108 protein-coding genes and 5 pseudogenes (1 of these 113 cut by a window edge) are annotated in these 112,045 nt (G+C 65.7%); 48 read left to right on the top strand and 65 right to left on the bottom strand.

Annotated features, from left to right (window positions below; all coding sequences use genetic code 11):
• From ACX80M_RS00565 to ACX80M_RS00555, 3 genes are all read left to right on the top strand, one after another.
• On the top strand, positions 1-975 hold the 3' portion of the coding sequence (locus ACX80M_RS00565; protein WP_252598518.1) for an MFS transporter. It extends 246 nt beyond the left edge of the window; the window shows 975 of its 1,221 coding nt (coding positions 247-1,221); its start codon lies off the left edge, out of view; it ends in the stop codon at positions 973-975.
• A gap of 9 nt (positions 976-984) precedes the next feature.
• Positions 985-1,665, top strand: coding sequence for a FadR/GntR family transcriptional regulator (locus ACX80M_RS00560; RefSeq protein ID WP_252598519.1), 681 nt, complete (start codon positions 985-987; stop codon positions 1,663-1,665).
• Between the two features lie 210 nt (positions 1,666-1,875).
• On the top strand, positions 1,876-3,045 hold the full coding sequence (locus ACX80M_RS00555; protein WP_459308280.1) for an AI-2E family transporter: 1,170 nt from the start codon (positions 1,876-1,878) through the stop codon (positions 3,043-3,045).
• Between the two features lie 179 nt (positions 3,046-3,224).
• Here ACX80M_RS00555 and ACX80M_RS00550 read toward each other — a convergent pair whose 3' ends face one another.
• Positions 3,225-3,761, bottom strand: a complete 537-nt coding sequence (locus ACX80M_RS00550; RefSeq protein WP_459308278.1) for a hypothetical protein — start codon at positions 3,759-3,761, stop codon at positions 3,225-3,227.
• Positions 3,762-3,984: 223 nt separating this feature from the next.
• Between ACX80M_RS00550 and ACX80M_RS00545 the strand changes: the two genes are divergently transcribed.
• The gene (locus ACX80M_RS00545) at positions 3,985-4,812 is read left to right on the top strand and encodes a DUF1206 domain-containing protein (protein WP_252608406.1); all 828 of its coding nucleotides are present in this window, start codon (positions 3,985-3,987) and stop codon (positions 4,810-4,812) included.
• Between the two features lie 102 nt (positions 4,813-4,914).
• Here the strand turns inward: ACX80M_RS00545 and ACX80M_RS00540 are convergent, their stop codons facing one another.
• The 14 genes from ACX80M_RS00540 to ACX80M_RS00475 form a co-directional block, all read right to left on the bottom strand.
• Positions 4,915-6,381 (bottom strand): FAD-dependent oxidoreductase, encoded by a 1,467-nt coding sequence (locus ACX80M_RS00540; RefSeq protein ID WP_252598523.1) that lies wholly within the window; start codon positions 6,379-6,381, stop codon positions 4,915-4,917.
• Between the two features lie 99 nt (positions 6,382-6,480).
• Positions 6,481-7,749 (bottom strand): uroporphyrinogen-III C-methyltransferase, encoded by a 1,269-nt coding sequence (gene cobA / locus ACX80M_RS00535; protein ID WP_252613839.1) that lies wholly within the window; start codon positions 7,747-7,749, stop codon positions 6,481-6,483.
• A gap of 101 nt (positions 7,750-7,850) precedes the next feature.
• On the bottom strand, positions 7,851-8,147 hold the full coding sequence (locus ACX80M_RS00530; RefSeq protein ID WP_252569815.1) for a putative quinol monooxygenase: 297 nt from the start codon (positions 8,145-8,147) through the stop codon (positions 7,851-7,853).
• A gap of 134 nt (positions 8,148-8,281) precedes the next feature.
• Positions 8,282-9,226: a PLP-dependent cysteine synthase family protein gene (locus ACX80M_RS00525; RefSeq protein ID WP_252569818.1), complete on the bottom strand. Its 945-nt coding sequence runs from the start codon at positions 9,224-9,226 to the stop codon at positions 8,282-8,284.
• Between the two features lie 8 nt (positions 9,227-9,234).
• Positions 9,235-9,474 carry a hypothetical protein gene (locus tag ACX80M_RS00520; RefSeq protein WP_252573537.1) on the bottom strand — a complete coding sequence of 80 codons (240 nt, stop codon included), beginning with the start codon at positions 9,472-9,474 and terminating at the stop codon, positions 9,235-9,237.
• Positions 9,475-9,619: 145 nt separating this feature from the next.
• A complete protein-coding gene (locus tag ACX80M_RS00515) occupies positions 9,620-10,072 on the bottom strand; it encodes an SRPBCC family protein (RefSeq protein WP_252608400.1) in 453 nt (150 codons plus the stop codon).
• 126 nt (positions 10,073-10,198) lie between these two features.
• A complete protein-coding gene (locus tag ACX80M_RS00510; protein WP_252608398.1) occupies positions 10,199-11,155 on the bottom strand; it encodes an ABC transporter permease in 957 nt (318 codons plus the stop codon).
• Entirely contained in the window at positions 11,145-11,870 is a 726-nt protein-coding gene (locus ACX80M_RS00505; protein ID WP_141141322.1) for an ABC transporter ATP-binding protein, read from the bottom strand. The genes ACX80M_RS00510 and ACX80M_RS00505 overlap by 11 nt, the downstream gene beginning before the upstream one ends.
• Before the next feature lie 37 nt (positions 11,871-11,907).
• A complete protein-coding gene (locus tag ACX80M_RS00500) occupies positions 11,908-13,044 on the bottom strand; it encodes an ABC transporter substrate-binding protein (protein WP_252608644.1) in 1,137 nt (378 codons plus the stop codon).
• Between the two features lie 112 nt (positions 13,045-13,156).
• Complete coding sequence (locus ACX80M_RS00495; RefSeq protein WP_252608396.1) at positions 13,157-14,323, bottom strand: RtcB family protein; 1,167 nt, start codon at positions 14,321-14,323, stop codon at positions 13,157-13,159.
• A gap of 110 nt (positions 14,324-14,433) precedes the next feature.
• A complete protein-coding gene (locus ACX80M_RS00490) occupies positions 14,434-15,861 on the bottom strand; it encodes a sulfate adenylyltransferase subunit 1 (RefSeq protein WP_459308273.1) in 1,428 nt (475 codons plus the stop codon).
• Positions 15,862-16,809 (bottom strand): sulfate adenylyltransferase subunit CysD, encoded by a 948-nt coding sequence (gene cysD, locus ACX80M_RS00485; protein ID WP_058931586.1) that lies wholly within the window; start codon positions 16,807-16,809, stop codon positions 15,862-15,864.
• On the bottom strand, positions 16,806-17,564 hold the full coding sequence (locus ACX80M_RS00480) for a phosphoadenylyl-sulfate reductase (protein WP_374209903.1): 759 nt from the start codon (positions 17,562-17,564) through the stop codon (positions 16,806-16,808). The genes cysD and ACX80M_RS00480 overlap by 4 nt, the downstream gene beginning before the upstream one ends.
• Positions 17,528-19,273, bottom strand: coding sequence for a nitrite/sulfite reductase (locus tag ACX80M_RS00475; protein WP_252598531.1), 1,746 nt, complete (start codon positions 19,271-19,273; stop codon positions 17,528-17,530). The genes ACX80M_RS00480 and ACX80M_RS00475 overlap by 37 nt, the downstream gene beginning before the upstream one ends.
• Positions 19,274-19,677: 404 nt before the next feature.
• On the opposite strand from ACX80M_RS00475, the gene ACX80M_RS00470 reads away from it, so the two are divergent.
• Complete coding sequence (locus ACX80M_RS00470) at positions 19,678-20,241, top strand: hypothetical protein (protein ID WP_459308270.1); 564 nt, start codon at positions 19,678-19,680, stop codon at positions 20,239-20,241.
• Between the two features lie 112 nt (positions 20,242-20,353).
• On the opposite strand, the gene ACX80M_RS00465 is transcribed toward ACX80M_RS00470, so the two are convergent.
• Positions 20,354-21,085, bottom strand: a complete 732-nt coding sequence (locus ACX80M_RS00465) for a sirohydrochlorin chelatase (protein ID WP_252598532.1) — start codon at positions 21,083-21,085, stop codon at positions 20,354-20,356.
• Between the two features lie 61 nt (positions 21,086-21,146).
• Between ACX80M_RS00465 and ACX80M_RS00460 the strand changes: the two genes are divergently transcribed.
• Positions 21,147-21,920 (top strand): trimeric intracellular cation channel family protein, encoded by a 774-nt coding sequence (locus tag ACX80M_RS00460; protein ID WP_252608388.1) that lies wholly within the window; start codon positions 21,147-21,149, stop codon positions 21,918-21,920.
• A 13-nt stretch (positions 21,921-21,933) separates the two neighbouring features.
• On the top strand, positions 21,934-22,362 hold the full coding sequence (locus ACX80M_RS00455; RefSeq protein WP_252598534.1) for a hypothetical protein: 429 nt from the start codon (positions 21,934-21,936) through the stop codon (positions 22,360-22,362).
• A 114-nt stretch (positions 22,363-22,476) separates the two neighbouring features.
• Here the strand turns inward: ACX80M_RS00455 and ACX80M_RS00450 are convergent, their stop codons facing one another.
• From ACX80M_RS00450 to ACX80M_RS00430, 5 genes are all read right to left on the bottom strand, one after another.
• Positions 22,477-23,316 (bottom strand): type IV toxin-antitoxin system AbiEi family antitoxin domain-containing protein, encoded by an 840-nt coding sequence (locus ACX80M_RS00450; RefSeq protein WP_374210078.1) that lies wholly within the window; start codon positions 23,314-23,316, stop codon positions 22,477-22,479.
• A gap of 384 nt (positions 23,317-23,700) precedes the next feature.
• A complete protein-coding gene (locus tag ACX80M_RS00445; protein ID WP_252613836.1) occupies positions 23,701-24,801 on the bottom strand; it encodes a polyprenyl synthetase family protein in 1,101 nt (366 codons plus the stop codon).
• The gene (locus ACX80M_RS00440) at positions 24,798-26,126 is read right to left on the bottom strand and encodes a geranylgeranyl reductase family protein (protein ID WP_459308266.1); all 1,329 of its coding nucleotides are present in this window, start codon (positions 26,124-26,126) and stop codon (positions 24,798-24,800) included. The genes ACX80M_RS00445 and ACX80M_RS00440 overlap by 4 nt, the downstream gene beginning before the upstream one ends.
• 3 nt (positions 26,127-26,129) lie before the next feature.
• A complete protein-coding gene (locus ACX80M_RS00435; RefSeq protein WP_246848588.1) occupies positions 26,130-26,906 on the bottom strand; it encodes a demethylmenaquinone methyltransferase in 777 nt (258 codons plus the stop codon).
• Between the two features lie 12 nt (positions 26,907-26,918).
• Positions 26,919-27,314, bottom strand: coding sequence for a hypothetical protein (locus ACX80M_RS00430; protein ID WP_459308264.1), 396 nt, complete (start codon positions 27,312-27,314; stop codon positions 26,919-26,921).
• Positions 27,315-27,338: 24 nt separating this feature from the next.
• Here ACX80M_RS00430 and ACX80M_RS00425 point away from each other — a divergent pair, with 24 nt between their 5' ends.
• From ACX80M_RS00425 to ACX80M_RS00410, 4 genes are all read left to right on the top strand, one after another.
• The gene (locus ACX80M_RS00425) at positions 27,339-28,682 is read left to right on the top strand and encodes an isochorismate synthase (RefSeq protein WP_252598538.1); all 1,344 of its coding nucleotides are present in this window, start codon (positions 27,339-27,341) and stop codon (positions 28,680-28,682) included.
• 224 nt (positions 28,683-28,906) lie between these two features.
• The gene (locus tag ACX80M_RS00420) at positions 28,907-29,707 is read left to right on the top strand and encodes an ABC transporter substrate-binding protein (RefSeq protein WP_252608377.1); all 801 of its coding nucleotides are present in this window, start codon (positions 28,907-28,909) and stop codon (positions 29,705-29,707) included.
• A 113-nt stretch (positions 29,708-29,820) separates the two neighbouring features.
• Positions 29,821-30,612, top strand: a complete 792-nt coding sequence (locus ACX80M_RS00415; protein ID WP_252598540.1) for an amino acid ABC transporter permease — start codon at positions 29,821-29,823, stop codon at positions 30,610-30,612.
• Between the two features lie 11 nt (positions 30,613-30,623).
• On the top strand, positions 30,624-31,427 hold the full coding sequence (locus tag ACX80M_RS00410) for an amino acid ABC transporter ATP-binding protein (RefSeq protein WP_252608374.1): 804 nt from the start codon (positions 30,624-30,626) through the stop codon (positions 31,425-31,427).
• Positions 31,428-31,551: 124 nt separating this feature from the next.
• On the opposite strand, the gene menD is transcribed toward ACX80M_RS00410, so the two are convergent.
• Positions 31,552-33,246, bottom strand: a complete 1,695-nt coding sequence (gene menD / locus ACX80M_RS00405) for a 2-succinyl-5-enolpyruvyl-6-hydroxy-3-cyclohexene-1-carboxylic-acid synthase (RefSeq protein WP_459308261.1) — start codon at positions 33,244-33,246, stop codon at positions 31,552-31,554.
• A 93-nt stretch (positions 33,247-33,339) separates the two neighbouring features.
• On the opposite strand from menD, the gene ACX80M_RS00400 reads away from it, so the two are divergent.
• The 5 genes from ACX80M_RS00400 (at position 33,340) to ACX80M_RS00380 (ending at position 40,067) form a co-directional block, all read left to right on the top strand.
• Positions 33,340-34,533 carry a LacI family DNA-binding transcriptional regulator gene (locus ACX80M_RS00400; RefSeq protein ID WP_252613832.1) on the top strand — a complete coding sequence of 398 codons (1,194 nt, stop codon included), beginning with the start codon at positions 33,340-33,342 and terminating at the stop codon, positions 34,531-34,533.
• 235 nt (positions 34,534-34,768) lie between these two features.
• On the top strand, positions 34,769-36,043 hold the full coding sequence (locus ACX80M_RS00395) for a sugar ABC transporter substrate-binding protein (protein ID WP_252598544.1): 1,275 nt from the start codon (positions 34,769-34,771) through the stop codon (positions 36,041-36,043).
• Positions 36,044-36,066: 23 nt separating this feature from the next.
• Complete coding sequence (locus ACX80M_RS00390; protein WP_256470811.1) at positions 36,067-37,008, top strand: carbohydrate ABC transporter permease; 942 nt, start codon at positions 36,067-36,069, stop codon at positions 37,006-37,008.
• Positions 37,009-37,012: 4 nt separating this feature from the next.
• Positions 37,013-37,951 (top strand): carbohydrate ABC transporter permease, encoded by a 939-nt coding sequence (locus ACX80M_RS00385; RefSeq protein ID WP_252613830.1) that lies wholly within the window; start codon positions 37,013-37,015, stop codon positions 37,949-37,951.
• Between the two features lie 34 nt (positions 37,952-37,985).
• A complete protein-coding gene (locus ACX80M_RS00380; protein ID WP_459308258.1) occupies positions 37,986-40,067 on the top strand; it encodes a glycoside hydrolase family 3 protein in 2,082 nt (693 codons plus the stop codon).
• Here ACX80M_RS00380 and ACX80M_RS00375 read toward each other — a convergent pair.
• The gene (locus ACX80M_RS00375; RefSeq protein ID WP_252598548.1) at positions 40,064-42,139 is read right to left on the bottom strand and encodes a PhoX family protein; all 2,076 of its coding nucleotides are present in this window, start codon (positions 42,137-42,139) and stop codon (positions 40,064-40,066) included. The two genes, ACX80M_RS00380 and ACX80M_RS00375, sit on opposite strands and share 4 nt — an antisense overlap.
• Before the next feature lie 169 nt (positions 42,140-42,308).
• Complete coding sequence (locus tag ACX80M_RS00370) at positions 42,309-43,349, bottom strand: o-succinylbenzoate synthase (protein ID WP_459308255.1); 1,041 nt, start codon at positions 43,347-43,349, stop codon at positions 42,309-42,311.
• A gap of 149 nt (positions 43,350-43,498) precedes the next feature.
• Between ACX80M_RS00370 and ACX80M_RS00365 the strand changes: the two genes are divergently transcribed.
• Positions 43,499-45,208, top strand: coding sequence for a multicopper oxidase family protein (locus ACX80M_RS00365; protein ID WP_252613828.1), 1,710 nt, complete (start codon positions 43,499-43,501; stop codon positions 45,206-45,208).
• Position 45,209: 1 nt separating this feature from the next.
• Positions 45,210-45,983: a hypothetical protein gene (locus ACX80M_RS00360; protein ID WP_459308253.1), complete on the top strand. Its 774-nt coding sequence runs from the start codon at positions 45,210-45,212 to the stop codon at positions 45,981-45,983.
• A gap of 291 nt (positions 45,984-46,274) precedes the next feature.
• Here the strand turns inward: ACX80M_RS00360 and ACX80M_RS00355 are convergent, their stop codons facing one another.
• Positions 46,275-51,449, bottom strand: coding sequence for a peroxidase family protein (locus tag ACX80M_RS00355; protein ID WP_459308251.1), 5,175 nt, complete (start codon positions 51,447-51,449; stop codon positions 46,275-46,277).
• Between the two features lie 359 nt (positions 51,450-51,808).
• Here ACX80M_RS00355 and ACX80M_RS00350 point away from each other — a divergent pair, with 359 nt between their 5' ends.
• Positions 51,809-53,035 (top strand): BTAD domain-containing putative transcriptional regulator, encoded by a 1,227-nt coding sequence (locus ACX80M_RS00350; RefSeq protein WP_459308249.1) that lies wholly within the window; start codon positions 51,809-51,811, stop codon positions 53,033-53,035.
• Positions 53,036-53,156: 121 nt separating this feature from the next.
• On the opposite strand, the gene ACX80M_RS00345 is transcribed toward ACX80M_RS00350, so the two are convergent.
• A complete protein-coding gene (locus ACX80M_RS00345) occupies positions 53,157-53,570 on the bottom strand; it encodes an Hpt domain-containing protein (protein WP_252613824.1) in 414 nt (137 codons plus the stop codon).
• A 189-nt stretch (positions 53,571-53,759) separates the two neighbouring features.
• Between ACX80M_RS00345 and ACX80M_RS00340 the strand changes: the two genes are divergently transcribed.
• From ACX80M_RS00340 to ACX80M_RS00325, 4 genes are all read left to right on the top strand, one after another.
• Positions 53,760-54,092, top strand: a complete 333-nt coding sequence (locus tag ACX80M_RS00340; protein WP_252598552.1) for an ArsR/SmtB family transcription factor — start codon at positions 53,760-53,762, stop codon at positions 54,090-54,092.
• A 13-nt stretch (positions 54,093-54,105) separates the two neighbouring features.
• Positions 54,106-54,612 (top strand): SRPBCC family protein, encoded by a 507-nt coding sequence (locus ACX80M_RS00335; RefSeq protein WP_459308246.1) that lies wholly within the window; start codon positions 54,106-54,108, stop codon positions 54,610-54,612.
• A 138-nt stretch (positions 54,613-54,750) separates the two neighbouring features.
• A complete protein-coding gene (locus tag ACX80M_RS00330) occupies positions 54,751-55,941 on the top strand; it encodes an MFS transporter (RefSeq protein ID WP_459308244.1) in 1,191 nt (396 codons plus the stop codon).
• A gap of 139 nt (positions 55,942-56,080) precedes the next feature.
• Entirely contained in the window at positions 56,081-57,166 is a 1,086-nt protein-coding gene (locus tag ACX80M_RS00325) for a LacI family DNA-binding transcriptional regulator (RefSeq protein WP_252608358.1), read from the top strand.
• Between the two features lie 66 nt (positions 57,167-57,232).
• On the opposite strand, the gene ACX80M_RS00320 is transcribed toward ACX80M_RS00325, so the two are convergent.
• The 4 genes and pseudogenes from ACX80M_RS00320 to ACX80M_RS00305 all read right to left on the bottom strand — a co-directional run bounded on the left by ACX80M_RS00320 (position 57,233) and on the right by ACX80M_RS00305 (position 62,050).
• Positions 57,233-58,747, bottom strand: coding sequence for a glycoside hydrolase family 32 protein (locus ACX80M_RS00320; protein WP_459308241.1), 1,515 nt, complete (start codon positions 58,745-58,747; stop codon positions 57,233-57,235).
• Between the two features lie 26 nt (positions 58,748-58,773).
• Entirely contained in the window at positions 58,774-59,655 is an 882-nt protein-coding gene (locus ACX80M_RS00315; protein ID WP_252608355.1) for a carbohydrate ABC transporter permease, read from the bottom strand.
• 8 nt (positions 59,656-59,663) lie between these two features.
• Entirely contained in the window at positions 59,664-60,632 is a 969-nt protein-coding gene (locus ACX80M_RS00310; protein ID WP_459308239.1) for a carbohydrate ABC transporter permease, read from the bottom strand.
• Positions 60,629-62,050 (bottom strand): annotated as a pseudogene (locus ACX80M_RS00305) (extracellular solute-binding protein). The gene ACX80M_RS00310 and the pseudogene ACX80M_RS00305 overlap by 4 nt, the downstream one beginning before the upstream one ends.
• A gap of 210 nt (positions 62,051-62,260) precedes the next feature.
• Between ACX80M_RS00305 and ACX80M_RS00300 the strand changes: the two are divergent.
• Complete coding sequence (locus ACX80M_RS00300) at positions 62,261-63,169, top strand: phosphatase PAP2 family protein (RefSeq protein WP_459308237.1); 909 nt, start codon at positions 62,261-62,263, stop codon at positions 63,167-63,169.
• Positions 63,170-63,210: 41 nt separating this feature from the next.
• Here the strand turns inward: ACX80M_RS00300 and ACX80M_RS00295 are convergent, their stop codons facing one another.
• From ACX80M_RS00295 to ACX80M_RS00280, 4 genes and pseudogenes are all read right to left on the bottom strand, one after another.
• Positions 63,211-63,972, bottom strand: coding sequence for an ABC transporter permease (locus ACX80M_RS00295; RefSeq protein WP_459308235.1), 762 nt, complete (start codon positions 63,970-63,972; stop codon positions 63,211-63,213).
• Positions 63,969-64,530, bottom strand: a pseudogene (locus tag ACX80M_RS00290) (ATP-binding cassette domain-containing protein). The gene ACX80M_RS00295 and the pseudogene ACX80M_RS00290 overlap by 4 nt, the downstream one beginning before the upstream one ends.
• A 27-nt stretch (positions 64,531-64,557) precedes the next feature.
• Positions 64,558-64,923 carry a DUF1048 domain-containing protein gene (locus ACX80M_RS00285; RefSeq protein ID WP_252613813.1) on the bottom strand — a complete coding sequence of 122 codons (366 nt, stop codon included), beginning with the start codon at positions 64,921-64,923 and terminating at the stop codon, positions 64,558-64,560.
• 1 nt (position 64,924) lies between these two features.
• On the bottom strand, positions 64,925-65,254 hold the full coding sequence (locus tag ACX80M_RS00280; protein WP_058931552.1) for a PadR family transcriptional regulator: 330 nt from the start codon (positions 65,252-65,254) through the stop codon (positions 64,925-64,927).
• Positions 65,255-65,464: 210 nt separating this feature from the next.
• Here ACX80M_RS00280 and ACX80M_RS00275 point away from each other — a divergent pair, with 210 nt between their 5' ends.
• Both ACX80M_RS00275 and ACX80M_RS00270 read left to right on the top strand, forming a co-directional pair.
• Positions 65,465-67,447 carry an APC family permease gene (locus ACX80M_RS00275; protein ID WP_459308232.1) on the top strand — a complete coding sequence of 661 codons (1,983 nt, stop codon included), beginning with the start codon at positions 65,465-65,467 and terminating at the stop codon, positions 67,445-67,447.
• 11 nt (positions 67,448-67,458) lie between these two features.
• Positions 67,459-68,904, top strand: a complete 1,446-nt coding sequence (locus tag ACX80M_RS00270) for a TrkH family potassium uptake protein (RefSeq protein ID WP_459308230.1) — start codon at positions 67,459-67,461, stop codon at positions 68,902-68,904.
• A gap of 93 nt (positions 68,905-68,997) precedes the next feature.
• Here ACX80M_RS00270 and ACX80M_RS00265 read toward each other — a convergent pair whose 3' ends face one another.
• On the bottom strand, positions 68,998-70,470 hold the full coding sequence (locus tag ACX80M_RS00265; RefSeq protein WP_459308228.1) for an APC family permease: 1,473 nt from the start codon (positions 70,468-70,470) through the stop codon (positions 68,998-69,000).
• A 163-nt stretch (positions 70,471-70,633) separates the two neighbouring features.
• Here ACX80M_RS00265 and ACX80M_RS00260 point away from each other — a divergent pair, with 163 nt between their 5' ends.
• The 4 genes from ACX80M_RS00260 (at position 70,634) to ACX80M_RS00245 (ending at position 72,935) form a co-directional block, all read left to right on the top strand.
• Positions 70,634-70,951: a carboxymuconolactone decarboxylase family protein gene (locus ACX80M_RS00260; protein ID WP_252598566.1), complete on the top strand. Its 318-nt coding sequence runs from the start codon at positions 70,634-70,636 to the stop codon at positions 70,949-70,951.
• Positions 70,952-71,171: 220 nt separating this feature from the next.
• Positions 71,172-71,762, top strand: a complete 591-nt coding sequence (locus ACX80M_RS00255) for a TasA family protein (RefSeq protein WP_252598567.1) — start codon at positions 71,172-71,174, stop codon at positions 71,760-71,762.
• 86 nt (positions 71,763-71,848) lie between these two features.
• The gene (locus tag ACX80M_RS00250) at positions 71,849-72,481 is read left to right on the top strand and encodes a signal peptidase I (protein ID WP_459308225.1); all 633 of its coding nucleotides are present in this window, start codon (positions 71,849-71,851) and stop codon (positions 72,479-72,481) included.
• Positions 72,474-72,935: a hypothetical protein gene (locus ACX80M_RS00245; RefSeq protein ID WP_252598569.1), complete on the top strand. Its 462-nt coding sequence runs from the start codon at positions 72,474-72,476 to the stop codon at positions 72,933-72,935. Before ACX80M_RS00250 ends, ACX80M_RS00245 begins: the two co-directional genes overlap by 8 nt.
• An 88-nt stretch (positions 72,936-73,023) precedes the next feature.
• Here the strand turns inward: ACX80M_RS00245 and ACX80M_RS00240 are convergent, their stop codons facing one another.
• Positions 73,024-74,241 carry an MFS transporter gene (locus ACX80M_RS00240; protein WP_459308223.1) on the bottom strand — a complete coding sequence of 406 codons (1,218 nt, stop codon included), beginning with the start codon at positions 74,239-74,241 and terminating at the stop codon, positions 73,024-73,026.
• Positions 74,242-74,361: 120 nt separating this feature from the next.
• On the opposite strand from ACX80M_RS00240, the gene ACX80M_RS00235 reads away from it, so the two are divergent.
• The gene (locus ACX80M_RS00235) at positions 74,362-74,703 is read left to right on the top strand and encodes a hypothetical protein (RefSeq protein WP_252573588.1); all 342 of its coding nucleotides are present in this window, start codon (positions 74,362-74,364) and stop codon (positions 74,701-74,703) included.
• Positions 74,704-74,794: 91 nt separating this feature from the next.
• Here ACX80M_RS00235 and ACX80M_RS00230 read toward each other — a convergent pair whose 3' ends face one another.
• The 4 genes from ACX80M_RS00230 to ACX80M_RS00215 all read right to left on the bottom strand — a co-directional run bounded on the left by ACX80M_RS00230 (position 74,795) and on the right by ACX80M_RS00215 (position 78,348).
• Positions 74,795-75,133, bottom strand: coding sequence for a hypothetical protein (locus ACX80M_RS00230; protein WP_308216150.1), 339 nt, complete (start codon positions 75,131-75,133; stop codon positions 74,795-74,797).
• Between the two features lie 169 nt (positions 75,134-75,302).
• Positions 75,303-75,557, bottom strand: a complete 255-nt coding sequence (locus tag ACX80M_RS00225) for a type II toxin-antitoxin system RelE family toxin (protein ID WP_459308220.1) — start codon at positions 75,555-75,557, stop codon at positions 75,303-75,305.
• 143 nt (positions 75,558-75,700) lie between these two features.
• The gene (locus tag ACX80M_RS00220) at positions 75,701-77,131 is read right to left on the bottom strand and encodes a MinD/ParA family ATP-binding protein (RefSeq protein ID WP_459308218.1); all 1,431 of its coding nucleotides are present in this window, start codon (positions 77,129-77,131) and stop codon (positions 75,701-75,703) included.
• Positions 77,132-77,835: 704 nt separating this feature from the next.
• On the bottom strand, positions 77,836-78,348 hold the full coding sequence (locus ACX80M_RS00215; RefSeq protein WP_459308216.1) for a MepB family protein: 513 nt from the start codon (positions 78,346-78,348) through the stop codon (positions 77,836-77,838).
• 241 nt (positions 78,349-78,589) lie between these two features.
• Here ACX80M_RS00215 and ACX80M_RS00210 point away from each other — a divergent pair, with 241 nt between their 5' ends.
• The gene (locus ACX80M_RS00210) at positions 78,590-78,766 is read left to right on the top strand and encodes a CsbD family protein (protein ID WP_104061730.1); all 177 of its coding nucleotides are present in this window, start codon (positions 78,590-78,592) and stop codon (positions 78,764-78,766) included.
• An 85-nt stretch (positions 78,767-78,851) separates the two neighbouring features.
• Positions 78,852-79,187: a LapA family protein gene (locus ACX80M_RS00205; RefSeq protein WP_252608325.1), complete on the top strand. Its 336-nt coding sequence runs from the start codon at positions 78,852-78,854 to the stop codon at positions 79,185-79,187.
• Between the two features lie 165 nt (positions 79,188-79,352).
• On the opposite strand, the gene ACX80M_RS00200 is transcribed toward ACX80M_RS00205, so the two are convergent.
• The gene (locus ACX80M_RS00200; RefSeq protein WP_252613795.1) at positions 79,353-79,496 is read right to left on the bottom strand and encodes a hypothetical protein; all 144 of its coding nucleotides are present in this window, start codon (positions 79,494-79,496) and stop codon (positions 79,353-79,355) included.
• Here ACX80M_RS00200 and ACX80M_RS00195 point away from each other — a divergent pair.
• Complete coding sequence (locus ACX80M_RS00195; protein WP_252598576.1) at positions 79,495-80,130, top strand: GNAT family N-acetyltransferase; 636 nt, start codon at positions 79,495-79,497, stop codon at positions 80,128-80,130. The two genes, ACX80M_RS00200 and ACX80M_RS00195, sit on opposite strands and share 2 nt — an antisense overlap.
• Entirely contained in the window at positions 80,031-80,366 is a 336-nt protein-coding gene (locus ACX80M_RS00190) for a DUF805 domain-containing protein (protein WP_252598577.1), read from the top strand. The genes ACX80M_RS00195 and ACX80M_RS00190 overlap by 100 nt, the downstream gene beginning before the upstream one ends.
• Positions 80,367-80,386: 20 nt before the next feature.
• Here ACX80M_RS00190 and ACX80M_RS00185 read toward each other — a convergent pair whose 3' ends face one another.
• Both ACX80M_RS00185 and ACX80M_RS00180 read right to left on the bottom strand, forming a co-directional pair.
• Positions 80,387-80,683, bottom strand: a complete 297-nt coding sequence (locus ACX80M_RS00185) for an antibiotic biosynthesis monooxygenase family protein (RefSeq protein ID WP_252598578.1) — start codon at positions 80,681-80,683, stop codon at positions 80,387-80,389.
• Entirely contained in the window at positions 80,680-80,877 is a 198-nt protein-coding gene (locus tag ACX80M_RS00180; RefSeq protein WP_252598579.1) for a hypothetical protein, read from the bottom strand. The genes ACX80M_RS00185 and ACX80M_RS00180 overlap by 4 nt, the downstream gene beginning before the upstream one ends.
• Positions 80,878-80,909: 32 nt before the next feature.
• Between ACX80M_RS00180 and ACX80M_RS00175 the strand changes: the two genes are divergently transcribed.
• Entirely contained in the window at positions 80,910-81,347 is a 438-nt protein-coding gene (locus ACX80M_RS00175; RefSeq protein ID WP_252598580.1) for a hypothetical protein, read from the top strand.
• A gap of 274 nt (positions 81,348-81,621) precedes the next feature.
• Here the strand turns inward: ACX80M_RS00175 and ACX80M_RS00170 are convergent, their stop codons facing one another.
• Both ACX80M_RS00170 and ACX80M_RS00165 read right to left on the bottom strand, forming a co-directional pair.
• The gene (locus ACX80M_RS00170; protein ID WP_252598581.1) at positions 81,622-82,086 is read right to left on the bottom strand and encodes a type II toxin-antitoxin system Phd/YefM family antitoxin; all 465 of its coding nucleotides are present in this window, start codon (positions 82,084-82,086) and stop codon (positions 81,622-81,624) included.
• Positions 82,087-82,132: 46 nt separating this feature from the next.
• Complete coding sequence (locus ACX80M_RS00165) at positions 82,133-82,948, bottom strand: MBL fold metallo-hydrolase (protein ID WP_058931525.1); 816 nt, start codon at positions 82,946-82,948, stop codon at positions 82,133-82,135.
• 166 nt (positions 82,949-83,114) lie between these two features.
• On the opposite strand from ACX80M_RS00165, the gene ACX80M_RS00160 reads away from it, so the two are divergent.
• The 3 genes from ACX80M_RS00160 (at position 83,115) to ACX80M_RS00150 (ending at position 83,842) form a co-directional block, all read left to right on the top strand.
• On the top strand, positions 83,115-83,255 hold the full coding sequence (locus ACX80M_RS00160; protein ID WP_459308210.1) for a hypothetical protein: 141 nt from the start codon (positions 83,115-83,117) through the stop codon (positions 83,253-83,255).
• Between the two features lie 114 nt (positions 83,256-83,369).
• The gene (locus ACX80M_RS00155) at positions 83,370-83,474 is read left to right on the top strand and encodes a type II toxin-antitoxin system HicA family toxin (RefSeq protein WP_459308208.1); all 105 of its coding nucleotides are present in this window, start codon (positions 83,370-83,372) and stop codon (positions 83,472-83,474) included.
• The gene (locus tag ACX80M_RS00150; protein ID WP_459308206.1) at positions 83,471-83,842 is read left to right on the top strand and encodes a hypothetical protein; all 372 of its coding nucleotides are present in this window, start codon (positions 83,471-83,473) and stop codon (positions 83,840-83,842) included. The genes ACX80M_RS00155 and ACX80M_RS00150 overlap by 4 nt, the downstream gene beginning before the upstream one ends.
• A gap of 421 nt (positions 83,843-84,263) precedes the next feature.
• Here the strand turns inward: ACX80M_RS00150 and ACX80M_RS00145 are convergent, their stop codons facing one another.
• The 9 genes from ACX80M_RS00145 to ACX80M_RS00105 all read right to left on the bottom strand — a co-directional run bounded on the left by ACX80M_RS00145 (position 84,264) and on the right by ACX80M_RS00105 (position 91,572).
• Positions 84,264-85,550 carry an MFS transporter gene (locus ACX80M_RS00145; RefSeq protein WP_459308204.1) on the bottom strand — a complete coding sequence of 429 codons (1,287 nt, stop codon included), beginning with the start codon at positions 85,548-85,550 and terminating at the stop codon, positions 84,264-84,266.
• Positions 85,551-85,581: 31 nt separating this feature from the next.
• Positions 85,582-87,066: a multicopper oxidase family protein gene (locus tag ACX80M_RS00140; protein ID WP_459308202.1), complete on the bottom strand. Its 1,485-nt coding sequence runs from the start codon at positions 87,064-87,066 to the stop codon at positions 85,582-85,584.
• A complete protein-coding gene (locus ACX80M_RS00135) occupies positions 87,063-87,335 on the bottom strand; it encodes an SHOCT domain-containing protein (RefSeq protein ID WP_104063814.1) in 273 nt (90 codons plus the stop codon). Before ACX80M_RS00135 ends, ACX80M_RS00140 begins: the two co-directional genes overlap by 4 nt.
• A gap of 80 nt (positions 87,336-87,415) precedes the next feature.
• Positions 87,416-88,822 (bottom strand): MBL fold metallo-hydrolase, encoded by a 1,407-nt coding sequence (locus tag ACX80M_RS00130; RefSeq protein ID WP_459308200.1) that lies wholly within the window; start codon positions 88,820-88,822, stop codon positions 87,416-87,418.
• Positions 88,823-88,931: 109 nt separating this feature from the next.
• The gene (gene trxA / locus ACX80M_RS00125; protein ID WP_459308198.1) at positions 88,932-89,294 is read right to left on the bottom strand and encodes a thioredoxin; all 363 of its coding nucleotides are present in this window, start codon (positions 89,292-89,294) and stop codon (positions 88,932-88,934) included.
• Between the two features lie 64 nt (positions 89,295-89,358).
• Positions 89,359-89,655 (bottom strand): rhodanese-like domain-containing protein, encoded by a 297-nt coding sequence (locus ACX80M_RS00120; protein WP_459308196.1) that lies wholly within the window; start codon positions 89,653-89,655, stop codon positions 89,359-89,361.
• A gap of 26 nt (positions 89,656-89,681) precedes the next feature.
• On the bottom strand, positions 89,682-90,023 hold the full coding sequence (locus ACX80M_RS00115; RefSeq protein ID WP_459308194.1) for a rhodanese-like domain-containing protein: 342 nt from the start codon (positions 90,021-90,023) through the stop codon (positions 89,682-89,684).
• Positions 90,024-90,055: 32 nt separating this feature from the next.
• The gene (locus tag ACX80M_RS00110) at positions 90,056-90,955 is read right to left on the bottom strand and encodes a sulfite exporter TauE/SafE family protein (RefSeq protein WP_459308193.1); all 900 of its coding nucleotides are present in this window, start codon (positions 90,953-90,955) and stop codon (positions 90,056-90,058) included.
• Positions 90,952-91,572 carry a rhodanese-like domain-containing protein gene (locus ACX80M_RS00105; protein WP_459308191.1) on the bottom strand — a complete coding sequence of 207 codons (621 nt, stop codon included), beginning with the start codon at positions 91,570-91,572 and terminating at the stop codon, positions 90,952-90,954. Before ACX80M_RS00105 ends, ACX80M_RS00110 begins: the two co-directional genes overlap by 4 nt.
• A 121-nt stretch (positions 91,573-91,693) precedes the next feature.
• Between ACX80M_RS00105 and ACX80M_RS00100 the strand changes: the two genes are divergently transcribed.
• The 3 genes and pseudogenes from ACX80M_RS00100 to ACX80M_RS00090 all read left to right on the top strand — a co-directional run.
• A complete protein-coding gene (locus ACX80M_RS00100; protein ID WP_252569989.1) occupies positions 91,694-91,951 on the top strand; it encodes a metal-sensitive transcriptional regulator in 258 nt (85 codons plus the stop codon).
• Positions 91,952-92,060: 109 nt separating this feature from the next.
• Entirely contained in the window at positions 92,061-92,486 is a 426-nt protein-coding gene (locus tag ACX80M_RS00095; protein ID WP_252569992.1) for a DUF302 domain-containing protein, read from the top strand.
• 76 nt (positions 92,487-92,562) lie between these two features.
• Positions 92,563-93,114, top strand: a pseudogene (locus tag ACX80M_RS00090) (DUF7793 family protein); the annotation flags it as partial.
• Here ACX80M_RS00090 and ACX80M_RS00085 read toward each other — a convergent pair.
• From ACX80M_RS00085 to ACX80M_RS00070, 4 genes are read right to left on the bottom strand one after another with little or no spacing between them, the layout of a single operon-like run.
• Entirely contained in the window at positions 93,013-93,375 is a 363-nt protein-coding gene (locus tag ACX80M_RS00085) for a helix-turn-helix domain-containing protein (protein WP_459308188.1), read from the bottom strand. The pseudogene ACX80M_RS00090 and the gene ACX80M_RS00085 overlap by 102 nt on opposite strands.
• A gap of 9 nt (positions 93,376-93,384) precedes the next feature.
• Positions 93,385-94,836 (bottom strand): dihydrolipoamide acetyltransferase family protein, encoded by a 1,452-nt coding sequence (locus ACX80M_RS00080; protein WP_459308186.1) that lies wholly within the window; start codon positions 94,834-94,836, stop codon positions 93,385-93,387.
• Positions 94,837-94,839: 3 nt separating this feature from the next.
• Positions 94,840-95,952 carry an alpha-ketoacid dehydrogenase subunit beta gene (locus tag ACX80M_RS00075; protein ID WP_459308184.1) on the bottom strand — a complete coding sequence of 371 codons (1,113 nt, stop codon included), beginning with the start codon at positions 95,950-95,952 and terminating at the stop codon, positions 94,840-94,842.
• Positions 95,949-97,166, bottom strand: coding sequence for a thiamine pyrophosphate-dependent enzyme (locus ACX80M_RS00070; protein ID WP_459308182.1), 1,218 nt, complete (start codon positions 97,164-97,166; stop codon positions 95,949-95,951). Before ACX80M_RS00070 ends, ACX80M_RS00075 begins: the two co-directional genes overlap by 4 nt.
• Before the next feature lie 306 nt (positions 97,167-97,472).
• On the opposite strand from ACX80M_RS00070, the gene ACX80M_RS00065 reads away from it, so the two are divergent.
• The 3 genes from ACX80M_RS00065 to ACX80M_RS00055 all read left to right on the top strand — a co-directional run bounded on the left by ACX80M_RS00065 (position 97,473) and on the right by ACX80M_RS00055 (position 99,294).
• Positions 97,473-98,057 (top strand): helix-turn-helix domain-containing protein, encoded by a 585-nt coding sequence (locus ACX80M_RS00065; RefSeq protein WP_459308180.1) that lies wholly within the window; start codon positions 97,473-97,475, stop codon positions 98,055-98,057.
• Entirely contained in the window at positions 98,057-98,686 is a 630-nt protein-coding gene (locus ACX80M_RS00060; RefSeq protein ID WP_459308178.1) for an RES family NAD+ phosphorylase, read from the top strand. The genes ACX80M_RS00065 and ACX80M_RS00060 overlap by 1 nt, the downstream gene beginning before the upstream one ends.
• A 143-nt stretch (positions 98,687-98,829) precedes the next feature.
• Entirely contained in the window at positions 98,830-99,294 is a 465-nt protein-coding gene (locus ACX80M_RS00055; protein ID WP_056345240.1) for an Lrp/AsnC family transcriptional regulator, read from the top strand.
• A 490-nt stretch (positions 99,295-99,784) separates the two neighbouring features.
• Here ACX80M_RS00055 and ACX80M_RS00050 read toward each other — a convergent pair whose 3' ends face one another.
• The 3 genes from ACX80M_RS00050 to ACX80M_RS00040 all read right to left on the bottom strand — a co-directional run bounded on the left by ACX80M_RS00050 (position 99,785) and on the right by ACX80M_RS00040 (position 103,159).
• Entirely contained in the window at positions 99,785-100,450 is a 666-nt protein-coding gene (locus tag ACX80M_RS00050; RefSeq protein ID WP_459308175.1) for a hypothetical protein, read from the bottom strand.
• Positions 100,451-101,040: 590 nt separating this feature from the next.
• The gene (locus ACX80M_RS00045; protein ID WP_459308173.1) at positions 101,041-102,210 is read right to left on the bottom strand and encodes an acyltransferase family protein; all 1,170 of its coding nucleotides are present in this window, start codon (positions 102,208-102,210) and stop codon (positions 101,041-101,043) included.
• A 151-nt stretch (positions 102,211-102,361) separates the two neighbouring features.
• A complete protein-coding gene (locus tag ACX80M_RS00040) occupies positions 102,362-103,159 on the bottom strand; it encodes an SGNH/GDSL hydrolase family protein (protein ID WP_459308171.1) in 798 nt (265 codons plus the stop codon).
• Between the two features lie 580 nt (positions 103,160-103,739).
• On the opposite strand from ACX80M_RS00040, the gene ACX80M_RS00035 reads away from it, so the two are divergent.
• Positions 103,740-105,110, top strand: a complete 1,371-nt coding sequence (locus ACX80M_RS00035; protein ID WP_459308529.1) for an IS1182 family transposase — start codon at positions 103,740-103,742, stop codon at positions 105,108-105,110.
• A 38-nt stretch (positions 105,111-105,148) separates the two neighbouring features.
• Here ACX80M_RS00035 and ACX80M_RS00030 read toward each other — a convergent pair whose 3' ends face one another.
• Positions 105,149-106,378: an IS110 family RNA-guided transposase gene (locus ACX80M_RS00030; protein WP_252599038.1), complete on the bottom strand. Its 1,230-nt coding sequence runs from the start codon at positions 106,376-106,378 to the stop codon at positions 105,149-105,151.
• A 350-nt stretch (positions 106,379-106,728) separates the two neighbouring features.
• On the opposite strand from ACX80M_RS00030, the pseudogene ACX80M_RS00025 reads away from it, so the two are divergent.
• A pseudogene (locus tag ACX80M_RS00025) lies at positions 106,729-107,507 on the top strand (transposase); the annotation flags it as partial.
• Positions 107,508-107,616: 109 nt separating this feature from the next.
• On the opposite strand, the gene ACX80M_RS00020 reads toward ACX80M_RS00025, so the two are convergent.
• The 3 genes from ACX80M_RS00020 to ACX80M_RS00010 are packed head-to-tail and all read right to left on the bottom strand — an operon-like array spanning position 107,617 to position 110,629.
• Complete coding sequence (locus ACX80M_RS00020) at positions 107,617-108,606, bottom strand: tyrosine-type recombinase/integrase (protein WP_459308168.1); 990 nt, start codon at positions 108,604-108,606, stop codon at positions 107,617-107,619.
• Positions 108,603-109,538: a tyrosine-type recombinase/integrase gene (locus tag ACX80M_RS00015; protein WP_459308166.1), complete on the bottom strand. Its 936-nt coding sequence runs from the start codon at positions 109,536-109,538 to the stop codon at positions 108,603-108,605. The genes ACX80M_RS00020 and ACX80M_RS00015 overlap by 4 nt, the downstream gene beginning before the upstream one ends.
• Positions 109,535-110,629, bottom strand: a complete 1,095-nt coding sequence (locus tag ACX80M_RS00010; protein ID WP_459308164.1) for a tyrosine-type recombinase/integrase — start codon at positions 110,627-110,629, stop codon at positions 109,535-109,537. The genes ACX80M_RS00015 and ACX80M_RS00010 overlap by 4 nt, the downstream gene beginning before the upstream one ends.
• Positions 110,630-110,904: 275 nt before the next feature.
• Between ACX80M_RS00010 and ACX80M_RS00005 the strand changes: the two are divergent.
• A pseudogene (locus ACX80M_RS00005) lies at positions 110,905-111,516 on the top strand (transposase); the annotation flags it as partial.
• Between the last annotated feature and the right edge of the window lie 529 nt (positions 111,517-112,045).

Genomic DNA, 112,045 nt, shown 5'->3' with positions numbered 1-112,045 from the left:
ACCGGACGGCTCGGCGTCGAGAAGGCAATCCTGCTGGCGCTTGGTTTCCTGGCCGGCGGGCTGCTGCTCCGCGGGATCCCGGCAACGGGCATGCTGGTGGCGGGCACCGTGGTGGGGATGTCCGGCCTGGCGGTGTGCAATGTGGCCATGCCGTCGTTCATTCGCGAGCATTTTGCCCACCGGACCTCGGCGATGACCGCGCTGTACACCGTCACTATGACCACCGGCGCCACTGTCACCGCGGTCGCCGTGGTCCCGCTGGCCCTGGCGCTCGGCTCGCCGTCCGCCGCGGTGGGCGTAATCGGGTTCCTGGCGGTGGCTGCCTTCCTGGGCTTCCTGCCCGTCGTTCTGCATGCGCACCGCAACAGCGTCCGGAGCACGGCTGTCCGCATCTCCCCGTGGCCACTGCTCCGCACCCCGAAGGGCCAGCTGCTCACGGCCATCTTCGCTCTCCAGTCGCTGCTCGCGTACGCGCTCATCAGCTGGTTCCCTTCCATCCTGATCAGCATGGGGCTCAACGCGGCGGACAGCGGCCTGATGTACGGGCTCATGCAGCTGGTCTCTGTGCCGGCCGGCATGTTGGTGATCGCCATCGGCTCCCGGCCCCGGATGCTCCGCCCCGCGCTGTATCTGGTCAGCCTCATGATGGTGGCCGGCATGGCCTCGCTGCTGTTCCTGCCGGTGGGCCTGGCCGTCATTCCCGCGGTCCTGCTGGGCTTCGGCCTGGGAATTTTCCCCCTGGTGATGGTGATGATCAGCCGGAGCGGGACAAGCACTGCCGAGACCACGGCCTTGTCCACGCTGGCGCAGTCCACCGGCTACTTGCTGGCGACTGCCGGCCCCTTCGGTGCGGGTCTGCTGTTCAGCGCTACCGGAGGCTGGACCCTGCCACTGGCACTGCTGCTGGGCCTCGCCGTGGTCCAAGTGGTGGTGGCCCACCTGATCTCGCGTGCCCCCTTGTCCGGCCTGAAGTAGTAGGACGCCATGACCCTGAGCACCTCACACCGCCAGCCTCTCGCCGACGAGGTCACCGCCAAACTCCGGCAGATGATCCACTCCGGCGAGTGGCCCTTGGACCAGCGCATCCCCTCTGAACCGGAACTGATGCAGCGCCTGGGCGTCTCGCGCGGCACGTTGCGCGAAGCCATCAAGGCCCTGGCCCACAGCGGGATGCTGGAGGTCCGCCGCGGCGACGGCACCTACGTCCGCGCCACCAGCGAGATGTCCGGCGCCGCCCGGCGCATGTACCAGGACCACTCGGACGAACACATCCTTGAGGTCCGGCTGGGCCTGGACACCCAGGCCGCGCGCCTGGCCGCCCGGAACGCAACGGCCGACGACGTCGCCGCCCTGCGTGCCGTGCTCGCCACCCGGGAAGTCGCCTGGAACGCCGCGGACTTCGAGGGTTGGGCCCGGGCCGACTGGGACTTCCACGCGCGCGTGGCCCAGGCCACCGGGAACCCGCTGCTCCACGAGCTCTACGTCAGCTTCGGCGACGTGTTCCACCAGGACCTGCTCAAACAGCAGCGCAAGGGCCGGCTGGACGGCCTCACGTACGAGGGCCACGGCGCCCTGGTGGATGCGATCGAGGCCCACGACGCCGACGCCGCGGTGGCCAGCGTCAACCAGAACCTGAACACCTGCGCGGAGTGGCTGCGGGCGTAGGTCCAGTTCCTGCCTGATGGCCCAACTAGGTAGCACTAAGTGTCGTTATGAGCGCTCATAACGACACTTAGTGCTACCTACTTTCAGGGGCGCGCGAAGGTGTGGTTTCTCCGCGGGCCAGCCCCATCAGTAGGCTTACTACCTGACGCAGGTAGTTACGCCCCGGGTGCCTCCCGCATCCCGGGTGCCCGCCGATGACCAGGAGTTTCCATGTCACGAGCAACCCACCAGGCCCCGAACGAAGAAACCCCGAGCGAAGTGACCCCGGCGAAGCCTCGGGAGCGGAAGCCGCCCGGCGCGCTTTGGGCCGACGGGCTGGGAAGAGTGGGTATCCGTTCGGCCCAGGTCCTGCTGATCCTGGCAGTGGCCGTGGTCTCTGTGTACGCCCTGATGCAGATCAAGCTTCTGGTCATTCCGGTCCTGATCGCCCTGATCCTTGCCGCGGCCATCGGCCCGTTCGTCAACGTGCTCCGCCGCCGCGGTCTGCCGGGCGCCGCGGCCACGGGACTGGCGTTTGTGGCGCTCCTGCTCCTGCTGGCCGGCGTTGGGACGGTCATCTACTTCTCCGTCCGGAGCCAGTGGGCCGAGCTGGCGCAGCAGGCCTCCTCGGGACTGGACGAGCTGGAGCAGTTCCTGCTCACCGGTCCAATTCCGATCGACCGGGAGCAGCTGAACCAGGCACGGGAGGGGATCATCCAGTTTGCCACCAGCAGCCAGGTCCGCTCGGGTGCCATCACCGGACTGTCCGTGGTGACAGAGTTCCTGGCCGGAAGCGCACTGATGGTGGTCATCCTGTTCTTCTTCCTCAAGGACGGCGCCAAAATCTGGAACTTCTTCCTGCGACCCTTCAGCGGGCAGCGGGAAGCAAAACTCCGCCGGGTGGGCAGCCGCACGCTCGAAGTCCTGGGCGGCTACGTCCGCGGCACCGCCATCGTGGCCCTGGTGGATGCCGTGGCCATCGGCGCGGCACTCCTGATCCTGCAGGTTCCACTGGCGTTCCCGCTGGCCATCATCATCTTCATGACCGCTTTCATCCCGCTGGTGGGAGCCACGGTTGCCGGCATCCTCGCGGCCCTGGTGGCCCTCGTGGCCAACGGTCCGGTGGTGGCGCTGATCGTGGTGGCCGTGGTGATCGCCGTGAAACAGCTGGAGGGTGACCTGCTGCAGCCGATCGTGATGGGCAAGTCGCTCCAGCTTCACGCGCTGGTGATCCTGATGGCCCTGACTGCCGGCACCATCCTGGCGGGCATCATCGGCGCGGTCCTGTCTGTCCCCATGGCGGCCGTCATCTGGGCTGTCATTCAGGTGTGGACCGCTGAGGATCCGAACCTTGAGGACATGAATCCGGACCTCCCGCCGCCCAACAGCCAGCCAGTCTGAGCCGGCTCTTCAAAATCGAGGCGCCTATTCCCTGGCGCGCTGGAAATATCGGGCGCGCCAGCTCTTCTGCGCGTCGCCAGCCGCTTTGCGCGTCGCAAGCACAGCGCCCGACGACGGTCCGGCACCTGGGTGCCGAACCGCCGTCGGGCGTCACCGCGTCTTAGTACTGCCGCTACCGCTTAGGGGCGGAGGCCCTGGAACACGTTCTTGGGCCGCTGCATCTCGCCGTGCTTGGCACCCAGGACAATCACCGCGGCAGCGAAGGCCGGGACGGCCCACTGCAGCACCTTGAGCTGCTGCTGAGCCGACTGCAGTTCCTCGGACGCACCGGGATTCGGCTCGGTGGCGCCCCGCGCTCCCTCGTCCGCGAGCTTTTCTACCTTCTTGCCAAGGATGCCGGCGTAGAGTGTCACGGCGGCACCGGCAACCGTGACCGCCGTCTTGATCGCGGTATCGCGGGCCACACCGTCCTGCTTCGCGATGCGTCCCTTGTTTTCCCACGCGATGGCGAGGTCAGCCACCAGGTGCGCGGCGAAAGCCGCAGTCTGGATCGGAGCCCACTTCATCCAGCCCGCGCTGGAAAGACGGGTACGTTCCGTCGGATCCTTGGCCTCCGCCGTCGCCCCGTTCAACCCGATGGCGCCCATCAGCGCGCCGCCGAACCATGCCGCAGCGCTCAGATCGTGAACGGACCGGGCAACAAGATTTCCTGCCATGATGTGGTTTCCTAACGTCGAACTGGTTCCGAAATGCCGCTGGTGCGGTCTGTACTGGCTGTGCCCCGTAAGGTCATTGACAAGCTATGATAAGCACACTTACCAATGTTACGAAACCCCGACTTCCACCATGGTTGCGCGTAATATCTTCGCCATAGACAGACGCACATGACCTGGCCCGGAGCCGGCACACTGCACGCCTAAAGACCGACGAACGGCAACAATGGCAGACGGGGAATCCAGCATCAGCGAGGCGGCAGACGCCGTCGAGGAGGCGTCCGACACCAAGGCGCTGGACGTTGTGGCGCGCTCGGGTTTTGCCGTGATGGCCCTGCTCCACATCATTGTTGGCGTCATTGCCATCGCCCTGGCCTTCGGTCAGCCGGGGCAGGCGGAAGCCACCGGTGCCATCGAGCAGCTGGGCGCCAACCCGTGGGGACCGGCCGTGCTGTGGTCGTGTGTGGTGGCGTGCACCGGCCTGGCGTTGTGGCAACTGAGTGAAGCCACCCTGCGTGCCCGGCACCTGCCCAGTGCGAAGCGCTGGGGAAAACTGATCTCGTCAGGATGCCTGACCATTGCCTATGGCAGCGTGGGGCTCAGCTTTGCGGGGTTCGCCGTGGGAATTCGCGGAGACTCGGGAGACACCACCCGGGATTTCAGCACCGCCCTCCTGGATGCGCCGTTCGGGCTGCCTGTGCTGGTGGCGGTGGGCCTGACCACGATGGGCGTCGGCGTCTACTTTGTGGTCAAGGGTGTCCGGCGCGGGTTCAAGGACGAGCTCTTCCGGTTCGAGGGCACCCGCCGCGGCAGGCTGATTGATACCTTGGGCGTAACGGGCCACGTGGCTAAGGGAATCGCGCTGAACCTGGCCGGGCTGTTGTTTGTGATCGCCGCCGGGAAGCAGAGTCCCGAGGAATCAACCGGTCTGGACGGCAGCCTGAAGGCACTCCGCGACCATCCGTTCGGCCCGCACCTGCTCGTCGCCATCGGGGCGGGCTTTATCTGCTACGGCCTGTTCGCGCTGGTCCGGGCCCGTTTTGGCAGGATGTAGGGCCCCGGACGAAAAAGCGCGAACCGGCAGCTAATGACCTCAAATTTGCGGTTTGCGGTCATTAGCTGCCTGTTCGCGCTGTTGTGCGGGTGCTGGCTCGGACTAGACGTTCGCGGCCACGCCGTCGCGGGAGATGGCAACCATGTCCTCGCGCGGCACCACCTTGATGCGCTCACGCTTGACCTCAACACCGTGCGAACCGCCGGCCTCCGTGGCCGCGGCACCAAGGGCGAGCTCGTGCGCGTCCAGCGCGAGCCAGCCTTCCCAGCTGGTGAACTTCACCCCGCGGGCGTCGAGGAGTTCGACGACGGCGTCCGCCTCGGGAACAGCGGCGACCGGCAGGTTTTCGCGGTCTTCCAGCAGGTACGTCACGGTCTCGAGTGCGTCGCCCTTGGTGTGGCCGATCAGGCCTACCGGTCCGCGCTTGATCCAGCCGGTGGCGTAGATGCCCGGCACGTGGGTGCCGGCGGCATCCAGGACGCGGCCGCCGTCGTTCGGTACCACGCCCTTCTTGTGGTCGAATTCGATCTCCGGGAGCGCCGAACCGAAGTAGCCGATCGAGCGGTAGACGGCCTGGACCGGGTAGTCCACGAACTCGCCGGTGCCGCGGGCGTTGCCCGTGCCGTCCAGCTCGGTGCGCTCGAACTTCATGCCGGCAACCTTGCCCGGCGCCACGGCGTCGTCGTAAATTTCCACCGGGCTGTGCAGGAAGTGCAGGTGCAGGCGGCGGGAGGCGGTCAGCTCGGAAAGGTCCTCGGGCTGCTCGGCGATCCAGTTGGTGAGGGTGCCCACCATGGTTTTGGTCTGGTTGTTGCTCTGGATCTGGCGGTCCGATTCCTCGTCGAACTCGAAGTCCTCGGCGTAAAGGATGATGTCCACGTCCTTGGAGTGGCTCAGTTCGCGGAGCTCCAGCGGCGTGAACTTGACCTGGGCCGGGCCACGGCGGCCGAAGACGTGCACGTCCGTGACGGGCGAGTTCTTCAGGCCTGCGTAAACGTTGTCCGGGATTTCGGAGACCAGCAGGTCGTCGGCGTGCTTGGACAGGACACGGGCCACGTCCAGGGCCACGTTGCCGTTGCCGATCACGGCGATTTCCTTGGCGTCCAGCGGCCATTCGCGGGCGACGTCGGGGTGGCCGTCGTACCAGGAGACGAAGTCCGCTCCGCCGTAGGAGCCGTCCAGCTCGATGCCCGGGATGTTCAGGTCCGCGTCCTTGATGGCGCCGGTGGCGAAGATGACGGCGTCGTAGTGCGTGCGGAGGTCCTCGATGGAGATGTCCGTGCCGTAATCCACGTTGCCGAAGAAGCGGATGTCGCCGCGGTCCAGGACCTTGTGCAGGGCGTTGACGATGCCCTTGATGCGCGGGTGGTCCGGGGCCACTCCGTAGCGGATCAGACCGTAGGGTGCCGGGTAGCGGTCAAAGAGGTCGATGCTCACGGTGAGCTCGCCGCTCTTGACGGCTTCGCTCTTGGTGAGGATGTCCGCGGCGTAGACGCCGGCCGGGCCGGAGCCCACAACGGCAACGCGCAGCGGACGCTCGGCAGAACCTACGGAGGTGCTTGATGACACGGCTGTGTTCCTTTTCTTCTGCATCGATTGCTCCGTAATGGCCCTTCTGAGGCCTCATAAGGGCGGTTGCGGAGCAATCGATGGGTTTCAGGGTGAGGGCTAGGTGGTGAGGGCTCTTGCGGTGGTGCGGGGGCTGTTCGGGGTGGTGGTGCTGTAGTCCGCTGTCTTGAAGTGCGACGGCGCGAACGGGCTGACGCGGACAACGTCGCCGATCACAATCACGGCAGGATTTGCGACGCCGGTGGCTTCCGCCTGGTCGGCGATGGAACCGAGCGTGCCGATCGTCACGCGCTGATTCGGCAGATAGCCGTTCTCAACGATGCCAACTGGAGTGTCCTGAGGCAAACCGGCGCCGGCCAGGGCAGCGGCCGAATCCCGAAGTGCGGCCACGCCCATCAGCAGGATGATGGTGTGATCTGCCCGGGCGGGGACCTCGGACAGCTCCTCGTGGCCGGTGACCACACTGAAGCCCTTGGCCAGGCCGCGGTGAGTCACGGGGATGCCGGCGGCGGCCGGAACGGAGATCGCGGACGTCACGCCGGAGACAACTTCAACCTCGACGCCGTGCTGCCGGCAGTATTCGGCTTCCTCGCCGCCGCGGCCCAGGACGTACGGATCGCCACCCTTGAGCCGGACCACGCGGTGCCCCATCAGGGCTTCGTCCACCAGGATCCGGTTGATCTCGGCCTGCGGCACGGGATGGTGGCCGGGGGTCTTGCCCACTTCGATCACGCGGACGTCGGGGGCAAGTTCGTTGAGCAGTTCGCGCGGGCCGAGGCGGTCTGCCACCACAACGTCGGCCTGGCCGAGCAGCCTGCGGCCGCGGACGGTGATGAGGCCGGTGTCGCCGGGACCGCCACCCACAAGGGCCACGGAGCCCGCAGACGCACGACGGCGGCGCAGCGGGAGGTCGCCGGTTTCCAGTGCGGTGGCGACGGCGTCACGCAGGGCCATGGCACGGCGCGGGTCTCCCCCGGCGTTCACGGCGATCTGCACGTCATCCACCACGGCGACGGCGGGCGTCCACGCGGCTGAGGCTTCGTGGTTGGAGGCGTTGACGCACCAGATGCGCTGCGCCTCGGCGTCGACCGACACCTGGGTGTCCACGGCGGGATCGCCGGTGGCCGTCTGGACGAACCAGACGCCGTCGACGTCGGACGCAAGGTATGTGCGCGGCTCCCAAGTGAGGAGGCCGGCGTCGGCCAGTTCGCGGAGCGCGGCGGAGGCAACGGGAGCCACGACGGTGACCCGCGCACCGGCGTCGAGCAGACCCTTGGCGCGGCGGGCTGCCACGGGGCCGCCGCCCACCACCAGCACGGGGCGGCCGAGCAGCCGCAGTGCTGTGGGGTAAATATCCTGAATTGCCATGAATCAACGGTAGGGCCGCGTCGTTTCACCAACAACGGCAGCGGAAACACCAGTTCACGTAGGGTAACGGGGCGTCACATTCGGTGCTGCCCGGTTCGGGGCTACTTCACGGCGATGAGCTCGATCAGCCGGATGTTGGGATCCCTGGCCAGGAGGCTTGGGCCGTGTTCGCCGAGCGCCGCCGGGATGGCACCGTTGAGATGCTCCTGCCGCGCTTCCTCAGTCTCGAAGGTGTCGAAGATGCCGAAGGTGTTTTCGTCGACGCGGAAGGCGTACCAGGTTTTAGTGCCCGGCTCGGTGGCCACGATGTCACGGCCTCCGCTGAGGAAGTCCCAGACGTCCTGCTCCTTGCCCGGCTTGGCCTCGACCAGTGCCAGTACTCCAAAGTTAAGCGCCATTGCAGTCTCCTCAAGAACATCAGCGGAATCGGCCGCCTGCCGGCCTATTCCAGAGTCTAGGAAGATGCCCGGACCAGAACAAGGGTCCGACGGAATGAAGGAGTCCGGTGAGGGCGTCGCCCTGTGAGTCCCGGCTATTGGCCGTACAGTCCAGTACTGAGATAGCGGAAGCCGGAGTCGACCATGACGGTGACAACGGTTGCGTCTGGACCGAGCTGTTCGGCCACACGCAGCGCGGCCACGACATTTCCTCCGGAGGAGGTCCCGGCAAAGATGCCTTCCTCGCGGGCAAGCCGCCGGCTCATCGCCATCGCTTCGTCGGATGAGACCCGTTCAATCGCATCCACCTCCGCTGGCTCCCAAAGCGGGGGAATAAAGCCGATGCCGGTCCCCTCGATCCGGTGCGAGCCCGTCGGGCCCCCGGAGAGTACGGCAGACTCGGCCGGCTCGACGGCGACGACCCGCAGCCCGGGAAGGTGGGCGCGAAGGGCACGCGCCGTGCCGTGGATCGAGTGGGCGGTGCCGACGAACTGGACGAAAGCGTCGACGCGGCCATAGGACTGCTGCCAGATTTCCTGGCCCAAGGCGAGGTAACCCGTGATCGCATCCCGGTTGTTGAGCTGGTCGCAGGCCCAATGGCCCGGCTGCGCGCTCAGTTCACCCGCCCGGGCGATCATCGCTTTGATCAGCTGCTCCGTGATTTTTCCGTGGTCGCTTGGCACGTCCTCGACCGTTGCTCCGAGCGCCTCCATGGTGCGGCGCTTCTCATCGCTGAACGCGTCCGAAAAAACGACGTGGAGCCGGTAACCTTCGGCTGCGCAGACCAACGCGAGCGAGATGCCTGTTGTCCCGGCAGTGTACTCGACGACGGTGTCACCCGGGCTGAGGTCGCCGCGGGCTTCTGCACCCCTGATCGCGGCCACGGCCATCCGGTCCTTCATGCTCCCGGTAGGGTTCGCAAACTCCAGCTTCGCGAGCACCCTGGCCGATCCCGCCGGTACCACTTTGCCCAGCTCGATCAGTGGCGTAGAACCTATCCCCGCCAGTACGCCCCCGCCTGCCCCCACCGCACGTTCCATGGTCTTCCTCACATCGCGCAACGCCCGCCCTGATGACTCCGGATAAGTCCCAAGATATACCCCTCAGGACCGAGAGCCGCGTCATATTCCCTGCTCAGGCCGCCGACGTCCGTCAGCCAGACCAGGGATTCAATGCCCGTGGCGCTGCGGATCGCCAGGACCAGCCGTTGAATGTCCTGGCCGGCCCATTGGCCCTGGAGCGGGGCAAGCGCCTCCGAGATCCAGGCGATCGCACGCCCCTGCCGCAAGGGCAGGCTCCGGGCCCGTCCCCCGGCTGCTCCAGGGAAAGCCTCAACATGGTCCGCTGCTGCGCCTCGGTTTCGACGATCATTCTGGTGAACTCCACCACCACGGCATCCAGCCGCTCCGCGACGTCTTCCCGTTAAGGACGCTTCATGCTGTCCAAGGGCCCGCCAGGAACCGGCCACGGTGCGCGATTAGGCGTTGCAGGTAACCGCGGAGAATCAGCCGCTCAGCGAGGCGCCCCCGAATGCCGAATGGCGCGGTGAATTCGACGCGGTCCGTCATGATGCTGCCAGTCTCAGTGGCCTGGAACTCATGGACATGGCGGAATGACTTGAACGGCCCCCTGACCTGATCATCCGTGAAGCTGGCGGGAAACTCCAGCGCTGTGATGCGGCTGGTCATGGTTAGCGGAACGCCGAAGTGCCGGGCCCGCCAGGTCACTTCCTGGCCTTCATCGATCAGCCCGGACATGACTCCCGCAATGGCCCGCTCCCCCGCACCCCGCTGCGAGTCCACGTGGGCGTCAACGCTGCGCGCGAGGTCGAACAGACGCTCCGGGGGCAGTGCGGACTCGGTGCGGCACACGAAGCTTACGGTCATGGCGCCAGTCTGCCAGACCCACATTGGTCGCGGAAGCAGCAGCAGAGCCCGACGGCGGGACTCGCCGTCGGGCTCTGCTGTTAGGTTTCGCGGGGGTTGGGTTTTGCGGGGCGTTGCCGGTGCGGCCTAGCGGGTGCTTCCCGAGAGGAGGCCTCGGCTGCGGAGGAGGCGCTTCTCGATCGGCGCGAACACCAGCAGCTCAATGAGGATACCGACGGCCAGGATCAGCAGGATTGCGGACATCACGATAGTCATGTCGGCCAAGTCGCGGCCCTGGTTCAGCATGGAGCCGAGGCCGAAGCCGATGGTGCCGCCCACGGCGATGATTTCCGCGGCCATAAGCGACCGCCAGGAGAACGCCCAGCCCTGTTTGAGCCCGCTGAGGTAGCCGGGCAGCGCGGCAGGCAAGATGATCTGTACGGCCATCTGGAAACGGTTCGCACCCAGGACGGTGCCCACCCGTCGGTACTGCGGCGGGATCTGGTCCACGCCGGAGATCAGCCCGTTGATGATGGACGGGATCGCACCCATAAACACCACGAAGTAGACCGTGGCGTCAGTAAGCCCAAACCAGATGATGGCCGCGGGCACCCAGGCTACGGACGGCAGCACCTGAAGGCCGGAAATCAGCGGCCCGAAGGCACGGCGCAGCGGCGCAACCTGGGCCAGCAGCAACCCCACCGGCGTGGCAATGGCAACGCTGATCAGGAACCCGACCAGCCCGCGCTGCAGCGAGGTCCACACCGCTTCCTGCAGTTTGGCCTCACCCCAGAGGATGCCGATCTGGCCCAGGACGTCGAGCGGACCGGGCACAAGGTCGCGGCGCTTGAGGCCCAGGGATACGTAGAACTGCCAGATCAGGACAAGGACCACGAGGGCCGCGACGGGCAGAAGCACACGGCTCCAGTCGATACGGTGCTTGCGCGCGGCGTCGGACTGGAGCGAATCCAGCCCGGCCTCGAGCTCGCGCAGGTCCTCATGCCCGGTGGAAGTTCGGGTCAGGGCGGCGTGGACTTTGCGGGTTTCCGGCTTGCTCTCGACCACCGGTTCGGTCTCGGCGAGGGGCGTGGGGTTATTTGGCATGGCGGCGAATCTCCTCCCGCAGCCGGGCGGTGATGACCCCGGTCAGCTGTCCGGCCAGGCCGGCGTCGGTTCGGTGTTCCTCGGTGACGGCCCATTCCTGGACCACGCGGCCGGGCCGGGACGACAGCAGCAGCACACGCTGGCCCAGCCGCACGGCCTCGCGGACGTTGTGGGTCACAAAAACGATTGTCCGCCCGGTTTCCTTCCAGATTCGTTCCAGCTCGTCGTGCAGCAGGTCGCGGGTGATGGCGTCCAGGGCGGCAAACGGCTCATCCATCAGCAGCAGCTGCCGGTCCTGCGACAGGGCACGGGCCAGTGCCACGCGCTGGCGCATGCCGCCGGAAAGCTCGTGCGGACGCTTGTCCCCCGCCTCGCCGAGATGCACCAGCTCGAGCAGCTCGTTGGCCTTGATCCGGCGTTCAGCCTTCCCCACACCGCGCAGCTTCAGGGCCAGCTCGATGTTCTCCCGCGCCGTCAGCCAGGGGAAGAGGGCAGCGTCCTGGAACATAAAGGCTGCTCCGTCGCTGGGTACTTCAAGGGCGCCCGACGTCGGGACCTCCAGTCCCGCCATGATGTTCAGCAGGGTGGATTTGCCGCAGCCGGATGCACCGAGGAGGGCTACGAATTCGCCCGCGCCGATATTGGCGTTGACGTCGTCCAGCACCGGGGCGCCGTCGCCGAAGCGCTTGCCCAGGTTTTCCAGTACGACTGGCATGGTCCCGTCCTTAAGTAGTTGGTGCGGTAGGTGGCGGTCAGTCCTGGCCGAGGCCGGCCGCGGAGGCCCGTTCGGCGGTCCCGGTGACTTCGTTCAGGGCACGGAGGTCGAACAGTCCGGTGATGTCCGCCTGCTTCGTGGTGCCGGCTTTCACGCCGTCTTCGAGGAGCATGGGGTAGGTTCCCGCGAGCGGATCCACCGTGAAAACCACGTTCTGCAGGGCTCGGTCAAGGACATCGGCGGGAAGCGCCGCGCCTGCCGATTCCTGCAGGGCGCCGTTGATGACACTTGTTTTCTCTGCGGCAGGCGCGTCATTCAGCCAGGCCACGGACTCCACGTGGCCGCGCAGCAGGGCTTTCACGGTGTCCGGGTGCGCGGCGGCGAACTTCTTATTCACAATCAGGATGGTGGTGGGGAACTCGCCGGCCTTGCCGGAATGCGAGCCGTCCCAGAGGTCCTTTTCGTCCACCAGGACCTTGGCTCCGGCCTGGAGCACCAAACGGGACGCCCACGGCTCAGGCAACCACGCGCCGTCGAGCTTTCCATCCTGGAACAGTTTCAGCGTCTGGGCGTTCTCCGTGGGGTTGATTGAAACGTCGCCGCTGCCGTCCACGTTGGTCTTGTAGCCCTGCGAGCCGAGCCAGGCGCGAAGCGCCACGTCCTGCGTGCCGCCCAGCTGAGGCGAGGCCAGGGTCTTGCCCTTGAGCTCGGCCGCCGAGTTGATTTCCGGACGCACAACCAGCTGCGCCCCACCCGCTGCGGCGCCCGCGATGACGCTGACGGACTCCCCCTCGCTCTTGACAAACGAGTTGATCGCGGGATTCGGGCCGATGTATGCCGCGTCGATGGCGCCGGCGTTCAGGGCCTCAATCGCGGCAGGCCCGGCGTTGAAAGTTTCGGTGCTGAGCTTGGTGTTGCCCAGATTCCGGGCGAGGATCCCCTGTTTCACGCCCACCAGGGCCGGGGCATGCGTCAAGTTCCCGAAGTAGCCAAGCTTCAGTTCTGCGGCCGGAGTGGGCGACGGGAGGGCTGCCTCTGCCGCAGTATTACGGGAGATGGACGACGCCACAACGGCACCGGCGGCGATCAGGAAGACGAGCCCGATGGCCAGGGCCGCCTCGATGGCACGCTTGCGCTTGGGTACGGCGCTTTCGCCTGCCACGATGCGGGTCATCCCGGGCTTGGAACTAGTCATTGTTTCACCATAGGGAGTGACCTAAACCCATTCAATGAAGCAGAAACGGGGGGTCACGCGGGTTCATGCAGCGTCACATTCCGGGCCCGGCTCAGTCCCCTTTGACGTTGACCAGCTGCCGCAGTTTGTGGCGCACCGTGACCAGGTCCGCCGCGTCCCTCATCACCACATCGATGGGTTTGTACGCCGCCGGAATTTCGTCGATGAACGCCTCGGTTGCCCGGAATTCGATGCCCTGCATGGCCGTCTTCAGCTCGGCCAGCGAGAACGTTTTTCGGGCAGCCGTCCGGGAGTACTCGCGGCCGGCCCCGTGCGGGGAGGAGTTCAGCGAGACGGGGTTCCCCAGCCCCTCCACTACGTACGACGCCGTCCCCATGGACCCGGGGATAAGTCCCGGATCGCCGTGCTCGGCTCTGATCGCCCCCTTCCGCGATACCCACACGGATTTGCCGTAATGGGTCTCCTGCTGGGTGAAGTTGTGGTGGCAGTTGATCCGCTCGCGCTCCTTGACATGGCCGCCCACCCAGTGCCCGAACTGCGTAATGACGCGGTCCATCATTTCCTCGCGGTTGAGGAGGGCGAAATGTTGGGCCCAGCGTAGTTCCTTGATGTAGCGGGCGAACTCGCTGGTACCCTCCTCCAGGTAGGCGAGGTCCGGGTCAGGCAGCCTGGTCCCGCGCTTCCGGGTCACCTGCTGGGCGACGCCGATGTGGTGCTGCGCGATCTTGTTGCCCACGCCCCGCGAGCCCGAGTGCAGGAACAGCCAGACGGCGTCGGTTTCGTCGGCGGAGACCTCGATGAAGTGGTTGCCTGATCCCAGCGAGCCCAGCTGAAGCTCCCACTTGGCCAGATACTGGGCCGGGTTGAAGCCGGCCTGCGCCGCGAGCTTCCGGAGCTCGGCGAGGCGCGGTTCGGCAGTGTGCTGGACGCTCCTGTTGTTATGCCCGGCGGACAACGGAATGGCCCGTTCGATGTCCTCGCGCAGCCGTTTGCGGTCCTTGGGCAGGTCCTTGACCGAGTACCGGGTCCGCACGGCGATCATGCCGCAGCCGATGTCCACGCCCACGGCGGCCGGGATGATGGCGCGCAGGGTGGGGATCACCGAGCCGACGGTGGCGCCCTTGCCCAGGTGCGCGTCCGGCATCAGGGCGAGGTGCGGGTAGATGAACGGCAGCGTGGACGTGGCCAGCGCCTGCTCGCGGGTCTTGGCGTCCAGGATCGAGGCCCAGCTGATGAGCTTGCTGTTGATGGTCTCCACGCCGCGCCTCCCACTGTTAAGGATACGGAAACGACGAAACCGCGGCTTGTTCGCAAAACCGGCCCGTGAAGGCCAGAATCTGCGAACAAGCCGCGGTTTTCGGCAGAAACTTAGATAGAGTAGCGCTCGTCCTCGTGGTCGCCCGGGTGGTCCTTGACGAGGCCCGCGGCCAGCGTGTTGCCGTCCAGCGGGTCGATGACGAGGAACGCGCCGGTGCGGCGATGGTGCAGGTAGTTCTCCAGCGGCAGCGGCGCGGCGAGCCGGAGCTGCGCGTGGCCGATGTCGTTCAGCTCCAGGCTGGACGCGCCTTCGAGCTTGAACGTGGCCAGGTCCAGCTTGCCGCTGACGCTGCGGACCAGCGCCTGGACGGTGCGGGTGCCGTGCTTGACCAGCACCTTGGCACCTTCCCGCAACGGCTTCGGCGACAGCCAGCACAGCGCGGCGTACAGGTCGGCGGTGGACTCGCGGACGGTACCGGCGGCGGCGATGGTGTCACCGCGGGCGACGTCGAACTCATCCGCCAGGCGGATCGCCACGGACTGCGGGGCGAACGCTTCCTCCAGCGAATCACCGGCGAAATCGATGCCAATCACCGTCGTCGTGCGCGGAGCCTGGCCCGGTGTCAGCACGGACACCGAATCCCCGACTTTCACCGAACCCTCGGTGATCTGGCCGGCGTACGCGCGGTAGTCACGGTAGGCCTCAACGTCCAGGCCGCCGGCAACGGCGTCGGGAGCCAGCGCACCCTGCGGCCGGATGACCAGCTGCACCGGGAAACGGAAACTCTCCAGCTGCGTGTCGATCTCGTCTGCGGCGGGCAGGGTCTCGAGGACCTCCAGCAGGGCGGGACCGTCGTACCACGGGGTGCGCTCGGAACGGTCCACCACGTTGTCGCCGTCGAGGGCGGACACCGGGATCACCAGCAGGTCATCGATGTGGTCCGCGCTGCCCAGCTCGGCGGAGCCGATGCCCAGTTCGCGGGCCACCTGCTGCACATCGGCCTGGATCTCACGGAACACGGACTCGCTGAAGTCCACCAGGTCGATCTTGTTCACGGCCACAATCACGTGCGCCACCCGCAGCAGCTGCAGCACGGACAGGTGCCGGCGCGTCTGCTCCAGGACACCCTTGCGGGCGTCAATGAGTACGACGACGGCATCCGCCGTGGACGCGCCCGTCACCGTGTTTTTGGTGTACTGAACGTGCCCGGGGCAGTCGGCCAGGATGAAGCTGCGCTGGTCCGTGGCGAAGTAACGGTAGGCCACGTCGATGGTGATGCCTTGCTCCCGCTCGGCGCGCAGGCCGTCGGTCAGGAGGGCCAGGTCGATGCCGCCTGCCGCGCCGCCGAAGCCTCGGTCCGCGGAGGTGCGGGCAACGGCGTCGAGCGTGTCAGCAAGAATCGCCTTGGAATCGTGCAGGAGACGGCCCACCAAAGTGGACTTCCCGTCGTCGACAGATCCCGCGGTGGCGAAGCGGAACAGCGTGGTGGGCAGTGCTGTTTCCAGCTCGGCGGCCAGGAGTGAAGTTTCGGTGCTCATTTAGAAGTAACCATCCTTCTTGCGGTCTTCCATGGCGGCCTCGGAGATGCGGTCATCTGCACGGGTGGCGCCACGTTCGGTGATGGTGGAGGCGGCAACTTCGATCACAACGTCGCTCACGGTGGCTGCGTCCGATTCAACGGCACCGGTGCAGGACATGTCGCCCACGGTGCGGTAGCGGACGGTTTTGACGATGACTTCCTCGTGCGGCAGCGGCTGGGAAACTTCGCCGACCGCACGCCACATACCGTCGCGGGCAAACACTTCGCGGTCGTGGGCGTAGTACAGGCCCGGCAGCTCGATGTTCTCGCGTTCGATGTAGCGCCAGATGTCCAGCTCGGTCCAGTTGCTGATGGGGAACGCGCGGACGTGCTGGCCCACGGTGTGGCGGCCGTTGTAGAGGTTCCACAGCTCGGGGCGCTGGTTGCGCGGGTCCCACTGGCCGAACTCGTCGCGGAGGCTCAGGATGCGCTCCTTGGCGCGGGCCTTGTCCTCGTCGCGGCGGCCGCCGCCGAAGACGGCGTCGAACTTGTTCTGCTGGATGGCATCCAGCAGCGGGACGGTCTGCAGCGGGTTGCGGGTGCCGTCGGCACGCTCGGCCAGTTCGCCGCGGTCGATGAACTCCTGCACGGAGCCCACCACGAGCTTCAGGCCAAGGCGCTCCACGGTGCGGTCACGGAAGTCGATGACCTCGGGAAAGTTGTGGCCGGTGTCCACGTGCAGCACGGGGAACGGGACCTTGCCCGGCCAGAAAGCCTTGGTGGCCAGGTGCAGCATCACCACGGAGTCCTTGCCGCCGGAGAACAGCAGCGCAGGCTTCTCGAACTCGGCGACGACTTCGCGGATGATGTGGATCGCTTCGGACTCGAGGGCGTCCAGGCTGGAGAGGCGCGTGGATACGGCGGCTTCAGTCACCTGGGTGGTCTCCTCAGTTAGGAAAGTGCTCATACGTGTAGTCCGCATTCTGTCTTGTCGGTGCCTGCCCAGCGGCCGGCGCGGGGGTCGTCTCCGGGCGCCACCTTGCGGGTGCAGGGCTGGCAGCCAATGGAGGGGTAACCCTGGGAAAGCAGCGGGTTGACGGGCAGGAGGTTGTCATCGGAGTACTGGACCAGCTGGTCGAACGTCCACGCGGCCACCGGGTTGACCTTGACCAAGCCGTTGACTTCGTCCCAGGTCACCAGCGGGGTGTTCGTCCGGGTGGGAGCCTCGTCGCGGCGGACGCCGGTGAACCAGAGTTCGTAGCCGGCCAACGTACGGCGCAGCGGGGCCACCTTGCGGAGGGCGCAGCACTGGGCGGCGTCGCGGGCAAAGAGGTCCTTGCCCAGGAGCCGGTCCTGCTGTTCCACGGTGTTCTCGGGAAGGACGTCCACCACGTTGACGCGGAGGTTCGCGGCCACCTCGTCACGTGTGGCGTAGGTTTCCGGGAAGTGGTAGCCGGTCTCCAGGAACAGGACGTCGACGCCGGGCATCTGGTCCGCGACCAGGGCCGGCAGGACGGCGTCGGCCATGGAGCATGCGACGGCGACCGCTGAGAGGTCGAAGTTGCGCTCCACCCAGGCGATCACGTCGCGGGCCGGGGCGTCCCAGCCGAGCTCGGCAGCACCGGACTCGGCGATGACCTTCAGTTCGTCGTGGGTGCGGAGGACGTTGGCAGGTTGAGTGTTGCTCACTGGAGGGCCTCCTCGTCTGCTGCGTGGGCCCATTCGGCGAAGGTCTGGCCTTCGGCGCGCTGGGCCACGAACGTGCGGACGACGCGTTCCACGTAGTCCGGCAGGTCCTCGACGTACACCTTCAGGCCGCGGACGGTGCGTCCCAAACCAGCCTCTTCGCGGCTGTTGGAAGCCAGCCCGCCGCCCAGGTGGACCTGGAAACCCGGGGAGGGGTCGCCGTCGGGCGTTGGCAGCATCATGCCCTTCAGGCCGATGTCCGCGGTCTGGATGCGGGCGCAGGAGTTGGGGCAGCCGTTGATGTGCAGGGACAGCGCGTGCGGCAGTTCGCCGGACTCCGCGAGGTCCGCCAGGCGGCGTTCCAGTTCAGCGACGGCGGTGGCGGCCGTGACCTTGGTTTCCACGATGGCCAGCTTGCAGTATTCGATGCCGGTGCAGGCGATGGTGCCGCGGCGGAACACGGACGGGCGTGCGGAGAGGCCTAGGGCATCCAGCTCGGCAACCAGCGGTTCCACGTGATCCTTGGCAACGTCCAGCACTACGAGTTTCTGGTGCGGGGTGGTGCGCAGGCGGTATGAGCCGCGGGCCTCGAGGGTGTCCGCGAGCTTGATCAACTGAGCGCCGGACAGGCGGCCTGCCAGCGGGGTGGCGCCGATGAAGAACTTGCCGTCCTTCTGCTCGTGCACACCGATGTGGTCGCCCGGAGTGGTGGGCTTGGGCGCGGCGGGCCCGTCGGCCAGCTTGTAGCCCAGGTATTCATCCTCGAGGATCTGGCGGAATTTCGCCGGTCCCCAGTCGGCCATCAGGAACTTCAGGCGGGCCTTGGTGCGCATGCGGCGGTAGCCGTAGTCGCGGAAGATGCTGGTTACGCCGAGCCAGACTTCGGCGGCTTCCTCGGGCTTCACGAAGGCACCGAGGCGCTTGCCGAGCATCGGGTTGGTGGACAGCGCGCCGCCCGCCCAGAGGTCGTAGCCGACGCCGAGTTCGGGGTGGCGGACTCCCACCAGGGCGAAGTCGTTGATCTCGTGCACCACGTCCTGGCTGGGGTGGCCGGTGATGGCGGTTTTGTACTTGCGCGGCAGGTTGGACAGCAGCGGGTTGCCGATGAAGCGCTCCCCCAGCTCCGCGATAAGCGGCGTGGGGTCGATGATCTCGTCCTTGGCGATGCCGGCCACGGGCGAGCCCAGGATGACACGGGGCACGTCGCCGCAGGCCTCGGTGGTGGACAGGCCAACACCCTCAAGCCGGTTCCAGATCTCGGGGATGTCCTCCACGCGGATCCAGTGCAGCTGGATGTTCTGGCGGTCCGTGAGGTCGGCGGAATCCCGGCCGAAATCAACGGAAATCTGGCCGATGACACGCAGCTGCTCGGTGGTCAGCGCACCGCCGTCGATCCTGACCCGGAGCATGAAGTACTTGTCTTCCAGCTCGTGCGGCTCGAGCGTGGCGGTCTTGCCGCCGTCGATCCCGGGCTTGCGCTGGGTGTACAGGCCCCACCAGCGGAAGCGGCCGTGCAGGTCCTGGCTGGGGATGGCGTCGAAGCCGTCCTTGGAGTAGATGGTCTCGATACGCTCGCGCACGTTGAGGCCGTCGTCTTCCTGTTTCCAGGTTTCGTTGGCGTTCAGCGGGGTTTTGCCGTCCACTTTCCACTGCCCGTGCGGCTTTGCAGCGGGGCGGGAGGCACGCGCGGGGCGCTTGGCGGCGGCGGGGTCCACGGACGCTCCGGCTAGAGCTGTATCAGTCATGCATCGACTGTAAGTGCCCGCCGAAGCGCGTCACAAAGGCCCGGAAACGGGAGGTCACCTAGGGAAACAATTCGTCACGAACCGCCGGAGAGCCTTGAAGAAGGCCGCCCGCTGTGCTTCGACACGTGATTGTTCTTAGACGCCGATGGCACCCTCGACCCATGGACGAGGGTCGCGGCCAGGGGTAGTCTTGGGCTTGCCCTAGCAGAATTTCTGAATAAGTCAATATCTGCTGTTGGTCGCGACTTTCGCGCTGCTAGCTGGGAAGTTGCGCAGAGTTTGGCCCCCGTAACTACTGGGAACCTGGGGCTGTTATCGGTCGTGGCGGCATCGAGGCCGGCACAACTGACTCGATTAAACTCGAAATCTTTGGTTTGAAACCATTGCTGCCCCAGGAAGTAACCATGAAATCCCACCTCCGCCCCCTCTTGATGCTGTTCGCAACCATACTGCTCGTGTTCATGACAGGACTATCAGCAGCCCAAGCCGCCAGCCCGCACTTTAAGCGTGGCGGTACGCCTGTCTGTACCGTGGTCCTTTCGGACGGCGGGAGCACTGCAACAACCGTCTGCAAGGCCACACTCGCGGGCCTTGGAAATGAAGATCTCGTGGCCACTGTCTCCGTTGAGGGTACTGCCGTTTATCAGTGCCAAAACCAGGGCGGAAACGTCGCACCAGGACAAAACAAGGTACTGGTGGGACCGGCAACGGTAGCCACTCCAGTTCCTCGCGATGCTGTCAAGAACGGGACCCTCAGACTCACCACACTTCCAGTCGTACTCACGGCTCCCGAGACAGTGAGTGGAGCCGACGCTGGGTGCCCGAACCCGAACTGGACAGGCGTCAACCCGGTGCTGACGGTGACGTCAATCACCCTAGTGATCGAACAGCCCCTTGGAACTGTCATTTTCACCTGCACAGCGAGCAACCCGGACGGACTGACCGGAACGGTGCCGCTTACCTGCTAAAGAGCCCGAGTCCGGGGACAGCCTGATCCCCGCGGTTCAAGCTGCCCCAATTGCAAGGCTCCAGAATGTGCTTCCCTCGGAGGCGCATTCCGGGGCCTTCGGCCTGCCCGGGTCACCCGGCTGCGACGGCGGCATCGAACCGTTCCAGCGCGATCTCGGCGAGTACCGGGGACGGCAGCAGTGGTTCCGTCAAGAGGTCGGCGCCGGCTTTGGCCAGCTGGTCGTGGAAGAACCCCGGCGCGAGCAGGTAGGAGGCAATCACCACGCGGCCGCCGTCGTCCACGGCCCCCGCGGACTCCCCCGCCCCGGCACCTCCGGCCAGCTCCTGGCGGAGCATGGCGACGGCGTCGGGCACCGACGGCTGGGCAGAGGCACCGTAGGCGGGCAGAATCCGGTTGCGCCGCAGCTCCCGCAGCTGGTCAGCGAGCTCTTCGACGCTGCCGGCGGCGTTGGGGTTGGAGGAGCCGGCGGCGGCGAGGACGATCGCGTCGCGGTCCGTGACGCCGGCTTCGCGGAGGCGCTGGTCCAGGAGGGCGGCGAGCCGCGGGTCCGGGCCGAGCGGCGCGGCAGCCAGGCTGCCCGTACGGCTTTTCACGGCCCGGGCGATGTCCACCTTGACGTGGTAGCCCACGCTCAGCAGCAGAGGCACGACGACGGCTTTGTCCGCTTCGGGCAGCGACGCCACCACGTCCACGAGGTCCGGCTGCTGGACGTCCACGTAGGCCTCGCGAACGTCAAGGCCCGGGCGCAGGGCAGCGATGTTTGCGCGCAGGGCGTTGACCTCCGCGGCGCCCTGAGTACTGGACGTCCCGTGGGCGCAGGCGATCATGATCGGGTTGTTCATAGGGGCTAGCGTAACGTTGGAGCCGCCCTGTCCGCCCACCATGAAACTGCCGGGACGCCTCATGACATTGCCGTTCGACACATTGCCGTTCGGCATCGACCTTGTATGGCTGGACCTGGCCGGAGTCTTCTTCTTCGCCGTCTCCGGGTCGTTGTTGGCGGCACGGAAGCAGTTCGATCTGGTGGGGTCGCTACTGCTGGCGTCCCTGGTTTCCCTCGGCGGGGGCGTCATCCGCGACATCATCCTCAACACCACGCCTGCGGCCTTCTCCAACCCCGCGTATCTGGTTCCCCCGGTGCTGGCGACCGTCCTGGTGTATTTCCTGTACTCCAGCGTGCAGCGGTACACCTCGCTGCTGGTGCTGTTCGACGCCGGCGGGCTGGCCCTCTTCTGCATCACCGGAACGCTGAAGGCCCTGGCCCTGGGGATGAACCCGGTGGCCGCCATGCTGCTCGGCGTGACGACGGCGGTGGGCGGCGGCCTGCTGCGGGACATCACCGCGAACGAGGTGCCTCAGCTGTTCAACCCCCGGGACCTCTACGCGCTGCCGGCCTTCAGCGGGGCGGCTTTGACCGCGCTGCTCTGGGTGACAGGGGCCTTCAACGCGTTGACGGCGTGCGCGGTGGCGGCCGTGGTGTTCGCTTTCCGAGTGGTAGCGTGGCGCCGGTCCTGGTATGTTCCGCTGGCCGTGCATGGCTGGCACCGGCGGGGCTCCGGTGGGGACTCCGGCGGCGGGGACGGGGCAGGCGGCTTTGGGGGCCCGGGCGGCTTTGGGGGCGGTGGGGCTGATGGGGCTGATGGGGCTGGCAGCGGCTCGGGAGCACGCCGCAGTTAGCTAGGATATGAGCATGACTGACATGTTCCTCGAGAAGTTCCGCGCGCTTGTTCCAACGTATCTCGAGGACGAATGGCAGGAAGAAGATGGCCTGCCCGCCGACGAACTGGACGCGGCCCTCGCCGAACACCAGTTCCAGGTCCCGTTGGTGCTGAAGGAGTTTTACCTGGCGGTGGGCGGCTGCGAGGACATCATGGAGGCCTACCACTACTTCTGGGATCCTGAAGAGCTGGAAGTGGATGACGAAGGCTTCCTGATGTTCCTTGAGGACGAGGAAGAACAGTTCACCTGGGGCTTCCGCGTAGGCGACCTCGGCATCCCGGACCCCATCGTGTACCGCCGCAACAACGCCCGCGGTCAGTGGAAGAGCGAAGAAGGCACCTTCTCCGAGTTCGTCTTCGACATGTTCGAGTGGGCCTTCAACGAAGAGGAAGAAAACTAGGGTCCTCCCCTGCCCGGCCTGCGCGGCCTAAACGGGGCACTTCGACACGGACGCGCCGCTTCCTAAGCCAGTTTCTTCGGACACGTCGCCCAAAGTGCCCCACGACGGCGAGACTCACCTCGCACCGAAAGCCCCCTGCCGCGACAGTTCCAGTACTGCCAACACCTGGCCCACCATCCGCTCAGGGTGATAGACAACGTCGTCATAGCCGAATCTGAGGCCAAGACGTCCGCCGATGACTGTGGCATTGTTGCGCTTTCGGTCCTTTTTTACTTGCCGTGGTTCCAGATGCGTACTGCCGTCGGTTTCCACCACGAGCCACTCCTCAATAAGGAAGTCCACTTCTCCCACTCCCGGAAGCTCTACATGCCTTCGTACATGGAGGCCCGCTCGCCGGAAATGGTAGTTGGCCAGCACCTCCAGGATGGAATCCGCCCTGGGGACCACGCTGTCGAGGACGGACCTGGCGCGGGCGTTGCGGTTTCCCGAGAGCTTGCGCCGCAGGAAATCCAGGCTGATGTCGCCCCGCTGGGCTGCGCACTGAAGCATGACCAACGATTCCACTGCCGGCAAGCAACGCAACGAATGAATCAGGACATCGGCCAGACCGGCCACCGGCAGCCATGAGTGGGACGGGTGGAGGCATTGGCCGTGGGTCAACATCCCCGGCGGTGTCCTCTTATGCCCTGGACTGAGGTGCACGGAACCAGCGTCATGTATCGTCCACAGCTGGTACGTGGGGGCGGCCGACAGACATGTCAGCAGAGCGTTGTGCTGAAGCGCCAGGGCTACCACGCCTGCCTCACGCGGCATGCTGTAGATGCCTCGTCGAATCCGCACAATTCGCCCGGCCGCCAGTGCTTTGTCGAGGGAAGTTCGGGAAAATCCGGCCTCTCGGAGCGTCGAGGCCCGGGCTACGCCTGCCCGCGCGCCGAGAAAAGTCTCAATATCCATTACTCCACGGTGCACCTGGACCACAGCAAAGGGCAGACCCAAGGTGCCGCATGTGGACAACGCGGCCGTCGCGGGGCACTTCGACACGGAAACGCCGTCTCTCCAGCCCGGAAGGCCCATCGGACGCCGCAATGTGCCCCACGAAGGACGAAGTAGCCTGTGACACGCGGAGTAACAGTAGGCTTGCATCCTGTGACAAATCTGTCATATACTGTTCACGGATCCGCTAAACGCCTCCGGCGGGTCTGATGCGAACGGAGATATAGCCCCGGTTCGGCGCAACGTGTGATTCGTATCGTTGCTGAGAACCGGGGCTATTGCATTTAACGAGGCGAGGGCCCCGGCCAGCTTCACCCCGCCGAGGCCCCGCTCCAAAAGAAGAGATCAGCTGGCGCGGTCCACCACAGCCAGGGCGAAGTTGGACAGCGAGGACTTCACAACACCCTCAGGAAGCGGTGCCAGTGCGGCAATGGCTTCGTCGGCCCAGCGGCGGGCAACCACCCAGGACTCAGCGGTGACGGGGTGCTCGCGGAGTCCGGCCACGGCGGCAGCCAAGGCCTCGTCCGAGGTCAGGTCCCCGTCAATGAGCTTCAAGAGTTCGACGGCGGACTGGTCACCGGCAGCAGCATCGCGCCGCAGGAACAGAACGGGCAGCGTGGGCACACCCTCGCGGAGATCCGTGCCCGGGGACTTGCCGGACTTCACTTTGACGCCGGTGACATCAATGACGTCGTCGGCGAGCTGGAAGGCCACGCCCACCTTCTCGCCGTACTCCACCAGCAGGTCCTCGTAGGCCTCGTCGGCACCGGCGAAGATGGCACCGAGCTGGCCCGAGGCGGCCACCAGGGAACCGGTCTTGTCCGCGATGACGGACAGGTAGTGCTCTACCGGATCCTCGTCCGGGCGCGGGCCCACAGTCTCGTGCAGCTGGCCCAGGCACAGCCGCTCGAACGTCCGCGCCTGGATGCCCAGCGCCCGGGAACCAAGCTCGGACACCAGGATGGACGCGCGGGCAAAGATGAGGTCGCCGGTGAGGACCGCCACGGAGTTTCCCCAAACCTCGTGGGCCGTGGGGGCGCCGCGGCGGAACGGGGCCGAGTCCATAACGTCGTCGTGGTACAGAGTTGCCAGGTGGGTCAGTTCCACCACCACGGCCGCCTGCACGACGGCAGGCAGTGAGGCGTCGCCAAGGTGGGCGCACAGCAGCGTCAGCAGCGGCCGGATGCGCTTGCCGCCGGCTTCCACGAGGTGACGCGACGTTGCATCAGCCAGCGGATCGGAGTTGGCAATGGCTTCGCGCAGCTTCTTTTCCACCCGCGCCAGGTTGTTGGTGATGGCGGGGCCCAGTTCGGCGTCCTCCGCGATCGCCGCGAAGCCTGCGGGCAGCTGCAGTCCCGTGGCAATGGCGGTGGTATTGAGGCTGGGTTCGGAGTCCGGCAGGCCGTGCCCGGCGTGCGTCCAGCTGTGGTCTGCGGAGTTAGTCACTGGTTAACCCTAACTTTTTGTTGCGGATACCGCTGGTTCGATGCCGGTGGGGTGTTGGAGGTGGCCGGAACCAGCGATTCCAGGACGCGGATGGCCCGGTCCTCGAAGCCTTTCGCGGCGGGGTCGGTCAGGTTTGCGAGCAGCCGCACCACAAAGCGCATCAGCACGGGAATGGGCATCCCGGTCCGCAGCGCGAGCTTCATAACGGCGGGTTTTCCGATCAGCGCGGCAAATGCCCGGCCCAGCGTGAAGTGCGATCCCCACTGGCCCCGCACATAGTCCGCGTACCCCGCGAGGTGCGCGTCGGCGTCGTACGTTCCGGCCGAAGCAGAGCGCGCCGACGCGTCGATGATGAACTCCGCCGCGAACCGTGCCGATTCCATCGCGTAGGAGATGCCCTCGCCGTTGAACGGGGAGACCATGCCGCCGGCGTCGCCCAGGAGCAGGAGGCCGGGCGAGTAGTGCGGGGTGCGGTTGAAGCCCATGGGCAGCGCGGCGCCGCGGATTTCGCCCACCTGGTTGTCCGGGGTGAAGCCCCATTCGGCGGGCATGGCGCCGGTCCACTCGCGCAGGACCTGCTTGTAGTCGAGCTTGCCAAATTCCTTGGACGAGTTCAGGATGCCAAGGCCCACGTTGGATGTGCCGTCGCCGACGCCGAACACCCAGCCGTAGCCGGGGAGCAGTTTTCCGTCGCGGCCGGGGAGCTCCAGCCAGCCTTCCATCCAGTCGTCATCGTGCCGGGGGGACGTGAAGTAGGTGCGGACGGCGACGCCGAGGGGGCGGTCGTCCCGCTTGTGGATGCCCAGCGATACGGCGGTTCGCGTGGAGTTGCCGTCTGCGGCGAGTACGACGTCGGCGCTGAAGTCGCGTGACTCCCCCGTCTTGCGTCCGGACTCGTCCAGGAGCGCTGCGCGGACACCGGTCACGCGGCCGTCTTCAGACCGGAGAGCTTCGGTGACGCTGTGCCGCTCGAGGATTTCGGCGCCGGCAGCCTGGGCGTGGCGGGCCAGTTCCTCGTCGAAGCCCAGGCGCGTGCGGATCAGGCCGTACTGCGGAAAGTCGGAGACCTCGGGCCAGGGCAGCTCGACGGTGCGGCCGCCGGCGATGAGGCGGAGGCCCTTGTTCCGGCGCCAGCCGTCCGCTTCAGGGTGCGGCAGGCCGAGCTTCTGGATTTCGCGGACTGCCCGCGGGGTGAGGCCGTCGCCGCAGACCTTCTCGCGCGGGAAGCTGGTTTTCTCCAGGACGGTCACGCTGATGCCGGCCTTGGCAAGGTAATACGCGGCGGTGGAGCCGGCTGGCCCCGCGCCGACAATCAGAACATTCACAGGTCAGCGCTGGATGTTTCGTCGGAGTTTGGCCACGGGGCCCTTGTGTGCGGCGATGGCCTCCGCTGCGCCCTCCGGCGTTGATTCCAGCGGCTTGGTGGCACGGTGCACGGCCACGATCCCGCCGGTCAGGTTGCGGTATGTGACCTTTTCCCAGCCGGATTCCTGCAGCCAGGCGGCCAGGTGGTCCTGATCCGGCCAGGCGCGGATGGACTCGGCGAGGTAGACATAGGCGTCCGGGTTGGAGGCCACCTTCACGGCGATGGCCGGCAGGGCGCGCATGAGGTATTCCGTATACATGGTGCGCCACAGCGGCACCACGGGCTGGGAGAACTCGGCGATGACCAGCTTGCCGCCGGGCTTGGTGACGCGGAGCATCTCGGCCAGCGCCTTCTTGGGCTCGTTGACATTGCGCAGCCCGAACGAAATGGTGCTGGCGTCGAAGCTGTTGTCCGCGAACGGCAGATTGGTGGCGTCGCCGGCAACAAAGTTGATGTCCGGGCGGCGGCGCTTGCCAACCTTGAGCATGCCGAGGGAGAAATCGCAGGCGATGACATCTATGCCTGCATCGGCATATGGCTCGCTGGAGGTGCCGGTTCCCGCGGCCAGGTCCAGCACCCGCTGGCCCCGTTTCATGTCCATGGCGTCCACCACGATCCTGCGCCAGCGGCGGGTTTGCCCCATGGAGAGGACATCGTTGACGACGTCGTACTTAGGTGCGACGTCGTCAAACATCGTGGCTACTTCGTCCGGACGCTTTTCCAAGGATGCTCGGTTCACCATGCAATTGTCTCAGACAAACTTGAGAAGGACTTTCGACGAGCCCGTGCCCCGGTCCGAAGCCACGGCAAACGCCTCGGCCACGTCACCGGCGTCGAACGTGTGCGTCAGCAGCGGCTCAACGTCCAGCCCGTCCGCCAGGTACGCGAGGGCGTCATCCAGCTCGTTCGCGAAGCGGAAGGTCCCGCGGTAATCGATCTCCCGGAAAACGAGTGCGGCGAGCTCGGCCGTCACGGGCCCGGCCGGCAGGTTGCCCACCTGGACCACGGTGCCGCCGCGGCGCACGGCCGCGAGGACACCGCCCAGGTCCTGGACGACGTCGCGAGCATGCGCGCCGCACGGCCGGACCTGTTCTCCGCCCCTGCCGTCCCCGAGCGACGCACGGGACGGCCGGCCCGGGTCTGACACGCGCGGGAGTAGTGTTGTCTCATCATGACGAGCACGTTCCGCACCCTCACCGTCCCCCTGGATGGCACCGCGTCCGCCGGCGGACTGCCGCAGTTCCTGGTCCGGGACGACGTCCTCTGCTGGACCCGCCGCGAAGCCGGCCTGGTGGGCTTCGGCGAGATCGCCCGCTTCACCGCCACCGGCCCGGAGCGTTTTCTCGAAGCGGATATCTGGTGGCGCCACCTGGTCCTCGAAGCGGACATCACCGACTCGGTGGAGCTGCCCGGCACCGGCCCGGTGGCTTTCGGATCGTTCGCGTTTTCCAAGAAGTCCACCCATGTATCGCGGCTGATTGTGCCGGAGATCGTGGTGGGCGTCCGCGACGGCCGGTACTGGCTCACCCAGTTGACGGTCGACGACGGCGAACTCACCGAGGCGGGCGCCCTCGCCGCCCTGGCCGGCTGGCTGAGCGGTGGCAGCACCGCCGGTGATGTCCCCGCCGAGCCGGCCGGCGCCGTCGTGCGTCCTTTGCCTTCCGCCGACGGGGCCACACTGCACACCGGTTCGCTCAGCGAGGAAGACTGGATGGCCGCCGTCGCCGCCGGCGTGGCGGAGATCCGGACCGGTGCGCTGGAGAAACTGGTGCTGGCGCGGGACATTGTGGCCACGGTGCCGTCGGGCGTGAACGCCGCGCAGGTGTTGCGCGAGCTCGCCGTGCGGTACCGCGAATGCTGGACGTATGGCGTGGACGGGCTCGTGGGCGCCACCCCGGAGATGCTGATCCAGGTGGAGGGCCGCACTGCCCAGGCGCGCGTGCTGGCCGGGACGCTGGACCGCCGCGATGCGCACGGCGAGTCCGGGATTCCCATGGATTACGCCGAGCGGGTGCTTGCCGGGTCGGAGAAGCAGCGGCATGAGCACGAGATCGCGATCCAGTCGCTGACGTCGCAGCTGGCACCGTTTTCCGAGGCCATGAACGCGCACGACGAGCCGTTCATCCTGGAGCTGCCGAACGTATGGCACCTGGCGTCGGACGTAAAAGCGGAGCTCGCCGAAGTGGAGGGCCACGTGCCCACGTGCCTCGCGCTGATCAATGCGCTGCATCCCACGGCCGCGGTCTGTGGCACGCCCACGCTGGTGGCCGGCGCCCTGATCCGCAAGCTTGAGCACCTGGACCGTGGCCCGTACGCGGGGCCGGTGGGCTGGCTCGACGCTGCCGGCAATGGCGAATGGGGCATCGCCCTGCGGGGCGCCGTGATTGAGGATCCGCATACCGTACGGTTATATGCCGGTTGCGGCATAGTGGATGGCTCCCAACCGGAGGCCGAGCTGGCGGAGACGTGGGCGAAGTTCCGGCCGATGCTGGAGTCACTGGGGATTTCCAACTAGGTAGCGCTAACTGTCGTTTTGAGCGTCCAAAACGACAGTTAGCGCTACTTACATGGGCGGCGTGTCCGGAATTCCAGTCACGGGCGGCCTCCCGGGTCTTGATTTAGGCTGTGATTTAGTTATCCAATAGTAAAACTAAGTTTCATGTGATGCACATCTCTCATTCGGCGCTACACTATGAACCGATTTAGTACCGCCTACCCCTGCAACAAAAGGTAAAGAACATGCAGCTCAAGTCCCTGGCCCAGGCCAAGTTCGCTGCCAAGGCAGCAGCAATCCTGGCCGCCGGCGCACTCACCCTCACTGCCTGCGGCGGCAGCACCACCCCGGCAGCGTCCGAGGGCGGCATCCAGCTCATCAACGCCGGCAAGCTCACGGTCTGCTCAGACGTCCCCTACGAGCCCTTCGAATTCCAGAAGGACGGCAAGATCGTTGGCTTCGACATCGACATCGCCAATGAAGTAGCCAAGGACCTCAACGCGGACCTCAGCATCGTGGACAGCTCCTTCGAGGCCATCGAGACCGGAACAGCCCTCACCGGCTGCGACGTCTCCATCTCCTCGATTTCCATCACGGATGTCCGCAAGTCGGTCATGGACTTCTCCAACCCGTACATGGACGATGACCTCACCCTCGTGGCCACCACGGCGTCCGGGATCACGGACATCAACAGCGCCAAGGGCAAGAAGGTGGGTGTCCAGCAGGCCACCACCGGCGCAAAGTACGCGGCGGAGAACGGCATCGACGCCCAGCAGTTCGAGGACAGCGGCCTCCTGGTCCAGGCTCTCCAGGCCGGCACCATCGACGCGGCCCTGGGCAACCAGTCAATCCTGGCCTACGCCATCAAGGATGACCCCAAGTTCGAACGTGTGGATGACTACGCTACGGGCGAGAAGCTGGGCATCTCCATCAAGAAGGGCAACACCGCCATGGCCGAGAAGGTCACCGGAACCCTTAAGCGCCTGACCGACGACGGCAGCCTGAAGAAGTTCGAAACCACCTGGTTCGGCGAGACCGCCAAGTAGCCGGCACCCCGGACTGACCTTCACAGCCCTGAGAACCACGCCGCTGGGGCCCCGCACGGACTGCGCTGCAGCCCGTCCGGGGCCTCAGCCACGCAAATGAATGTGAGCACCCCATGGCAATGACCGCACGTCAACGGGCCAAAGTGAGCCTGTATGTCCAGATCGGCATCTTCGTTGTGGCCGTGGCCGCGCTGGTCCTGGCCACCGACTGGAAGACCGTCGGCACCAGTGTCTTCAACTTCGGCAAGATCGGCCCGATGTTCCCGGACATCATCCTGGTGGGCCTTAAGAACACCCTGGTCTACACGTTCCTCGGCTTCGTCGTGGGCCTCTCCGGCGGCCTGCTGCTGGCCCTGATGAAGCTGTCCAGCTTCCCGCTGTACCGCTGGATCGCCACCGGCTACATCGAGTTCTTCCGCGGCATCCCGGCGCTGCTGGTGTTTATCGCGTTCGGCTACGGTGTCCCTCTCGCGTTTGGCGTCCAGTGGAACGTCACCCTCGTGGTCATGATCTCGCTGGGTATGGTGGCCTCGGCATATATCGCCGAAACCCTCCGCGCCGGCCTGCAGGCTGTGCCCAAGGGCCAGTTGGAAGCAGCCCGCTCGCTGGGCATGCCGCAGTGGCGGGCCATGGTGTCCATCGTGATCCCGCAGGCATTCAAGATCGTCCTGCCGCCGCTGACCAACGAGGTCATCCTGCTGACCAAGGATTCCTCGCTGATCTACGTGCTCGGCCTGACCGCCTCGCAGTACGAGCTCACCAAGTTCGGCCGCGACGGCATCTCCAGCCTGGGCGCAGGCCTGACGCCGCTCCTCGTAGCCGGCGCCTTCTACCTGGTCATCACCATCCCGCTGAGCCTCCTGGCCCGGAAGTTCGAAAGCCGCTCCGCGCGGACCAAGCGATAGGCAGGGAAGCCATGAACGACGTCGTAAATTCCTCCGCCGGCAACACCGGCACCATCAACGCGGCCGGCGTGTCCATCAAGGACCTCCGCAAGTCCTACGGCAGCAACGAGGTCCTCAAGGGCATCAGCCTGGACGTTGCCCCCGGCGAAGTCGTGTGCCTGATCGGCCCGTCCGGCTCCGGCAAATCCACCCTCCTGCGCTGCGTCAACCTCCTGGAGCAGCCCAACGAGGGCGCCATCCACGTGGGCGGCTTCGAAGCTACCGACCCCGACGTGGACATCGATAAGATGCGCCGCAAGGTGGGCATGGTGTTCCAGCAGTTCAACCTGTTCCCGCACCTGGATGCCAAGCGGAACTGCACCATCGCGCAGACGAAGGTCCTGAAGCGGTCCCAGGAAGAGGCCGATCAGGTGGCCCAGCACAACCTGGACCGTGTGGGCCTGGGGCACCTGTCCGACCGTTTCCCGGACCAGCTTTCCGGCGGCCAGCAGCAGCGCGTTGCGATTGCCCGGGCGCTCAGCATGAACCCCGAGCTGATGCTCTTTGACGAGCCCACTTCCGCGCTGGACCCCGAGACCGTGGGCGATGTCCTCTCGGTGATGCGGAACCTCGCCAAGGAGGGCATGACCATGCTGGTGGTGACCCACGAGATGGGCTTCGCCCGCGAAGTTGCCGACCGCGTGGTGTTTATGGATGGCGGCGTGGTGGTGGAGGAAGGCGTGGCCGAGCAGGTCATTTCCGCACCCACCCAGGCCCGCACCAAGGAGTTCCTGCGCCGAGTCCTGGACCCGACGCACATCGAGATCGAAGACTAGCCGCTTTCGACGCGCTGCCTGCCTGTCGACGCGCATATGCCCTGTCGCCACCGAAATACCGGTAGCGGCAGGGCATTTGCGCGTCATAGGGTCTTCCGCGCGTCAGCCAGCCGCGAGCGGGATCCTACGCTCCGGCGGCGGAAACGACGGCGGAAACGGCGGCCTTGATGCGGGCGTGGAGGGCGCGGAGGCCAACACGGTCCGTGCGGACTTCGATGATGCTGCGCCCCGTCAGCGGTGCGGCGAGCGCCTCGGCGAGTCCCGCCGTCGTACTTACCGAGCAATGCCCGACGCCGTACGCCGCCGCGAGTGCCGCGATGTCCACGCTGTGGGGGGTGCCGAAGAGACGCTCGACGGCGTCCGTGTAGTGTCCGGATTCACGGACCGCCCCGTGCTCCAGCAGATCAAAGATGGCCCCGCCGGCGTCGTTCAGCACCACGATCCGCAGGTCCGGCCCAGGTTCGCCGGACCCCAGGAGCAGGCCGCCGGCATCGTGCAGGAAGGTGACGTCACCCAGCAGCAGCGTGGTTCCCTGGCGGCCGCCGAGGGCGATTCCGGTGGCGGTGGAGATGGTGCCGTCGATCCCGGCGAGGCCGCGGTTGGCGTACACCGTGGCCGCCGGCTCGGCGGCGGGGAGGCCGGCCAGGTCAACGTCGCGGATGCCGTTGGAGGAGCCCAGCATCAACTGGCCGCGGGCGTGCTGCCAGACCTGAGCGCCCACGGACGGTCCGGTCGCGGCGGGCTCGGCCGCCAGGACGCCGTCGAGCGCGTGCTGCGCGGCGGCCCCGGCCAGCAGCCAGGCATCCAGCCACTCGGACGCGCCACGGCCGGCGAAATCGGCGAGATCGGCCAGCTTCTCCAGCGGAAGTTCCGTGCGCCGGCCCGGCTGGTACCAGGCCACGGGAACCGGCTGGTACAGCGCGGACGGCACGTCGGCACGCTCCAACACCGCGGCAACCGGACGGGACAGCGTGGGCCGGCCGAACATCACCACCCGTTCGATAGGCAGCGCGGACGACGCTCCGAAGTGTTCCAGCAACAGCCGGTACGGGCCCACGGCATTGGGGCCGAACCGGGCGTTTGAGGATGGCTCCGCGAGCAGCGGCAGGCCGTGAGCGCGGGCGAACGCTTCGGCGACCGGCCCGGCGTCGTGCCCTGCCAGCACCACGGTGCGCCTTTCCTCCAGCGAGGCAGGGGCGGGCGGCAGGTTCATGGTGAGCGGGTCAGTGCCGATCCGGAACCTGGGATGCCCGGCCGCCGTCGGAAGCCCCTCCCCCGGTGCGGGAACCAGCGGGTCGCGGAACGCCAAGTTCAGCTGGACGGGCCCGGGTGCGAGGTCGGAAAACGCTCCGGTGGCCGCGGCCAGCGCCGTTTCCACCGCGCGCAGCGGGTTGCTGCCGGCCGGGACGTCGGCGGCGAAGCGCACGTGCTCGCCGAACAGGTCCAGCTGGATGGTGGTCTGGTTGGCACCGGTCCCTTGCAGCTCTTCGGGCCGGTCCGCTGACACCACCACCAGCGGGACGGCGGCGTGGTTGGCCTCCATCACGGCGGGCATGAGATTCCCGACGGCGGTGCCTGAGGTGGTGAGGACGGCCGCCGGGGAGCCGGTGGACAGGGCCAGGCCAAGGGCCGTGAAGCCGGCGGAACGTTCGTCGATGCGGACCAGCAGGTCCACGCGGCCGGCCGCTTCGGCCTCGGCCAGGGCGTAGGCCATGGGGGCGGAACGCGATCCCGGCGAGACCACCACGTACTGGACACCACCGTCGATCAGGGCGTCGACGGCGATCCGCGCGGCGGCGAGGGAGTTCAGGGAAGTCACCGAACCAGTTTGCCATCCTGAGGACGCCTGCCTGTCCCGGGACTCCCGCGCGCAGGTACTAAGCGCATAGACTCGGACCAGAAGGAGAATCACATGGCAAAGGGCCCCACTGTTTACCACGTCGCCGAACGCGCGGGCGTCTCCATTGCAACCGTCTCGTTTACCTTCCGGCAGCCGGAGAAGGTCAAGGCGTCTACCCGCGAACTGGTGCTCGCTGCCGCCGACGAACTGGGCTACGTGCCCAGTGCCAGCGCCCGCGGACTCGCACGCGGCAGGACCGGCGCCCTGGGCCTGTTCGCCTACGACTACCTGTTGGATCCGTCGGGAGGCCCCGGCGTGCAGGGTGGGCCCGGTATGCAGGGTGGGCTGCCGGGCGGGCCGGGCGGACTGGCCGGCGCGCAGGGTGGGCTGTCAGGCGGGATCCCGCAGGAGCCGGCCGCGGGCGCGGACCCTGAGGGCGGCGACCCTTTGGACGGAGACAGTGAGGAGGGGAACCTCCGCCTATTCCCCCTATACGTGGATGAGGTGCAGCGCGGTGTCGAACTGGAGTGCTGGCGCCGGGGGCAGGCGCTGCTGGTTGGCGGCGGCAATCCCGCGAACAACGAAGCGGTGCTGTCTGACATCGCCGGCAGGGTCGACGGGCTGGCCGTGTTCCCGCGCTCGGTTCCTGTCGAGGCCCTGGCCCGCATAGCCCGCCGCATCCCCGTGGTGGAGGTCTCGGAGAGCCTGCGTAACCGGGGTATGGACCATGTGACCGTGGACAACGCTTCCGGAGCGCGTGCAATCACCGAGCACTTGATCAATGTGCATGGACTGACCGAGCTGATGTTCATCGGCGCCATGCCGTCCTCCGACAACGACGAACGGCTCGAGGCATTCCGGAGCGCCCTCGCCGCTGCGGGCGTGAAGATGCGGCACGAGCCCCGGTATCCCGCCGGCGGCGAGTTCGCCGTCGCGGAAACTGTCCGGACCATCTGCCAGCAGGGCTCCCTGCCGCAGGCCTTTGTCTGCGCCACCGACCAGGATGCGCTGGTTGTTATGGATGTGCTGGCCGCGTGCGGCGTTAATGTGCCGAAACACGTGGCCGTGACCGGCTTCGACGGCATCGCCGCAGGGCGGGTCATCCGGCCTTCGCTCACCACAGTGCGGCAGCCCATGGAACGGATGGGCCGGACCATGGTGGAGCTGCTCCTGGACAGGCTGGACCGCCCGGAGAAGCCCCCGGCGGATCTGAAACTGCCCGTGCGCGTGGTGCTGCGCGAAAGCTGCGGCTGCCAGCCGGTCTAGGCACACGGGTCAGGCTTACGGCCACCGCACGACGCCGGGCCTCAAGTGTCCCTTCGCGCCGGGTCGTTCAAAAAACTTAGCGCCAGCTGTTGCCAACATCACATTCAATGCGCTTAGATTGACCTTACGAATCGAATCAAAGCGCTTAGATAGTTTCTGGCGGGATGGCTCCACCTCTCCTGCTCCCTCCGCGCCGTGCCACCTGCCGGCCCGCGGAACCACGAAAGGAACAATGATGATCCATCCGAATGCTAAGAAGGCAGCAGCCGTCGGCATCGCCGCCGCCCTGCTCCTAACCGCCTGCGGCAGGGACTCTGCCGGCCCCGCCGCATCGTCTCCGGCCGAAGCCATTGCCTCCGGGCCGCCGTCGGGCACCATCACCTTGTGGGCGCAGGGCAGCGAAGGCGAGGCACTGCCCGCCCTGCTGAAGGAATTCGAGGCCGAGAACCCCGGCGTCAAGGTCAACGTCACGGCCATCCCCTGGGACGCCGCCCTCAGCAAGTACCAGACCGCCATCGCAGGCGGCACCACCCCGGACGTCGCCCAGATGGGCACCACCTGGATGGGTGACTTCGCCGACTCCTTCGACGCCACACCCCAGGAGATCGACACCAGCGACTTCTTCCCCGGCTCGGTGAAGTCAACCGAAGTCGAAGGGACCACCTACGGCGTGCCCTGGTACGTTGACACCCGCGTGGTCTACTACCGCAGCGACCTCGCGGAAAAGGCGGGCATCACCAAGGCGCCCGAAACCTGGGATGACTTCAAAACCCTCGCCACGGCACTCAAGGAGAAGTCCGGGGCAAAATACGGAGTCCAGCTGCCCGCCGGCGTCGCCGGCTCCTACCTCGACACCCTCCCTTTCCAGTGGTCCAACGGCGCCAAGCTGATGAACGACGACGGCACCAAGTGGACCCTCGACACCCCGGAAGCGGCTGAGGCGCTGAAGTACTACGCCAGCTTCTTCGCTGACGGGCTCGCATCCAAGGCCGTGTCCACCGGAACCACCGCCGAAGCATCCTTCGTGGACGGTTCCGCCCCCATGATGATGAGCGGCCCATGGCACGTCGGCCTGCTCAACAAGGCCGGCGGCCCAGGCTTTGAGGACAAGTACAAGGTTGCCCCGATGCCCAAGGAGAAGACCTCAACGTCCTTCGTGGGCGGTTCCAACATGGTGGTCTTCAAGAAGTCCGAGAACCGCGATGCGTCCTGGAAGCTCCTCCAGTGGCTGTCCAAGCCCGAGGTTCAGCTCAAGTGGTACAAGGCCACCGGTGACCTGCCCTCGCAGCAGAGCGCCTGGAAGGACCCGTCCCTTGCGTCGGACAGCAAGCTCTCCGTCTTCGGAGACCAGCTCAAGTCCGCCAACAACCCGCCGTCCGTCCCCACCTGGACCCAGGTCGCGGCAGCCGCGGACAGCGAAATCGAACAGATCGTCAAGGCCGGCAAGGACCCCGCCGAAGCCCTGAAGTCGCTGCAGCAGGCCGCAGATTCGATCGGCACCGGGAAGTAACAGTGGCTGCCACCACCAACACGATGCCTGCCGGCACCTCAAGGGGTGCCGGCAGGCCTCCGGCCCGCGCAAAGGCCAGGGCAGGCGGCTCGCGCCGGCGCCGCAACGCCATCACCGCGTGGCTGTTCGCTGCGCCGTTCGTCCTGATCTTCGGCATCTTTATGCTGGGTCCGCTGGTGTCGTCGTTCCTGATGTCCTTCACGGATTTCACCAGCCGCGACATCGACAACCCGCTGGCTGTTGGATTCGTAGGGCTTGACCAGTACGCGGCACTGTTCCGGAATCCACAGTTCCTGCACTCGATCCTGAACACGGCCTACTTCGTGCTGGCCGGTATCCCCCTCACCACCGTCCTGGCCCTGGCCCTCGCGGTCGCCCTGAACAACGGCATCACCCGCTTCCGCACGGCCTTCCGCGTGGGCTTCTACACTCCCGTGGTCACCAGCATTGTGGCCGTAGCCGTGGTGTGGCGCTTCATCCTTCAGCCGGACGGCCTGCTGAACCTCATCCTCAGCTGGGTGGGCATCGCGGGCCCGGACTGGCTCAACAGCACCACCTGGTCCATGCCGGCACTGATCCTGCTCGCCGTCTGGCGCAACCTTGGCACGCTGATGATCATCTTCCTGGCCGGACTCCAGACGGTCCCCGCGGACATCCTGGAGGCCGCCGAAGTGGACGGTGCCAGCGCCTGGCAGCGGTTCATGAAGATCACGCTGCCCATGCTCCGCCCCACCCTGCTCCTGGGCACAGTCCTGCTGTCGGTGGGCTTCCTCCAGTTCTTCGAGGAGCCGTTCGTGATGACCAAGGGCGGCCCGCTGGACTCCACCCTTTCGGTCAGCTACTTCACGTTCAACCAGTTCGGGTTCGGCAAATACGGGCTCGCCTCGGCCGCCAGCTATGTGCTCTTCGTGGCCATCGCGCTGTTGAGCCTCATCCAATTCCGCGCCCTGCGATCCAAGGACTGAGGACATGACCATCCCGGAAACTGCACCAACCATCCCCCGCGCCCAAGCGGAACGGACGACGGCGGGAGGCACCCAGGTGCCGGCGTCGCCGCCCGTCCCGGCCCGCCGCCGTCGTACTGGCCCCCGGCTGTCCGCGCGCCGGGCGCTGATCTACGCGGCCCTCCTGGTCGCTGTCACCGCCACGCTGCTGCCGTTTGCCTGGATGCTGCTCGGCGCGTTCAAAACCCAGGGCGAGCTCCTCCGCCGGCCCATCACGTGGTGGCCGGAGCAGCCCACGCTGGAGAACTTCGTGGTCTGGTTCACCGAGCTGCAGATCGGCATGTTCTTCCTGAACAGCGTTGTGGTGGCCGTGTTCACGGTGCTCGGCAACCTGCTGTTCTGCTCGATGGTGGGCTATGCCCTGGCGAAGATGGACTTCCCCGGCAAGCGTTTCCTGTTCCTGCTGGTGATGGTCATGCTGATGGTCCCGGGCGTGGTGACGTTTGTGCCGCTGTTCGTCCTGGTCAGCAAACTGGGAATGGTCAGCACGTACCCGGCCCTGATCCTGCCGTTCCTCGCCGCGCCCATGGGTGTTTTCCTGATGCGGCAGTTCATCGCCGGGATCCCGGATTCGCTCATCGAGGCCGCCCGGATCGACGGCGCCGGCGAGCTGCGCACGTTCCTGCGGATTGTGATGCCCCTGTGCGGACCGCCGCTGGCCACGCTCGGCATCCTGACCTTCCTTGGTTCCTGGAACAACTTCCTGTGGCCGCTGGTTGTTGCGCAGAGCGAGGAAATGTACACCCTCCCGGTGGCCCTTTCCCTCTACTCCACGGGCCAGAACGCCACGGACTACGGCCTGCTCCTGGCCGGCTCGGTGCTAGTGATCACGCCCATCATCCTGCTCTTCGTTGCCCTCCAGAAGTACTTCATCCAGGGCGTCGCGGCCACCGGCATCAAGTAGCCGCTCCCCCGCCCAACCTCCCCGAGAGAGCCCCATGACTGCACAAGCCCAGAATCACGCACGCCCCGGGACGTCCGTCGCCGACGGAAACGCCGACGGAAAAGAGTTCCGGGACCTCAACGGAAACGGGATCATGGATCCCTTCGAAAACCCCGGCCTCAGCCCGCGTGAACGCGCCGCCGATCTGGTGACCCGCCTCAGCCTCGAGGAAAAGGCCGGGCTGATGTTCCACACGGTCATCGAAACCGGCCCGGACGGCACCCTCCTTGAGCAGCCAGGCAACATCAGCAAATCGCCCACCAGCACGGTAACCCTCACCAAGTTCATGAACCACTTCAACGTCCATGCGCTCGGCACCGCCCGGGAAGCCGCCCGCTGGAGCAACGCCCTGCAGGAGCTTGCCGCGCAGACCCCGCACGGGATTCCGGTGACCATCTCCACGGACCCGCGGCATGCGTTCATCGAAAACTCCGGCGTCTCGTTCACGGCCGCCCACTTTTCGCAGTGGCCGGAGCCGATCGGCCTGGCCGCGGTGGGCAGTGCCGAACTGATCCGCCGCTTCGCCGGGATCGCGCGGCAGGAATACACCGCCGTCGGGATCCGCGCGGCGCTGCACCCCACCGTTGACCTGGCCACCGAACCGCGGTGGTGCCGGCAAGCGGGAACCTTCGGGCAGGACTCGGAGCTCAGCTCGAAGTACGTCGTCGAGTACCTCCAGGGGTTCCAGGGCGATGAGCTGGGGTCGGACAGCGTTGCCTGCACCACCAAGCACTTCCCCGGCGGCGGTCCGCAGCGCGACGGCGAGGATGCGCACTTCCCGTACGGCCGCGAACAGGTCTACCCCGGCGGCCGCTTCGCCGAACATCTGGCCCCTTTCCGGGCCGCGATCTCCGAAAAGACCAGCGCCATCATGCCCTATTACGGCATGCCGGTGGGCGTGGAACTCGACGGCGAACCGGTTGAGGAAGTCGGCTTCGGCTACAACCGGCAGATCATCACCAACCTGCTCCGCGACAAGCTCGGCTACGACGGCGTGGTCCTCAGCGACTGGGAACTGGTCAACGACAACATCGTGGGCGACCAAGTCCTGCCGGCCCGGGCCTGGGGCGTTGAACAGCTCACCGCGCCCGAACGCATGCTGAAGATCCTCAACGCCGGCGTGGACCAGTTCGGCGGCGAGGAATGCACCGACCTGCTCATCGGCCTTGTCCGGGACGGGCTGGTCAGCGAGTCGCGTTTGGACGAATCCGCCCGCCGGCTGCTACTGGTGAAGTTCCAGCTGGGCCTGTTCGACAACCCGTTCGTGGACGAGGACGCCGCGGCCACCATCGTGGGGAACGCCGAATTCCGGCGCGAAGGACACCGTGCGCAGTCCCGGTCCGTCACGGTGCTCACCAACGGAACGTCCGACGTCGGGACCTCCCTTCCGCTTTCCGGCTCACCTGCCGTCTATGTGGAGGGCGTGGACCCGCTGAGCCTCGACGGTTTCGGCACTGTGGTGCAGGACCCGGAGCAGGCGGATGTTGCCGTTATCCGGCTTCACTCGCCGTGGGACCACCGCAACGACCTGTTCCTGGAGGAACATTTCCATGCTGGGAGCCTGGATTTCCCTCCTGGGCTGATCTCCCGGCTCCGCACCCTGGCCGAAAAAGTACCTCTGGTCATTGACGTGCGGCTGGACCGCCCGGCGATCCTCACACCCCTAACCGGCTTCACCTCAGCCCTGGTCGGCACGTTCGGCGTGTCGGACACGGCGCTCCTGGACGCCCTGTTCGGACGAACCGGGCCCGAAGGGCGCCTGCCGTTCGAGATCCCGCGGTCGATGGATGCCGTGCGTGCATCCCGATCCGACGTCCCCGGCGATACCGCCGATCCCCTTTTCCCGTTCGGGCACGGCCTGAGCCTGCCAGAGCCGGCAACGGCCACCTCCAATAACCGGCGCCGGCCTGATCGACTAGGACGCTCTCTCACCTTTGGCCTCCAAAAGCCAAACGCTCTCTCACTTGATGCGCCATACGACCGAACGCTCTCTCACTTTCCTGAAGAAAGTGAGAGAGCGTTGGCCGAAAACCCGCCAAAGGTGAGAGAGCGTCCTGGTGGGAGGGAACGGACCTAGCCTCGGAACACCTGGACCACTGACGGACGGGGCGCGCGCGCCTGGCCGCGGGCCGGCGTCGTGCCTTCCGCGACGTAGTCCGGGAAGAAGGAGTGCTGGTCATCGAACGAGCCGTCCTCACCCGGGTGCTGCACGGAGACGAACACGGTGCGCTCCTCGTCGTGGATGATGGGTCCGCAGGTCTCGCCGTCCCGCGGCACGGCCAGGAACTGCTCCACCTTGCCGCGCTCGGCGCCTTCGAGGGTGACCTTGAACAGGCCGTCGGCCTTGCCGATGCCGGAGGGGGCGCCGTCGGTGGAGATCCACAGGTTGCCTACGGAGTCGAACGCGAGGTTGTCGGGGCAGGAGATGGGCGAAACCTTGTCCACCGGGAAGCCGGAGAAGTAGGTAACGTCACCCTGGGCCGGATCGCCGCAGACCATCAGCAGGTTCCACTGGAACTTCGTGGAGGTCTGGTCGCCGGTTTCAGTGATTTCCACGATGTGGCCGTCGCGGTTCAGGTTGCGCGGGTTGACCTCCGTGGCGCCTTCCTTGCCGGCTTTGCCACGGTCCGAGTTGTTGGTGCAGGCAACGTAGACCTTGCCGGTGTGCAGGCTGGGCTCAACGTCCTCGGCCCGGTCCATCTTGGTGGGGCCAACCTTGTCGGCGGCCAGGCGGGTGTACACCAGGACCTCCTCGACGGACATGCCCTTCACAGCCGAAGCGCCGTCCACCACCAACGGAAGCCATTCGCCGGTACCGTCGAACGAGCCGTCGGCCGGGACTGTGCCCTTGCCGTCGATTTCAGCGACAGGCGAGTTGCCCGTGAACTTGGCAACGTAGAGGTTGCCGGCGGAGAGCAGCGTCATGTTGTGCTTGCGGTCGCCCTCGATGTACTTGTCCTTGGAGACGAACTTGTACAGGTAGTCGAAGCGCTCGTCGTCGCCGGAGTAAGCCACCACGTGGCCGGATTCGGCGATGATCACGTTGGCGCCCTCGTGCTTGAAGCGGCCCAGTGAGGAGTGCTTCTTCGGCATGGAGGTGGGATCGAACGGGTCAACTTCCACGATGTAACCGAAGCGGTTGGCCTCGTTTTCGTAGCCGGCTGTGCGGGTGTCGAAGCGCGGGTCGTCGAGCTCCCACTTGCGGGCCGTCGGCTTGGAAGTGATGCCGTAGCGCTTGTCCCCGGCGGACGTGCCGTTCCCCACGAAGTAGCCCTGGAAGTTCTCCTCGCCGGAGAGGATGGTGCCCCACGGGGTGGTGCCGCCGGCGCAGTTGCCCAGCGTGCCCTTGATGAAGCGGCCTTTGGAGTCCTCAGCGGTCGTGACCAGTGCCGAGCCCGCTGCCGGGCCGGTGAGCTCGTACACGGTGTTGTTCAGGTAACGGCGGTTCAGCGGCGCGCCCTTGACATAGGTCCACGGCTTGTTCTTGTTCTTGCGCTCGAGCTCGACGACGGACAGGCCGTGTGCAGCCTGTCCCACAGCGCGCATCTGCTCTGCCGGCATGGTGGCCGGGAACATGATGTTCTCGTTGGTGTATTCGTGGTTGGCGAACAGCACCGCGCGGCGGCCCTTTGAGCCCGGAATCTCCAGGATGTCGGTGTAGTCGTTGTTGTAGCCAAACTGCTTTTCCTGTGCGGCTGCCGTCTGGTTGTTCAGGTCGAAGTCCGGGGTGCCGTTGAAAATGGGGTCGCCCCAGCGGATCACGGGCTGCCAGGTGAAGCCTTCCGGAACCGTGACAGCGTCCACCGCTGCGTCAATTGAAGGGATGGGCGTGAACTTCAGCTTCGACTTGGTGAAGCCTTCCTTCGCGGCGGGTGCCAGGCCGGGGCCGCCGGCAACAGCCGGTTCCGCGGAGGTGACGGCGCTGCCAAGTACGACGGCGAGCGCACCGGCGGCGCCGAAGCCCAGGGCGGCGCGGCGGGACATGGTGGCGGACGCGATATCGCGGAAGTAGCTGTTGGAGCTGGTGTTGCAGACGTCGCCGGAGCAGGCGTTGTCGCATTTCAGGGCGCAGGTGACTGCACTGCGCTTGCCTTTGGTGTGGCCGAGCATGGGCAGCAGGGTGAACTTACGGGCTGTCGATTCAGACAAGGGGTGCCTCCAATATGACGATCGGGTCCCGGCCACCCTTTCAGCGCAGGTCGACGCCAAGCCGTCGGCAAGGTGAAGTTCAGGTTAACCGGCGGTGACCTGCAGGGATGTGAGAGAGCGTTGCCCAAAAACCCGCGTTAAGTGAGAGAGCGTCCGTAAGAATCCCGCGTTAAGTGAGAGAGCGTCCGAGGGCGAGGAGGGCGTGGACCCTGGCGAGCCGGGCCAGCCACCAGTCGCGGCGTTCCGCGGAAGCCGCAAACTGCTCCAGCAGCCCGGCGTCGGCGGCGACATCGCGGAGGCGGATGGCGCCGTCGTCGGCCACTAACGGATCCCGCGTGATGTCCGAGGTGAACAGCGACACCGTCCCCAGCCCGCACGCATACGGCAGCTCGGGCAGGGCAGCGGCCAGAGCCAGCCCGGCGCGGATGCCCACGGACGTGTCCAGCGCGGAACTGACGACGGCGGGGAGCCCGGCCTGCGCCACGATGTCCAGCGCGCGCCGCACTCCCCCGAGCGGCGCGACCTTGACAACCAGCAGATCCGCCGCGCCGGCCCGCGCCACCTTAAGGGGATCGGATTCCTTGCGCACGCTTTCGTCGGCGGCGATCAGCACCGGCGTCCCGGCGGCGCGCAGCTGCCGCCGTACCTCGGCGAGCCCCTCAATTGTGGGCACCGGCTGCTCGGCGTATTCAAGTCCGACGGCGGCGAGCCGGGTGAGTGCCGACACTGCAGTGGGCACGTCCCAGCCGCCGTTGGCGTCGACGCGGATGGCGGCGTCGGGGAGGGCGGCGCGGACGGCGGCGACCCGGGCGGCGTCGTCGTCGAGCGTCTGCCCGTGCTCGGCCACCTTGATCTTGACGGCGTCCACCCGGCCGAACCGGGCCAGGACCTCCGGCACCCGGTCCGCGGAAACGGCAGGAACGGTGGCGTTGACCGGGATCACCGAACGGACGGGTGCAGGGAAGCCGTGCCAGCCGGCCTCGATGGTGGCGGCGAGCCAGCGGGAGGCCTCGGCGTCGGCGTATTCGGGGAACGGGCAGAACTCGCCCCAGCCGTGCGGCCCGCGCAGCAGCAGCGTTTCGCGTTCCATGATGCCGCGGAACTTCACCCGCATGGGCAGGCTCACCACATGCGCGGTGGCGAGCAGTTCGTCCAAGGAGGGACGGTTCGGGAACCCGTTCCGGGGCTGGCGTGCTGGGTCGGCGGGCATGATTTCACTCTACCGGCCGCCTCTGACGGTAATGCGGGCGACCACTCCCTTGGCAGGGGCCTCCGGGGTTGGCCACTCCAGCCTTTTTACAAGTTGCGCGGCGCATGATCTGAGCAGGGTTGAGCAGCCACTCACCATGAGGAGAGGTCATGACATCTCGCAGGGAAGTTCTAAAACTGGGCGGAGCGCTTGGGGCATTCAGCCTCGTGGGCATGAAGGGGGCCCCGCTCACCCTTCCTTCGTCCACCACGCCGCCCTCCACGCCGCCCATCACGACGAGCCAGCTCGCGCCCCAAAACACCCCGGTTCCGTACGCCGGGGTCTTCCGGCGGCCGCCGGTGCTGGAGCCTTACGAAACCGGCTTCGACGACGGCGACCCCAACCGCCCGTATGCCAAGTACGCGCTGACGCAGAAGCTTGGACAAGCCCAGTTTGTGCCGGGGCTCACCACCACGCTCGCCGGGTACAACGGTATTTTCCCCGCCCCTACCATCCGGGCCCTCCAGGGGACCCGGACCGAGGTGCGGATCCGCAATGACTTCCCGGCGCTGGGCCTGCTGCATCCCATGGCCTTCCATACCGTTACCCACCTCCACGGCTCGGCGTCGCTGCCGCAATACGACGGGTACGCCAATGACACCACTCCACCGGGATACGTCAAGAACTACCACTACCCCAACTGGCAAACCGGGCGGACACTCTGGTACCACGACCACAAGCACCACGTGACGGCCCAGAACGTGTACTCCGGGCTGGCCGGCTTCTACCCCCTGTCCGATAAGTTCGAGCGCGCCCAGCTGCCGCAGGGTGAGTTCGACGTGCCGCTGATGATTTCGGATGCCCTGTTCAATGCTGACGGCTCGTTCGGCTACAACGACAACGACCACGACGGCTTGTGGGGCGACATCGTCATGGTCAACGGGGTGCCGTGGCCAACCATGAAAGTGAAGCCGCGCATCTACCGTTTCCGGGTCCTCGTGGCCTCGATTACCCGTTCGTACCGGCCCACCCTCTCCACCGGAGAGCCGGTTTACATCGTCGGCACCGACGGCGGTATGACGCCCAAGGTCCAGGCGGTGCAGTCGTGGCGGCAGGGCACCGCGGAACGCTACGAGATCCTCATCGACTTCCGGAAGTACAAAGTGGGGCAAAAGATCCAGTTGCGGAACCTCAGCAACAAGAACAACGAGGATTTTGCCAATACGGACAAAATCATGCAGTTCGAGGTAGTGCGCAACTCCGGCTCGGGGAAGGGAGGCATCTCCTCGATTCCCAAGACGCTCGACGACGGCGGGTCGCCGAATGCGGCCCGCGGCGGACTGCCCACCATGAGCCTGACGCCGGAGATGGCTGTGGCCAAGCGGGAGCTCAGGGTGGAGCGGGAGAACGGGGAATGGACCATCAACGGGGTTACGTGGGCCGATGTGGAAAGTTCAGGGTTCACTAAGCTGTTCGGCAACCCGCAGCCTTTTGACGTTGAGCAGTGGACCATCACCAACGGATCCGGCGGGTGGTTCCACCCTGTCCACATCCATCTGGTCGATGCCAAGATCATCGCCCGCAACACCAACGGCGGGAAACCGTTCGCGTGGGAGGGGGGGCCCAAGGATGTCTTCTATGCGGGTGAGAACGAGTCCATCACCTTACTCACGCAGTTCGACACCGGAGCCCAGGCGGGCGGACGCTACATGGTGCACTGCCATAACCTGGTGCACGAGGACCACGACATGATGGTGCAGTTCTCCGTGGGCGATCCGCGGAACAACGATCCCATCACCTCCGACCCCTCCGTTCCGGACACCCTGCCAGCGAACCATTTCATCCCGCGCTACCAGCCGGGTTACCCGGCGGGTACGTGAGATGAAGGCGGCTGCTGTTGCCGTCTCGGTGGTTCTGGCCTCTTCACTGTTGGCCGGCTGCACTGGGGCGCCGCCCGGGTCACGTCCAACCGACCCGTCCGGCGTGGTCCTGACGTCCGGTTCGGGTTCCGAGCTGGGGAACGGCCGGCCCCAGGTGAGCTACGACGGGCTGATGGTCCGGCGCCGTATTGTGGTGGCCATCCACCCGGCCCCGGACGCGGATCTGGTTACGCTCAGTGCAGCGCTCTCCTCTGCTGCCGGCAGCCTGGGGCTGGCCGTGTCCCCTATCTCACCGGATGTCCTGGGCGCCAACGTGCTGCAACACACGGTGCCAGAGCTTATTGTTGCCCTGCCCAGTGATGCCACCATCGATGATGGCGGCGAACTGGTTAACCTTGCATTCGGCCACGACCTGGCGTTTCCGGGGCTGGACCACGTTCATGTGGCCCAGGTCCTGGTGCACGACCTCCGGTTCACCGCCAGCTCAGCCAACCCCGGGGCTCTGGCCGAGGCAATCGCGCTGGAAGGCATCCTCGCCGATGCGCTGGGCAACTACGACACCCATGCAAGCGACGGCGAGCTCGAACTGGGCTACACCGGCCCGCTCCTGAGCGACAAGACTGTGGAGGCTGTCCGCCTCGGCGTTGCGCGCGCCGCAGGGAACACCGCCGACGACGTCAAAGTGGCTCCGCGCTCGGGGACAGGAACGGGCGTGGACATGGACAAAGAGCCCGCAGATGCGTCCGTTGCCCGGGAACCGGTACACGGCCATTGATCAGAACAGCACCGCTGCCCGCTAACTAACCACGAAGGGCCAGGCTGGCTGAGGCTGCATCTCAGCCAGCCTGGCCCCTCTTCCATGCCTGGATAAAAATGCCCCCGTTACCTTCCCCGCCGAGGGAGCTGCAGGCAGGGGTGTGCCGGCACAGGGGGCGGCGCAGCAGAGGGAGCTCGGCACCGTGGTGGCGTGCCCCCACAGGCAGCTCCGCACGCACAGCAAAGGGGGTGGCCGCGGGGCCACCCCCTTCACTTGCCAGCTGCAGGTACTAGCTGCGCTTTGCCTTCCCTATCGTGCCACCACGCTGTTCGAGCGGGCGGACTCCGGGCTGGTCCCTACTGCGTTGATGGCCACTACAACGAACCGGTAGTTGTTGTTTGTAAGGGTCATCTCCAGGGTCCTCGCCGTTGCCGGCAGGACGGCGGAGTCCGTCCGTGAGATCACCGTGGCGTTGGCTGCGGCTGAACTCATCCGCAGGGCCGTCACCTTGTAGCCCGTGATCGCAGACCCGCCGGTCGCGGCCGGCGGCGTCCAGTCGATGATGGCTGTTATGGGACCCCTTCTGTCCCCTTGCCTTGCCCTTCCGATCACCGGAGCATCTGGCGTGCCCGGCGTCGTAATTGCAATCGACGGTGCCGAACCCAGGCTGGTTCCGGCCGCGTTCACCGCCCGGACCACGAACGTGTACGCGGTCCCGTTTGCCAGGCCGGTGACCACCTGGCTGGTGGCCGCGTCGGCGAAGGAGACCATGGTGACCACCGTGGTTCCCGTGCGGACCTCGACTTCGGACCCTGTGATCGGGGATCCTCCGTCACTGGCCGGCGCCGTCCAGGTAACGGTTGCCGAGGCGACACCCGCGCTGGCTGTGACTCCGGTCGGGGCATCGGGCACCGAGGGCGCCGGTGTGACCGCGTTGGATTCCGCGGACAGCGGCCCTGCGCCGAACTGGTTCACCGCGCGCACCTGGAGGGTGTACGAGGTGCCGTTGGTCAGTCCGGTTACCGTGGCACTGGTGGCCGAGGCCGCAATGCCGGTGACCGTCTGGACTGCCGCGCCGCCGGTGTTCACGACCACTTCGAAGCCCGTGATCGCCGAGGACCCGTTGGGCGCCGGGGCCGTAAACGTCACCGTCGCGGAGCTGTTGCCTGCGGTCGCCGAGCCGATGGCCGGCGCATCAGGCACCTGCACTGTGACCACCTGATCGGTGAACTGCAGCCGCTCGATGTTCCGCAGCGTGTCGATCCCGTCGCTGGCCCGCTGGCCAGCCACATTGGCGCCGGTCTGGGTGACCGTCAGCTTGGCCAGTTCGGTTGCCGTTGCGGGGGTGGCAACGATCGTGTAGTTCGACAGCGGTCCCGAGAAGACCGCGGTGTCGGTGCCGCCGGTGCCTTCCAGGATCTCGCGGACTGCCACGATGTTGCCCGGGTTCACGGTTCCCGCGAACACGGCTTCCTGGAGGGTGGCACCGGTGAGGTTACCGTCTCCGTCCCGCAGGTACTGCGTGGTCATTCCGGCCGCGCTGCCAACCTCGGAGAGCCGGTTGTTCGCGTCCGTGCGGACGCTGAGCCGGACGCTGAGGTACCTGTCGCCGTCGATGATGTCATCGGCGCCCCGTCCCTCGATCAGGTCGCTGCCACCGCCGCCGAGGAGGACGTTGCCATCGCCCCAGACGTTGCTGTCGGGGACCAGTAGCGGGCAGTTCTTGGATGCCGACGCCGCGATGACGGTGTTCGCCGGAGTGCTGAGCGCCGGTACCAGTGGGTCAAGGCCCGCGATGCGGTCAAGGCCCGCCTGGTCCAGCACGTCGCATCCGATGAATCCGGCGCCGCCGACGGCGCTGGGAACCACGTCGTCGCCACGCAGGACGTCATTGAGGTTCGCGCCTGAGAGTGCCTCCACCTCGTTGAACTTGTCCCGGACTCCCACCTGCAGGATGTCCAGCGGCGGGATCGGGAGGTTCAGGTCGGCATCCTGTGCCTGTGGATCCTGAAGACCGATCTCCCAGTCGTATCCCGAGGCTCCGGCGACCTTCTCGACGCCGGGTCCTGCGAGGCCGACGTCGTCGCCGCCTTCCATGTCGTAGTCGTCGTCACCGCCCTGGCCGATCAGGATGTCGTGTCCGGGCTTTTGGGAGTCGTCCAGGAAGAACAGGTTGCTGCTGTCCCCGATCATGAGGTCAGGTTGGTCCCCGCCCTCTTCCCAATCGTCGCCGCTGTCACCGAACGCGGCATCGATGCCTTGACCGAGCATGATGAAGTCGTCACCAGTTCCACCGAAGGTCTCGTTGGCATTGGCTCCACCGTTCGTGAAGTCTTTGCCATCGCCGCCCATGATGATGTCCAGGCCCGGGCCGGCGTCGATCGCGTCGTTTCCGGGACCGCCCTTGTGCACGTCGTCGCCGGCGAGGTCGGTGATGATGTCTTCGCCTTCGCCGCCGAGTGCGACGTCGGCTCCGTCACCACCTTCGATGATGTCGTTGCTGGCACCACCCCAGAAGGTGTCGCTGTCGTTTCCACCGAAGATGCGGTCCACGCCGGCAGTGCCGTTGTAGACGCTCTGTCCGTTGATCCCGGAGGGGTCTACGGTGTTCCTCGCGCGGTACTTGATCGTACCGTCGGGCATGCGGATCAGCAGGGCGGCCTCATCGCAGTCTGAGTCCGGGTCATCCGCTACGGTGTTGCCGGAGGCCGCAAAGCCGTCGGTGGTGCCCGCAAGCTTCTTCAGTTCAAACTTGCAGTCCGCCGTGGCGAACGAGTCGGCCTTCAGGGTGTGCACGTTCGTGTTGCGCATCATCAGCTCGGCGAACGAGTTACCCTCCAGCGCACTGCGCAGGTTCATGCCCGGCGTGCGCGCCAGGTAATACAGGCGGTCGCCGTTCTGCAGGTCCGTCAGCTGGTTCTCGAAGACGTAGTTGAACGTGCTTCCAAGCAGGCCACCGAAAACAACGGTCTGCTCCGCGAGACCGCCGACCCAAAGGTCCACGTTGTCCAGGCCGGTGATCGACTGGGTGCCGTTGTTGGCCCAGGCGTCCGTGCTGTTCATGAACGCAGCAGCATCAGTGGGAGCAACGTCCCCGGTGTTGGGGTTGACGATCAGCCGTGCAGCCTCCCGCTTGCCCGCCAACGTCGTAGGGCCGGTGATGGACGGGTGCTGGCCGTAGGCCGCGACGAAGTTTACGAGCGACTCCGGGTGCTTGAGGTTCTCTCCGAAGTCGATCCAGTTGATGTAGGGCTTCAGCTGGCCGTCATTCGTTGAGTTGAACAGGTCCCGGCGAAGGACGTTCAACCGCGGAATTCCTTCGGAGCGTGCCCGTGTCATGTTGATCGTCGGAAGGTCCAGAGGCAGACCCAGCAGGTTGTTGCGGAGCGTTTCCGTCACGAACTCATCGAGCTCGTTACCGGCCTGGTCCGACATACCCATGATGATGCTGCCCGCAGCCTCCTCAGAGGTGAGCGAACCTGCAGGGCCGCCGTTGGTGTACTCCGGCGGGTTGAGGAAACCCTCGAGCAAGGAGATGTCGTTCTGACTCCCCAAGATGTCGTCGGAGGTGCCGAACTGGTCGTCGGGACCGGGGCTGTCCTCGTTCCTGCGGGAGATTGTCTCGGTCAGCATGGAGTGACCGAAGCGGTACACGGCGTGGGCGAATTCAGCCTTGACCGCGGGGTTGAGCTCGGTCTGAGTGAACGCAAACGGCTCGAAGGGGTTGATCGCAGGTTGAATCTTGCGGGCGAACTCCTCGAAGACCAGGTGCTGGTACTCCATTTCGGTGATGAACCGTGCCGCCTGGAACAGGCGCTCACCGTTCCAGCCGTTGGCGCCGGCGACCGCCTGCCATTCGGCCAGGGCCGCCGTGCCGCTCGCGGAAGTATCGGTGGTCAGCACGTTCTTGATGTCGCCGACGAGCCGGTCGTGTTCCGAGTGGAATATCTGGTGGATGGCGGTCAGTCCGATATTCTCGTTGACCCGCCCATCACCGGCGACGAAGTGCGCGTTGAGCATCTCGTCGTCGTACGTACCAAGCGGCTGGCTGGCGAAATCGGCAGATGCCACGTTGTCAGCATCCGGGGCCGGCGCGACCGGGGCCGTGCCCGGGTTGTGGTCCGTGTCCTGAGGGCTCGGGTCCGCGTTGTGCGCGATGTCGGTCAGGAACGGCGTGTCGAAGTACTTCACATCCGCCGGAACCGGCACGGGGTTGGCTTTGTCACCCTCGATCAGGCCCGCACCCGTCACGTACTGCGGCAGTCCGCGCAAGGGGCCGGGGAGGAACTTGCCGTAGGGGTCCGCGGCGATCATCGGGATGTTCGTGGCGTCCTTGTCTTCGAGCTTGAGACCAAGCAAGGTCTCCGCCTGGGACTTGGTCGTGGCCCAGGTAGCCATGCCGCCCGCCGTTGGACCAGCCGGACCGCCGAGGAGCTTGCCCGTTGAGACCGGCTTGCCGTCGGCGTTGTTGACGTACTCGCGCACGAATACCTGGTGCGACGAGTGCGAGGTGTAGGTCTGGCTCTGGTCAACCAAGGGCGAGTCCGTGTTGGTCGCATTCTGGATATCGTCAGCACTTTCGTCCGCAGGAGTCGCGGGGTTGTCGCCTGTGGTGCCGTCCGGACCGGGCTGGTTCTTACCTCGGGTCAGGACCATGAACTGCAGGTGCGGCGGCAGGTCGTCCCCGTTGCCCAGGACGTGGTCCGGGCCCGCGATCAGTGGATCGTCGTCCTTCAGCGGCACAAACACCGTGCCTCCGCCCTTGACGGTCTGATCCACGCCGTGGTCAAAGAACTGTCCGAACAGGGTGAACATCGAATTGTAGGGCGGCGAGAGGCCGACGTCCGTGGTCACGTTCGGGATGAAAAGGGTCTGGTGCGACGGCACGCAGCCCGCAGGATCTTCGACGACCGGCGGCGTGGCCGAGGGATCTGGATCCGTCGTGCACGGGACGATGCCCTCGTTGCCCTGCGACCTGACCGGGTTACCGGCCGCTGCCACCGCGGCCGGGTTGGTTGAGGTCTGGTCCACGATCAGGTTGCTGATTACGCGGGGCTCGGAGTCGAAAACGGAGCCCTTCTTCTGCGCGTACGAGGTCGGCTGGGAAGGGCCGAACGCGGGAGGTGAGTCCTCGGCACTCTTGAATACCGGCGTGGTCAGGCGTGGGAACGTCTGGTCGGCCGCGCCGAACGTCTCCTGGCCGGGCACAAGGTTGTTGCATGACCCGTCGACCGTCCGCAGCCCCTGGGAAACGAGGGGGCTCGCGATCTGATCAGGACCGGTGCCGATCATGGTGTCACACGGGTGCTCCGGCGACAGCGTTGCAGCGTGCGCCTCGGCGATTTTGATCTGTTTCAGGATGAACGCCAGGTCGGAGGGGCTCACCGTGAACCCCTGGCCAACCGGAGCCGTTTCGGCGTTGGCTGCAACGATGGGCAATCCCATGCCGACGGGCATGACCATTGCCGCGATGGCTGCGATCATCCGGACCCGTGCCGGCCGGACTCTTGCTGAGCGGGCGACGGCGTGCCGGCCTTGTCTGGGTGGGAAGGTGCTGTGTTCAGTGCTTGGGGATGCGGGCGCCTTGCCATCGGCCTGGCCCAAGGGCATCCAACTAAAGGGTCTCATGACATGCCTGCCGTTAGGAGGGATGGAATGACGTCATCGTGCACCGGACACCTTGCAACAACCTTGTTGGCTGCAATGACACCGGACTCCACATCCATTCGCCGGACAAAACAAGTAGCTGCTACCAACCTCAAACAGGTAGCCCCTACTCGTGTCCCCCGCCAGCAAGACAGTCACACTTGAGCAAACTTCGCAACTGAATCGCAGGTTCACCCATGAACTCAGTAGAGCTGGCAGTTTCAGATGACACGATGCCATCCGTCCTCACAGGGCCGGGCCCCGGCCGACTCGGTGCGAGAATCATCGGTCCGCTCCGGATCCAGCGCGGGGATGCGGTCCTCGGATACGGGGAGCTGGGCGGCCCCAAGCCCCGGCAAATCCTCGAACTCCTCTTGTTGAACCTCGGCGCACCCGTTTCCAAGGACCGCCTGATCGACATCCTCTGGGCCGGGCAGGCCCCGCCGGAGGCGCTCCCCACCCTGGAAAGCTATGTCAGTGTGCTGCGGCGTCATCTGCAGCCCGGGATGGGCAAGGACGGCCCCCTGCGGACGGTAACCGGCGGCTACATGCTGGACAGGTCGCTGGTGGACCTGGATCTGGACCGCTTCGAGGCCCTGGTGCGCAGGGCCGAATCCGCAGTGCCGCGGCGCGCGATTGTGCTGCTCCAGGAGGCTCTTGGCCTGGCTTCGGCTCCACTGCTGGGCGATGAACTGTTGCCATCCTGGGCCGAGGGCGAGCGAACCCGCCATGCTGCCCGCGTCTTCCATGCCCGGATTCTGGCGGCGGAGTCTGCCCTGGCCGTGGGAAGAACCCGGCTGGCCGCTGCCTGGGCCAGGGAGGCCGTCGCGGATGATCCCCTCAGCGAGCAGGCCTGGACGGCTCTTGTCCTCGGCCTGGAGCAAGGTGGCCAGCCCACGGAGGCCTTGCGTGCGTTCGAACGGTGCAGGCGGACCATGGACCGGGAAATGGGCTGTGCGCCTGGTCCCGTCTTGAGGTCCATTTACGCCAGGCTTCTTGAGTCCACGGCCAACACCGCCATGCCCGTGTCAGCGTCCACCCCCGACTCACAAAAGATTCGAGTCATGACCATCAACCGCCACCGGACGTTCACCGAGCTGCTTGCCGTCGCCCTGGACCGGGAACCGGACATGCTCAGTGTGGGAACTGCTGACTCGGCGCAATCGGGCGTTGACCTGGTCCGCGAACTGGCGCCCGACGTCGTCATCCTTGACAACCTCCTGCGCGACGACGACGGCATGGCTGCCGCGCTCAGCATTCGTGCTGCTGCGCCCCGCACCCGCATCGTGATGCTGGCCCCGACTTCGGGGGTGCAACGGCAAGCAGCCGCTGCGGGCATCTACGCGTTGCTGCCTCAGGACGGCTCACTGGCCATGTTGTTGAACGCCGTCCGGCGAAAGACCAGTGATGTCCAGGGACGCTGATTGACCAGTCCGGCATAGAAAGCTCCATGGCCGTCCACCACGGCGGCCATCGAGTTGCGCATCAGTTGTCGCTTGATGACGCGACCAGTGCCGATTGGCACGCCAGTCGAACGCAGCGGTGTCACTTCCCGCCCGGCTTGGAATGAAGATATCTCTGCAGCAGATACCTGGTCTGCCGGGCGCAGCGCTTGATCTGGGTGAGGTGGTCCGCTGCCAACCGGGGCAGGACCCGGGCGGGTTCAGAGTCGAGGGTCTCGTGTCGAAGGGACCGTTCCAGGTCCATGGCAAGCCCGGCGAGGCGCTCCGCGCCTACCATCTGGCTGGAAGTCTTGAGGCTGAGGACAGCGTCCATTGCGCCGGCCAGGTCCCCGGTGGTCAGGGTCAGACGCAGCTTTTCAGTCCTCTGGGGCAGATAGTCGATGAAGTTCCGCACGAACACCGTCCAAACTCCCTCATCGTCCTCGAGCTCTGTCCGCAGCCTGTCCAGGACATCCGGATCCAGGAGGGGAAGGGCATTGCCCTCGTCCGGCGCCATTGCTGTCCTTCCTGCCCCCAGAAGCGGTGTACCGATGGACGTCTCGCAGGTCCCCCATACGACGCTATGCGGCCGGGGATGCCAAAAGCATCAGTAGTAGGTACTCGACTTTTCAACTCATTGGCACTGCGTGGCAGATGAGCTGTCCGTCCCTTCCAATGCATATCCATATGGGTATACAATCGCCGTATGGCACGGGCAGCAACAACGGCAGATACGTTCAACGCGGTGGCTGAGCCCCGCCGTCGGGAAATCCTGGACGCCCTCACTCAAGGCGAGCGCCCGGTCAACGAGCTGGTGACCCTTTTGGGCCTGGCGCAGCCGCACGTGTCACGGCACTTGCGGGTGCTGCGCGAGGTGGGCGCCGTCGTCGTGCGTGACGAAGGCCGGCAGCGGCTCTACCGGCTCAATCCGCAAGCCCTCAAGCCCATCTACGACTGGGTGGCCAGCTACCAGCACCTCTGGGAGGAGCGCTTCGATCTTCTCGAGGACGTGCTGGAGGATCTCAAGGAAGAGCACTGAAAGGAGCAGGACAATGGCACAGGCAAGCAGCAGCACCATGGATGTGACGTTCCCCAGCGACACGGAAATCCTGATCACGCGGACCCTCAACGCACCCCCGCACCTCGTCTACCGGGCCTGGACCACGCCGGAACTCGTCAAGAAATGGTGGCCCGGACGGCGTGGCGAGATGACTGTGGCGGCCATGGACTTCCGGGTCGGCGGCGCGTGGCGATACGTCATGGTGGCGCACGGCGAATTCGAGGTGGCCTCCCACGGCATATACCGCGAGATTGTGCCCAACGAGCGGATCGTCCACACGGAGGTCATGGAGATGCCGGGCACCGCGCCGGACAGCGAGGAAGGCGCCGTTCCTAATACGGTCACCTTTGACGGGGCCGACGGCGGCGCCACCACCGTGCGGATCCGCACCGATGCGGGGAGCAAGGAAGTCCGGGACATGATCGCGCAGTCCGGCATGGAAAGCGGCGTGCGCGAGCAGTTCGAGATCATCGAGGAGCTGGCGGCGTCCCTCACCTGAGCTTCCTCCGGCCCAACTGGGTAGCGCCAACTGTCGTTTTCAGGGTCGATTACGACACTTAGCGCTACTCAGTTCCGCTGTTGCTACGCTTTGCGGTGTGATTTCCCTAAAGCAGGCGCCCTGTCTCGAAGTGCGCGCGTGAGCGCCGCGGCACAGGTGGTCAACGCCCGGGCGTCCGCCGTTCCCCTGTACGCGGCCGGCTTCGTCACCGCGTTCGGCGCCCACAGCATCGCCGCTGGCATGGGCGCGCAGAGCGAGAACATCGGCCTGACGCTGCTCAACCTGGGCATCCTGCTGGCCCTCTATGACGTTTCCGAGGTCTTCCTCAAGCCGGTCTTCGGCGCCCTGAGCGACCGGATCGGAACCAAGCCTGTCATCGTCGGCGGCCTCCTGGCCTTCGCGGTGCTGTCGCTGATCGGCCTCTGGGCGGCGGATCCGCTGATGCTTGGACTCGCGCGGCTGGGGCAGGGCGCGGCGGCTTCGGCGTTCTCGCCGGCGTCGTCCGCGATGGTTGCGCGGCTGGCGGCGGGGAAGAAGGCCGGGACCTACTTCGGCCGGTATGGTTCGTGGAAAAGCCTGGGGTACGTCATCGGTCCGCTGCTGGGGGCGGGACTGATTCTCGCGGGCGGGTTTGCCCTGCTGTTCGGCGCGCTCTCGGTGCTGGCGGCGGCCACCGCCGTGTGGGTGCTCGTGTCTGTTCCGCACCTGGCGCCGCTCCCCCGGCAGCGTTACACCGTGCTCGATCTCGCCCGCCAGGTCACCGAGCGGCGCTTCCTGGTGCCCACGCTGGTGCTGGCGGCCTCGACCGGGGCGCTCGGCGCGGCGATCGGATTCATTCCCGCTCTCGCCACGCGACACGGCCTTGGCCCGGTTGCCGGCACGGCCGCGGTCAGTGTCCTGGCCATCACGTCGGTGCTCACCCAGCCCTGGATCGGCAGGCTGCGGGACGCGCACCGCATCAGCGATAACAAAGGGACGACGGCGGGACTCCTCCTTACCGCCGCGGGCGTCGCACTCATCGCCCTCACCCCGGGTCCGGTCACGCTGTTCATTGCCGCGGCAGCCATTGGCGCGGGCGTCGGCCTGGCCACGCCGCTCGGCTTCGCGCATCTGGCCGACACCACGCCGCCGGAGCGGATGGGCCGGACCATGGGTTCGGCAGAACTTGGCCGGGAACTCGGTGACGCTGGCGGGCCGCTGCTGGTGGGCGGCATCGCCACCCTCACCGCCCTGCCGTTTGGCCTCGGGGCCCTGGCACTGCTGGTCGCGGCGGCCAGCCTGCCGCGCCTGCCTGAAGCGCACCTCCCGAACCCGCCCCGGCCCAAGTAGGTAGCGCTATCTGTCGTTTTGACCCCTCAAAACGACAGATAGCGCTACTCAGTTGGGGGAAAGCGCCCCCCGCGTCCGGGCGCACCTCACACGCGTTAGGTAGACTGCAGGAAATACCGTACGCGGGAGGAAACCCAGTATGAACCGCAAAGCCACAGCGCTCGACGTCGCCAAGCTCGCCGGAGTTTCCCGCAGCGCGGTGTCGCTGGTCCTGAACGGGCGCGGCGACGGGAATGTGGCCAAGGAGAGCCAGGTCCGGATCCGGGAAGCGGCGGCCACGCTGAACTACACGCCCAACGCCATTGCCGTGAGCCTTCGGAACCGCCGGTCGCGGATCATCGGGATCGTCTCGGACCAGGTGGTCACCAGCCCGTTCGACGGCAATATCATCGCCGGCGCGGACGCCGTGGCCAGGTCCCAGGGTTTTGTCACCGTGGTGATGGATACGGAGCTGGACGAGACCCGTGACGAAAGTGCGGTGGCAACGCTGCTGGACCGCCAGGTGGACGGGCTGATGTACGTCACCGTGGGCCTGCGCCCCCTGCACGTCCCGCTCAACATGCTGCGCGTGCCGTCGGTGCTGGCCAACTGCTTCGATGACCGTCCCGAGGCAGGCGTTCCGGCCGTCATTCCGGATGAGGTCCGCGGCGGCCGGGAGGCGGCAACGCATCTGCTGGAGCTTGGCCACCGGGACATCGCGTTCCTCGCCGGTGACGGCCTCACGCCCGCCGCGCCGCGCCGGATCCAGGGCCATCGGGATGCCTTTGAGGCCGCCGGGTTGCCGGTGCGGCCGGCCCGGATCCTCGAAGCTGGCTGGGACATCGATGCCGGGTTCCATGGCGCCATGAAGCTCCTGGACGGCGTGGCTGCGCCGGACCGGCCCACCGCGATCGTGTGCGCGAACGACCGCCTGGCCATCGGCGTGGTGCTCGCGGCCAACCGGCTGGGCCTGGCCATCCCGCAGGACCTCTCGATCATGGGGTACGACGACGAATTCCGCATCGCCTCCACCATGGTCCCGGCGCTCACCACCATGGCCCTCCCGCTGCGGGAGATGGGGGCCGCTGCCATGACCGGGCTCCTCCGGGAACTGTCGGAGGAACCGGAGGACAACGACAATGACGGCGGCGCCCCGGCCGGACACGACGTGCCAGCCCAGACGCTGGTCCCGTGCCGGCTCGTGGTGCGCGAGTCAACCGGCACGGTCCCCGCCGGCCAGGTCTGACCCCCGGCACCGACCCCGGCCCGGCGAACAGTGCCGGAGTCCTTTAGGAACCCGGCGCTATTCAGGCTACTTAGGCTGTGCCAGCTGCCAGACGTCCGCAGCCGCGGCCTCGGGAAGCCGCAGCACCCACCGCTCGCCGGGCGCCGGATAGGCGCGCAGCGTGGTGGCCACCGAACCGCTCCGGTACACCTCCACCAGCGACGCGTCCACAAACACCCGCAGCTCCTCCCCCGCAGCCAGAGGCCCGCTGAAGACCACTTGCCCCGCCTCGGTTGAACCATCGGCCACCAGGGAAAGTTCGACGACGTCGTCCGCGGCCAGCGCGCCCGGCCCACCGGAGTGGGCGGTCACCACAGCCTCGGCATACGCCGGCAGCTCAACGCTCCCGGCAGCCTGCGCAGCCAGCTGCGCTCCGCGGTAGGCATCCACCTCCGGCGCCGGTGCCACGGCCAGGGAACCGTCCACCACGGACAGCAGGCGCGGGTGCGTGAGCACACCGGCCCAGCCCGCGGCGTCGATCTCGGCCTGGCTGCGGCCCCGGCGGCCGTCCCGTCCCGGTCCTTCATTGGCCCAGCCCCACAGCAGGCCCTTGGGCTCCGCGAGGGCAGCAAGGGCAGAGGAAGAAACAGGATCACCGGGAGCGCCGGCGCCGGCACCGTCCTGCAGCTGCACGATCTGCGGCGCGTAGAAGTCGCGGCCCAGGTCGGACTTTCCGCCGGTCTCCGGGGAAAATACCGGCAGCCCGGTGGCGGGGTCCTCGGCCAGGGAGCCGATGAGGTGGCCAACGCCGTTGGCGTGCTCGTGGTCATCGCCGGACAGCCACAGGGAGAACATCATGACCCACGCGTCGTCGGAAGAAGCGTCGCTGCCGGACCCGGATTCAAGGGATTCAGCGGAGGACACGGACGGCACGCGCACCAGCTGCGGGCACTCCCAGATCTCGGCCGGCGTCCGGGCAGCTGCGACCGGGTTTTCCGACGTGAGCCAGATGCCCTGGTACTTCCAGTCAGCCAGGTCCTCCACCGTGTAGAGCAGGAGCGCCGCGTGGCCGGAGGCCAGACCCGCGCCCTGCATGGCGTAGCGCTTGCCGTTGAATCGGAAGATGAAGGGGTCGCGGACGGCCGTGACCATGGGGTCGGCCGGCATGGACGCCGCGACGTGCCCATCCTGGGTCCAGGAAACAAGGTCCGCCGAACCGCGGGAGATGACCACCTGCGAGTGGCCGCCGTCGCCGCGGACACCGGAGTACGCGGCGGTGGGGACACCGCCGTCGTCCGTCACCACACCGGTCCAGCAGCCGTACTCGTCCGGCCCGCCGTCCTGCGGGCGCAGCGCCACGGGGTGTTCCTCCCAGCGGACCAGGTCCGCGGAGCTGATGTGGCCCCACGCGATCTTGTGGTGCCGGGCGGACGCGGGGTTGTACTGGAAGAAGACGTGGTACCGGCCGTTGAGGTGGCTGATGCCGTTGGGGTCGTTGATCCAGCCCTGGGCGGGGCGGGGGTGGAAGTGCGGGAACGCTGGGTCGGGGTGGGCGGCGGCCAGGCGGGCGAAGTCGGCGGCGGCGAGGTCCGGGGATGACATGGAAGTAAGCCTCTCAGAAGTTGGGATTATTTGCCGCTGCCGGCGGTGAGGCCGTCCTGCAGCGCGCGCTGGCCGAAGATGAAGACCACCAGGGCGGGGATCATGGACAGGACCACGCCGGCCAGCACTACGGAGATGCTCCCGGTGCCCAGGTTGCCCTGGAGGGAGACGAGGCCCAGCGGCAGGGTGAAGTTCTGTTCTGAGATGGTCATGATGAGCGGCCGGAAGAACTCGTTCCAGTGGAAATTGAAGGCCAGGATGCCCACGATCGCCATCCCCGGAATGGCCAGCGGGGCGTAGACCGAGCGGAAGGTCCGCCATGGCGATGCGCCGTCGATCGACGCCGCTTCCGCGAGGTCGGTGGGCAGCCCCATGAAGTACTGCCGCATCAGGAAGGTGCCGAACGCCGTCGGGATGGCCGGCAGGATCAGCGCCAGGAGGGTGTCCGAGAGCCCCATGCCTCGGATCAGCATAAACACCGGCACGATGGTCACCTGCACCGGCACCATCATTGTGGCCAGCACGATGGAGAACAGGGCCCCGCGGCCGCGGAACTTCAGGTTGGCGAAGGCGTAGCCGGCCATCGCGGCGGTGACCATCTGCCCCACGGCGATGAGTCCGGTGACCAGGGCGCTGTTCAGCACCAGGAGGACGATGTCCAGCTGCTGGAAGACCTGCGCGTAGGACGTGAAGTCCGGATTCCAGGGGAAGAACGACGGCGGCAGCTTGAACGATTCCGACGGCGACCGCAGCGAGGTGGACAGGGTCCACATCACCGGGCCCAGGGTCAGGACGGCCGCGATCATCAGCAGGACAATGCGGAGGACCAGGTTCCAGTTCGGCTTCCGCCGGGACCGGGCAGGCACGGCAGGGGTGCGGGTGGATACACGCTCTGTAGTGGTAGTCATGGCGGGCCTTACTGGTAGAAGACGAATCGTTTGCTGAGCCGGAACTGCGCGGCGGTGATGGCCATGATGATCAGGGTCAGGATCACGCCGATGGCCGAGGCCTCGCCGAATTCCAGGCGCTGGAACGCGGATTCGAAGATCACCATCACGGCGGTGCGGGTGGAGTCCCCGGGCCCGCCGCGGGTCAGGACGTACGGCTGGTCGAACACCTGGAGGGCGCTGATGATGGCCATCACGGACGCCAGCAGGGTGGTGGGGCTGAGCAGCGGCAGGGTGACGTAGACGTGCTTGCGCCAGCCGGTGGCGCCGTCCAGCGCGGCCGCCTCATAGGTTTCCACGGGGATCGACGCCAGCCCGCCGATGAACAGCAGGAAGGAGAACCCGAAGTTCTGCCACACGTAGACCAGGATGACGACGGCGGCGGACCCGCCGGGGGTGGTCAGCCACGGCACCGCGGGGATGCCGGCGAGGGACAGGAACCAGTTGACCACGCCGAACTGCTCGTTGAAGAGGTACCGCATAAAGATGGACACGGAGGCGGCGGAGAGGATCAGCGGGAAGAAGAACGCCGAGCGGAAGAAGGTCCGCAGCCAGGACGGCATCTTCTCCTGCACCATCACGGCCAGCGCCAAGGCCAGGCCGAGCTGGAATGCCACCGCCACAATCACAAACACAATGGTGTTCAGGAAGGACACCCGGACCGTGGGATCCTGGACCACTTCGGCGAAGTTGTCGAAGCCCACGAACGTCGGGGCGGAGATGATGTCCCAGCGGAAGAACGCCAGGACCACCGACGCCGCGATGGGCACCAGCGTGAACAGGCCCATGCCCAGGATGGTGGGGGCCAGGAAGATCCAGGCCAGCCAGCGCTGGCTGTGCCGTCCGGACGCGGTCTGGGAAGCGGCGGGCGCGCCCCCGGGCGGAGCCGGCTTGACGGCCTGCTTTGGCCGCTCCCGGCGAGGGATGGTGGTGCTCATGACTGCCTCCTCAGGGCCCGTTCAAGATCGCGCTGCATGGACTCGAGGGCCTGCTTGAGCTGGCGCTCATCGCCGCTGACGGCCAGCGAAACGTTCTTCATCAGGGCCGTTTCGACGGCGGCCTGCTGGGGCGGCGCCGGGATGGGGCCTGTCGTGGGGTACTTGTCCAGCGTGTCGTAGAAGACCTTCCAATGCGCCGGGCCCTTACCCGCGTACAGCGCCTCGTTGACCATGGAGCGGCGGGCCGGGGTGGTTATCGGGTTGGGGAAAATCAGCTCCATGGCCTCGCGGCTGGCACTGAACTTGATCCACTCCCAGGCGGCGTCCTTGTCCTTGGCGGTTTTCATGATGGCGTAGCCGGCCGTGCCGAACTGGTGCCGCTGGCTCCGCCACTTGGGGAAGAACTGGACGTCGTAGTCGTTCTCCTTCATGCCGGCCTCGTGGAGGCCCTGGACCCATTAGCCGCCGGCCGGCGTGGTGCCGATCCGGTTGGAGGCGAAGAGCCCCACCAGGGAACTGCCGCCGCCTTCCTCGGGCCGGACGCCGAGGCCGTCCTTGACCAGGCCGCGGAGGTAGTCGAAGGTCTCGAAGACGCGCGGGTCATCGGCGTTGGGTTCCAGCCACTGGTAGCCGCCGGAGCGCAGGTTGCGGGAGGGATCGTTGGCGTAGAAGGAGTCCCAGAGCCAGTCCCCGCCGGTGGACCGGGTCTCCTTCAGGAAGCTGGTGTCGTTGGCGTAGAGCCAGGGCACCACGCCGCCGAAGAGCCGGTTGGTCCAGTAGTACGGGGTGAAGTCCGACGGCCGGGCCTTGCGCATCGCGGCGAGGCTGTTGCGGAAGTCCACGTGGGTCCAGTCGTCCGCAGGACGGTCCAGCCCCGCCTGCGCGAAGGCGGTGGTATTGTAGTACATGTTGGCGGCGTTCCAGTCCATGGGGAGTTGGAACAGGCTGCCCTTGTACATAAAGGCCTCTACCAGGCTGGGGTGGACGTCGGCGAAGAACTCGGCCATGTCCGCGGCATCGCGGCGCAGGTATTCGTCCAGCGGATGGGCCAGCTTGTCCGCGAAGAGCTGCGCGCCTTCAGTGGCGACGTAGACGACGTCGGGCGGGGTGCCGGCGGCCACCATGGTGAGGATCTTGGTGAAGAAGTCTTTCCAGTCCACGGCCTGGATGGCCTGGACCTTGACCCGGATGTCCGGGTGGAGTCGGGTGAACGCGTCGATGGCGCGCTGGCGCGCTGCGGCATCGGCGGCTGTCCCCATGATGGCAATGCTGAGGCTGTTGTCGCCCCGCCCGGGAATATCGGATCCGGAGAGCCGGGGCCACGATGCCACCGTTGCTCCCACAATTCCTGCTCCCAGGGCACCCAGGGCGGTCCGGCGCGAGAATTCACGCAGAGGGCCAGTTGTGGCACCGGTCATATCAATTTCCTTCCTAACACGTGTGAGGTAGCTTATGGCGCCGACCTAACACGTGTCAAGTGTCACATTCGGGTTGCCGCGACCCCGCCCAACTAGGTAGCGCTATCTGTCGTTTAGACCCCGCAAAACGACAGATGGCGCTACCTACTTGGGTGCCGGCCGCGAGGCAGCCCTGCGGGTCCTCCCAGTTTTCTGTGACACCCTTAGCCGATGACCATTCCACGCCAGGCACCACCGCGGACCCCGGCCCGACCCTCCCCGGGCTCCGGCTTTATGTTCGCGTTCGCCTGGCTCGCCTGCGTCATCGGCCTGATCTCCACGTATTACTACTTCGTCCAGACCACCACGGGCCAGGTCATCGATGAATCCGCGCTGGTTGAAGCCGTGGACATCCACGGGCCGGCGGGCAAGGCAGCCACCGAGTTCCTGGACTGGCTGCCCACCATTTCGCTGGTGGTGGCCGCCGTCGTGGTCCTGTTTGTCACGGTGATCCGACGGCGGTGGTCTGCTGCCGGGATTGCAGTCACCGCGTGCATCGGCGCGAATATCGCCACGCAGGTCCTTAAGGAAGTGCTGCCCGCCCGCCCGGACAAGGGTGTGGTGACGCTCGAGTTGAACTCGCTGCCGTCCGGTCACACCGCGCTGGCGGCGTCGGCTGCGGCGGCGGTGTTCCTGATGGCCTCGCCGCGGTGGCGTCCGCTGGCCGGTTTTGTGGGCGGCACCTTCGCCATCGCCTCGGGAGTCTCCACCCTGATCAACCAGTGGCACCGCCCGGCCGACGTCGTCGCGGCCTTCCTCCTGGTGGGCGCGTTTATGATCCCCGCCGGCTGGCTGATCATCCGGAACGGCGCGGCGTGGAACGTGTGGGACGGCTTCGACAGTCACGTGGGCTCGGCAAAGATCTGGCTCACGCTGCCGGTGGTGATCGGGCTGGCTTCCGCGGGGGTGGCCGTGTATTCGCTGGCCAGGATCGCCCCGGGGCCGCTCCAGGATGACAGCACCACCAACTACTTCTGGGCCGGAATCTCGCTCATCGTGATCGCCGGGTACCTGGCCACCGTGGCCACCACGTCGCTGTTCGCATATGCCGCACGACGGCGGGAGGCGCCAAGGCGCTGAGCGCACCAGCCGCGGTCGGCGGACGACGGCGGGGTGGCGCCTTAGATGATCCTGCGCCGGTAGGCGGCCATGGCGAACACGTAGGCGAGTACGAGGATACCGACGCACCAGGCCAGTGCGATCCAGATGTCGTTGCCCACCGGTTGCTGGGCAAACAGGTCCTGGATGGTGTTGACGATCGAGGTGACGGGCTGGTTCTCGGCGAACCATCGGACCGGACCCGGCATGGTTTCCGTCGGGACGAAGGCCGAGCTGATGAACGGCAGGAAGATCAGCGGGTAGGAGAATCCGCCGGCGCCGTCCACGGACTTCGCTGTCAGGCCGGCGATGATTGCCAGCCAGGTGAGTGCCAGGGTGAACAGCGCCAGGATTCCGGCCACAGCGAGCCAGGCCAGGAGCCTTGCCGAGGTGCGGAACCCCATCAGGAGGGCCACCAGCACAATGATCACGAGCGAGAGCCCGTTGGCGACCAGCGACGTCAGGACATGGGCCCACAGCACGGATGATCGTGCGATCGGCATGGACTGGAATCGCTCGAAGATGCCGCTCTGCATATCGGTGAACAACCGAACGGCGGTGTAGGCAATGCCAGACGCAATTGCGATCAGCATGATTCCCGGCAGCAGGTAATTGACGTAGCTGTCCGTGCCCGTGCTGATAGCGCCGCCGAAGACGTACACGAACAGCAGCATGAGGGCGATCGGCGTGATCGCGGTGGTGATGATGGTGTCAACGCTGCGGAAGATGTGACGCATGGAGCGGCCCAGCAGCACGGAGGTGTCTGCAAGGAAATTTGTGCTCATGACTTGTCCTTACTTGCCTCGACCCTGCCGTCGTTCCCCACAAGTGCGAGGAAGACATCCTCCAGGCTCGGTTGCTTTTCGACGTATTCCACCTTCGCCGGTGGAAGGAGTTGCTTCAGCTCGGCGAGCGTGCCGTTCGCGCAGGCTCATGGCGATGTCCAGGCGACGGCGCATGCCGCCGGAATAGGTGGCCACCTTCCGCGAGCCTGCATCGGTGAGGTTGAAGCGCGCCAAAAGCTCATCGACCACCTGGCCGGGGGCTTTCAGATGCCGCAACCTGGCAACCAGCACCAGGCTCTCCCGGCCTGAGAGGATTTCGTCGACGGCGGCGAACTGCCCGGTCAGTCTGATGGACTCCCGAACCTGAAGGGCGTCCGTCGCGACGTCGAATCCATACACGGTAGCCGTGCCGGCATCTGCCTTGAGGAGCGTCGACAGGATTTTGACCATGGTGGTCTTGCCCGCCCCGTTGGAGCCGAGGAGCGCGAAGATGCTGCCAGCCGCCACCTCGAAGTCGACGCCGCGCAGGACGTGCAGGTCCTTGTAGGACTTCTCCATGTTCTGCACACGGTTCGCCGGTCCTGGTCATGACTCCGCCCTCTTCGCTTTGTCGACCGCCTCGTTGAGCCGGGCCCGTTCCTTGTCGATCCACCGCTTTCCGCCGTATGCCTGAGCGAAGCTCTCGGCGAACTCGATGGGATCTTCGCCGACGATCTCGCCCACAGGCGTGCCGTCGATGGCGGCGCGTTCCCACAGGTCCGCGAGGTCCGAGAACATCTGCACCATGGTGTCCCCCTCGGTGACCCCGCCGTAGTACATGAAGTACCGGTTGAAGGCCTTCGCCACGGTGAGGTAGGGCTCAGGCAGGGCATCCAGCCGCGCCTTGGCCTGCTTGTACTGCTTCTTCTGCTCGAGCGAGCCGGTCACCAGCTCGATCCATTTCGCTGCCATATCACTTTCCTCCCTTGCGGAGCTCTTCAAGCCGTTCGGAGAGGAAGCTCCATGTGTTCCAGAATTCGTCCAGTTCCTTCGTGCCCTGAGCGTTGAGCGTGTACACCTTGCGGGGCGGGCCCTTCTCGGACGGCCGCTTCTCGACGTCCACCAGGCCTTTCTGCTCGATCCTGACGAGCAGCGCGTACACGGTGCCCTCAGCGATGTCGGGGAACCCCTGCGCCCGGAGCAGAGTGGTGATTTCGTACCCGTACGCCGGGTTCCCGGTCAGGAGGGCAAGAACGATGCCCTCCAGTGTCCCTTTGAGCATCTCCGTCATCTGCTTGCCCATCGGACACCTCCTCCACTACTCAGTGTTACTAGCTACCAGTACATAGTATCGCTAAGTAGCGGAAGCGCAAGCCCTTCATACACCAGCCCCGGCAGGCGTTAAGGATGCGTTAAGATCCCGGGTTTCCCCGCTGAGGGCCCTTGGCGCGGTGCTACGCTCCGTTGGTTATTCACCCCAATCCCGCCTGCGCGGGGTAAAGAAAGTAACCCGTTGACTGCACCCACCCGCTTCTCCATTCCCGCCAGCGTTCCCAACCCCGAACGCGACGGCGGACCCGGAAACCGGCTCACCCGGTGGCTGCTCGAACACACGGTCCACCAGCCGGTGGGCCCGGAAACTGCTGAGGACCAAGCCCCCACCCAGAGCTGGTGGAAGGTCATGTGCCTCACCGGGGTGGACTACTTTTCCACCCTCTCCTACCTGCCCGGCATCGCCGCCCTCGCCGCCGGGGCGCTCTCCCCGCTGGCCACCCTGCTGATCGTCGGCCTGACCCTGCTGGGCATGCTGCCGATGTACCGACGGGTGGCGCACGAAAGCCCGCACGGACAGGGATCGGTGGCCATGCTGGAAAAGCTCCTGCCGTTCTGGCGCGGCAAGATCTTTGTGCTCATCCTGCTCGGCTTCGTCGCCACGTCCTGGATCATCACCATCACCCTCTCCGCCGCTGATGCCACCGTCCACATGCTGGAGAACCCCTACCTGCCGCACTTCCTCGACGGCCAGGCGGTTGCCATCACCGTGGTCCTCCTGCTCATTCTGGGCGGCGTGTTCCTGCTCGGCTTCTCCGAAGCGGTGGCCGTCGCCATTCCCCTGGTGGCCATCTTCCTGGTGCTGAATGCCGTCATCATCGGGGTGGGACTGTACGACGCCGTCACCCAGCCGGGTGCCATGGCTGACTGGACCGCTGCGCTCACCTCCTCAGGAACCGGTTTCGGCGACATCGCAGGACCCGCCCTGCTCGCCTTCCCCCTGCTGGTCCTGGGGCTGTCCGGCTTCGAGACCGGCGTCAGCATGATGCCACTGGTCGCGGCGAAGGGCGCCACCGCCGAGGAACGCCTGGCCGCCCGCGTCCGGAACACCCGCAAGCTCCTCACCTCGGCCGCCCTGATCATGAGCGTGTACCTCCTGGGCAGCAGTTTCGTGACGACCGTGCTGATCCCCGCCGAAGCGTTCCAGGCAGGCGGCGAGGCCAACGGCCGCGCCCTGGCCTACCTGGCCCACGAACTGCTGGGCAACGGCTTCGGCTCCGTCTACGACATCAGCAGCATCCTGATCCTGTGGTTCGCCGGCGCCTCCGCCATGGCCGGACTGATCAACATCGTTCCCCGCTACCTGCCGTCCTACGGCATGGCCCCGGACTGGTCCCGGGCCGTGCGCCCGGTGGTGCTGGTGTACACCGCCATCAGCATCCTGATCACCATCGGTTTCAATGCCGACGTCAACGCCCAGGCCGGCGCGTACGCCACCGGCATCCTGGCCATGATGGTTTCCGGCGCCGTTGCGGTCAGCATCTCCGCCGCCCGCAGCAAGAGGCGGCGCGCCGCCGTCGGCTTCACCATCCTGACCCTGATCCTGCTCTATGCGCTGGGGGCCAACGTCATCGCCAAGCCGGACGGCCTCGCAATATCCGGCTTCTTCATCCTGGGCATCATTGTGGTCTCACTCGTTTCCCGGGTCAGCCGCACCACCGAACTCCGCGTCCACAACATCGAATTCGACGACGAAGCCCGCCGCTTCATCACCGACACCCTGGACTTTGACGGGCGGATAAACTTGATCGCGAACCGCCCGCAGGCCCGCGACGCCGCAGAATACCGTGAGAAGGAAGCCGAGCAGCGGGAGAACAACCCCGTGCCCGGCACCGCCGACGTGATCTTCCTGGAAATCGACGTCACCGACCCCTCGGGATTCAGCGACGTCCTTGAGGTACGCGGAATCGAAGTGGACGGACACCGCGTTCTCCGCGCCGAAAGCCCGGCCGCACCCAACGCCATCGCCGCCATCCTGCTGGCCCTCCGCGACGCCACCGGTGTCCGGCCGCACGCGTACTTCGAGTGGGCAGAAGGCAATCCCCTGGCGCACCTCATGCGCTACCTGTTGCTGGGACGCGGAGACACCGCCCCCGTGGTCCGCGAGATCATCAGGGAAAACGAGCCCGATCCCGCCCGCCGCCCCGGCATCCACGTAGGCTGACGGGCAGTCCGATGACCGCACGTGGCGACACCGCCGGGGTGAAGGGACCCGTCCCGGGGCGGTGGAAAGGCAAGGCAGCCAAAACAGCCAAATCGGCCAGGGCCCGCAAGGAGAGCGCCATCCGGCGGGCCCTCTCACACCCGGTCCGGTCGGTGCCCCTGGCATTCCTGGCCGTCATCATCCTGGGAGCAGCCCTGCTGATGCTGCCCGTTGCCCGGACCGGCAGCGACCCCGGAGCCGACCCCCTGATGGCCGCCCTGTTCACGTCCGTGTCGGCTGTCTGCGTTACCGGGCTGATCACCGTGGACACGGCCACGTACTGGACCCCTTTCGGGCAGACCGTGATTCTGGGACTGATCCAGGTGGGCGGGTTCGGCATCATGACACTGGCGACGCTCCTGGCCCTGCTGGTCCGGAAAAGCATCGGCCTCCGCGGCCAGCTCGTGGCGCAGTCCGAAACGCACACGCTCAACCTGGGCGACGTCAGCGCCGTGCTGCTCCGCGTGGCCCGGCTCATGGTGGGCATCGAAGCAGCCACCGCCGTGGTGCTGACCGGACGCTTCTGGCTGGCCTACGACCAGAACCCCGGCACGGCGCTGTGGCACGGTGTGTTCCACGCCGTCTCGTCGTTCAACAACGCCGGGTTCGCGCTCTACAGCGACAACCTCATCGGCTTCGCGGAGGATCCCTGGATCATCGTCCCCATCTGCCTGTCGATCATCGCAGGCGGCCTCGGTTTCCCGGTGATCATCCAGCTGCTCCGGGGAAACGTCAAGGCCCGGAACTGGAGCGTCCACCTCCGACTGACCATCTACGGCACCCTGCTGCTGCTGACCCTGGGCATCACGCTTTTCGCCGCGTTCGAATGGAACAGGGACGAAACACTCGGCGGACTGTCCCTGACCGGGAAGCTGCTGGGTTCCCTGGCCGGCGGCGTCTTCCCCCGCACTGCCGGATTCAACAGCATCGACTACGGCCTAGCGTCACCGGAAACGCTCATGGTCACCAACATCCTGATGTTCATCGGCGGCGGCAGCGCCGGCACCGCAGGCGGCATCAAGATCACCACGTTCCTGGTCCTCGGCTTCTCCATCTGGAACGAGGTCCGCGGCCGGGACGAGGTGACCATTGCCCACCGTTCCATCAGCGCCTCGTCCCAGCGCCAGGCCCTGTCCGTGGCGCTGCTCGGGGTGGCCGCGGTGGTGGCCGGCACGCTGGCGCTGCTGATGGTGACCGATTACAGCCTGGAGAAGGTACTGTTCGAATCCATCTCTGCGTTCGCCACCGTCGGGATGAGCACCGGCATCACCTACAACCTCACGCCGTCGGCAGAATGGGTGCTTATGGCCCTTATGTTCCTCGGCAGAATCGGCACCGTGACGGTCGCGTCCGCTCTCGCATTGTCCTCCCGGCCGCGCCTTTACAGCCTGCCGGAGGAACGCCCCATCATCGGCTAGCACCGCCGTCGTCGGACGCTCTGGAAAGTACGACGGCGGGACTCGCCAAGGCGCTGACCGCGCCCAGCCGCCGTCGGGCACCGTTATAGGCGCCTAAGCGTCATCCTTGCCGATGTTCTGGGTCCCTACCGGCTCGCTTTCCGCCCTGTTCGTCCGCCTATTGATCAGCCAGGTGATAAACCAGAGCATCACCCCGATCGCCATCAGTCCCCCGGCGATCTGGTACTGGATGACGTTGCGGCCCACCCACGGCCCGGCGAGGAAGGCACACAGCAGAGCCGCGAGCAGCGGCAGTTGCCCGGGCGAGGTGAAGAACACCTTGCGGGTGAGGTCGCGCTTGTGGCGGAGCACCAGGCAGGCCACGTTCACTACGGTGAAGACGCACAGCAGCAGGAACGCCGTGGTGCCGGAAAGGTTTGCCACGATGTTGCTCTTGGGGTCGCTGGTGACGTACCAGATCAGCCCGAGCGCGAGGACGGTGGAGAACAGGATGCCGGCCCACGGGGTGCGGCGGCCAGGCAGGACCTTCCCCAGGGCAGGCGGCAGGACGTTCTGGCGTGCCATGCCGTAGATCAGCCGGCTCGCCATCAGCATGTTGATCAGCGCCGTGTTGGCAACGGCGAACACCGCGAGGAACGGGAAGACCCTGTCGATGGGGAAGTCCGGCGAGCCCTTGTGCACCACTTCGAGCAGCGCGGCGCCTTCAGCCTCGCGGATGTTCTCCAGCTCGGTGGGCGACAGCACGCTGACCACGGAGACGGCCACCAGCATGTAGAGGAGCACTGCGATGCCCAGGCCGGTCAGCATGGACCGCGGGAAAATCTTCTCGGGGTGCTTGGTCTCCTCCACCATGTTCACCGAGTCTTCAAAGCCCACCATGGCAAAGAAGGCGATGGAGGTCGCTGCTGTGACTGCCAGGAACAGGCCCTTGTCCTGGTAATCGTTGAAGACGAAGATTTCGCCCACGTTCCCGGTGCCCTGCGTCATGACGTAGAAGCCGACGCCGATCACGATGGACAGCGCGATTACCTCCACCAGTGTGAGGACCACGTTAAACTTCACGCTCTCCCCCACCCCCCGCAGGTTGATCGCGGCCAGCAAGACCATGAAGCCCATGGCCACGGCGGTGATCACGCCCTGCGCCGGCATCTCCATCCAGCCGTTGATCCTCAGGCCGCCGAAGAAGTTCTGGGCGAGGACGTTCGCGGACGTGGAGGCGCTGGTGATGCCGGAGCAGACCACGGCGAATGCCACCAGGAACGTGACGAAGTGGATGCCGAACGCCTTGTGCGTATAGAGCGCCGCCCCTGCCGCCTGCGGGTACTGCGTGACGAGCTCAAGGTAGGAAAACGCGGTCAGCGTCGCGACGACGAACGCGAGCAGGAACGGCAGCCACACGATGCCACCCACTGTCCCGGCCATGGTTCCGGTGACCGCGTACACGCCGGCGCCGAGGATGTCGCCGACGATGAACAGCAGGAGGAGCTTGGGGCCCAGGACCCGCTTCAGCTCGTGTGGCTCCGCCTCCGGAGTTGCCGGAAACAGGTCATCTGAAGTGGTGCTCATCGCCTGACCTCCACACTCAATACATCGATGTGACTTCACTGTGATCCTTTCGCGTTCCTTTGGCAACGGGCCGGGCCCGGGTCATCGGCATACCTGTTTCGGGGGTTTTGGCACGGGGCCAGAATGGGCAGATAACCGCCTTGCGAGCCTGACAGGGGTAGCCATGATCCTGAAAACCACGTCGGAATCCGAGGCAAAGGGGCTGACTGTGGAAATTTACGACGACGACACTCGCTCACTCGGTTACGTCACCTCCCATACGAAGGCCATGGCGATCAATCCTGCAATGACCGACGCCGACACACTGGAAGTGCGCAACCACGGCTTCGCGGACCGCGAGATCATGGACATCACCCTGGGGGCCACCGCGCGAAACTTCCTCAGCCGCACGCTCCTTGCCCTGGCCGTGGAGCTCGATGTTCCGCCAACCCTTAGTGCGAGCAGCATGGTGTGCGTTGACGCCGGGCGGACCACGCTTTAGTCCATCAAATGGATTGCTTTCTGCCCTTGACCTGCGAAAACGTTAAGAAACCTTGACAAATTCTTGAGGAAATACCCGGGCATAAGTTGCGTCGGATCGGGGAAAGTAGTTCTTGCCAGCCCACGTGAGCCTGGCATTGGCAGCCGGCCCGCTGGGGGGCGGCTGGCCCGCCTGGGGGTGGGCAACCGTCACAAAGGGACTTATTCTCATGGGCATCAGCATGAAAACCACTTCAGGCAAGATTCTGGCTTCCGTCGCTCTGGTCGGCACCGCCGCGGCCGTTGCAGGCATGGGCACCTACGGTGCCTTCACGGGGACCACCACCACCGTAGACCAGCAGGTGACCGCAGGAACCGTCGACATCGACCTGACGGATCCGGGCACTCTTAACGTTGCCGTAGCCGGCCTGCTGCCGGGCGATTCCGTGGAAAAGTTTGCCACGCTGAAAAACACGGGCAACTCGACCCTGAACACGGTAACCCTGACCACCAACGCCGCTGTCTCCTCGCTGCTGACAACGGATGCAACCAACGGCCTGCAGGTGACCATCGACGCGTGCAACGTTGCCTGGACCGTGGTTGCCGCCGCTCCGGACACCTGCTCCGGCACGCAGACCGCCGTTCTCGCCAACGGCTCCATCATCGGCACCGGCAAGGCACTGGCCAACCTCGCATCAGTGACTGCGGGCTCGTCCGACCGACTGAAGATCACCACCTCGCTGCCCACCAGCGCGGATAACACCTTTCAGGGCCTGACCAGCACCATCGGCTTCACGTTCGACGCCACGCAGCGCACCGCCGCGGTCAGGTAACCCAAGACTTGGCGGTGTCATGAAAGCCGGCGCCGCCAAGCAGTACCTCCTGACCCCCGTCCGGACTCCCCTTAGGGCTGGTAGTGATGAGCGCAGTAACTGAAATTCCGACGGCGGCGCCGCGCGGCGCCGGGACCACCATCGCCGCGCGCCCCCGGGCTGGGGTCCGGACGGGCAAGCGACCGCGCCTTAAGGCAGTACTGCGAAGGACGGTCAGCGTCCTCACCTCCGCGATTTTCGTCGCGACAGTGGCAGCGTTCCTGCTCCTGGCCGTCGGTCCGCGGGTCTTTGGCTACCAGACGTCCACCATGCTCACGGGGTCCATGGCCCCGCTGATCAACCCGGGCGATGTGGTCGTCACCGTCCCCACACCGGTCAACGGGATCAGGGTGGGCGACGTCATTACCTACAGCATCCCTGTGGAAGACCACCGGGTGGAGACCCACCGGGTCACGGAGCTCTTCGCCAACGCGGCCGGTACGATTGCGGTCCGCACCAAGGGGGACGCCAACACCGGCGTGGATCCCTGGACCGCCACCTTCAACGCCGCCACTGTTGACCGGCACGTCCTGACCGTCCCCTCTGTGGGCCAAGCCATCCGCACCCTGCGCCAGCCGGTTGTCCTGAACACCATGATGTACGGGGCGCCGGCCGTCCTGGTGATCGGGCTGCTGGCCTCCATCTGGCGCAGGGATCCGGAACCCGCCGCCAGTGAGTAGGCCTGGCGCAGGTTCGGCGGCGGCCACCGGTCTGACGCTGTGCCTGCTTCTGGGCCTGACCCTGGCCCCCGCCGCCGACGCGGCCTTCACCGGCAATGGTGGTGCGGCCACGAGCTACTCAACGGCATCCATACCGATGCCAAGCGCCGCGTCCTTTCCGGCATCCGCCAGCTGCTCAAAGGTCAGTGGCATGTACCATGTCAGCATCTCGATTACGGGCACGGGCAACGTGCAGTACGCGAACTACTACGAGATGGTGGTCCGCAACCCGGCCGGTGCCGTCCAGTTCACGGGCAACCTGAGCAACTCGCTGGAGCGAACCTACACCACCCAGGTCAGCGTCGGCGCCGGCAAGGGCAACTGGATCTACGAGATCCGCGCCAAGTATAAAGTCCCCTCAACCACCAATGTCTGGAGCGGCCAGCCACTCGCCCGGACATTGATCTGCAATTAGCAGCCGAGTTGCTCTGCGATCATCCGGACCGTCCCGGATTCGCCCCTGATGCGCTGCAGCAAGGTCACCCCGTGGACGGGATGTCGGTTCAGTAGTTCCGCCGGTGCCGCAACCGCGGAAGCACAACGGCAAACACACCAGCTGCAGCAAACCCCAGCAGACCGGTGGCCGAGACTCCCGCACCGAGGGTGGTCAGCGCCGTCACCCCGGAGAGCAAAACGGGCCCGCCGGTTGATCCTGCGTCGGCGATGAACCGCCACAGCCCCAGGAACTGGCCGCGGCCGCGGTCGGGCGAGAAGTCGGCACCGAGGGTCATGATCAGGCCGGAGCTGATGCCGTTCCCGAAGCCGATAAGCAGCGACGCCAGCAGCAGCCCGCCAAAGGACGCAGACAAAGGGATGAGCAGCATCGCGATGCCCATGATGATGGTGGACGGGATGGCCACGAACAGCCTGCCGCGGCGGTCCATCACCTTGCCGGCCGGGTAAAACACCAGCATGTCGATCGCCCCGGACAGTCCGTAAATCACGGAAGCCTGGGCCGGATCCATGCCCAGATGGTCCGCCCACAGCGGGATGACCACCTGGCGGGACGCGCGCAGCGCGCTGAGCAGCAGGACCCCCACACCCAGCGTCAGGAACACGCGGGCATGCGAAACCGCCACATTCCGCAGCGTCGGCTCCGGACCCTTGTGGCCGCCGTCGGGCGCTGGCGGGACCACCAGGTCCGGGATGGTTACCGCCAAAACGGCGGCGGCCGCCATGCCCACCACCCCCACCCAGTACGCTCCGGCGATCCCGGCGAACTGCATCACGCCGGCACCTATGAACGGCCCGATGAAGACGCCGATCCGGCTGACCCCGCCCAGCGCCGACAGCGCCCGCGCCCGGAACTGGACGGGCACCGCCTCGGTGAGGTACTTCTGCCGCGCCAGGCTGAAGACACTGGCGGCCATCCCGACGACGGCCATCGCCACCGCGAGCAGCCACAGTCCATTGGGAATCATGGATGACATGGCGGCGGCCGCGAGCGCCAGGGCACCCACAGCCGCGGCGCCGACGATGGACCAGCGTTCGCCGAACTTGAGGGTGATGAGGGAGGCCGGCAGGTTGAAAAACCACGAGCCGAGCCCGATCAGCGTGACGATCAGAGCGGAGACCGCCACCGAGGCGCCGAGGTCACGGGCGGAGAGGACCACCACCGGGAGGACCGCGCCTTCGCCGATGCAGAACAGCAGCGCCGGTCCGAACGCGGGTATGGCGATGCTTCGGAAGTTGAACGGCTGTGGGGTTCCTGGCGAAGTCATCAGATTTATCTTATGCCGCGGGAAATTCGCCAGCTTTTAGGGGGTCACAAGCGGCCCCGCGAGGACTAACGTTTGCCTTGTGGGGCGCTTCCGCCTGCCCCTCTCAGCCAAGGAGGTCTCATGGGTGAAGTGTGGATCCGCACCATCAACAACGGTTTGGTCCGGGCCGACAAAGTCACGGAAATCGCATCCACCCGGGGGTCCCTTCATGAGGACCAGGGTTTTGCGCTGAAGGTCATCGTGGACGGCAAGGCCCACGTCGTCATTGACGACGGCGGTCTTCCGGGCACGCTTCCCGAACGGCTGGAACACGCGCAGCATCTGGAGGATGCCCTGCTGTTCGCCCTCGACGAGGCCCGCGAAGCCGATTCATCCATGGTGGTCTTCTTCGATCCGGAGAACGACCGCTGGGCCCTCGCCGCGGCGGCGGAATTGGCCGGCGGGATTCCCGCCGTCGGATAACCCCCGACGGCGGCCCTCCTTCAAGCGCGTTGTGGCGCCCGTTCGCGCTAAGAAGAGGCGTGCTAAAGGGAGTTCGCGCTAAGGGCGTGGGTCAGGCTGCGGCGTGGCTGAACTCGGTGGCCTTGGCGGTGACACGGCGGGGCGCGAGGATGCTCAGCGTGCAGTGAGTTTGCTGCGGGTCAATCCTGGCGGGCAGGTGATGGGTCTCGGAGCAGGCCTGCAGCTGCCGCAGGGCTTCGGGATCGACGCGGGCGTTCCGCACGTCCAATTCCAGGTCCAGGTTGTGCTTCAAGGCGTTGGCGCGTTTCACCACAACATAGAGGGCCTGGATGCTGTGGATGGTGACGTGGCCCTTGGCGAGAACCTGGGCCTTCGCGTGGTCGAGATCTACACGGACAAGAATGCTGAGCTTTTCGGACAAGATAATCATGCCTTCCTTGCGTGGCTGCGACGCTGCAGCCGGGGAGGCCGCTACGCTGCGGCCAATGGCCGCGCCTCTGCAGCCTCATTCAGCGTAGGCAACGAATGTGATCTGCGCAACATTTGAGCTCAGATATGTCGCGCACACCCCAAGCGCGCACTCGGGACTATCTGGGCCGCTACACGTCGGCTCGGTGGTCGACCCCCAGGATGCTGATGCTGTTGTGTTCCTCATCAATGGAGTGCAGGACGCGGTAGGGGCCACGCCTGGCCGAGTGGAAGCCAGCCAGGTCCCGCTCCAACGCCTTGCCTACCAGCTGAGGGTTTCTGGAGAGGTCGCCGTAGGCGAATGCGATGATGGCCGGCAGTATCCGGGGAGGCACAGGCTGCAGGTCCCGGCGTGCGGTGGGCGAGAAAATAATCTCATATGCCACCGGGGCTCAGCCCCGGTGCTTGGGAACGCCGAACTCAGCCCGGATCTGCTCACCCAAAAGTAGGTAGCGCTAAGTGTCGTTTTGAGGGCTCAAAACGACACTTAGCGCTACCTAGTTGGGAAGGAGGCGGGGGAAGGGGAAAGCTACCGGTACCCGTCCACGATCGACGCCGCGATTTCCTTGTACGCCCGCCGTGTCTCGGGCTTCAGCACGTCCAGGGTGACCAGGTCGCCGTCGGCCACGCCGCGGTCGTGCGGTACGGCGATCAGCTGGCGGCAGATCCCGGCCAGGTGTTCCTCGATGGCGTCCTTGTCCACGCGGGAGGAGACCTCGTCCTTGTCCGTGATGACCACCACGGCGTTCCGGGCCAGGTCCTCGTACCCGTGGCTCGCCAGCCAGTGCAGGGTGCTGCGGGCACGCTTGGCCCCGCTCACCGCATACCCGGCGGCGATGATGATGTTGTCCGCCGACTGCAGGATCCCGCTCATGGCATTGTGCGTCACGCCGGTGCCGCAGTCGGTCAGCGCCACCGAGTAGTAGTTGGAGATGAGCTTGCGGATCCGCAGGTACTCGGCGGCCGTCAGCGAGTCGGAGACCTCCGGGTCCTGCTCCCCCGCGATCAGGTGCAGCCGGCCGGCGTGGTGCATGTACCGGGCCAGCGCGGTGAGCGAGTCAACGCCCTCGATGTTCGCCAGCAGGTCCGTGATGGTGCGCGGGCTGGCCTGCTGGTAGATGCCCTCGCCGAGGGCGCGCTCCACGAGGTCGCCGGAGTCCGGGTTGGCGTCGATGGCGCAGGGCGGGTCGCCGCGGAATTCGGCCAGCGTCAGCCCCACGCCCACCGTGGTGGAGGTTTTGCCGATGCCGCCCTTGAGGCTCAGCACCGCGGTGTTGTAGCTGCCCTGCAGCTGGCGGGAGATGCGGCGGCCCAGCTCGTCCTCCTCGCGCTGCTTGGCGCTGGGGCCCATGTTCCAGGCCCCGCCCGTGAGCGAGTAGAGGGCGCCGCGGACGCCGCCCACCGGCCGGGGCTTCTGCTCCTTGACGAACAGGCCCGGGGAGCTGATGAAGTCGGGCATGGGGCTGTCGGCGATGATGTCCGCGGTAGTGGGGCGGATGCGCCGGAACGCCGGCGCCGGCGCCGGTGCTTCCTCAGGAACGTACGACGACGGCGGCGCGGCTTCGTCGCCGTCGTACGCCAATGCGGGGGTGCCATAGTCCGGCTCGGCCGGCTGCCCGTCCTGCGGCGTCGACTGCGGCAGCGGGGTCACCGGCGGCCTGGCGGGCCGGCGGGTGGGCGCCGGGACAGAGCTGATGGGGGCAGAGGTGATGGGGGCAGAGGGTTCGGGACTGGCCTGGTCGGCGGCGGCCGCCGCCTCCGCCCAGGAACTGCGGCGCGGTACCGGGGTGCCGGCGTCGGGGGTGCTCGAAAGATCTGGCGTTACGGCTGGCATGGTTCCTGTCTGGGCATCCTGCAGCGCACTGTCGGCGCGACGGAGGTCACGGCGTCGCCGGGGCGGTTGCGGTTGCCCTGCATCTTCTGCGAAGGGGCGTGCGTTCTGATCCGCCGGATCGGGCATGTCTGTCCCCCCAGGACTTTCGGCACAAGGTTCTGCGGCACTTTACGGACTGATTCAATCAGTAAGTCTAGGCGCTGGGGCGGAATTACGAGGTCAGCCGCGGGTGAGCGCGGCGATCACCACGGCACCGGTGAGGACCAGAAGCACGGCCAGGATGGCGTAGGCCTGCCATTTGGGGCGACCCTTATGCGGGTTGATATCGATATAGGGCATGGCTATCTACGGCTACTCCTCGTGGCGGTCACCCGCACTGCGCGTCGCTTCCGGCGCAGCACGTGGTACATCGCAAAGAAGGGAATCAGCAGTGTGCCCAACAGTGCGCACAGCGCCAGGACATAGTCAATGAGAGCCACAACGGTCTCCGAACGTTAGAGTGATCCCCCATGCGATCAGAGGTCACGCTATCGGTCTGTCACGGGATTGACAAATCGCGTCATTGACGCGGCGCGCTGGGCATGCTTCCGGTCACCAGATGGATCCCTCCGGACAAGATTGATTTCCGTCTCGCAGCTGTTCCTAACGGCCGGCGCGCGGACGAGACGGCCACCAGAATGAAGATCAGCAGCCAGAAAATTCCGACGAAGTGCTGGCGTTGTAGGGCTATATGGTTCCGGGCATCAGAAAGCCGGAGATCATCATCGCGAGCTGATCTCCGGCTTTCTGCACGGGATGCGTCTGGAGCTATTCCCCAGCGCTCCTCCTAGCTAGGCCGCAACGAAGAGTCGAATGGCTCGCTGCGCATCGATGGCGGATCCGTCAGCCATCTCGAAGAAGTAATTACACTGCCATTGCTGGGATTTTTTCGCCTGCCGATTCGTCGTTGCTGACCATGGCGGATAGACGCGGAATCCTCGCTTGCCTCCGGCGCCGCCCACGGACACGACGCCATGCTTGACGAGCGCCGCCTTCGGAAACGCGAATGCTCCGACTCGGGAATCCTCCCGCACGCAGACCACTAGCATGTCGGGGTCCTCCTCAGCAGCCAGAGGTTCGGTCGACCCACGGAGAGAGCGCCGCCACACCGTCACGAACAATCCCACCTTCGTCGGGGTCAGCTTGCCGACCCGGAACCGAACCGGAGACCGACCGATTTCCGAGATCGCGGCACCGTACTCAGCGTTGTCGGCCTCGACTATGGCGGGAGAACAGTCGAGGGCGAGGCCGCCGAGAACCCTCACCACCATGGCGACATCCGGATGGACCTGAACAGCAGACATAGAACTCCCATCGAAACGAATCCCCGACAGGAACGACGGGGCAGTGCATGAAAAGCTCAGCCCTCATGACCCGGCCAGGATGATGCAGTAGTCATCGCTGAGCAAGGCGGCGGTGGCGGCCCTGACCACGGTGCCGAGTGAATGTTATCGCCCTCGCCGGTTCGCCTTGTTCGCCCGGCGATAGGATGAAAGTGTCCCGCCGGCATGGGCCGGCGGACCGGCCATGGATAGGAGAGCCATCATGGGTTTAGGTGACAAGATCAGGCACGCCGCCGAGAAAGCCGGCGGCAAGGGCAAGGAAGCCGCAGGAAAGGCCACCGGCAACGAAAGCCTCAAAGCCGAAGGCAAGACCGACCAGACGAAGGCCGGCCTGAAGCAGGCCGGGGAAAAAATCAAAGACGCCTTCAAGAAACACTGACCCGAAACCCGGGGCCCGGAGCCTTCCCGGCCTGGCCCCGGGCCCCGCCCGGCACGTCCGGGGGAACCAAAGAAGGGACCACCTCATGAATGCTGAACCGCTTCCGCCGTCGGAGCCGGTGCACGGCCCCGGGCCCGCTCCGGCCGTTGCGAATCGGCCGGCAGTAACCCGCTCAGGCATGATCTGGGTGGCCACCGTGGCCACCCTGATGCTGCTGATCCTGCTCATCGCCTTCATCGTGCAGAACCAGGACAACGTCAGGGTCAGGTTCTTTGGCCTGGACGGGACAATTTCCCTGGGCATGGCCCTGTTTATCGCCGCCGTCAGCGGCGGGGTCCTGGTCGCCGTGGCAGGCGCCGGGCGGATCATCCAACTCAGATCCCACCACCGCCACGAACAGATCCCACCGCAAACAGCCTGAGAGCGACCCTCAGTGCGAATTCAGGTTGCCTGTTCCCTCGCGCCCCTGCCCGCGCGCTCCTCATACACAACGCGTCGCCTAGAATTCGGCCATCTCACTTCCTTGCTTCTCTCGGCGTCCCGACAGAACCAAGGAATTGAGAAGGCGCCCTAGGGCAGCAGCCGCTCACCGGTTGAGCGCGATCACCACCACCGCTGCCGTGGCCACTGCCAGGGCGGCCAGCGCAACGTAGGAAACCGCCTGAAGTCGGCGACGGCGGAGCTCGCTCCGTGTGTCGCGCGCGTACTGTGGACCCCCATACTTACCCATGCCGCAAGGCTATGAACACAGGCTCAAGGTTTGCTCAAGTCGCTCCAAATGTGACCTCCATGGCCGCCGGAGGCGCGATGCGGTTGACTGTCCAGATGGACTCCCACGGGTTTGCCGATCTCACCAAAAAGGACGTAACGCCCGACGCCGGGACGGTCGCCGCTGTGCGTCCCGCCGGTACTGGGACGACGACGACGGGCCTGCACCTTCCGGGCATTACCTCGCCGGGGTGACGGTCCTGCCGGCGTGGCGCAGGCGCGGGGTGGGCGCGGCGCTGACGGAGGCTCGGTTGCGGTGGGTCTGGGCCCGGGCGTCGGAGGCCTGGTACGTGGTCAATGCGGACAACCTCGTGTCCATCGAGCTGCACCGCCGCTGGAACTTCACCGAGATGGCCCGCGGGCCACGGTTCCACACCACCACATTCACGGGCGGGCTGGGCCTTCTGATGTGTGCCGCGGCGCCCGGAACGCCATCGCCACAGACCACGCGCGGCGGTAGAATCCGGTCATGGCCCAGGCTGCAGGGCACCCCACCATGTCGTTCGGCGACGCGATCCTCGCGGGCTTCCGGCAGTATGCCGAGTTTGGGGGCCGCGCCGGCGTGGCCGAGTTCTGGTGGTTCATCCTCTTCGTGACACTGGTAACCAGCGGCCTTGGCGCCCTGAACGTGGCCACCCCCAACGGGGTGATCGGTGTCGGTTCCAGCCTTGCCTCGCTCTGGGTGATCGGCACGATGATCCCCACGCTCGCCGTCGGCGTCCGCCGCCTCCGTGATGCCGGCCGCCGGTGGGAGGAGCTCTTCTGGCTGCTCATCCCGATCGCTGGCCTGATCGTTATGGCCATTCGTATGTCGGAGCCGTCCAAGGCGTAGCCCTGTGAAGGCCGTCAGGCCTACAGAACAACAACAGGCTCGTAGTGCTCCACGGTGGGAAACGGCGAATAGAAATGATGCAGGAGCGCGCGCCATTCCTGATATTCAGCCGATCCCCGGAAACCCTCGGTATGGTCCTCCAGCCGCGCCCATTCCACCAGCAGCAGGTACGTGGATGAATTCTCGATGCAGCGTGAAAGCGTGAGGCCCTGGAATCCGGGCATGGAGCCAATGATCGACTTCGCTTTGCTGAAAGCATTCTCGAATTCTGCCTCCATGCCGGGCCGGACGGAGAGCAGTGCATGTTCTGTGATCACCCAACAATCATGCCGGACAGCGCGGGAAGCAATGCTAAGTTCGAAGTGGCATACATCACTTCAGTTGATGAATCCCCGTTCGCCCGGTGCAGGGACGTCTGGAGTTGCCGCTGTAGCCACGCGGCGGCCGGAATGCACGGAGCGAAAGAGAGCCAGCCATGGCCGCCTCGCATTTCAGCCAGTTCCTTGATCAAGCCACCAGTCTGTCCAGCCGCCCCGCAGCCGCATGACGGCGCCCATCCATCCCCATGGGCCCGGAAATAGCCGGCCCGAAGGGCCAGCTGGCGGCGGTCCGGTTGCCTGCGTCCGCTGCGGCGCCGACGGCGGGCTGACGCTGCACTCCATCACCGCCGTCAGCCCGCCGTCGGACGTCCTGGTGGAGGTGGGGTATTCCTGCGACGCCTGCAACCTCCACTATGTCGGGCGGGCGGATGTGGCTGCTGTGGCTGCAGTTTTTAGCCGGCTCCACAGCCCCAAGGGCGTCCTGGTCTTCGGCGGGCACTACGTCCACTGCGAGCAGCCGATGCACAAGATCGGCTCGAAGGTGCGGAGCCTTAGCGCCCGGGGCTTTTCGGACGGGCCGCCGGAGGACGCGTCGGGTGTGTCCCTGACGGCTCAGGTTCTGCGTTGTTCCTGCGGCTTCCATATGGACGTGCCTGAATAAGCGAACAACGACGGCGCGCCCTACTGCAGCGGCCGTGTCTCCTGCAGGCGCTTGATGAACCAGCGTGTTCGCTGTCCGGCCCGCGTAGGCCGGTTGCTACTTGGTGGCGTTGGGGTGATGCGTGTGCACATCAACTGAGCAGACGGTTTGCCCGTCGACGTAGAACCAAAGCCGTGCACCGCCGGGAAGTTCGTGCTGCCAGCGGCCGAAGTGCCGAACTGAATTTCGAACTCTGCCTTCTTGAGGGGCCGTGGTACGCCGGATCTCATAGCGCTCATGTAGTGCGCGGGTCGGCAACTGCCGTGGGCTCGATCCAGTCCAACTGGTCATCGGGGGTGTAACCGGCGCTAATGGCCTCCGCGGTGGATCGCCAGGCCCGAAGTGCAACCAATGCCTTGTCGAACCTGCCGACGGAGGCACATGCGCGGGTGATGGCGACAATTTCGCGTGCGAAGGCGGCCTCGTCTGCCTCGCTGAGGAATGCAATCCAGGGGAAGGGACCGCGGAGCCGCTCCACAAACGGAACCTGCGGATCTCCCAAAGACGCGGTCACGAGGTGAGCCGCCAGCTCTGCCCCTTCGTGTATCCGGTCGAACTCGGGGGATGTCAGAAGAACGAGGGGTTCCCCATCGCGGCGGGTGATCCTAACGGGCCCTTCCTCGGCCGCCTTGAAGACGTTCGCCGAATTGCGGGATAGCTCGGAGGACTGGGCGGTGCGTGAAATGGTGGGGCTGGACATACCTTCATTATTCGGAACGTGTTCTGAATAATGAAGGGCCTCGGGGCTAGTGCAGCGGCCGTGTCTCCTGCAGGCGCTTGATGAACCAGCGTGACTGCTCCGGGCCGTAGGGCAGCACGGGGATGGCCTTGGTGGCGTCGGTGGGGGTTTCGCGGATGGACTGCTGGGCCTGGCGGACGGCTGTGGTCATGGTGTTGGCCATGGTCTTGACGAACTGGTCGCTGCAGGGCTGGCCGTGGCCGGGGATCAGGAACTCGTAGCGGTGGCGCAGGGCGGAGATGTGGCGCAGGGAGTCCGCCCATTCCTCCGGGTAGGAGTCCTCGAAGGACGGGTGCGCGCCCTGCTCAACAAGGTCGCCCACGAAGAGAGTGGTGGGGGTGCCCACCAGGAGGTCGCCGTCGGTGTGGCCGCGGCCCAGGTAGAAGAGGGTAACTGTGATTCCGCCGAGGTCCACCAGCACGGGCTGGTCCTTCACGATGGCGTTGGGCACCACGAGTTCCACGTTCTCGCCCTCGCCCGTGGACATCTCGGGTTCCAGCGTTCCCACGAACCGGCGCTGCAGGTCCCCGTGGTCGTCGATCTCCTGGGCGCAGTTTTCGTGCGCCCAGAACTCGGTGGCACCGTCGGACGCAAACACGGCGTTGCCGAAGAAGTGGTCATAGTGCGCGTGGGTGTTGACCACTACCAGGGGCAAAGAGGTCTTCTCCCGCACCGCGTCCAGGATTTCGCGCCCCTGCCGCGGCCCGCAGCCGGTATCGACCACCATGGCACGCTCGGAGCCCACAATCAGGCCGGTGTTCAGCAGTGATCCTTCGGTGACCAGCACGTAGTTGTCCGCGCCGACGTCGAGCCATTCTGACATTGTTTCTCCGTACCTCCGGAAAGCGACTGCGTTCTTCTTGGCCCCGATTCTACCTGCGGGCCCTTGGAGTTTCCGGGATGCGGGACGCAGTCCGGGCCGCATGTGGAGATCCACATTCCTGGCCGGGATTTCGCCTTAAATCCATCGAACTGCGTAACATCTCGCTATGCAGACAAAACAACATGCGTGCTTCTGTGATCACTGCGGCAGGATCACGAACCACGTGACCCGCTATGTAAAGGCCGACGGCGGTGGCCAGCTGATCGCGACGGTGCGGTGCGCTGAGCATGCAGAGGAAGCCGTCTGACGCTGAGGTGCAAGTTCGCCAAGACAAAGTCTATGGTGGACTAGACTGCCACGGCTAGTCCACTATAGACTTTTCCCGTGATGAAGCACCGAGGAAGGTGGAAGGCACACACGCGTGAACATCGGCGAGAATACGACGTTTGTGCCGCGCCACAATGAAATCGGCGAGAAGCTCGCCAAGCAAATCATGAAGCAGGCCAAGGGAGAGGACACCAAATGAAACTAGAAGTAACGGCCAGCCGGGACGGCCGGTTCTGGTACGTGGAATCCTCCCAAATGGACGGGCTTACCACTCAGGCCCGCACGGTCGCCGAGATCCCCGAAATGGTCCGCGATCTTGCGGCCATGATCACGGGACGCCCTGAATCCGACTTCGACGTCGAAGTCACATTCGACACGCCTGAAGTCGCAGCCCACCTCCGCCAAGCGCGTGAGCTAGCTGCCAGGTCCGATGAGCTGAAGGCGGCATCAGCCAAGGAACGCCACGAGGCGGCCATGGTCCTGAAGCGGCAAGGTGTCACCGTCCGCGACATCGGCGCGGTACTTGGCGTCTCACACCAGCGAGCGCAACAGCTCGTCACCCACTAACCGCGCCACGACCGTTCGACTGCGGGGGACAGCGGTTCTCCGCGTCCCGTTAACCGGCACTGAGTTTGTCCGCATCGCCTCCCTACTGCGCCCGGCGCCTGAAATGCCCTTCGACGAACCGCCCTCTTCTGGTGTGCGGATGTACCCAGACTTCACCGGCAGCCCTGCCTGGCTGCCTGCCGCAAGGCCGATGATGGTTGGGCTGCTGTCGTACAGGTCCGTGGCGCGAGCCCGGTGCTCCCACTCGAAGGCTTTCGCCATGAAGTCCAGCGCGCCAGGGCGAACGCCTGATGCCTGTGCGTCCTCGCGCCAGTGCGAGACGGCCGCGTCCACGATCCGAATTCGCTGGACTGCTTCATGCCGGGTCGGCCTGACCGACCTGGGCATCCCGGTCATCCGTCCTAGAAGTGGTTCCACTCGTTCATCCCTGGCCGCGGTGGTCGCTGCCTCGCATCCGCGCGGCCACGATGATGCCGGAGAGCGCAGTCAGGCCGGCGACGACAGCGACGGCTGCCGGGATGCCGTAGGCGTCGGCGATGATGCCGGAGAGCAGGGCGCCGACGGCGAAGCCGCCGTCGCGCCATAGCCGGTAGATGCCGACTGACCTGGCCCGCCATTCGGGGTGGGCGACATCGCCGATCGCTGCAAGCAATGTGGGGTAGACCATGGCGGTGCCGGCACCGAGCAGGACGACGGCGGCAAGCCAGGTTCCGAAGTCATTTCCGAGGGCGACCATACCGAGCGCCAGGGCTTGGACGAGCATGCCTCCGGCGATCAGCGGTTTGCGCCCGATCCGGTCCGAGAGGGCGCCGGTGATCAGTTGACCGGCGCCCCAGACGGCCGGGTAGACGGCAGCGAGGATGCCGATGCGTTCTATGCTGAGCCCTGCGGTGGCGAACAGGACAGGGAACAGCCCCCAGGCCAGGCCGTCGTTGAGGTTGTTCACCATCCCGGCCTGGCTGACGGAGGACAGGGACTTGTCCCGGAAACTGGTCAGAGTGAACACCTCACGGTTGCTCAGCCCGGCCCGGGTTCCCGCGTGGACCGGGACGTGTGTGGCGGCTTCGGTTTTGGCGTGGTGGTGTGTTTCACGGATGGTCAGCACGGACAGGCCAAGGCCGACGGCGATGAAGGCTGCGCCGAGCAGGAAGGGCCCGGGGCGCAGTCCGTAGGAGGAAGCGATGTAACCGGTGGCCAGTGCGGTGCCTGCGACGCCGAGGTAGCCGGCCGCTTCATTCAGCCCCATTGCCAGGCCGCGGCGTTCGGGACCCACGAGGTCCATTTTCATCATCACGGTGGTGGACCAGGTCAGGCCCTGGCTGATGCCCAGAACCACGTTGGCTGTGACGATCCAGCCCCAGGAAGGCCCGAAGATCAGCAGGAGGGGCACCGGAAGGGCGATGAGCCAGCCGGCGACCAGGACCGGCTTGCGGCCGTAACGGTCCGAAAGGGTCCCGGCGAAGTAGTTGGTCGCGGCTTTGGCCAGACCGAACGCCAGGATATAGGTCAGGGCGGAGGTGTACTCATCGAGGTGGAAGACCTGTCCGGCGAGCAGCGGCAGCACGGTGCGTTCCTGGCCGAGGGTGCCGCCGACCAGGGCGTTGACGGCGACGAGGAGCATGAACTGGGCCAGGTTCTGCCGCAGTCCCAGCGTGATGACCTCGGTTGTCCGAGGCTGCTGGCGGGAGGCGGTGTTGCCTAGGGCCATTGGCGGATCCTGTCAGTGTTAGGCGTGCCGGTCAGCGGGCTTGGACGGTGGCCATCATGCCTTGGTCTTCGTGGTCCAGAATGTGGCAGTGGATCACGGTGCGGCCGGCGAAGTCGACGAAGGCCACCCGGACTTTCACTTGGCTGCGGGCGGGGACGTTGACCACGTCCTGCCATTTGGGCCTGGTCACGTCGCGGTCGCCGTCCTGGACGATCTGCATGGGCCACACATGCAGGTGGATGGGGTGGTCCATGGGGCTGGAGTTGGTCAGGGTCCACTCCTCCACGGTCCCGGCTGCGGCCGTCTCGTCGAGCCGTTCGGGGTCGAACTCCCGTCCGTTGATGGTGAAGGCCATCATGGTGCCCTGTCCGCTGCCCATTCCCGCGCCCATGTTTCCATTCATGCCCATGGCGAAGTTCAGGGTGCGGGCGGCGGTGACCGGTTCGTTCCGTAGATCGCGCAGGGGCCGGCCCTCGGGCACGGGCCCGGGGTCAGTGCCCGCGCTTCCCGAGACGGCCAGGGTGAGCAGTTCGACCGGGCCGTCACCGGATTCGTTGTCGCCCCTCATGGCCCCGCCGATCATGGCGTTCATGCTGCCGCGGTCCAGGGCGGCAGCCGTGAGGGTGGAGGATCCGTCGCGGGTTTCCACGAGCAGCTCCACGCGGTTGCCGGGGGCGAGAACCACTTCGGTGACGTCCTCTGGGATCGGCAGGCGTCCGAGGTCCCTGCTGAGCAGCCGGACCTGCTGTCCGTCAAGTGCCAGGCGCAGGTACCGGGAGGGGCAGGCGTTGATGATCCGCCACCGCTCCCGTTCTCCGGGCGCGGCGCGCAGTTGCGGGCGGAGTTGCCCGTTGACCAGGACGATCTCTCCCTCACGTCCCATCATCTGCTGCAACTGGTCCACCTCGGCGAGATTGCCGGCAGCGTCGAGGGACAGGTCGGAGACCACCAGCACCCGCTCCCGGGTGACCGGAACCGGGTCGGGGTCCTCCACCACGATGGCCCCGTAGAGGCCGGCAGCGACCTGGTCGGCGGCGTGCCCGTGGCGGTGCGGGTGGTACCAGTAGGTACCAGGCGGGTGGTCCTCGGGCAGGGTGAACTCGTAGTCGAAGGACCCGCCCGGGTCAATGCTTACGAACGGGTTGTCACTGTTGCCCTGTGGGGAGACGTGCAGTCCGTGCACGTGCAGGTTCGTGGGAGCCCGCAGCCCGTTGCGCAGTGTGACCCGGATCGTGTCGCCCGCGCGGACCCGCAGGGTCGGACCGGGCAGTGAGCCGTTGAACGCCTGGACGGAGGCATCCCGCCCGCCGACCCGGACCCGTGCCGGCGCGGCGGTCAGGTCCAGCTCCAGCACCCGGTCGCGGCTGGCCAGCACCTGGGGTTCGGTCAGGCCCGCACCCCCGGTGTATCCGGGTCCGTTGCCGGTGGTCAGCCACAGCCCTGCGCCGCCGGCAGCCGTAGCGCCGGCCCCGACCGCACCCAGTGCCAGCAGCTGGCGGCGTGTCAGCGGCCTCACCGGCCGTCCTCCTCCAGTATCCGTCGCCGTTCCTGGTATTCCTCGGTGCTGATCTCCCCGCGGGCGTAACGCTCCTCAAGGATCTCCTTGGCCCGGGCAGGGCCCGCACCCGTGCGCGGTGGTCCCTGCCCATCGGTGGGCGCGTTACCGCCGGCGTTGCGGGTGAAGGCTTTGACCAGCACCACGGCGAGCGTGACCCCGCCTGCGATCAGCAGAAGCCAGAAGATCCAAGCAAGCCCCATCCCGCCCATATCAAAGCCGTTCATCATGAAGGGTTCCTTGTCTCTTTCGTACACGGCCAGGCCGTTCCTGACCGCAGGTTATCCGGGACGCGCTGATGCCGGTGGTTCTAGGCCCTGGCTGACTGACGGGAGTTCTGCCAGGCGTCCCAGGCGGCGTAGCTGCCGTCGAGCTCGACGACGTCGTACCCGGCGCGGCGCAGGGCGCTGGCCGCGACGGAGTTCCGGACCCCGGACTGGCAGTAGGTCACGATGGTTCCTTCGGCCGGAATTTCATCGAGGTGCCACATGGCGCGGCCGCCGCTGAGCTGGTGGGATCCGGGGATGTGCCCGGCGGTGTGCTCGGTGCGGTTGCGGACGTCCAGCACCATGGCCGCATCGAAGCTGCCCAGTTCTTCGGGCCGGATCAGGGGCGGGGTGCTGACGGGGAGTCCCTCGATGGTGGTGACGTAGCCGGCGACGTTGTCGATGCCGACCCGGACCAGGTGGTCCCACATCTCCTGCGCGGCTTCCTGGCCGTCGGCCAGCAGCACCAGCGGGTTCTTGTCGGTTTCCGGGTTCACTACCCAGGCGCCGTAGCTGGCCACGGACTTGCCGGCGGGAACGTTCAGTGAGCGGGTGACGGTGCCTTCGTGGACTTCGGTGTTGGGGCGGGTGTCGATGAAGGTGACGGTGTCCTCGGCGAGGTCCTTCGCGACGCCGGCCGGGTCCAGTTCCTGAAGCGGGGTGCGTTCGCCCATGACCGCCGGGCCTTCACGGTTTTCGCGCTTCATCCGTCCGAAGTAGGCGTGGGCGTCGGGCTGGCCGTCGAGGAGTTCGTCGATGAAGCCCTGCTCGTCATTGGCGGCGAGGTACGGGCCCCACCAGGCGTAGAGGCGCTCGTAGCCGACGGTGGAGGAGGGGATGGCGCCGAGGGCCTTGCCGCAGGCGCTGCCGGCGCCGTGGGCAGGGTGGACCTGGACGTAGTCCGGCAGGGTCAGGAATTTGTCCCGCAGGCTGGCGAACAGCTGCTTGGCGCCCTCGAAACGGGTGTCGACGCCGCCGGCTGCCTCGTCGAGCAGATCCGGACGGCCCAGGTCACCGGAGAAGACGAAGTCGCCGGAGAGCAGGTAGCCGGGCTGGTCGCTGAACGCGCCGTCTGTCACCAGGAACGACAGGTGCTCGGGGGTGTGGCCCGGGGTGTGTACGGCCTGGATGCTGATGTTGCCAATGGTGACGGTGTCGCCGTCATAGAGGCGTTCGCCGTCGAATCCGTACTGCCAGTCCGGGCCGCCTTCGCCGGAGACGTAGATTTTCGCGCCCGTGGCGGCCGCGAGTTCGCGGGTGCCGGAGAGGTAATCGGCGTGGATGTGGGTTTCGGTGACCGCCACGATCTTCATGCCGTTCTTCCTGGCCAGATCCTGGTACACCGCGATGTCCCGGCGGCCGTCAACGACCACTGCGGTCCCGTTCGCCTGGCAACCGATCAGGTAGCTGGCCTGGGCGAGGTCTTCATCGTAAATGCGCTCGATAAGCATTGGTGCTCTCCTTCATGAGGGGAAGTTTGGTGTCTGTTCCTGCATCAATTCTAATACCCCTGGGGGTATGTTGCAATGCTGGGTGTGCCGGCTGTCTTTCGTTGGGATGTTAGGGGTGCTGCTGCGCTGAGCCGGCCCGGAGCTTGTCCATGTCCAGGCTCTTGACGGTCTGGATGACTTCTTCGAGTCCGGTGGCGTTGAGCGCTCCGGGCTGGGAGAAGACCAGGGTTTTGTCCTTGAAAGCCATCAGGGTGGGGATGGAGGTGATGCTGGCCGCGGCGGCGAGGGCCTGTTCGGCTTCGGTGTCTACCTTGGCGAAGGTGATGTCCGGGTGCCGTTCGGCGGCGGCACCATAGGTGGGGGCGAACATGCGGCAGGGGCCGCACCAGGCTGCCCAGAAATCAACGAAGACGATCTCGTTGTTCGCCAGGGTTTCGGCGAAGTTCTGTTCGGTGATATCGATGGTTGCCATGAGGAGGTTCGTGTCCTTCCGGATGGTGTCGTGGAGGGTTGGATGCTGATCTTCAGCAGGAGGGTCAGGTGGTGGGGAGGCCTGCGCGGGTCCAGGCGATCATGCCGCCGGCCATGGTGTCGGCGGTGAAGCCGGCACCGTTGAGTGCGTCCGCGACGGCGGCGGACCGGTTGCCGCTGCGGCAGACAGCGATGACGGGGACTGCCGGGTCCAGCTCGGACAGTCGTTCCTGCAGCTGCCCCATGGGGATATGCAGCGCTCCCGGGATCATGCCGTCGGCGACTTCAAAGTCCTCGCGGACATCGAGGATCCGGTCAGTGGATCGGCGCTGGTCGGCTTCGTTGATGGTGGTTTCAGCCATTGGATTCTCCTTCGAATTTGATGTTGTTAGCGGACGGGTTCGTCTGCCTGGCGCCAGGCAGCCATGCCGCCGCGCAGGGAGTAAGCCTCATAGCCCTTCCCGGCCAGTAGCCGTGCTGCTGATGCAGAACGGATCCCGGACTGGCACATGGCGATCACGGGCCGGGTCTTCTGGATTCCGGCCGTGCTGGCCTGGAGGCGGTCTAAAGGAACGTGCTTGGCCTGCGGGGCCCGTCCGGAGCGCCATTCCTGGGCGGAGCGGACGTCGATCAGGGCGGCACCGGAGGCCAGGAGTTCCTTGGCCTCGGCGACCGTGATGGTTTTGTAGGGCTTGCTGAATGCCTTCTTCAGGGAGTTGATGAGGCCCATGGTGTTCTCCTTGTTTGGGGTGATGGTGGGGTTCAGGCGGGGGAGGGAACGTTTCGACGCCGGCCGCTACGGTTGCGCAGGGGGCAGGAGCTGATGAAGAACCAGCAGACGCCGGCGGTCGCTGCCGTCAGGGCTGCGACGCCGGCGGTGATGAACCACCTCAGGTCGGCTGGGGCCTGCTGGACAAGGACGAAGGTTCCCATCGCGAGGACAAACCAGCCGAAGGCCTTCCGCAGCGCAGCTTCCGGGATACGTCCGGCCAGCTTGGAGCCGGCAAGGGTACCGACGATGGCAGCAGCAGTCACGCCGAGGGTAATGCCCCAGTCCAGCTGCACGGTGGTGAGGTATCCGGCGAGCCCCGCGAAGGACTTCATGGCGATGACTACCAGCGACGTGCCGACGGCAACTGACATCGGCAGGCCGCCCAGGAGTGCCAGGGCCGGGACCACAAGGAATCCGCCGCCCGCGCCGACCAGGCCGGTCACGAGCCCGACGACGGCCCCGTCCAGCAGCACCCTGCCCAGGGGTAGTTCATGCTTGACCGGCGTGGCGCCGTCGTCGGACTTTTTCTTCCGGCCGCGAAGCATGGCCACGGACGTGACCACCATCATGACTGCAAAGGCGATGAGCAGGACCTGGCCCGGGATATGTCCGCCCAGGAGGCCGCCGACGAACGCGCCCGCCATCCCGGCTGCGCCGAAGATCAGGCCCGTCCGCCACATCACTCTGCCCCCGCGGGCGTGGCTAAACACGCTGACAGCTGAGGTGACGCCGACGACGAAGAGCGAAGCGGCGATGGCTTCCTTGGCATCGAACCCGGCCACGTAGACCAGGATCGGGACGGTCAGGATCGATCCGCCGCCGCCCAGGACGCCGAGCGAGAGCCCGATCACTACAGACAGGGCAAGGACCAGGATCAGGGTGGCGGTCATGAGGCCTTGACCTCCTCCTGGGCGTCAGCGACAGGAAGGGTCAGGATTGCGCTTTCGCGGGTGGGCTCCTTGGCGGCCCTGTTCCATGGCATCGCCGAGATGGCCTGGCCCATGGCACAGGTGTTGGTGGCCGCGGAGAAGGTCAGGCCTGCGCCGATGACGCCGGCCAGCGTCCGGATCTTGGGGGAGACGAACTTACCCCCTGCGAGGCCCAGGACCACGAGGGATCCTGCGGCGAGGCGGACCTGCCGCTCCAGGTCCCAACGGTCCTTGCCCTTGACGACGTCGCCACCACTCGCTGCGAAGCCTGGGACGCCGCCGGTCAGGACGTAGGCCGTATCGATGCCGGAACCGGCGAGGCGCTGACGCGCCTGCTCGGCGCGGGCTCCGGACTGACAGACGAGGACGACGCGGCTGCCCAGGCGGGCGGCCAGTTCGTCGGTGTGTTCGGACAGCAACGGCAGCGGGACGTTATAGGAGCCCCGGATGTGCATCGACTCGAACTCAGCGGCAGAGCGCACGTCGATGACCACAAGGTCCTGATGCTCGGTGAACCAGCTGCGCAAGGTCTCCGGCGCCAGGGCGGTAATGGCGGTGGATGGGGAAAGGGAAGTCATGGGGGCCTCTCGAAAGGGGTTGGTGGATACCCCACCCAGTATTGCAGATACCCTAGTGGGTATGCAAAACACCCTAGGGGGTATATAGTTGATGCCAGACCCCCACACCTTTGGAGACCTCATGCAACTCGACTCGACTGAACTGACCCCCGTGGTCAACCGCCTCAAGCGCGCCCAGGGCCAGCTCGCCGCCGTCACCCGCATGCTGGAGGAAGGGAAGGACTGCAAGGACATCGTCACCCAGCTGGCGGCAGTCTCGAAGGCCCTGGACAGGGCCGGGTTCGCCATCATCGCCAGCGGCCTTGAGCAGTGCATCGTCCGTAAAGACACCACCATGGACAAAAAAGAGCTGGAAAAGCTCTTCCTCTCCCTCGCCTAACAAGCAGGGACCCCAGACCCCGTGCCGGGGCAGTTTCCCCCCAAACTGCCCCGGCGCGGCCCCCAACCTGAACCGGCCGTATCTGTAACGACATATGAGGAGCAGGCTCATGAGCTATACCCACACTGTTACCGTCCCGCTGTCCTGGGAGGACGCTGTCCAGCGCACCCGCGAGGCGCTCGGTGAACAAGGCTTTGGCATACTGACGGAAATCGACGTCCGCTCCACGTTTGAGGCCAAACTCGGGACCGAGGCCGCCGACGCCATCGGCGACTATGTAATCCTCGGCGCCTGCAACCCCACCCTGGCGAGCCGCGCCCTCGCAGCCGAGCCGGAACTCGGTGCGCTGCTTCCATGCAATGTCGTTGTCAGACGAGGCAAGAACGCGCACGAAACCACCATCGACGCCATCGACCCACAAACCATGGTCCAGCTCAGCGACAGCCCGGCCGTCCGGGAGGTCGCGGACGAAGCCGATGCCCGACTTCGCAAAGCCCTCGCCGGGCTCAGCGATGCAAAAGACATCTCCAACTGACCAAAGTGTAGGCACTTGCAAAATGCAGAGAAGCCTGTGCCCGGGTTGAGCCTGGCCAGATAAGCCAGGTGATGGGGTGCGGGCCTTCGTATCAGAACCGATCCCCTGGCCGCAGGACTATTTTGGTCTGGCCCTACGGGCCGCAGTTCGCATCGGAGAGGCTTGCGGGGAAGGGTCCGTGAGAAGTACAGGCCTTGCTTCCGGCATCCGCCGGGGCCGGTGTAGCAGCCGCGTTGGTGCCGACTATCATGGGTCCAGAACCAATACGGAAGGCCATCGAGTGCGGCGAACTCCACTAGAAGGAGGAAAAGGCTCTGTCGAGCTCCGAGGCGACGGTATCGTCCATCTAATCTGGACGCCCCACGCCAAAATCGACGTAGCCGACGCCAGGGCAGCGATGGCGATGGTCAACGAGGTCTGCAACGGCGTCGATCATCCCATGCTGGTCGATATGGCTGCTACGGAAACTGTCAGCCGCGAAGCGCGCGCCGTATGGTCCATCCCGTGCGCGGCTTCACGGATCGCCCTACTCGGTTCCAGCCCGGTAGATCGAGTCGTTGCTAACTTTTTCCTTGGCATCAACGCGCCCCATGCCCCCACGAAGTTCTTCACTTACAGGAGCGAAGCAATGAGCTGGCTGTTGGGAGACACTGCCCATTGATACAACTGAGGGTAGGGTCGTTCTCCTTGCAACTGGGACGAAACCTGGCAGCTGCGCGCACGTCAGGGCCAGGACGCTTCCCAGCCTGACGCCCGTGTCGCCGCGTTCAATGCGGCGCACTGTGGGCATGGAGAGATTAGCCCGGTCCGCGGCCAGCTCCTGGCTGAGGCCAAGCACGATTCTCCATTGCTTCAGGTGCTCGCCCAACAGCTCTGCGGATTCGTCCACCAAGGCCACCTATATGTCGGCGAGGATGGACGTCGGCCTCTCAATCGCATCGGCTACAAACCGCAGGAATCCGGCTGCTGTGCCGCCGTCGCACACGCGGTGATCGAAGGTGAGCGTCAGTTCGGTGACCTTGCGGACCGCGAGTTCCCCCTCCACTACCCACGGCTTGTCGATGATCCGGCCAACGCCGAGGATCGCCACCTCGGGGTGGTTGATGATGGCCGCGGATCCGTCCACGCCGAAGACGCCGTAGTTGTTCAGCGTGAAGGTGCCGCTACCCAGTTCCTCGGGCGTCGCTTTGCCCTCGCGTACGACGGCGGTGAGGCGGCGGATCTCCGCGTCCAGTTCGCGGGCACTGAGTTTGTCCGCGTTGCGGATCGAGGGGACCATCAGTCCGCGGTCCGTCTGGGCCGCAAATCCCAGGTTGATACCGGCGAACCCGATGATCTCCTGGGAGCCGTCGCCAGTGGTTTCGATGCGGGTGTTCAGGTCCGGGAATCTTTTTAACCCAGCGGTGACAAAACGTGCGATGAACGCGAGGAGGCCAGGCGTATTGTGCGGATCAGACTTCTTGAGGCCTGCCCGCAGTTCCACAAGCGCCCAGGCATCAACGTCAACCCAGACGGTGGCCTCAGGGATCTCCGACCGGCTGCGGGTCATGTTGGCGGCAACGGCCTTCCGGACACCCTTGACGGGTGTCCGGGCGGAAATGCCCAGCCCTGTGCGGGAATCGACAGCCCCCTGGGTTTCGACAGGCTCAACCACCGGGCGTTCGGTGGTTGAGCCTGTCGAAACCTCAGCCACCGGGCTCGCCTCAACGGCCGGATGGATGACCGCTTCAACGTCCCGGCGCCTAATCAGCCCGCTGTCCCCGGACCCGTGAATGTTGCCCAGGTCCACGCCGTGTTCCCGTGCCATGCGCCGGACGAGCGGTGAAATGACGGCGCCGAGCTTACCCGGCACGCGCGTGCGGAGGAGCGAGATGTCCACATCCGGGATTTCGACAGGCTCAATCACCGAAGCAACTGTCCGGGGAGCCCTCGTCCGCCGGGCAGCCCCACTGCCGCCGGGAGTCCCGTAGCCGATAAGCACGTTTCCGGAACCAGCCTTCTCTTCTTCACGGTACGTGTCCGCTGCGCCGGTTTCGGCAGGCTTGGTTTCGACGGGCTCAGCCACCTCGACAGGCTCGACCACCGGCGCAGGCTCAACCACCGAGCCCACCGGGAGCACCGAGATCAGCGGCTTGCCCACGTCCAGCGTCTGGCCGGGCTCGCCGTGGAGCACCGTCACAGTGCCCGCATAAGGCGACGGTACTTCCACCATGGACTTGGCCGTCTCCACTTCAGCGATGGGCTGGTCCACCCGGATCTCATCCCCCACCGAGACCAGCCAGTTGACCAGTTCGGCTTCGGTCAGGCCTTCGCCCAGATCAGGGAGCAGGAATACTTTCGCTTCGGTCATTGGTCAGTCTTCCCACTGGAGGTCGTCTACGGCGTCGAGGATACGGTCCACGCCGGGCAGGTAGTAGTGCTCGAGCTTCGGCGCCGGGTACGGGACATCAAATCCCGTCACGCGGCGGATGGGCGCGGCGAGGTAGTGGAAGCAGCGTTCCTGTACGCGCGCCACGATCTCGGAGGACACGGACGCGAAGCCGTGCGCTTCAGCGATCACCACGGCCCGGCCGGTCTTACGGACGGACGCGCACACGGTCTCATCGTCGAACGGAACGATGGAGCGGACGTCGATGACTTCCAGCGAGCGCCCCTCGTCCGCAGCAGCGGCGGCCGCAGCCAGCGCCGTGGGCACGGACGGTCCGTAGGCGATGAGCGTGGCGTCGGTCCCGGGACGGGCGACGGCGGCCCGGCCTTCCGAGGACGTCCCGGCTGCCTCGTTGGCGGCGTGCTGCGCCCGGAGGTCCTCAAGGTCCACCATGTCCTTGGACCAGTAGAGCTTCTTGGGCTCCATAAACATGACGGGATCGTCCGAATCGATGGCCTCGCGGAGCATCCGGTACGAGTCGGCCACGGTGGCGGGCGTGAACACCTTCAGGCCCGCGGTGTGGGCGTAATAGGACTCGGAGGAGTCGCAGTGGTGCTCCACTCCCCCGATCCCGCCGGCATAGGGAACCCGGATCACCATCGGGAGCTTCACCAAACCCCTGGTGCGGTTGTGCATCTTGGCTACATGGCTGACGATCTGCTGGAACGCCGGATACGCAAACGCGTCGAACTGCATCTCCACCACCGGCCGCATCCCGTTCATGGCCATCCCCACAGCCATGCCCACAATGCCGGACTCGGCCAGCGGCGTATCGAAGCAGCGCTGCTCCCCGAACCTCTTGGTGAGACCGTCCGTGATGCGGAAGACCCCGCCCAGCAGACCCACGTCCTCGCCGAAGACCAGGACGGCCGGGTCGGCGTGCATCGCATCAGCCAAAGCGGTGTTGAGGGCCTTGGCCATGGTGACGGCCTGCGGCCCGGAAGCTTCAGCCACAGAAGCGGCGGACGCGGCAGCCCGGGCCGTTGCCGCGCTGACGTTGCCGTTCGCCTCGGACGATGTGGTGATGGTCGGACTCATTTCGCGGACTCCTCAGACGACGCTTCGCGGGCAAGTTCATCGGCCAGCATGGCCGACTGTTCCTTCAGCTGCGGTGTGGGCACCGAGAACACGTGCCGGAAGAGTTCCTGGGGGTCCACCGGGACATCCTCGCCAAGGCCGTTCCGCAGCTGGGCGGCAACTGCTTCCGCGCGAGCAGCGATCCGCGCGGCGCCGTCGTCGTCCAGCAGTCCACGCCCGGTGAGGTACGTCTTCATCCGGCTGATCGGATCCTTGGCCAGCCACTCGGCCACCTCGCTGTCCTGGCGGTAGCGGGTGGCATCATCGGCGTTGGTGTGTGCCTGCATCCGGTACGTGTGAGCCTCCACCAGGAGCGGCCCGGAACCCTCCCGGGCGAGCTTCACAGCCCGGTCCAGCACGGCCAGGAGGGCCACAACGTCGTTGCCGTCCACCCGTTCGCCGGCCATGCCGTAGCCCACTGCCTTATGGGCGAGCGACGGCGCCACGGACTGGTGCGCCAGCGGAACCGAGATGGCGTACTTGTTGTTCTGGACGAAGAAGACAACGGGCAGGTGGAAGACGGCGGCGAAGTTCAGGGCCTCATGGAAGTCGCCCTCGCTGGTGGCGCCGTCCCCGCACATGGCCAGGACTACGGTGTCCTCGCCGCGGAGCTTTGCGGCGTGCGCGACGCCCACGCCATGCAGCAGCTGGGTGGTGAGCGGCGTGCACTGGATGCCCACCTTGTGCCTGGCCGGATCGTAGCCGCTGTGCCAGTCTCCCCGGAATATGGTCATGGTCTCCACTGGATCAACTCCCCGTGCCATGACCGCCACAGCGTCCCGGTAGGTGGGGAACAACCAGTCGCCGTCGGAAAGACAGAGCGCGGCTGCCACCTGGCAGGCTTCCTGGCCGTGGCTGGACGGGTACACGGCCATGCGCCCCTGGCGGACCAAAGCTGAGTTCTGGTCGTTGACGCGGCGTCCGACGACGAGCTGCTCGTAAGCGGCCAGCAGCTCCTCATCGGCGGGAACGGGATACTCGTGGCCGGGCTCTGTGCCCTGCTCGCCTTCTGCCATGAGCCGTCCGTCAGGGTCCACCATCTGGATCTGGTGCCGGGCGGGCAGCATGTAGTCCTCCACCGTGATGCCAAACTTCCGCACCGCTTCGGATACGGCATCTTCAGCCGGTAAACGCTGGGCCTGTTCCGGCGCAGAGTGGTCCGCGGAGATCGTCATTGGTCCGTCCTTCTGTAGCCACTAGTCGGTTCCAGTATGGCCCTCGAGGAAGTTTCGTATCCAGTAGTTCGCCGAATCGTGGAAGGTTCCGCCGGATGGACCTAGTCTGGAAGACGAATTGAAATGTGAGCCGGGCTACAGACGGGAGCGGTGGACGAATTGGCACGCCCCCGACCGTATTGGTCAGGGGAGACGATTTCATTCGTCGGAAGCGGCTAGAACTTCCTTTCCCACAATCATTAGCAATGGCATAGACTGTGGAGGTCGTTAGGAGACGTCATCGCTGTCAAGGACCGCCGCACCGGAATGAAGCCCGACCACGGGGCCGGCACCCTCAATGCATGGATCAACTCTGCCCGTCCCTCGTTTTCTGAACAGGACCTGGTCTCAGCCCTGGAAGACATGACCCGCAGCACGACGGCAGCCGACCTGTCTGCACGCGACCGGGACTTCTGGGACAAGAACTCGGGAATCGCAGCCGACCATGCCGCCGTCGCTATCGCCTCCGCGGCGAACGCCGCCGCCCGGCTCGTTTTTGACGCTTCTGCCCTCACGGCCGCCGAGGTCGCCGAGCGTATGCACATGTCCGCGTCCACCATCCGGCACTACAAGTCGGCACGGAAGCTCTACTCGTACCTGGTCAACGGCAAGCTAGCCTTCCCGCAATGGCAGTTTACCGATACGGGTGACAAGTCGATCCCCTCCTTGGAGGACGTTCTGGGTGCGTTGCCCGACGACCTGCACCCGCAGGCGGTGGCCGGGTTCTTCCTGACGCCCCAACCCGACCTTGTCCTGAACGGAATGCATGTCTCGGCCAAGTCATGGCTGGAGGCCGGCGGCAGCAAGAAGGTCGTCGTCGACCTTGCCGAAGGACTGGCGGCCGGCTACTGATGCCGGACCAGTACCCGCCGAACGCGGCTACCCTGCGGGCTCTGGGGTACGAAGCAAAGACGATACCGGCTGGCACCGTGCTGTGGCGGATCCACTTCACCGCCTCGGGGCATGTGGTGCCGTGGAACCGACTGCGCACCTGGGGGCCCGTGCCGGGCTCACGCTGGGAACCTCACCCGCTGCCGCCAGGTGATGCCGCGCCGCTGGGTGCCGCCTACCTCGGTGAGGATGTGCTGACGTGCTTGGCGGAGGTATTCCAGCTGACCCGTTTCGTTGACGTCGACCGCGACGACCCTTACGTCACGGCGTTTAGTACCACGCGTGACCTCGTACTGGCCGACCTCACGGGAGACTGGCTGCTGCCGGCCGGCGGTTCTGCGCAGATCGCTTTCGGCGAGAAGGAGCGAACCCGAGCCTGGGCCCGTGCCATCCATGAGACGTGGCCGGACCTTGATGGCGTGTACTCCCTCTCGGCCATCGCCCTGAGTCGCAAGGTGGTGACACTGTGGACCGAGGACGCCATACCGGCCGCCCCAGAGTTCTCCTCACCCCTGAACGCGCCGGGCATCGTCTCCGATGTGATGGCAGCTGCTGCGAAGATCCGTTACACCAGCAACATCATCCTCTGAACACGCCCCACCACCGCTAACCGTCCCTGAGGGAAGTTTCGTATCCAGTAGTTCGCCAAATCGTGGAAGGTTCCGCCGGATGGACCTACTCTGGAAGACGAATTGAAATGTGATCTGGGTAACGGGCGGGAGCGGTGGACGAATTGGCACGACTTGAAGGAGATTCCGGGGAGGTGCCGCTGGACGACGTCGACCGCCGGATCATCGCCGAACTCACCCGGGACGGGAGGATGTCCGTGACGCAGGTGGCCGAGAACGTCCACATTTCCCGCGCCCACGCGTACACCCGCATTGCCAGGCTGACCGGCGAAGGCGTCCTGACCAAATTCACGGCTCTGGTGGACCCCATCAAGGCCGGGCTGAAGTCCTCCGCCTACGTGACGCTCAAGGTGAGCCAGCATTCGTGGCGTGAGCTGCGCGAGCAGCTGCGCGCGATCCCGGAGGTCCACCACATCGCCCTCGTGGGAGGCGATTTTGATGTGATCCTGCTGGTGCGCGCCATCGACAACACCGACCTGCGGCGCGTGATTTTCGATCAGCTGCAGGCCATGCCGGGCGTCCAGGACACACAGACTTTTCTGGTGTTCGAGGATGTTGATACGCGCTGAGTCGGGAACTCCGTCGCGGGCTACGGCTTGGGTCCGGCGGGCTCTTACAAGCCGGAGCGGAACGGCTAGCACTACCGAACTTTTAGTGCAGGACAAGAACGCCGCAACTACGGGCTACCGGGGGTGCTGGACGGCGAGGGTTTCGTGGGCTTGTACTCAATGGGGATTTTGGGCACCACTGTTTTGGATACGGTTCCGGACTCCGCGATGACGTTGAACGAAGCCTCACGACAGCTCGGGTTCACAGAGAGAGTTCGGACGGACGTGACACCATCAGTTTCCCCCAACACGAGGACTGGCACTCCGTCGCCCACCTGACAGGCCGCGAGGCCGAGGGCAGTCCAAAGATTCTCAGCTGCCCCAGAGTCAAGCCCCGGCCGCAACGTGCCTAGCTCCGGGGATGCGGCCGGAGAGTCTCCCGTGGGTGGCTTTGCAAGTGCGAGAGTGAACAACAGGCCTGCTACGCCAACCGTTGCGATCAAGCTGGGTACTAGCCAGGTTCTCCCCTAGGGCCAAGAAGTTGTTCGTTGAGCGTGTTTTCCTGGGCCTCATTTATGATTTTTGACTTCCAGATCAGGTAAATCGCTAGCCGTTCGTTCAGCTGCTCTATCGCGGCTTCGAATTTCGCTAAGTCTAAGCGTAGGCTCTCTCTAGCGTCGCGGTTAGCTTCCGCCTTGATTTCATTCTTCAGTACTTGGACTTCGCGCGCGTACTCAGGAATCTTTCTTCGAGTAGTATTCAAGTTTGTCTGAAACGCGGTCAGATCTGGGGCATCATCTGGCAGCTCGGTTTGGCGATTTTGATTTATCCAGGCCTGCCTCTTAGGCGGCAATGTTGATAGCGTGTACCTGACGGCGGCCTGTAATCGGGCGATCCTATATATGAGATTCGCAATGGCCACAATTCCAATGAAACCTAAGAGGGCGGCCACTGTTAGCTGTATGCGGTCGGTTTCGTTGCTCCACGAAAATGCTTGCCCTCGGACGGCTGGTTGAGCGCCGAACAGCCCAATGCCCGTGGCACTGAGCGCACCCAACATCCAAAGCCCGGCGGCGCGAGTCAGCTTAGCGCCTCGCTGAAATTCATCATCTTGTCCGGCTGGTTTATTCGGGGTTTCTTCCGACTCTCCGGCTTTGACCGGTTCCGTGCTGGTCATGGCTATTCCGGGTCCACGTCAACGGGCTGAATGTTCTGGACGCCCTTCGGCCCATGCTGGAAAGGTCCATTAGGCGTCGATATCTTTACCGGAACCCATCGGCTCCCATTCCATTTCTCGGTCACTCCGCCGACCTCACGTGTCTCTCCAGGTTTAGGTGTCATCCACACATGATGCGCCGCGACTGAGTTAAATGGAAGACTTCGTAAGTGGCCGCAAAGAACTCTGGAGATCAAGTCCAAGTCACTATTCTTAGCGACACCCTACCTACGCAAATAATGGTTGGTTCGAGCAGGAACTTAAGCTCGATCTCTTCCATGTCCGTGTATGTTATTTCTTTCCAAATCCGCCGCTGGCCTTAGTACGGCGCGGCGTCGTCGGCGGGACCAGGAAGAAGGAGAAAAGTCAGCGATGGCAGGCGCCTAGAGTGCAGGTGCCCTTCATTCGGTAGCCGGTACGAGGAACTTCAGCGTGACGAAGCCCCAGGATTTGGCGGTGGTCAGCATAGGGGCACCACGGCCGGACACATCACCCGGACCGAGCCACACCTCTGCTCAACGTCCGCACCCACGACAACCTCGCCGGAGCGCCTAAGCCTGTCCGGCCGTCTCCAGCTCGCGGGCAGACTCCCGGGCGGGCTCCGGGGCGGGACGGACGACGGCGGGATCCAGCTTTCCGGAGGCCCAGCGCCGGATGGGCCGCTCCACAAAGCGGAATGACAGGTAGGCCATCACCACGGTCAGGGCCGCCGCCAGCGGCACGCGCAACCAGGGCGAGGGGACCAGGGGAATCAGCAGGAGAAAGACGGGCATGTGCCAGAGGTAGGCGGCGTAGGACAAGTCGCGGCCGGGGTTTGCCAGCCAGGGGTGGCTCAGGACCCTTGAGCCCAGGCCAGCGGGCCGGAGCACGAGCGATCCGATCACCAGCCCGGCCAGGAGCGCCAAGGCGGTGGGACCGGCGGTCCAGAAGACATCAAACCAGGGACCGGGCTTATCCGGTTCTTTGAACGTGAACACGGCAACCACCAGAGCGAGCCCTGCAGCGGGACCGCCCCAGCGCGCACCCGCCTGCAGGGAGGCATGGACTCTGGAGCCTGGTCTGACCGACGCAAACACCAGTGCCATGGTGCAGCCAAGCAGCAGCTGGTCGGCCCTGGTGTCCGGTCCGTTGTAGAGCCGGGCCAGCGATGCCCCGCCGGAGACCAGGAGGAACCGTTCAACCAGGAAACCGGCCGCCAGGACGGCGGTGATCCAGGCAACGGTGCGTACCTTCCAAAACCGCAGCATGAGCAGGAGGAGCACCGGCCAGACCAGGTAGAACTGCTCCTCGACAGCTAGCGTCCACGTGGGGCTCAGCGCGTTGCCGCCGGTGGAGGAACCGAAAACGCCGTAGTTGGTCAGGTTCATCACGTAGGCCGAGGCCGGGATGGCGTTGGCGCCCTGGCCGCCCCACCCAGAGGCTGGGAAGATCAGTCCACCGAGAACCACCACGGCGCAGACCGCCAGCAGTGCCGGCCAGAGCCGGGCGAGCCGTTTGACGTAGAAAACCCCCAGGCGCAGCCGGCCCGTGGCCCGGTACTCCTTCAGGATCAACAGTGTGATCACAAAGCCGCTAAGCGTGAAGAACACGTCCACGCCCATGGATCCGCCGGGGACGAGCTCCGTCACCGTATGAAAGAGGAAGACGCCGGCTACCGCGACGGTGCGCAGGCCATCCAGAGCGTGTTTCCGCCCGGAAATGAGCCCGGTTTCGGGCGTCAACGGGCCCTCCGTCGTCGTCTGGATTCCACTACTTGACCAAAATTTCACTAAACCAGCATATATAACGTTTCTGTAACCCCGCTGAGTGGCCGCTGGATGAACCTTGCCTCGGCCCCGGAGCATGAGCCGCACCCAGCTGCCGCACACTAGCTCATTGGATCAGCGTGCTCCAGGACTCCAGGAACTTCTTAGCAAGATGCGCGTGGCCGGCGGTGTTCGGGTGCGCACCGTCGAAGTCGAATCCCGGGCTGTTGGCAGCCGTGAACCAGCCGGCCACGTAGGCGTCGATGAACGGAGCACCAGCGGCTGCGGCCCCGGCGCGGACGGCCTTGTTCGCACCTTGCAGTTTCTCTGCGAACGGCTGGGGGGCCGAGGGCCCAAGAACTATTACCTGGACGCCGGGCCACAGCTTGCGGGCCGCCTCGATTGTTTGCGCCGTGGCGGTTTGAATTTCATCAGTGCGGGTGATCAGGGCGTCGTTCTGGCCCCCTTGCAGTATGAGGACGTTGGGGACGAAACGCGGGTCCGCAGCGATTTCCCGCAGCCGGACTTCGTACTCACGGGCCTGGTTGTCCTGCGGACCACCGCCCCACGCGAAGCCGGTTCCGCCCTCACCGTCGATTTTGGTGGGGTATCCGAGCGAGCCGGCAACAAGGTACGCCCACCCCTGATCTGGCCGATCCGCGCCGTCACCGAAAGTGTACGAATCGCCAAGAATCAGGAGGACGGGCTCGGCGGGAAGCTGAATTTTCAGCTGGTGGTCCGTTGCCGTGGCGGTGGGTGCCGGGGTTAGCGTGGCAGTAGGCGTGGCCACCGGCGAGCTTGCCGCCAGAGGGCTTACGGCTTCGCTTGGGCCGCGCGGATTCATCAGGGCGATTCCCGCTACCCCGAAGGCAACCACGGCCAGCAGAAAGAGTGCACCGTACTTGATCCATTCCTGCTTGGTCACGTTAAGTCGCCCACCCTTTCTCGTCACCCGGCAGATCATACCGGCCAGGAATTGCCCAAGCCCTTTCGCGTCCGGATCTGACTGAAATTTAGGCCCCGGGGTGATGACGATGCATCTCGGCGGGACGGGCGCTGTGGGCGTCCTGGCCAACGGTGAGGCCAACAGTTCTGACGCGCCGACACGGACGCGCTGCCGTCACCGAGGCAACGGGGCTGCCATACGCCGCGGAGGTGCCCAGGATGATACACGCGGGCACGACGTGCATGTCAGTTCTCTTCTGGGCGCCCCCAATATGATGGCGGACGGCCAGGCAACCTGATCCGTGACGTACATCGCCGTTCCAACCGCTGAAGGGGCGAGCGCGAGTTCCCGAGCAATGGGAAGCTCATCTAGGTGCGTGGGTCAGTAGTGAGGTGCCCGGTTTTTAAAACGCCGGCGGATTAGCCAGGTCCTGGCTCTGGTGGCTGGAAGAATCGGGGGCATGGATACCGGTTCTTCCGCGCAGGATGGTTTGTTCGACGAGTCGCTCGTGGAGCGGGTCGAGCAGCCCACCGATGTGCCGATGGATGCCAATGGCGGGATCAACAAGCGCTTCAAGGCGTTCGAGCCCGATGCGGTGATGCTGGTCCCGCCGTCGCTGGAGGAATGGTTGCCGCAGGGTCATCTGGCCCGGTTCATCGGCGAACTCGTCGACGGGGAGCTGGACCTGGCCCGGTTCTATGCCTCCTACGCCAAGGCCAAGGGCCAGCCGCCGTATGATCCGCGGCTGATGCTGCGGATCCTGCTTTACGGGTATTGCGTGGGGGTGCGGTCTTCGCGGGAACTGGAGCGGGCGTGCACGGATGTGGTCGCGTTCCGTTGGTTGTGTGCCCAGCAGGCCCCAGACTTCCGGTCGATCGGGCGGTTCCGCGAACGCCACCTCGCGGCCCTGGCCAACGTGTTCCTGCAGGCGTTGGAGCTCTGCCGGGCCGCGGGCATGGTCTCGTTGGGCCATGTGGCACTGGACGGGACGAAGGTCCGGGCCAACGCCTCGCGGCATAAGGCCATGAGCTATGCCCGGTTGACGGAGAAGCAGAAAGTCCTGGCCGATGAGATCAGCGACCTGATGGCGGAGGCCAAGAGTGTGGACGCGGCCGAGGACGCCCGCTACGGGCCGGGCAAACGCGGCGATGAATTGCCGGCCGAGTTGGCTAACCGGGCCCGGCGCGCCGAGGCGATGAAGACTGCCCGGGCGTCCATCGAGGCCGAGGCCGCGGACAAGGCACGCCGTGAGGCCGAAGAGAAGGCCCGGGCCCGCGGGGACGACGACGAGGATGTCTCCGGCAGGGGCGATGCCGCCGCTGCCGCGGCGGTCCCCAAGCCCACCGCCCAGCGGAACTTCACCGACCCGGACGCGAGGATCATGAAGACCGCGGACGGTTCATACCACTACTGCTACAACGGCCAGGGCGTCGTTGACTCCGGCCACCAGGTCATCGTTGCCACTGAACTGAACAACACCGCGGTGGACGTGCAGCAACTGGTCCCGATGGTTCAGAACGTGCAGGACACCCTGGAAGCCATGCCCCGGAAATGGAGCGCCGACGCCGGGTACTGCTCGGCGGCGAACCTGGAACACGTCAGGGACCTTGAAGCCGGTGGCGGCACCGAATTCTTCATCTCCACACGGCGGATGAAACACAACCAACCGGTCCCGGAATCGCCACGGGGAAGGATCCCGGCGGATGCGACCCTGGCCGAGCGGATGGCCCGGAAACTGAAAACGAAGAAGGGCAAAGCGGTCTACGCCCGGCGCAAAGCCATCGTGGAACCGGTCTTCGGACAGATCAAAACGCGGCAGGGCAAGCATGTCCTGTTGCGCGGGCTGGAGAAGGCTGCCGCGGAGTGGAAGTTGATGGCCGGCTGCCACAACCTGCTCAAACTCTTCAGCTACCGCACCGCCACCGCCTGAACACCGCCGGGACGCCCTACGTGATGCTCCTATAGTTGTCAACTCATATCTTTTGCCGGGTTTTGTTCGGCGAGCCAGCTCCTGTATTCGTGGGCGAGGGCGTCATCGCGGCTGAGTCCTCGTTCGATGCGGGAAAGGGTGCCCGGCCAGGTTGCGAAGTGTCTGGCGGCGGTTTGGAGGGTGAGTCCAAGCTGCTGTCGCGTTGGGCGCAAATCGCTGATAGCCGGTGCGGGCTGGGGGTTTGTCAGCTGGCCGTAAATTTCCCGGGAGACGTAGCGTTTGAGGCAGCGCATGATCTCTTTCTTGGACTTGCCTTCTTCGGTTCGCCGGGCAACATAGTCTTTCGTGCGCTGGTCGGTGGCCATGCGGGAAACGACCACGTGGTGGATGGCTGCGTTGGCGGCTCTGTCGCCGCCGTGGCTGAGCCTGTGCCGGGTGGTCTTCCCCGAGGAGGCGGGGATGGGGGCGGTGCCTGTCAGGGCGGCGAACTGGGCTTCGTTGCCGATGCGTTCCGGATTATCTCCCACGGTGACCAGGAGCTGACTGGCGACCTCGGTTCCGACCCCGGGAAGGTCGCAGAGCATCGGGGCGTGCACGGCCAGAATTTCGGCCAGCTGGTCATCTGCCTGGCTGATTTCGCGGTCCAGATTCCGGTAGCGGGTGGCCAGATTCTTCAACACCATGGCGGTGGCATATTCAGGGTCGGTCAGGGTGCCAGCCGGACGTGAGCGTTCCAGGGCCGGGATGAGCTGCACGGAGCTCATGCCGCGGTATTTGCTGCGTAACGGTTCCGCGGCGGAGACCAGGATGCCTTTGATCTGGTTGACTGCAATGGTGCGGGCCTTCATCGCCGAGATCCGGGCGGCGCGCACGACCCTGAGGCATTCGACGGGTCCGTCCTTGGCTTTCGGGGTGGAGGTGCCGCGCTGGGCGAGAACGGATTCCGCGGCTTGGTAGGCGTCGAGGGGATCTGATTTGCCGCGTAGCCGGCGGGCCTGCCGGTTGGGTCGGTTGATTTCCTGAACCGTCAGCCCTTCCTTGGTCAGGACCCTGCTCAGCTCTGCGCCGTAGCTGCCGGTTCCTTCGATTCCTACGCCGAGGACGGGACCGAATTCGGTGATGAAGGCAAAGATTTTCCGGTAGCCGGATCCGACGGCCAGGAATTCCTGGTCGGCAACGTGCTTGCCGTGCTCGGTGATGATGGCGACGTGGTGGGTATCGGCGTGGGTATCGACGCCGGCGATGACTTTCAACAGATCGTTTGCCATGATGAAACTGCCCTTCCTTTGCATCACATGCGTAATTGAGGGCACGTTGGCCAGGCGGGCAGACAAGACGGCAATGGGACTGTTAGCTTCAGGCTCCTATAAAGTCATGTCCGCCTGGTCAGCGCACTTCCTGCAGTCTTGAAACGGTGGACAGATCACGTAAAGGACAGCCCCTCGGGGCGTCAGTCAGGCTGGGGGTCACACCGCTTCAAGACCATTATCATCATTGCCGTCAGGCTGGAACGGTGCCACTGGGTCATAGCAAGTCCGCTTGATCGCGTGGGGCGAGAACCAGGAATCTAATCATTATGTCTAGTCCAGTTTTGAGTGCCGTAGGCAAAGATGGTCCTATGAACAGTCCCGGACCGCGTGCCGGTGGACCGAGCGCTCGTCGGTCGTTCACCCCCGCGCAGAAGCTTGAATTTTTGGCCTCGTACGAGGCCGCCATCGAGTCCAATGAAGGCGGCGCGTTCCTGCGCCGTGAGGGCCTGTATTCCTCGCAGATGACTGAATGGCGCCGGCTCCGTGACGCTGGCGTTTTGGCGGGCAAGAAGCCCGGGGAAACAATCGGGAAACTCTCCCAGGACCAGGCCGAGATCGCGCGTTTGCGCCGCCAGCTGGAGGTGAGTGAGAGCCGGTTGAAAAGATCCGAGGCAGCCCTGGGAATCATGGAAAAACTCTCGGCGTTCTTAGAGAACGCCATTCAGGAATCACCGGACGAGCCGAAGTCCAAGAAGAGCTGATGGCCTCCTACCACGGCCTGCGCCAACAACAGGTCCCCACCCGGCAGGCGGCCTCCCTGGCCGGGATCTCACGCACCACGGTGTACCGCAAGCCGGCCCCGCCCCGGGAGCCAGCGGCGGTGACGCCACCGAACAAGCTCAGCCCTGCCGAGCGGGCTGCGGTGTTGGCGGCGTTGAACGCCCCGGAGTTCGTCGACCTGGCACCGATGCAGGTCTATGCGAAGCTCCTGGACGCGGGCGTCTATCTGGGCTCGTTGTCCACGTTTTACCGGGTGTTGGAGGAGAACAAGCAGGTCAAGGAACGCCGCCGCCTGGCCAAGCACCCTCCCCGGGCCGTTCCCGAGCTCGTGGCCACCGCCCCGGGCCATGTCCTGACGTGGGACATCTAATGCCGACGTCGGCATTAGATGTCCTATGCCGACCTTGGGGCTATGCCGATGATGGGTGTAATGGTGCTGGTCAGCTGGGTTTTGTGGGGTTGAGATGTCGGCATAGTTATAGGGCTGTGAGCCAGGCGAGGATGTCCGGTTCGGGGTTGTAGCTGCCGGGAGTGACGCCGGGCGGCCTGGTCCGTTCGATGGCAGCTTGTTTGATTGCCATGTCGGCGTGGAGGTAGGCGTCGGTGCTATGCGTGTCGGCGTGACCGAGCCAGAGTGCGATGACGGCGACGTCGACCCCGGCGGTCAGGAGATTCATTGCCGTCGTGTGCCGCAGGGTGTGCATCGTGACGTGCTTGCCTGCGAGGCTGGAGCGTGTGGTTTTCGTGGTGTCCAGGTGTTTGGTGAGGCGGTGCTCGAGTGCGTCGCGGGAGAGGGCTTGTCCGTGAGGGCCGCAGAACATCGCAGTTCCGGGCCGGGTCGCCCGTTCGGCGAGGTAGTGCTTCATGGTGTTCACTGTGGTGCGGGTCAGTGGGGTGGAGCGCTGGCGCCGGCCTTTACCGGTGCAGGTCACGTATGGTCCGGCGCCGAGGTGGATGTCGTTGAGGGTCAGTGCGCAGATCGCGCTGATCCGAAGGCCGGTCTGCACTGCCATGGCCAGCAGTGCGTGGTCGCGCCGCCCGGTCCAGGTCTGGTGGTCGGGTGCTGCGAGTAGCGCGTCGACTTCTCCGTGGGTGAGGAATTCGATGACCGGTCTGATGGCACGCTTGGGAGGGATCGCGAGGACCTGCGTGATCGTGGCGGCGTGCTCGGGGTGGTTGGGAAGTGCGCGCCCGAGCACGGCGCGGATCGCGGTCAGGCGGGTGTTGCGGGTCTTGGCGTTGTTGCCGCGGTCATGCTCGAGGTGGTCAAGGAATCCGGAGACGTTCGTTACGGTGAGCGCATTGAAATCGACCCTGTGTGTGGGAACACCGAGCGTGGAGGTCAGGTGTTTGAGGAGCATCCGCCAGGTGTCGCGGTAGGAGGCGATCGTGTTGCTGGAGAGATCCCGCTGGGTGCGGGCGAAGGTCGTGAAGTAGGTTTGCAGGCTCGTGGCCAGGGCGTTCATGATGTTTCTCCTTCGGTGGGAGCGGGGTCGAGCATGCCGGCGGCCAGCGCCATCAGCTCGCCGGTCGCGGTCAGATACCAGTAGGTGTGTGCGGCGTCGGAGTGCCCGAGCCAGGTGGCGAGCAACGACAGCACCCTGTCGGGGTCGCCGCCGTGGGCGTAGGCCGCGGTCATATGCGCGGTAGCGAAGGTGTGCCGCAGGTCGTGGAGCCGGGGCCGCGCTCTGCCGCGCGGGGTGAGTCCGGTTCGCTCCCGAACCCGTTTGAACAGCGGAAAGAAGGAGACGTAGTGGTACCCGGTCCCCTTGGAGGTCACGAAAACCGGGCCGTGCGGGTCAGGGCTGGTGGCAGTCCTTGCCGGGAGATCGATGTATCGTATGAGCGCTGCCGTCGTCGAGGCGTGCACGGGAACGAGCCGCTCGTCCGACTTCGCCGCCCTGATCACCAGCACGTCGTTGCGCAGGTCAATGTCATCGACTCGAAGGTTCAACGCCTCGCTGATTCGTAGCCCCGTTGCGGTGAGCAGGCCGATGACGGTGTGCACTGTCGCGGCGACGCGCTCGTTGGAGAACGCCTCAGCGCAGGCGGCAAGCAGCGCATCGACGTCGTCTTGGCTGTAGATGTAAGGCACTGCCCGGGGCTTCTTCGCTGACAGCAGGCCACCGGGGATGACGGGGACGTCGACACCGTTCGCGCTCAGGTGCGCGGCGAATCGGCGCACCAGCGACAGACGTGTCGCCCACCACGACGGGTGCGCATCAGGGTTGAGGCGTGCCCACGCGACGGCGTCGTCGATGGTGAACGTCGCTGTCTGGCCTCGTGCTTCGAGCCATGTGCAGAACAGCCCGACCTGCCGCTCGATGTCGTTCAGCTGGAATCCCAGGGCGCGGCGCAACGCCAGGTATTCCTCCAGGTGTTCACGCAGCGTCGTCATCGCGGCACCTGCCCGAATGGGACCGCCAGAGCACGCAGGGACACAAGATCGACCTTCGCGTAGGCCATCGTGGTCGCCGTGTAGACATGGCCCAAGAGTTCCTTGGCCTCGGTCAAGGTGCCACCGCCGGCCAGGACGTCCATCGCGGCGGTGTGTCGTAGCCGGTGGGCGTGGATCTGGTCGATGCCCGCCAGGTCCGACAACCGGGCGATGATTCCCGAGACCCCCGACGGTGTCATCATCCTGCGTGGTGCTTTCATACGGACGAACACCCCACGATCGAGTGCAGGGGGACGCGCCCGCAGCCATGCTTCCAATGCTTCACCAACGTCGACCGGGATCGGCAGCGTGTGCTCGCGGCCCTTCCCGCTGACCTTGAGCTGTCCTGCAGTCCAGTCGATGTCGTCGAGGGTGAGGCGGGCGGCTTCGCCGGCGCGCAGGCCGAGCCGCACAAGGATCGTGACCACTGCCCGGTCGCGCGCACCGATCGCGGTGGCCGGGTCGCACACGCTCAACAGCGCAGCAACCTGATCCGCGCCGACCCCGCGAGGCAGGGCCCGCCTCGTTCCCGGAGGTTTCAAGACCCCCGCTGTCAGATCCCGGCCGATCCGCCCCGTGCTCAACGCCCACCGCAGCAAGCAACGAGCCGCATCGACGATGTGAGCACGAGTCACGACCCCGTAGGGACGGCCCCGCTCAGTGACGTAAGCGTTGACGACCGGCGCGTCCAGACGGAACCACTCGACAGTGCCGCCTGGCGTCGTTACCACGTCCACGAGTCCGGCCCCGTAGTAGCAGCGGGCGTCGATGGTTTTCTCGAGCAACCCGCGGTCGTCCCGCATCCACGCGCGCCACGCGGTCACCGCGGCCTGCGCTTCAGTGACCGCACGCGCCTCGTTATCGTTCGTGGCCAGGTATCCCGCCGCCATCAAGAACCTGCGCATCGCGCCCATGCACGTCGTCACCGTGGCCGCCACCGCCGCTCGCGAACGCTCCGAAGCCACGAACCGGTCAAGCAGCGCCTGACCGATCTCGTCGATGCCCGCGCCCTCCGCCTGCATCCACACGCTCAGACGTGCAAGCAAGTTCACGATGCCCGCCCCTGAACCTGGCGAATACCCCTGCCCAACCAACCATGATGAACACTCGACCAACACCGATGGAGCCAACGGCCCCACCGGAACCCGCGGAATCCGATCCACATGCGGCCGAGCCGTTAACGATCTCTTCGTCACAGCCCTCACCTCCAGACACTCCGTGTCTGAAGGATGACCGCCGATCAACTATGCCGACATCTCAACCCCACAAAACCCAGCTGACCAGCACCATTACCAGCATCATCGGCATAGCCCCAAGATCGGCATAGGACATTACGAAGCTGGCCGGGCCCATGAGGGGCAAATACTACGACTGCTACATGATGGTCGACATCCACTCCCGCTTCATTGTCGGCGCGCACGTGCACGCCAGCGAATCCGCGGTTCTGGCGGTGGAGATGATGAAGGAAATCTTCGGCATCCACGGCATCCCGCAGGTGGTGCACGCGGATCGGGGGACGTCGATGACGTCCAAGACTGTGGCCGCGTTGCTGGCAGATTTGGAGGTCACCCGGTCACATTCCCGCCCCCGGGTGAGCAACGATAATCCGTACTCAGAAAGCCTCTTCAAGACCATGAAATACGGGCCCATGTTTCCCGAACGCTTCGCTTCCCTTGGCGATGCCAGGGCCTTCATCAGTGAGTTTGTGGACTGGTACAACCATCATCATCAGCACTCCGGGATCGGCTTCCACACGCCCGCCAACGTCCACTACAGGCTCGCCGCCGGCGTCGCCAAGCAACGCTCCGAAACCCTCGCCGCGGCACGGGCGAAACATCCCAACCGCTTCACCAAACCCACCGACCCCAAAATACTGGCCCTGCCCGGGCCCGCATGGATCAACCAACCCAAGGAAAACACCGAAAAACTAGCAGCCTAACTCCCACTGGTACCGACCGACTTGAAAAATTCCGACGCGCCCCGCGACGCGCCTTCAGCACACGAACTCCACACCGCAGGGACATGCCACGCCTCCTTCCGCGAAAATGCCAAGAGGCCGGCCTCTTCCCGGAAAAGGAGACCGACCTCGGGCCATCACGGCTCAAACCTGCCGAACCGTCAAACCATTACTGACCCACGCACCTAGGAGTTTGCGAGGCATTTCCCGTAACTACAACCACTCCAGATAGCCATCATCGTAGGCAAGGGAACTATCTGCCACTTATGTCCCCAAGTGGAAGGCCACCACGGCGTACCTCGCGGGGGATAAAGTGCTGAGTCCAAACGGCGATGTCGTGTCCGCCAAGGTCAACTTCACGTCGGGTGCCAGCTACAGTGCGGCGAACTGGGATCTGTCCGCAACCGTGTGTTAACGCCAACCGAAAACAGGACCACTTCTGCCATTTGAAAACAGGGCCACCGACCATTATGGAAGGTGATCAATTTGGATGATTGGGCGGAGATACGCC

It is taken from the genome of Pseudarthrobacter sp. MDT1-22 (genome assembly GCF_054511035.1).
Note: the sequence above shows the minus strand (reverse complement) of the source record. Positions and strands in the feature narration are given on the sequence as shown.

Bases quoted from the DNA above. Each gene is read 5' to 3' on its own strand.
- ACX80M_RS00130 (WP_459308200.1), bottom strand. From the start codon at position 88,822: ATGCTTATCGAGCGCATTTACGATGAAGACCTCGCCCAGGCCAGCTAC.
- ACX80M_RS00315 (WP_252608355.1), bottom strand. From the start codon at position 59,655: ATGACTACCACTACAGAGCGTGTATCCACCCGCACCCCTGCCGTGCCT.
- ACX80M_RS00480 (WP_374209903.1), bottom strand. From the start codon at position 17,564: ATGGGCCCACGCAGCAGACGAGGAGGCCCTCCAGTGAGCAACACTCAA.
- ACX80M_RS00210 (WP_104061730.1), top strand. From the start codon at position 78,590: ATGGGTTTAGGTGACAAGATCAGGCACGCCGCCGAGAAAGCCGGCGGC.
- ACX80M_RS00510 (WP_252608398.1), bottom strand. From the start codon at position 11,155: ATGCCAAATAACCCCACGCCCCTCGCCGAGACCGAACCGGTGGTCGAG.
- ACX80M_RS00525 (WP_252569818.1), bottom strand. From the start codon at position 9,226: ATGGAACGTGCGGTGGGGGCAGGCGGGGGCGTACTGGCGGGGATAGGT.
- ACX80M_RS00350 (WP_459308249.1), top strand. From the start codon at position 51,809: ATGAACTCAGTAGAGCTGGCAGTTTCAGATGACACGATGCCATCCGTC.
- ACX80M_RS00075 (WP_459308184.1), bottom strand. From the start codon at position 95,952: ATGAGTCCGACCATCACCACATCGTCCGAGGCGAACGGCAACGTCAGC.
- ACX80M_RS00370 (WP_459308255.1), bottom strand. From the start codon at position 43,349: ATGCCCGCCGACCCAGCACGCCAGCCCCGGAACGGGTTCCCGAACCGT.
- ACX80M_RS00015 (WP_459308166.1), bottom strand. From the start codon at position 109,538: ATGACGACGCTGCGTGAACACCTGGAGGAATACCTGGCGTTGCGCCGC.
- ACX80M_RS00385 (WP_252613830.1), top strand. From the start codon at position 37,013: ATGACCATCCCGGAAACTGCACCAACCATCCCCCGCGCCCAAGCGGAA.
- ACX80M_RS00335 (WP_459308246.1), top strand. From the start codon at position 54,106: ATGGCACAGGCAAGCAGCAGCACCATGGATGTGACGTTCCCCAGCGAC.
- ACX80M_RS00390 (WP_256470811.1), top strand. From the start codon at position 36,067: ATGCCTGCCGGCACCTCAAGGGGTGCCGGCAGGCCTCCGGCCCGCGCA.
- ACX80M_RS00460 (WP_252608388.1), top strand. From the start codon at position 21,147: ATGACATTGCCGTTCGACACATTGCCGTTCGGCATCGACCTTGTATGG.
- ACX80M_RS00230 (WP_308216150.1), bottom strand. From the start codon at position 75,133: ATGATTATCTTGTCCGAAAAGCTCAGCATTCTTGTCCGTGTAGATCTC.
- ACX80M_RS00325 (WP_252608358.1), top strand. From the start codon at position 56,081: ATGAACCGCAAAGCCACAGCGCTCGACGTCGCCAAGCTCGCCGGAGTT.
- ACX80M_RS00200 (WP_252613795.1), bottom strand. From the start codon at position 79,496: ATGGGTAAGTATGGGGGTCCACAGTACGCGCGCGACACACGGAGCGAG.
- ACX80M_RS00175 (WP_252598580.1), top strand. From the start codon at position 80,910: ATGACGGCGCCCATCCATCCCCATGGGCCCGGAAATAGCCGGCCCGAA.
- ACX80M_RS00265 (WP_459308228.1), bottom strand. From the start codon at position 70,470: ATGAGCACCACTTCAGATGACCTGTTTCCGGCAACTCCGGAGGCGGAG.
- ACX80M_RS00195 (WP_252598576.1), top strand. From the start codon at position 79,495: ATGCCGCAAGGCTATGAACACAGGCTCAAGGTTTGCTCAAGTCGCTCC.
- ACX80M_RS00560 (WP_252598519.1), top strand. From the start codon at position 985: ATGACCCTGAGCACCTCACACCGCCAGCCTCTCGCCGACGAGGTCACC.
- ACX80M_RS00530 (WP_252569815.1), bottom strand. From the start codon at position 8,147: ATGGCGCTTAACTTTGGAGTACTGGCACTGGTCGAGGCCAAGCCGGGC.
- ACX80M_RS00115 (WP_459308194.1), bottom strand. From the start codon at position 90,023: ATGGGCCTCATCAACTCCCTGAAGAAGGCATTCAGCAAGCCCTACAAA.
- ACX80M_RS00410 (WP_252608374.1), top strand. From the start codon at position 30,624: ATGAACGACGTCGTAAATTCCTCCGCCGGCAACACCGGCACCATCAAC.
- ACX80M_RS00060 (WP_459308178.1), top strand. From the start codon at position 98,057: ATGCCGGACCAGTACCCGCCGAACGCGGCTACCCTGCGGGCTCTGGGG.
- ACX80M_RS00415 (WP_252598540.1), top strand. From the start codon at position 29,821: ATGGCAATGACCGCACGTCAACGGGCCAAAGTGAGCCTGTATGTCCAG.
- ACX80M_RS00080 (WP_459308186.1), bottom strand. From the start codon at position 94,836: ATGACCGAAGCGAAAGTATTCCTGCTCCCTGATCTGGGCGAAGGCCTG.
- ACX80M_RS00470 (WP_459308270.1), top strand. From the start codon at position 19,678: ATGAAATCCCACCTCCGCCCCCTCTTGATGCTGTTCGCAACCATACTG.
- ACX80M_RS00135 (WP_104063814.1), bottom strand. From the start codon at position 87,335: ATGATGAACGGCTTTGATATGGGCGGGATGGGGCTTGCTTGGATCTTC.
- ACX80M_RS00355 (WP_459308251.1), bottom strand. From the start codon at position 51,449: ATGATCGCAGCCATCGCGGCAATGGTCATGCCCGTCGGCATGGGATTG.
- ACX80M_RS00100 (WP_252569989.1), top strand. From the start codon at position 91,694: ATGCAACTCGACTCGACTGAACTGACCCCCGTGGTCAACCGCCTCAAG.
- ACX80M_RS00070 (WP_459308182.1), bottom strand. From the start codon at position 97,166: ATGACGATCTCCGCGGACCACTCTGCGCCGGAACAGGCCCAGCGTTTA.
- ACX80M_RS00145 (WP_459308204.1), bottom strand. From the start codon at position 85,550: ATGGCCCTAGGCAACACCGCCTCCCGCCAGCAGCCTCGGACAACCGAG.
- ACX80M_RS00340 (WP_252598552.1), top strand. From the start codon at position 53,760: ATGGCACGGGCAGCAACAACGGCAGATACGTTCAACGCGGTGGCTGAG.
- ACX80M_RS00400 (WP_252613832.1), top strand. From the start codon at position 33,340: ATGGCAAAGGGCCCCACTGTTTACCACGTCGCCGAACGCGCGGGCGTC.
- ACX80M_RS00065 (WP_459308180.1), top strand. From the start codon at position 97,473: ATGAAGCCCGACCACGGGGCCGGCACCCTCAATGCATGGATCAACTCT.
- ACX80M_RS00105 (WP_459308191.1), bottom strand. From the start codon at position 91,572: ATGACTTCCCTTTCCCCATCCACCGCCATTACCGCCCTGGCGCCGGAG.
- ACX80M_RS00310 (WP_459308239.1), bottom strand. From the start codon at position 60,632: ATGAGCACCACCATCCCTCGCCGGGAGCGGCCAAAGCAGGCCGTCAAG.
- ACX80M_RS00150 (WP_459308206.1), top strand. From the start codon at position 83,471: ATGAAACTAGAAGTAACGGCCAGCCGGGACGGCCGGTTCTGGTACGTG.
- ACX80M_RS00450 (WP_374210078.1), bottom strand. From the start codon at position 23,316: ATGGATATTGAGACTTTTCTCGGCGCGCGGGCAGGCGTAGCCCGGGCC.
- ACX80M_RS00240 (WP_459308223.1), bottom strand. From the start codon at position 74,241: ATGACTTCGCCAGGAACCCCACAGCCGTTCAACTTCCGAAGCATCGCC.
- trxA (WP_459308198.1), bottom strand. From the start codon at position 89,294: ATGGCAACCATCGATATCACCGAACAGAACTTCGCCGAAACCCTGGCG.
- ACX80M_RS00505 (WP_141141322.1), bottom strand. From the start codon at position 11,870: ATGCCAGTCGTACTGGAAAACCTGGGCAAGCGCTTCGGCGACGGCGCC.
- ACX80M_RS00235 (WP_252573588.1), top strand. From the start codon at position 74,362: ATGGGTGAAGTGTGGATCCGCACCATCAACAACGGTTTGGTCCGGGCC.
- ACX80M_RS00120 (WP_459308196.1), bottom strand. From the start codon at position 89,655: ATGGCTGAAACCACCATCAACGAAGCCGACCAGCGCCGATCCACTGAC.
- ACX80M_RS00365 (WP_252613828.1), top strand. From the start codon at position 43,499: ATGACATCTCGCAGGGAAGTTCTAAAACTGGGCGGAGCGCTTGGGGCA.
- ACX80M_RS00550 (WP_459308278.1), bottom strand. From the start codon at position 3,761: ATGGCAGGAAATCTTGTTGCCCGGTCCGTTCACGATCTGAGCGCTGCG.
- ACX80M_RS00345 (WP_252613824.1), bottom strand. From the start codon at position 53,570: ATGGCGCCGGACGAGGGCAATGCCCTTCCCCTCCTGGATCCGGATGTC.
- ACX80M_RS00165 (WP_058931525.1), bottom strand. From the start codon at position 82,948: ATGTCAGAATGGCTCGACGTCGGCGCGGACAACTACGTGCTGGTCACC.
- ACX80M_RS00110 (WP_459308193.1), bottom strand. From the start codon at position 90,955: ATGACCGCCACCCTGATCCTGGTCCTTGCCCTGTCTGTAGTGATCGGG.
- ACX80M_RS00475 (WP_252598531.1), bottom strand. From the start codon at position 19,273: ATGACTGATACAGCTCTAGCCGGAGCGTCCGTGGACCCCGCCGCCGCC.
- ACX80M_RS00215 (WP_459308216.1), bottom strand. From the start codon at position 78,348: ATGTCTGCTGTTCAGGTCCATCCGGATGTCGCCATGGTGGTGAGGGTT.
- ACX80M_RS00020 (WP_459308168.1), bottom strand. From the start codon at position 108,606: ATGAACGCCCTGGCCACGAGCCTGCAAACCTACTTCACGACCTTCGCC.
- ACX80M_RS00515 (WP_252608400.1), bottom strand. From the start codon at position 10,072: ATGACCGTAAGCTTCGTGTGCCGCACCGAGTCCGCACTGCCCCCGGAG.
- ACX80M_RS00380 (WP_459308258.1), top strand. From the start codon at position 37,986: ATGACTGCACAAGCCCAGAATCACGCACGCCCCGGGACGTCCGTCGCC.
- ACX80M_RS00295 (WP_459308235.1), bottom strand. From the start codon at position 63,972: ATGAGCACAAATTTCCTTGCAGACACCTCCGTGCTGCTGGGCCGCTCC.
- ACX80M_RS00465 (WP_252598532.1), bottom strand. From the start codon at position 21,085: ATGAACAACCCGATCATGATCGCCTGCGCCCACGGGACGTCCAGTACT.
- ACX80M_RS00260 (WP_252598566.1), top strand. From the start codon at position 70,634: ATGATCCTGAAAACCACGTCGGAATCCGAGGCAAAGGGGCTGACTGTG.
- ACX80M_RS00500 (WP_252608644.1), bottom strand. From the start codon at position 13,044: ATGACCCGCATCGTGGCAGGCGAAAGCGCCGTACCCAAGCGCAAGCGT.
- ACX80M_RS00255 (WP_252598567.1), top strand. From the start codon at position 71,172: ATGAAAACCACTTCAGGCAAGATTCTGGCTTCCGTCGCTCTGGTCGGC.
- ACX80M_RS00490 (WP_459308273.1), bottom strand. From the start codon at position 15,861: ATGAGCACCGAAACTTCACTCCTGGCCGCCGAGCTGGAAACAGCACTG.
- ACX80M_RS00095 (WP_252569992.1), top strand. From the start codon at position 92,061: ATGAGCTATACCCACACTGTTACCGTCCCGCTGTCCTGGGAGGACGCT.
- ACX80M_RS00190 (WP_252598577.1), top strand. From the start codon at position 80,031: ATGTCGTTCGGCGACGCGATCCTCGCGGGCTTCCGGCAGTATGCCGAG.
- ACX80M_RS00545 (WP_252608406.1), top strand. From the start codon at position 3,985: ATGGCAGACGGGGAATCCAGCATCAGCGAGGCGGCAGACGCCGTCGAG.
- ACX80M_RS00280 (WP_058931552.1), bottom strand. From the start codon at position 65,254: ATGGGCAAGCAGATGACGGAGATGCTCAAAGGGACACTGGAGGGCATC.
- cobA (WP_252613839.1), bottom strand. From the start codon at position 7,749: ATGGCAATTCAGGATATTTACCCCACAGCACTGCGGCTGCTCGGCCGC.
- cysD (WP_058931586.1), bottom strand. From the start codon at position 16,809: ATGAGCACTTTCCTAACTGAGGAGACCACCCAGGTGACTGAAGCCGCC.
- ACX80M_RS00170 (WP_252598581.1), bottom strand. From the start codon at position 82,086: ATGTCCAGCCCCACCATTTCACGCACCGCCCAGTCCTCCGAGCTATCC.
- ACX80M_RS00205 (WP_252608325.1), top strand. From the start codon at position 78,852: ATGAATGCTGAACCGCTTCCGCCGTCGGAGCCGGTGCACGGCCCCGGG.
- ACX80M_RS00250 (WP_459308225.1), top strand. From the start codon at position 71,849: ATGAGCGCAGTAACTGAAATTCCGACGGCGGCGCCGCGCGGCGCCGGG.
- ACX80M_RS00300 (WP_459308237.1), top strand. From the start codon at position 62,261: ATGACCATTCCACGCCAGGCACCACCGCGGACCCCGGCCCGACCCTCC.
- ACX80M_RS00050 (WP_459308175.1), bottom strand. From the start codon at position 100,450: ATGACCAGCACGGAACCGGTCAAAGCCGGAGAGTCGGAAGAAACCCCG.
- ACX80M_RS00160 (WP_459308210.1), top strand. From the start codon at position 83,115: ATGCAGACAAAACAACATGCGTGCTTCTGTGATCACTGCGGCAGGATC.
- ACX80M_RS00455 (WP_252598534.1), top strand. From the start codon at position 21,934: ATGACTGACATGTTCCTCGAGAAGTTCCGCGCGCTTGTTCCAACGTAT.
- ACX80M_RS00420 (WP_252608377.1), top strand. From the start codon at position 28,907: ATGCAGCTCAAGTCCCTGGCCCAGGCCAAGTTCGCTGCCAAGGCAGCA.
- ACX80M_RS00555 (WP_459308280.1), top strand. From the start codon at position 1,876: ATGTCACGAGCAACCCACCAGGCCCCGAACGAAGAAACCCCGAGCGAA.
- ACX80M_RS00425 (WP_252598538.1), top strand. From the start codon at position 27,339: ATGACGAGCACGTTCCGCACCCTCACCGTCCCCCTGGATGGCACCGCG.
- ACX80M_RS00320 (WP_459308241.1), bottom strand. From the start codon at position 58,747: ATGTCATCCCCGGACCTCGCCGCCGCCGACTTCGCCCGCCTGGCCGCC.
- ACX80M_RS00360 (WP_459308253.1), top strand. From the start codon at position 45,210: ATGAAGGCGGCTGCTGTTGCCGTCTCGGTGGTTCTGGCCTCTTCACTG.
- ACX80M_RS00030 (WP_252599038.1), bottom strand. From the start codon at position 106,378: ATGGCAAACGATCTGTTGAAAGTCATCGCCGGCGTCGATACCCACGCC.
- ACX80M_RS00395 (WP_252598544.1), top strand. From the start codon at position 34,769: ATGATCCATCCGAATGCTAAGAAGGCAGCAGCCGTCGGCATCGCCGCC.
- ACX80M_RS00220 (WP_459308218.1), bottom strand. From the start codon at position 77,131: ATGCCCGATCCGGCGGATCAGAACGCACGCCCCTTCGCAGAAGATGCA.
- ACX80M_RS00270 (WP_459308230.1), top strand. From the start codon at position 67,459: ATGACCGCACGTGGCGACACCGCCGGGGTGAAGGGACCCGTCCCGGGG.
- ACX80M_RS00285 (WP_252613813.1), bottom strand. From the start codon at position 64,923: ATGGCAGCGAAATGGATCGAGCTGGTGACCGGCTCGCTCGAGCAGAAG.